The sequence below is a fragment of the Serratia sp. CY33525 genome (assembly GCF_052169115.1).
Taxonomy (GTDB): Bacteria; Pseudomonadota; Gammaproteobacteria; order Enterobacterales; family Enterobacteriaceae; genus Serratia; species Serratia sarumanii.
On sequence record NZ_JBJNLK010000001.1, the window covers coordinates 223836 to 337274 of the forward strand.

The window sequence follows — 113439 nt, forward strand, 5'->3', positions numbered from 1 at the left end:
CTTTGGACTGCACGTAAGCCACGGAAGGACGCAGACCGTTCTCGAATTGATACTGGGCCACAACTTCGAAGTTTTGCGTTTTATTGGCGAAACCGGAAGTGCCGTTGACGCTGATCGGCGTCATGTTGCGGGTTTCGGCATACATCGCAGCCAGGTAAACCTGGTTGGCATCGTATTTCACCGCGGTGGTCCATGCGGTGGCGCTGTCACCTTTACCGTACTGCAGGGCTTTCTGAGCGCTGGTGCGGTTGGAGTCGGAGAACGCCGCCGCTACGCCGATGCCGGAACCGCCGATGTCCTGATAGTCCAGAGACAGGCCGTAACCGTCGCCGTTTTGCTTGGTCACGCTGCGGCCGTCGCCATCGTTTTTACCCTGGTACTGCACCGCCAGATTCAGGCCGTCCACCAAACCGAAGAAATCACGGTTGCGGTAGGTGGCCAAACCGTTGGAACGGGCGGTCATAAAGTTATCGGTATAGCTGTAGGAGTCGCCGCCGAACTCCGGCAGCATGTCGGTGTAAGCCTCGGCGTCATAGACCACACCATAGTTACGGCCGTAGTCGAAAGAACCGTAGTTGCCGAATTTCAGCCCCGCGAAGCCCAGACGCGTTTTGGTGCCGGTAGTGCCCTGCGCTTCGTCGTGATTGGCCTGGACGTTGTATTCCCACTGGCCGTACCCGGTCAACTGATCATTGATTTGCGTTTCGCCTTTGAAGCCCAGGCGAACATAGGTCATATCACCGTCGTTGGATTTACTGTCGCTGAAATAATGCTTGGCGTTAACACGGCCGTACAGGTCGAGTTTATTGCCATCCTTATTGTAGATTTCAGCCGCGTTGGCGAAGGAGGTGATCGCCCCGAGGGCGACAGCTAAGGCTAATACACTGCGTTTCATCATTTATTTTCCTAGATATTATAATTAGAACCCTGCCCGTCACGCCCATTTATAATTTGGGCTGTGATTTTATCTTTTGGTATTTTATGAGCACCCCTAATACGGGGGTGATGTGACATTAGCATCATGAATCAAAACTTAAAATCAAAAAGTTCATGAAACAACGAGGAGAAAGCATGTTTATTTGTAACCAAACATTACAAACCAAGCATCACGCAACCAATTGAATATATGTATATTTTGCCACATAAGTTATAACCAAAATGGTGCAACGCACCAATCTGGTGCATTTAGGTTTCGTTTTGCGTGCTTTCTGCGCGATTCAAAAGTAACAATAAAATTAGCATGGTTATTAAAAACGTTACTTATTTCACATTTTTGTCTTAACATATTCACCAGGCAATTAAGACTTTCAGCTAATCATCTGACACCGCCTTTTATTCATTCACATAAGGGAATCTCTTCAGAACGAATAAAATTCGCCTTACGGCAATTAAAATAGCGAGAAATAGCAGACTAAAATAATGAAGGGAATAACGGCGGCGCGCTGAGGGCGCCGCCGTGGATAAATCAATACAGCGTAGAACGGGAAACTTCGCTCAACAACATACCGGCACGCAGGCCCAACGCCACACCGGGGTTAGGGAACAGTATCCACGCCCCCTCCTGGCCCACGCGATACTCCTCCTGCGGCTGCTCGCACAGCAACATCCCCGGTTTCAGCTCGGTGAAGTTGGCCGTGTCATCGTCCAGGTGCAGCTTGAAATCTTCGCTGTGCTTGATCAACGAGTGCATCACACGGAAAACCCGAATCTCGGCGCCCGCACGCACCGGCGGCGGCCCTTCGCTGACCGCCGCCCGCAGCGCGCGATCGATGGCGGCGAATTGCTGCAGATCGTTACTGCCGAACGGCCGCGCCTTGCCCAACTCGAGCGTACAGCTCGCCGCATTGAGATGTTCGCTGGAGTAGTGGCTAAAGGTACCGCCCGGCGCGCTGTGCACCACCAGCGCATCCAGATCGGCGGCATCCAGCAGCTGCAACATCGGCTCGCTGTACGGGCGTTTCTGGAAGGGCAGAATGCCGAAGCGCGGCAAACGCGATTCACGGATGGCGGTGTGCAAATCGTAGTGGAAACGCGCCGCCTGCTCGCCATCGAAAAAGGCGGCGAGCGCACGCTCCAACTGCTGCGCGCGCACGGTTTCGCCGCTGGCGGCGAAGTTGCGGTAGCGGCCGCCGAACATGCGGTTCATATCGCTGTGCAGATAACGCTTGCCGGCCCGCATCGCCGCCGGGTTACCCAGCACCACCAACAGCCGCACCTTCAGCGGCAACCGGCCGGCCAGCAGATCGCCGACCAACTGATTGAGCAGTTCAATCGGCGCGGTTTCGTTGCCGTGCACGCCCGCCGACATCACCATCGCCTGGCGGTAAGGCTGCCGCGGCGTGAGCTCCAGCACCCCTTCCCCCTGCCAGCGCCAGCGCAGCTGTGGTGTTTCACCCTGCCATTCGACGGGTTCGTTCCCTTCCAGCGTCAGGGGCAGTAGATCGATCATGCCGCCTCCCTTAGCGTTGGAATGGATAGATGGAACCGAGGCCGAGGATCGACGTCAGCGAATCCAGCGCCTCGCGCCCTTCGCGCAGCAGCAGCGGATCGGCCAGGTCATCCTGCGTCAGGCGATCGCGGTAATGGCGATCCACCCATTCGTTCAGCGTCGCAAACAGCCGCTCGTTCATCATCACACGCGGATTGACCGCTCTCAATTCTTGTTCGTTGAGCGCCACCCGCAGCCGCAGGCAGGCCGGGCCGCCGCCGTTGCGCATGCTTTCGCGCAGGTCGAACACGCGGATTTCATCGATCGGGCCGCCGCTGCCGACCATGTCGTTCAGATAACGCCACACGCCGGCGTGCTGACGCGACTCTTCCGGCACCACGATCATCATCCTGCCGTTCGGTTTGGTAAGAATTTGGCTATTGAACAGGTAGGTCGCCACCGCGTCCGCCACCGAAACGCGCTCGGTCGGCACCTCGATCGCCACCAGCTCGCTGTCCAGCGACGCCATCTTGCGGCGCACTTCATCCAGCGCCTGCTGCTGGCGGTGAAACGCCTGCTGGTGGTGGAACAGTACATTTTGGTTGCTGACCGCAATCACGTCGTTATGGAACACGCCCTGATCGATCACCGCCGGGTTTTGCTGCACAAAGACCGTATGCTGCTCGTCCAGCTGATGCAGGCGAGCGATCGCCTCGCCGGCTTCGCGCGTCTGGCGCGCCGGATAACGCGCCGGCGCCGTTTCGCCGCCGAACTCCTGCCGACCGTAGACGAACACCTGCACGCTGCGCTTGGCGTAGTCGCCGCCCAAACGGTTGTGGTTGGCGGCCCCTTCGTCGCCGAACAACGCCACCTGCGGCAGCGCCTCATGGTGGGCGAAATGCCGATCGTCGCTGAACATCGCCCGCAATACGGCGGTGGTGGTTTCCGCTTCGATGGCGCGGTGGAATTTGTTGTTCAGGTTGGCGGCGGTGAAATGCACCTTGCCGTCGGCGCTGTCCGCCGAAGGCGACACGGTGGCCGCATTGGCGGTCCACATGCAAGATGCCGAGCTGAGCGCCGACAGCAGGCGCGGCGACTGGCGCATCGCCTGCGCCAGCACCGCCTCATCGCTGCCGCTGAAACCCAGGCGCCGCAGCATCGGCACATGCGGCCGCTCCTGCGGCGGCAATACCCCTTGCTGGAAACCGAGATCGGCCAGCGCCTTCATTTTCAGCAAACCTTGTTTCGCCGCCAGCTTTGGGTTAGATACGCTGTTTTGGTGCTGCGTCGAGGCCTCATTGCCGAACGACAGCCCGGCATAGTGGTGCGTCGGCCCCACCAAACCGTCGAAATTGACTTCATATCCTGACATGGCTATCCCCTGGGGATGGTCTGCGGCGGCGCCATCGCGCCGCCGCAGACGATTAACGGAACGACAAGCCCGGCGAGAGCGTCGCCGGCAGCGACAGGCTTTCGCTTTCCAGCGAAGCCATCGGCCAGGCGCAATAGTCCGCCGCATAGAAGGCGCTTGGGCGATGGTTGCCGGAGGCCCCCACGCCACCGAACGGCGCCGCGCTGGACGCCCCGGTCAGCGGCTTGTTCCAGTTGACGATGCCGGCGCGCGCTTCCAGCAGCAAGCGCTCGAACAACTCGCGCTGCGGCGATACCAGCCCCACCGACAGGCCGTAGCGCGTCCGGTTGGCGAGCTGTAGCGCTTCGTCGAAATCGCGGTAACGCACGATGGTGGTCAAGGGGCCGAAATACTCTTCGTCCGGTACGCCGGCCACGCCGGTCAGATCGACGATGCCCGGGCTGAGCAGCGAACTGCCCGGTTCCAGCAGGCGCATGCTCAGCAGCGATTTGCCGCCCAGCGCCAGCAAGCGCTGCTGCGCGTTCAGCATGTTTTCCGCCGCAGCTGCCGACACCACCCCGCCCATGAACGGCTGCGGTTCGGCATCCCAGCGGCCGACGCGCAGTTCGCCCGCCACCTGGACCAAACGTTCGATAAAGGCGTCGCCTTCCGCCCCCTGCTTCACCAGAATACGGCGTGAACAGGTGCAGCGTTGGCCGGCGGAGATAAACGCCGATTGGATAGCCAGGTTGACCGCCGCATCGCGATCGTCAAAACCGTCGACGATCAGCGCGTTGTTGCCGCCCATCTCCAACGCCAGGATCTTCTCCGGCTGCCCCGCCAATTGGCGATGCAGGTGATAGCCGGTGCCGGCGCTGCCGGTGAACAGCAGGCCGTCGATATCCGCACTGGCCGCCAGCGCTTCGCCGGTCTCGCGGCCGCCTTGCACCAGGTTGATCACCCCGTCCGGCAGGCCGGCCTGCAGCCACAGCTTCAGGGTCTCCTCGGCGGTCAGCGGCGTCAGCTCGCTCGGTTTGAATACCACGCAGTTGCCGGCCAACAGCGCCGGCACGATATGGCCGTTCGGCAGATGGCCGGGGAAGTTGTAAGGCCCGAACACCGCCAGCACGCCGTGCGGACGATGGCGCAGCACCGAAGCGCCGTCGGCCATCGCCGTCTGGCTAAAGCCGGTGCGCGTCTGATAGGCCTGCAGCGAAATGCCCACCTTGCCGATCATCGCCTGAATTTCGGTCAGCGTTTCCCAGCGCGGTTTGCCGGTCTCGCGGCTGATGGTTTCCGCCAGCGACTGCTTGTGTTCTTCCAGCAAGGCGGCGAAGCGTTTTACCAGCTGTTCGCGCTGTTCGAACGGCGTCCGCGCCCAGGCCGGGAACGCGACGCGCGCGGCCTCGCAGGCGGCGGCGACGTCATCGGTATCGGCGGCGTTGGCGCGCCACAGCGGCTGGTTGCCGACCGGATCGGCCTTGCCGAACTCGGCGCCGCGGCCCTGCCGCCAGACGCCGTTAATCAACAGTGCAGGATGAGACATCATGCTTTCTCCTGTGCAATAAGGGGGAGCACCCGCACCGGGCTGCCCTGTTCGACGCCCAGCGCCGCGGCGGTGGCGGCGTTGATATGCAGGCGGTCGTCATACAGATCGGCATTGACCAACAGTGCGCGGTATTGCTGATAGTTGTCGTTGGCCACCAGATGCACCGGCGCATCGGCGCGCATCGGCGTGTCATCCAGCACCACTTTCACCAGGCGGCTCTGCTTCACCGCGCGGATGTGGTCGATCTCGGCTTCCAGCGTCGGGCCGCCGTCGAAGATATCGACGTAGCCCTGATAGCTCAGGCCTTCCGCCTCCAGCAATCGGCGTGCCGGCAGGGTTTGCGGATGCACTTCGCCGATCACTTTCTGCGCGTCTTCGGCCAGGAAATCGACATACAACGGGTGTTTCGGCATCAGTTCGGCGATAAACGCCTTTTGCCCGGTGCCGCTCAGGTAGTCCGCCTTGGCGAACTCGATGGAGAAGAAATGGCGCCCGACGCTCTCCCAGAACGGCGATCGGCCGTTTTCATCGGAGAAACCGCGCATCTCGGCGATCAGGCGCCGGGAGAAACGTTCGCGGAACGCGGCAATAAACAGGAAACGCACCTTCGACAGCAGCTTGCCGTTCTCGCCGTGACGATAATCCGGATCGAGGAACAGCGTGCACAGCTCCGAATGGCCGGTATGATCGTTGCTGAGGAACAGCGTCGGCACCGATTTATAGACGTTCAGCTGTTTGGAAGCGTGCACCTGCGTGCCGACGCGGAAGCTGTACCAGGGTTCCGCCAGGCCGACGGCCACTTCGATCGCGCAGACCCCGACCACCTGACGGCGCTCGCTGTCTTCCAACACGAACAGATAACACTGGTCACTTTGCGGAAGTTCGCCTTGCCAGGTTTTTAACGCCCGCTCAATGCGTGCCGACAGGGTATCTTCATTTTGCGGCAGTGAAGTGAGACCGATGCCGGATTTACCGGCCAGCGTCAATAAATCCGCCAGATCGCGACGCTCTATAGGGCGAATAATCATCATAATGCGAACCTCTTCTGAATCAGGCTGCGCCGGTGAAGGCGCAGCCCGCTGATTAGCTGCAAATGCGCGCCACGGCGCGCGCGAATCGCGCCAGCCCCTCTTTCACATCCTGCTCAGGGATGATCAGCGACGGCGTGAAACGCACCACGTCCGAGCCGGCGATCAGCGCGATAACGCCTTCTTCGTTGGCCAGTTGGGTGATCTGCTTCGCTTTGCCGGCATAGTCTTTCGTCAATTGGCAGCCGATCAGCAAACCGCCGCCTCGAATGTCGGCGAAGATCGGGTACTGACGGTTGATGTCGTTCAACCCGTCGATAAACCACTGGTGACGCTGTTTCACGCCCTCCAGCACTTCCGGGGTGTTGATGATGGAGAACACCGTCCCCGCCACCGCCGTCGCCAGCGGGTTGCCGCCGTAGGTGGTGCCGTGGGTGCCGACGCCCAGCGTTTTCGCCAGCGCATCGGTGGTCAGCATGGCGCCGATAGGGAAGCCGCCGCCCAGCGCTTTGGCGGTGGTCAGCACGTCCGGCACCACGCCGTACTGCATGTAGGCATACAGGTGGCCGGTGCGGCCGACGCCGGTCTGCACTTCGTCGAAGATCAGCAGCGCATTATGGCGATCGCACAGCTCACGCAGCCCCTGCAGGAAACTGGCTTCCGCCGGCAGCACGCCGCCCTCGCCCTGGATCGGCTCGACGATCACCGCGCAGGTGCGATCGTTGATAAGCTCGGCCGCCGCGGCCAGATCGTTGTACGGCGTATGGGTGATGCCGCCCGGCAGCGGCGCAAAGTCCTGCGAGTATTTTGGCTGGCCGCCGGCGGACACGGTAAACAGCGTGCGGCCGTGGAACGCGTTGTTGAACGCCACAATCTGATCTTTACCGGCGCCGTGCTGGTCGTGCGCATGCTTGCGCGCCAGTTTCAGCGCCGCTTCGTTGGCTTCAGCGCCCGAGTTGCAGAAGAACACCTTGTCGGCGAAGGTGGCGTCGATCAATTTTTTGGCCAGGCGCAGCACCGGTTCGTTGGTATAGCCATTGCCCAGATGCCACAGTTTGCCCGCCTGCTCCACCAGCGCCGCCTTGACCGCCGGGTGCGCATGCCCCAACGCGTTAACCGCGATGCCGCCGGCGAAGTCGATGTAAGACTTACCCTGCTGATCCCACACCTGCGAGCCTTCTCCCCGCACCAGAATAAAATCGGCAGGGGCATAAACCGGGACCATCCAGTCATCGAAAGACTGGCGGGTAACTGCGATTGGCTGTTCCATAGTGACCTCATAATCTCAGCAAAGGCTGAATTTTGACTGTAAGGGCCGCTCAGGCCCGGCTAGGCCGCCACATTGCAAAAAAACCGTTGTTCAAAACCGACTTTCACGGCGGAGAAAATGCTGCCCCTTACCGCTGATTTAGAAACAAATCTGTTACATAAAATCGGTTTTTCACTATTTATGGCGTATATCCGGTCCCTGAGCGGGGAGTAAATGTTAACGAGCAGTTAAAATACATGTCGTTTGATAAAGAGTGTAGAGCAGCTATCGTGCCAAAACGGGATTTTTACCGGATTTTGCTATTTCTGGCGTTAAAACAACGGCTTATATTGCATAGTTATTCATTTTCTATGCATTGGTAATGCATAAATTAAAAAATAAGGCCTAAAATCATCATTGCGCGCGAAATCCTATTCAATTGCGAAAAACTTCAGGATTTCTGATCGGGCTCGCAAAAATAATTTCGCCCGATTTGCTCGCTATCACACTTTTTGCCCCCAGCGGGTGCAGCGGTGCGCCAGAATGGTGCATCGCGGCAGCGACGCGAGACCCCACCGGCCAAAAGGGGCCACGCTGGCCGCGGCTCCTGCTTTGTGCGCCAGCGACTACACTGTGATCCTGACCGCCCCTTCTCTTCTGCGCACAAGGAGTCCCCATGCCCAAGAAAACCGTCGATCTCAGCCAGCCGCACGCCCAACACGACATCCGCGCGTTTCTCGACGCGCTGAATGCCGGCGGCGGTAAACCTATGGAACAGATGAAGCCCAAAGAGGCGCGCAGGGTGTTGGAGGACACGCAACGCAGCGTCGAGGTGCCGCTGCGCGAGGTCGATATCAGCGAGAAAACCATTCACGTAGAAGGTCAGGATATTCTGCTGCAGCTGGTGCGGCCGGCCAGGGTCAAAGAGGCGCTGCCGGTATTCATGTTCTTCCACGGCGGTGGCTGGGTGCTGGGCGATTTTCCCACCCATGAACGGCTGGTGCGCGATCTGGTGCACAGCTCAGGTGCGGCGGCGGTGTTCGTCAATTATCCCCGCTCACCGGAGGTGCGCTACCCTGAGGCGATCAACCTGGCTTACGCCGCCACCGAATGGGTGGCCGAGTACGGCGAGAAGATCAACGTCGACGGCTCGCGGCTGGCGGTGGTCGGCAACAGCGCCGGTGGCAATATGGCGGCGGTGGTCAGCCTGATGGCCAAACAGAAAGGCATACCGGCGCTGCGCTGCCAGATCCTGCTGTGGCCCGTCACCCGCGCCCAGTTTGATACCGATTCCTATCATCAGTTTGCCGAAGGCCATTTCCTGACCCGCAACATGATGAAGTGGTTTTGGGACAGCTACGCGCCCGATAAGGCGCAGCGCAAAGATATCTACGCCTCGCCGCTCAACGCCACGCCGGACCAGCTGCGGGGGTTGCCGCCGGCGCTGGTGCAAACCGCCGAGCTGGACGTGCTGCGCGATGAGGGCGAAGCCTACGCGCGTCTGCTCGATGCCGCCGGCGTCGAGGTCACCTCCACCCGCTATAACGGGCTGATCCACGACTACGGCCTGTTGAATCCGCTCGCCCACGTCCCGGCGGTGCATTCGGCGATCCACCAGGCCGGGCGCGCGTTGAAGCACTATCTGTCCTGACGCCAGGTGTGCCGTTCAACCTGCCGCCGCCAGCCCCCGGATAAGCTTGGCTAAGGTTTTGATCGCCTCTTCAAAGCGGTCGTTCCATTCAAAAGAGGCGTTGAGACGGAAGCAGTGGTTGAAATGGTCGCCGGTGGTAAACATGCGCCCCGGCGCGATGCTGATGCCCCGGGAAAGCGCGCGCCGGTACAGTTCCATCGACGACAGCGCCGGATCCAGCTCCAGCCACAGGAAGTAGCCGCCGTCGGGCTGGCTGACCTTCACCGTCGGCGGGAAATGGTGGGCGATCGCCTGACGCATCGCGCTTTGCCGCTGGGCCAGCAGGCGCCGCAACCGCCGCAGATGGGTATCGTAGCCGCCGTGCAGCAGATAATCCGCCAGCGCCATCTGGGTCGGCACGCTGGTGGAAACGGTGCTCATCAGCTGCAAACGCTGGATCTGCTGCGCATAACGCCCCGCCGCCACCCAGCCGACGCGAAAGCCCGGCGCCAGGCATTTGGAAAACGACGAGCAGTGCAGGATCTGGCCGCCGCTGTCGAGCGCCTTGGCCGGCAGCGGCCGTTCCGCGCTGAAGTACAGTTCGCCGTAGACGTCGTCTTCAATCAGCGAGATCTGCCGTTCGCGCAGCAGCGTCACCAGACGCTGCTTGTTGGCCTCCGGCAGGGTGGCGCCCTGCGGGTTCTGGAAATGGGTCATCAACCAGCAGGCTTTGATCGGATACTGGTCCACCGCCTGCTGCAGCGCGTCCAGATCGATACCGTCCTGCGGATGCGTAGCGATCGCCACCGCCTTTAACCGCAGCCGTTCCAGCGCCTGCAGCGCGCCGTAAAACGCCGGCGATTCGATCGCCACATAGTCGCCCGGCTGGGTCACCGCCTGCAGGCTGAGGCTGAGCGACTCCATCGCCCCGGCGGTGATGACGATTTCGTCCGGCGCGACCTGCATGCCGCTCAGCGCATAGCGTTGGGCGATGTGCCGCCGCAGCGCGTCGTTGCCCGGCGGCAGGTTGGCCAGCGAACTGTGCGGCGTGAACTTGCGCGCCACGCTGCTCAGCGCGCGCGCCAGCTTCGGCTGGGCGAACAGCGTGGCGTCGGGAAAGGCCGAACCGAAAGGCACGATATCCGGATCCTTGCAGGCCTGCAGCACGTCGAAAATAAAGGCGTTGATGTCCACCTGCTCGCTCAGCAACAGCTTCTCGCCGCGCGAAGGCTGGGGCAGCGGCTGCGGGCGCGCCGCCACGTAGTAGCCCGACTGCGGCCGGGCGACGATCCACCCCTGGCTCTCCAGCAGTTGGTAAGACTGCACTACCGTCATCAGGCTCAATCCGGCGCGTTTGCCGCTCTCGCGCAGCGAAGGCAGTTTGTCGCCCGCCCGCCACACCCGGTTCTGGATCTGTTCTCTAATCTGCTGCGCAAGCTGCTCGTATCGGGTCATAACCATTAACTGTTATATGAAAAAGTAAAATAACTGTCACTATTATAGTCACTGTACTCCGTGCTTAACTTAACGCCAAGTATTTCACATAAAAATGACAGCTATACTCAAGAGGTTAATTTATGTTCAACCCTAGGAGGCGCCATGCTGGGTCTTGATGCACTGGAACTCGCCAGAATACAGTTCGCCTTCACCGTGTCTTTCCATATCATCTTCCCCGCCATCACCATCGGTTTAGCCAGCTATCTGGCGGTGCTGGAAGGGTTATGGTTGAAAACGCACAATGAAGCCTACCGTGAGCTTTACCACTTCTGGTCAAAGATTTTCGCCGTCAACTTCGGCATGGGCGTGGTGTCCGGGCTGGTGATGGCCTATCAGTTCGGCACCAACTGGAGCTTCTTCTCCGAGTTCGCCGGCAGCATTACCGGGCCGCTGCTGACCTATGAAGTGCTGACCGCCTTCTTCCTCGAAGCCGGTTTCCTCGGCGTAATGCTGTTCGGCTGGAACCGCGTCGGCCCCGGCCTGCACTTCTTCGCCACCTGCATGGTGGCGCTCGGCACGCTGATCTCCACCTTCTGGATCCTGGCTTCCAACAGCTGGATGCAGACGCCACAGGGGCATGAAATCATCAACGGCCAGGTGGTACCGGTCGACTGGCTGAAGGTGATCTTCAACCCGTCCTTCCCGTACCGCCTGCTGCACATGTCCACCGCCGCCTTCCTCTCCTCGGCGTTCTTCGTCGGCGCCTCCGCCGCCTGGCATCTGCTGCGCGGCCGCGATACCCCGGCGATGCGCAAAATGCTGTCGATGGCGATGTGGATGGCGCTGATCGTCGCGCCGGTGCAGGCGCTGATCGGCGATGCGCATGGCCTGAATACGCTGAAACACCAGCCGGCGAAGATCGCCGCCATCGAAGGCCACTGGGAAAACCCGCCGGGCGAAGCCACGCCGCTGATCCTGGTCGGCTGGCCGGACATGGAGCGCGAAGAGACCCGCTTCAAGCTGGAAGTACCGTACCTCGGCAGCCTGATCCTGACCCACAGCCTGACCGAACAGGTACCGGCGCTCAAATCCTTCCCGCCGGAAGATCGCCCCAACTCCACCGTGGTGTTCTGGTCGTTCCGCATCATGGTCGGGCTGGGCATGCTGATGATCCTGGCCGGGGTGTGGAGCCTGTGGCTGCGCTGGCGCGGCGGGCTGTATCAGTCGCGTCCGTTCCTGTACTTCATCCTGTGGATGGGTCCTTCCGGGCTGCTGGCGCTGCTGGCGGGCTGGTTCACCACCGAGATCGGCCGCCAGCCGTGGGTGGTGTACGGCCTGCTGCGCACCAAGGACGCGGTCTCCGCGCACGGCGATCTGCACATGAGCATCAGCCTGCTGGCGTTCATCATCGTCTACTGCTCGGTGTTCGGCGTGGGCTATTCCTACATGATGCGCCTGATCCGCAAAGGGCCGCAGCCGCATGAACACCAAGAAGACAATACCGAGGGCCGGCCGGCGCGTCCGCTGTCCGCGGTCAACGATACTCTGGACGACAGGAGCTGAACATGGGCATCGATCTTCCGCTGATTTGGTTTGTGATCATCGTGTTCAGTACCATGATGTACGTGGTGATGGACGGTTTCGACCTGGGCATCGGCATCCTGTTTCCGTGGGTGAAAGAGAGCGGCGACCGCGATCTGATGATGAACACCGTCGCCCCAGTGTGGGACGGCAATGAGACCTGGCTGGTGCTGGGCGGCGCCGCGCTGTTCGGCGCCTTCCCGCTGGCCTACTCGGTGATCCTCGACGCGCTGGCGATCCCGCTGACGCTGATGCTGATCGGGCTGATTTTCCGCGGCGTGGCCTTCGAGTTTCGCTTCAAGGCGACGCCGGAGAAACGCCATATCTGGGACAAGGCGTTCATCTGGGGCTCAATCTTCGCCACCTTCAGCCAGGGGGTGGTGGTGGGCGCCGTGATCAACGGCTTCCCGGTCGAAGGCCGCACCTACGCCGGCGGCGCACTGGACTGGCTGACGCCGTTCGCGTTGTTCTGCGGGCTGGGGCTGGTGGTGACCTACGCCCTGCTAGGCTGCACCTGGCTGGTGATGAAAACCGCCGGTGATCTGCAGGCGCGCATGTATCATCTGGCGACGCCGCTGCTGGCGATCCTGTTGCTGGTGCTGGCCGCGGTCAGTATCTGGACGCCGATCGCGCATCCGGAAATCGCCGCCCGCTGGTTTACGCTGCCGAATTTGTTCTGGCTGCTGCCGGTGCCGGTGCTGGTGCTGCTCAGCGCCTGGGGAATTCAGCGCGGGGTGAAACGCGGCGCGCACTACTCGCCGTTCATACTGACGCTGCTGCTGGTGTTCCTCGGCCTGAGCGGGCTTGGCATCAGCATCTGGCCGCACCTGATCCCGCCGGCCATCAGCCTTTGGGACGCCGCCGCCCCGCCGCAGAGCCTCGGCTTTATGCTGGTGGGCGCGCTGTTCATCATCCCGATCATTCTGGTCTACACCTTCTGGAGCTACTACGTGTTCCGCGGCAAGATCAGCCATGAACACGGCTATCACTGAGAAGGGAGGACGCTATGCAAGATAAAACGGCAACCGCCGCGCCGGCGCCCTGGTGGAAACGCATCGGCTGGCTGGTGATCATCTGGAGCGCCAGCGTGCTGGGGCTGTTCGTGGTCGCCTCGCTGTTCCGCCTGCTGATGACCGCGGCGGGCATGAAGTCGCATTGACGCGGCGCCTTATCTGGCCGCGCTGGTGGGAAAGTAGAAGGAAACCACCAGCGTGACCAGCGGCAAGGCGCCGATCTTCACCAGTTCGAACGTTTGTCCGAGCGCTTCATTTTTCTCCCAATACGCGTGGGCGGCGAATACGCCCACGCTGACCGCGAATATCCCGCACAATACCTGGCGCGCCAGGCGCAGCCGCTCCATTTCGTCGAAGACCAACACCTGCTCCAGATAAACCTGGCTGGCCTCATCGCGCAGATTACGGCTTTCGATGTTCATGGGAAGATCTCCACGACCCGCCCCACCGCTTCAAGCTGTTCACCCTTCTCCCGTACAATGCCAAGAGAAGTACCATCCTGTTTCATCCAGTACTTATCGGCAAGGGTAATCAGTGCAAACGCCATTTTGATTACCTCGGTTTTTTCCATCCCATGACGCCGGGCAATATCGTTCAGATCATCATCAATTTTGTTCGATAACCGAATCGGCAAGCTGCGCATAGTCCACCTCCTGTGGCCGTTGATTCACAGGAGGAAAGTCTACTGGAAGGGCAACTATCGTTCAATTAGTGAACTGCGTAACGCCTCGCACAATCCGCATGCAACGCTAATGCGGTTTGCGCCCCATCGCGCTGAGGAAGCGCTGCTGCAGGCGCAACAGCTCCTCCAACTCCAGCAGGCGGTAGTCGATGCCGAAACGCGGCGCTACCTCGCCGATGATGCGGCTCAGCGCCGGGTAATGGCGGTGGCTCCAGTGCGGGAACAGATGATGCGTCAAATGCAGGTTCGCCCCGCCGAGCCAGTATCCCAGCCAACGCGGCCGGGTCAGCCAGTCGAAGGTGGTGGCGAACACATGGTGATACCAGCCGTGCGGCATCGCACCCTGCACCGGCGCCTGGTAAAAATTGGCCTTGGCCCAGTGGGTGCCGATGATCAACATCACGAACAGCAATGAAGAAAGCATCTGGCTCAGCAAATAGACCAGCAGAATTTGCCCGATGCCGATGGCCGGCGGCAGCAGCCAGCACGGGATCGCCAGCGCCAGCAGCAGGTGCGCCGCCTTGCCCGCCAGAAATCCGCACCAGCCGCGCACGCCCTGCTGCGCCATGCGTGCCGCCACGCGGGTGCGGCCCGCCCGATCCAGCCAGTCGAACAGCCAGATGTAGTACGGGAACGTCAGCGCCGCCACCAGCGGCCAATAGTAGCGCTGGGCGCGCATAAAGGGCCGCCAGCGCTGGAACGGCGTTTGCCGCAGCACGCCGTTGGCGTCGATGTCGGGGTCGTAATGTTCGATATTGTTATGGGCATGGTGGAACAGCACGTGCCGCACACGCCAGCAGTCGGGATCCAGCCCCAGCGGCACGCTCACCAGGGCGTTCAGCCAGCTGTTGGCCCAGGGCCGACGGAAAAACGCGTTATGTGAGGCATCGTGCACCACGTTCACCGTCAGGAACATGCCGATAAAGATAAAACCGAAGTAGCAAGCGAAAAACGCCCAGCCGTTTTGCTGCTGCAGGCTCAACCCGTAACACAGGCCGCACAGCGCCAGCAGCAGCGCCACCTTCGCCAGCATGCCGCCGTCGGCGAAGCGGTGATCGCCGTTGGCCGTCAAATAATGCTGGGCGGCCTGCATCAGCGCACGATGTAGCCCACTGTCGTCACGCCGGTAGGCTAACGGACGCAGCGGCTTCATGGCTGCCCCATCCGGCGTAAGAAGCGCTGTTGCTGCGCCAGCAGTTCGCGATAGCCGATGCAGCGGTACGCCATGCCGTGCCGATGCGCCACTTCCGCCACTGCGGCGGCCAGCGCCGGGTAGTGGCGGTGATTCCAGCCGGGAAACAGGTGATGGGTCAGGTGATAGTTCAGCCCGCCGGTCAGGTGCTCCAGCCAGCGCGGCTCGGGCTGCCAATCGCAGGCGGTGGCGAAATTGTGCCGGTACCAACCGTGCGGCATGCTGTCACCCGCCGGCGCCGGGTAAAACTCGGCCTGCGCCCAGTGGGTGCCCAGCAGTAGGAACACCACCAGCAGCGAGGCAAACATCTGGCTGAGCGCGTAAGCCAACAGCACCCAGCCCCAACCGATGCCGTGCAGGTGGCACAGGATCAGCGGCACCACCAGCACCAGCGCCACATGAAGCAATTTGCACAGCACGAACAGCGTCCAACCGCCGCGCCCCGCCAGCACGCGTTTTTCCCGCAGCGGCGTTTTATCGAGCCGATCGGACCAATCGAAAATCCACGCGATGTAGGGCAGCGAGAGCGCGGCGATCAGCGGCCAGTACAGATGCTGATAGCGCATATGCGGCCGCCAGCGCTGGAACGGCGTCTGGCGGAAAAAGCCGTTCTCTTCGGTGTCCAGATCGTAGTGTTCGACGTTGGCGTAAACGTGGTGGTAATCCACGTGGCGCGTGCGCCAGTAGTCCGGATCGACGCCCAGCGGCAGCGTCACCAGCCGCCCCACCAGGCGATTGGCCCAGGGCGCGCGCAAGAAGGCGTTATGCGAAGCATCGTGGTTGACGTTGACGTTGAGCAGCATGCCCATGGCCACGAACAGGAAATAGCAGAGGAAAAACGCCCAGGGCTGATGCTGCATCAGGCTCAGGGCATAAAACCCGACGCACAGCGCCAGCAACAGCGCGGCCTTGGCCAATCGCGCGGCATCGGCATAGCGATGATCGCCCGCCAGGCAGGCGTGCGCCGCGCGCTTGAGATCGCGGTGAAACGCCTGCTCGCCATCGGCGGGGAAACGCAGCGGCGGCAATAAGTCAGCCATGCGGCTCCTCCACGGCGGCCGGCGCGGCCACTCGCCCCCAGCCCAGCGCCACGCACAGGGCATGCAGCGCCACGGCGGCCATGGCGATATGCCAATAGCGCTGCGGCCAGCCGAGATAGCCGATAAACAGCAGCGGCATGCCCAGCGCGATCAGCAGCCAGACGGCGCTCGCCCACCGCCGCCCTTCCGTCATGCCGCCCAGCGCCACCGAACCCAACGCCAACAGCACCAGCAGCGCCATTTGCGGCCAGCTGATGTCGCCGTAGCCGTAACCGTATTGGTAGACGTAACCGACCACCAGCGAGAACAGCAGCATGGCGCCGCTGAAGACGCTGAGCGCCGAACGGCGGTCGCGCGGCCGGCCCGGCGCCGGGCGCCATGCCAGACGGAAATAGCGCAGAAACGGCAGATTGCTCGCCCAGAACGGGTTGGCGGACGGCCGGTCGCCGCCGACGCCGTAGCTGAACGGCGTGGTCGGCAACGCCGGGCAGAACGTGCCGAACAGCTTGTCCCAGAAGATAAAGCTGCCGCCGAAGTTCTTATTGGAATACGCCATGTCCTTGACGTGGTGCACCCGGTGGTGCGCCGGCGTGACCAGGATTTTTTCCAGCACGCCCAGCTTCGGCGTCAGCGCATTGTGGTTAAACAGCTGAATGCTGTAGTGAAAAATCGACACCGTGACGAACACCGACAGCGGCACGCCCGCCAGCGCCAGCAGCAAAAAGAACGGGATCGACGTCAACGACGAATACCAGGAGTTGCGCACCCCCAGCGACAGGTTGAAGTGCTCCCCCTGGTGGTGCACCACGTGTACCGCCCACAGCACGCGGAAGCGGTGGTGCAGACGGTGCAGCCAGTAGAAACCGAAGTCCCACGCCAGCAGGGCGAACAGCCACATCAGCAGCGGCGGCCAGGCGTCCAGCAGCCCCAGACTGAAATGCGCGGCCACGTAGCCGTAGCAGGTGATCTCCAGCCCGCGGAACAGCCACAGCATGATATGGCCGGAGTTCAGGTTGAACACCAGATCGTGCCAGTTGACCGGCTCACGGCGCCCCCACTGCAGCGCCACCGCCTCGGCCACCACGATGAACAGCATGAACACTATCGGCAACGCCAGATCGCTCATCCCATTTCTCCTTTAACCACCCGCCGGCGCAGGGTCTTGATGCGCAGGGCCAACCACCCGGCGCACAGCGCCAGCAGCGCGCCGCCGGCCAGATCGACAAACAAATGGCGGCGCAGCTGCAGAATGGAGAACGCGATCGCCACGCCCCACAGCATCCACAGCGCCGTCCGCACTTTGCGCTCGCCGTCGCTCAACGCCCACACCGCCAGCACCGTCAGCGCCATATGCAACGAAGGCAGGCAGTTCTGCGGCGAATCCACCTGGGTTAACGCCGCTAGCAGCTGCGCGCTGATCCCAACGCCATCGTTCCGCGGATAGGCCATGGTGGTCGGCCACAGCAGGTAAACTGTCCCGGCGCCCAGCGCCGTCAGCTGCATCGCCAACGTCAGCCATTTGATTCGCTGCAGCGGCGCCAGCAAATAGCCCGCCGGGACGATGAGGAAGAACGACAGGTAAAGCCAAATGGCCGCCGGGCTGAACGGGATCGCCCGGTCAAGCGCCGACGGCGGCAACAAAGTTCCCGTCCCCTGCAGGCGATCGGTCAGGCTATACACCACCCCGACCGTCCCCCAGCCGAGCAACATGTGCCCTAGCCTGAACAGCGTATTTTTCATGCTTCCTCCGCCTGGCGCACGATGCGCCGCCGCTTGCGATCGAACTGCGGCAACACCGCCTGCGCCGTCAACCGCCATTCGAGCCGATCGGTGGCGATGCCCTGGCGAGCGAACAGCGCGATCAGCTGCGCCTGGCAGTGCGCCAACGCCGCCGGGCTGCAATCGGCGATCAACTCCAGCCGGTGCTCGCCGCGCTGGATCAGGCGGTAATCGCTGGTCAGCGGCAGCGCATTGGCGATCGTCCGGCTGCAGGCATCGGCGAACACCGCCTGCGGTTGCCGCTGCGCATCGGGCAGCATCAGCTGATCGTCGCGCCGCCCTTCGATACGCGCAATCGCCCGCGTCGGCTGCCCGCACGGGCAGGGTTCCTTGCGCAGCACCAGCACATCGTCCAGCCGGTAACGCACGATCGGCTGCGTGCCGCGGGTGAAATCAGTGATCAGCGGCGTGAAACGCAGTTCGTCGATCCACTGCGGTTCGATATGCAAAAACTCTTCGTTCAGATGCAGGGTGCCGTGCGCGCAGGTCGCGGCCAGGAACCCCTCGGTAGCCTGATACACTTCGCCAACCGCCGGAAACACCTGCATCAGCAGGCGGCGATCCTGTTCTTCCAATACCTCGGCGACCGAGATCGCTTTTTTGACCGGCAGCTTCACCTGCCCGGCCAGCACCGCCAGCGCCAGGGCGCGCAGCACCTGCGCCGGCGCCACGATGATGCTGGGCGCCTGCCGTTCCAGCGCGGGCAGATGCTCGCTGAACGGCGCCAGCAAATCGTAAAACGCCAGGCTCAGCCAACGGTTGTTTACGCTGTGATAGAGATTATTGTCCGCGCGCAGAAACAGCGCGACGCGCTCGCCGGCCAGCAGCCCGTCCGGCAGCATCTTCGCCAGCATGCCGCCGGCCCACACCTGCTGTTCGCGCGGGCTGACGACAAACACGCCGCGCTGCCCAGAGGTGCCGGACGACAATCCGACGCTGTAGCGCCCAATCTTTGGCGTGAAATCGCGATCCGCCTCGCTGCGCTGCGCGCAGGCCAGCACCGCCTCCCGGCTCAGCCCGGCGGTATTCATCCGGTCGAACTGCGCCATCATCAGCGCCTTGTCCATCTGCGGCCATTCGGCGAACGGCCGGCGGCTGAAGCGCTGAAAATAGGGGCTCTTGCTCAGCACCCGGCGGGCAAAGCCCGCGAGCTGCCGAGCCTGATGCGCCTCCAGCGCCGCACGATCGCCAAAGCGCAGGCGCCGGGCGCGGAAGTAGTGCCACAGGGTCATGAAGGGGATCACAGGTCCCCCTCGTGGCACAGCAAAATGTTGACCTGGCCGCCCGCCCACAGTTGGTTAAGCCGTTCCAGCGTGCGGGTGTACGCCACCGCGTCGTCCATCACCAGATTGGCCAGGCGCGAAGGCCCGCGCAGCGTCTGGTAGCTCTGCGGCGACCAGGCGGCGTCGCTGGCCAACAGCGTCCAGCCGGCGTCGGTGAGAATAAAGGCGCCGATATGGCCGGCCGCATGCCCCGGCAGCGGCACCAGCACGATCTGCCCTTCGCTGCCCGGCAGCGCGTAACCGCGATCGAACGGCGCCAGCAGCGCGGGCAACGCCACCGAGGGAAAAGCTTCCATAAACTGCAGGCGGCTCTCGAAATCCGCCGGGATCAGGCCGGGAATAAAGGCGCGTTTCAGCGCCGCGAAACCGCGCAGCCCACGGGTTTGCTGCCAGCCTTCGCCGCAGCAAATAAAATCGAGGCGGCTGAAATCCTGCAGCCCGGCGATGTGATCCGCGTGAAAGTGCGAGACGATCAGCGCCTGGATGTCGCCTTCGGCGTAACCGGCTTCGCGCAGCTGATGCGCCAACGACTCGGCGGGGTCGAAGTAGACCGGCGTCATGCGGCGGTAAAGGCTGAACACCCCCGACTGCGTGTGCTGCTGAAAATAATGCGCATAGCCGGTATCCCACAGCCAGCGGCGCTCTCCCACCTCCAGCAGATAGGCGCGTGCCGGAAATTTACATACCCGGAACCCGGCGCCGCGCAGCGCCATACAGCCGATATGCGTGCAATAGCCCACTTCAAAAACGGTGACCTTAGCCATGCTGTATGCCTCCTTGCTGCCGCAGCCACTCGCCGGTCAGGCGGATCCCCTCTTCCATCGAGTAACGCGGCCGATAGCCCAGCTCTTCGATCGCGCGGGTCTGGCTCAGGGTCATGTCAAAATGCACCGCCGCCACGCTGTAGCGCGTCAGCAGCGGTTCCTTGCCGCTCAGGCTTGCCCACAGCTCCATGCCGCCGGCCAGCGCCTGCAGCAGCGGATACGGCACGGCCTGCAGCTGGTAACGCAGCCCCAGCTCCTGGCGCAGCAGTGCATCCAGCATCTCCGCCAGCCGCTGTGGTTGATGGTTGGTGATGTTATACACGGCGCCGGACGGCAATCCGCGCTGCCGGCTGGCCAGCTCCATGGCGTGCACCACGTTGGGAGCAAAGGTCAGATCCAGCAGCGCTTGCCCGCCGCCGGGCAGCCGCAGCACGCCGCGATCGCGTTCGAGCTGCTGCAACAGCCGCGGCACGATCACCCGATCGTGCGGGCCAAACAGGCCGCGCGGCCGCAGCATAATATAGGTGGTTTGCGGGTAGATCTTCGCCTGCGCCAACAGCCGCTGCTCGGCGGCGTGCTTGCTGGCGGCATAGTGATTGGCGAAGCGCCGGGCGCGATAACCCTCATCAAGATCGTAATGCGGCTGAAAATCGAAGTAGATTGCCGGCGTGGAGATATGCACGAAGCGCCGCACGCCGCAGCGCCCGGCCGCCTCCGCCAGTTTCTCCGTCGCCGCGACGTTGATGCGGTGAAATTCCGCTTTGCCGCCCCAGGGGGAAGACTTGGCCGCACAGTGCCACACCCACTCGCAGTCGGTCACCAGCTCCCGGCACTGCTGCGGCGTGGCCTGCGCCAGATCGCGCGAGTAAAATTCAGCGCCCATCTGCCGCAACGCTTCGCCGGCCCGCTCATCGCGGCCGGTGGCGCGCACCTGATGCCCGGCCTCCAGCAACCACTGCGCCGCGTTGCGCCCCAGCCCGCTGGTCGCCCCGGTCACCAGCACCCTCATGGCAGCAACACCATGCCGGCCAGCGCCAGCCCGGCGGCGGTGCCGATCAGCATCACCGGCTGGCCGGGGTTGAAGCGCCCGGTGGTCACGGCGGCATGCAGCGCGGTCGGGATAGAGGCCGCCACCTGGTTGCCGTGATGGCGGTAGATGTCCACCAGCGCCTCGCTGGAAACGTGCAGCCGTTTACGCATATGTTCGAGCGACAAATGGCTGGCCTGGTGCGGCACCACGGTGGCGATCTGCGCCAGGGTCAAGCCGCTGGCGCTCAGCAGCCGGTCGAGGTAGTCCTCAATCAGCGCCGACGCCTGACGGAACAGCGGTTTGCCCTGCATATGAAACAGGAAGTCTTGCTCGCACATGCCGGCACGCGGGTTGCGGCGCGTGCCGCCGGCGCGGATCTCGCACAGTTCGCTGCCGGCGGGATAGGTTTCCACCAGGCTGGCGAGGATGCCGCCGGTGCCGTCACCGCGCTCCACGATGGCGCAGGCGGCGCCGTCGCCGAAAATCAGCGACGACTCTTCGTGCTGCCAGTCGATGCCGCGCGAAGCGAGATCCGCCGAGACGATGGCGATACGCCGATACGTCCCGGCGTTCAACAGCCCCGCCGCCACCTGCAGTGCAGAGATAAAGCTGACGCAGCTGCTGTTGATGTCGAAGCCCGGCGTACCCGGCGCCAATCCGGCGATCTTGAGAATATGCGCGGCAGAGCACGGCAGCGCCTGTACCGCTATCGCCGAGGCGGAGATCAGCAGGTCAATCGAAGCGGCCGGAATAGTGCTGCGGGCCAGCGCGTCTTGCAGTGCGGCGGCGGCGAGCTCGGCCTGGCTGGCATCGTCGGCGGCGTGATAGCGGTAAACGATGCCCGAGCGCTTTTCAACGTAGCCGGCCGGTTTCCCCAGGCGGGCATCGAGCGTAGAGGAGGCCACGCGGTTGGGCGGCAACGCGGCCCCGGTGGCGATGATTTTCAGAGGCAACAGCTCGGGTGAGCGACATTGTGTGGTCATTATTGTTATTGATTAACCTGACTATCCATAAAGCGATTCTCCCGCGCGGCGCGAAGGCCATGCGGATCATCCCCGGTTTTTATGTCCCAAAAGGCCTTTCATCAAGGCGCTATCTCTTGTTATCGGCTACCACGGGCCGACGTCCGTCGGCGCAAGCATAAGCGTAACATGACTGAGATAGTTAGTTTACGACAAGGCGGCGAGAATGGGCAGACGGCAGGGGAATTATCGGAATAGCGCCGCCGCAGGCGATCGGCGGCGGCGGCGGGGTCAGGCTCAGCGGCGGTTGCGCACCAGCTGGTAACGGCGGGTCAGATACTCTACCGGCGCACTCCAGATATGCACCAGGCGGCAGAACGGGAACAGCACGAACAGCGTCATGCCCAGCACCATGTGCAGTTTGAAGATAATCGCCACCCCTTCCAGGTGCGCGGAAGCGCCGGCGTGGAACGTCACCACCGCCTGCGCCCAGGCCACCAGCTTCATCATTTCGCTGCCGTCCATATGCTGGGCGGAGAACGGAATGGTCAGCAGGCCGAGGCACACCTGCACCACCAGCAACGTCAGGATCATGATGTCGGCGAAGCTGCTGGTGGCGCGCACCCGCGGGTTGGTCAACCGGCGCTTCAGCAACAGCGCACCGCCGATCAGCGTCATCAGGCCGCAGGCGCCGCCGGCGATCATCGCCAGCTTCTGCTTCACGTCGATCGGCAGGAAAGCCTCATACATCCAGTGTGGCGTCAGCATGCCGAGGAAGTGGCCTGCGAAGATGCCGATAATGCCGATGTGAAACAGGTTGGACGCCAGCCGCATGCCCTTTTTATCCAGCATCTGGCTGGAGCCGGCGCGCCAGCTGTATTGCCCGTAGTCGTAACGCAACCAGCTGCCGATCAGGAACACCGCGCCGGCCAGATAAGGGTAAATATCGAAGAAGAACTGATTCAAAAATTGCATGATTAGCGTCCTTTGGTTCCGGTTAACGCATCCGTCAGATCCAGATACTGTGGCGCCACCGCGCCGGCGAAGCGCCGCTGGTGCGCCGTCTGTTGGGCGGAGGCGCAGCCCTGTTCGCCGAGAAACTTGACCTGCTCCTCTTCCCACACCGCATCCAGCGCCTGCGGCGTATCGTCGCGCGCCTCTTGCGCCACCTGGGTTTCCAGCGTCTGGGCCTGCACCTCGCTGCCGGACAGCAATAGCAGCAGATCGAACAGCACCGCATACGGGCTTTCGCGCTGTTGCAGGCGCGCGCCCAGCAGCGCCAGGATCGGCGCGATGTCCTGCAGCCCTTCCCGCGCCTGCGCTGCGCTGCGGCTGGCCAGATACTCCAGATACAGCGGCAGGAAATCCGGCAGCTCGCGGCTGTCGATCTCGAGCCCGGCGGCGCGGTACTGCGCCATCAGATCGACCATCGCCTGGCCGCGATCGCGCGACTCGCCGTGCACGTGCTCAAACAGCAGCAGCGAGGTGGCGCGGCCGCGATCGAACAGCTCGCAATAGTCGGCCTGCGCGTCCAGCAGCGGGCGGGCGCACAGGCGGCGGATAAACAGAATCAGCTGCGCGCTGTGGTGCAGATCCAGCTCGCTGGCCGGCTCCAGCGCCTCGATCAGCGCCTGCTGATGGTCAAACAGTACCTGTTCCGGGTAATCCAGCAGGCGGGCGATCACTTTCAGGCTGATCATGAGGCATCCTCCGGCCGCGCGGTTTTCGCGGTCACGTCGATGGCGTCGATGCGGCGGCTGTTGAACAGGTTGAACTTGCCATCGCTGCCGTGGCAGCCGTCGCCGAAGCTGAAACCGCAGCCTTTGCTTTCCGGGAAGGCTTCGCGCGCCAGCTCGCGGTGGCTCGACGGCACCACGAAGCGATCTTCATAGTTGGCGATCGCCAGGTAGCGATACATCTCCTGCGCCTGCGCTTCGCTCAACCCGACCTGTTCCAGCGCGCTGGTGTCCACCACGCCGTCGACGGTTTCCGCCCGCTTGTAGTGGCGCATCGCCAGCATGCGCTTCAGGGCCAGCAGCACCGGTTCGGTATCGCCGGCGGTCAGCAGGTTCGCCAGATACTGCACCGGAATACGCAGGCTCTCGACGTCCGGCAGCACGCCGCTGTGCGCCAGCTCGCCGGCGTCGGCGGCGGACTGAATCGGCGACAACGGCGGCACGTACCAGACCATCGGTAGCGTGCGGTATTCCGGGTGCAGCGGCAGCGCCAGCTTCCAGTCCATCGCCATTTTGTACACCGGCGACTGCTGGGCGGCTTCAATGACCCCCTGCGGCACGCCGTCCGCCAGCGCCTGAGCAATCACCTTCGGGTCATGCGGATCGAGGAAGATGTCGAGCTGGCTCTGATACAGATCCTTGTCGTTCTCCACCGCCGCCGCCTGCTCGATGCGGTCGGCGTCGTACAGCAGCACGCCGAGGTAGCGAATGCGGCCCACGCAGGTCTCCGAACACACCGTCGGCTGCCCGGCTTCGATGCGCGGGTAGCAGAAGATGCACTTCTCGGACTTGCCGCTCTTCCAGTTGAAGTAGATTTTCTTGTACGGACAGCCGGTCAGGCACATGCGCCAGCCGCGGCACTTGTCCTGGTCGATCAGCACAATACCGTCTTCGCCGCGCTTGTAGATCGCCCCGCTCGGGCAGGTGGCGACGCAGGCCGGGTTGAGGCAGTGCTCGCATAGCCGCGGCAGGTACATCATGAAGGTGTTTTCGAACTGGCCGTACATCGCCTTCTGCAGGTTGTCGAAATTCTTGTCCTGCGAGCGTTTTTCGAATTCCCCGCCGAGGATCTCCTCCCAGTTCGGGCCGCTTTCGATCTTGTTCATGCGCTGGCCGGTGATCAGCGAGCGCGGGCGGGCCACCGGCTGGTGCTTGCCCTGTTTGGCGGTGTGCAGATGCTGGTAGTCGTAATCGAACGGCTCGTAGTAGTCGTCCAGCGCCGGCACGTCCGGGTTGGCGAAGATTTTCGCCAGCACGCCGACGCGGTTGCCCATGCGCGGCTCCAGCTTGCCGTTGATTTTACGTATCCAGCCGCCCTTCCATCTTTCCTGATCTTCCCAGGCGTGCGGATACCCGACGCCGGGCTTGCTTTCCACGTTATTGAACCAGGCGTATTCCATACCTTCACGGCTGGTCCAGACGTTCTTGCAGGTGACCGAACAGGTGTGGCAACCGATGCACTTGTCCAGATTCAGCACCATGCCGACTTGCGAACGAATTTTCATTTGCTGTTCTCCTGCTGACTGCCCTGCGCGTAGTCGTTGCCTTCGTCATCCAACCAATCAATGCGGTTCATCTTGCGCACCACCACGAACTCGTCGCGGTTGGAGCCGACGGTGCCGTAGTAGTTGAAGCCGTAGGCCAGCTGCGCATAGCCGCCGATCATGTGGGTCGGCTTCGGACAGGCGCGCGTCACCGAGTTGTGGATGCCGCCACGCTGGCTGGTGATCTCCGAGCCCGGCAGGTTCACGATGCGCTCCTGCGCGTGGTACATCATGGTCATGCCGGCCGGGATACGCTGGCTGACCACCGCGCGCGCCGTCAGCGCGCCGTTGGCGTTGAAGGCCTCAATCCAGTCGTTGTCCGCGATGCCCAGATCTTTGGCGTCGTCTTCGCTCAGCCAAACGATCGGGCCGCCGCGCGACAGCGTCAGCATCAACAGGTTGTCGCTGTAGGTGGAGTGAATGCCCCACTTCTGGTGCGGCGTCAGGAAGTTCAGCGCCTTCTCCTTGTTGCCGTTCGGTTTGCTGTTGAGCAACGGCTGCGCGGCGCGGGTGTCGATCGGCGGCCGATATACCAGCAGGCTTTCACCGAAGGCGCGCATCCACTCGTGATCCTGATACAGCTGTTGACGGCCGCTGAGGGTGCGCCACGGGATCAGCTCGTGCACGTTGGTGTAGCAGGCGTTGTAGGAAACGTGTTCGTCTTCCAGACCGGACCAGGTCGGGCTGGAGATGATTTTGCGCGGCTGCGCCTGAATGTCGCGGAAGCGAATTTTCTCGTCTTCCTTGTTCAGCGCCAGATGGCGGTGATCGCGGCCGGTGACGTTGCTCAGGGCCTCCCAGGCTTTTACCGCCACCTGGCCGTTGGTTTCCGGCGCCAGCGACAGGATCACTTCCGCCGCGTCTATCGCGCTCTCGATCTTCGGCCGCCCCGCCGCCGGGCCGTCGGCCTTGACGTAGTTAAGCTGCTTGAGGAAATCGACCTCGGTTTGGGTGTTCCAGCTGATGCCCTTGCCGCCGTTGCCCAGTTTGTCCAGCAGCGGCCCCAGCGAGGTGAAGCGCTCGTAGGTGGCCGGGTAATCGCGCTCCACCGCGATGATGTGCGGCGCGGTTTTGCCCGGGATCAGATCGCATTCGCCTTTCTTCCAGTCCTGCACGCCGTAAGGCTGCGCCAGTTCGGCGGCGGAATCGTGCTGGATAGGCAGGGTCACCACGTCGGTTTCCTGGCCCAGATGGCCAACGCACACCTCGGAGAAGGCCTTGGCGATACCCTTGTAGATCTCCCAGTCGCTCTTCGAATCCCAGGCCGGATCGACCGCCGCCGACAGCGGATGGATGAACGGGTGCATGTCGGAGGTGTTCATGTCGTCTTTTTCATACCAGGTGGCGGTCGGCAGCACCACGTCGGAGTACAGGCAGGTGCTCGACATGCGGAAATCGAGCGTCACCACCAAATCCAGCTTGCCTTCGCCGCCCTGCTCGCGCCATTCCACTTCCTGCGGCTTCACGCCGCCCTGCTGGCCGAGATCTTTCCCCTGAATGCCGTTTTCGGTGCCCAACAGGTATTTGAGCATGTACTCATGGCCCTTGCCGGAGGAGCCCAGCAGGTTGGAGCGCCAGACGAACAGGTTGCGCGGGAAGTTCTGCGGATTGTCCGGCTGCTCGGCGGCGAAGCCCAGCGAGCCATTTTTCAGGCTGTCGACGGTGAACTCGACCGGCGACTGACCGGCCGCGCGGGCCTGCTCCGCCAGGCGCAGCGGGTTGGTGCTCAGCTGCGGCGCCGACGGCAGCCAGCCCATGCGCTCGGCGCGCACGTTGAAGTCGATCAGGCTGCCGCCGAAGCGCGATTTGTCCGCCAGCGGCGACAGCAGCTCGTCGGTGCCGACGGTTTCATAGCGCCATTGGCTGGAATGGTTGTAGAAGAACGAAGTGCTGTTCATGTGGCGCGGCGGACGCTGCCAGTCGAGGCCAAACGCCAGCGGCAGCCAGCCGGTTTGCGGCCGCAGTTTTTCCTGGCCGACGTAGTGCGCCCAGCCGCCGCCGCTCTGGCCGACGCAACCGCAGAAGATCAGCATATTGATCAGGCCGCGGTAGGTCATGTCCATGTGATACCAGTGGTTGACGCCGGCGCCGACGATGATCATCGAACGGCCGTGGGTCTTCTCGGCGTTTTCCGCGAACTCGCGGGCAATGCGGATGATGTTGTGGCGCGACACGCCGGTGATCTGTTCGGCCCAGGCCGGGCTGTAGGCCTTGACCTCGTCATAGTCGGCGGCGCAGTTGGCGTCGCCCAGCCCGCGCTCGAGGCCGTAGTTGGCAAGCGTCAGGTCGTACACGCTGGTCACCAGCGCTTCGCTGCCGTCCGCCAGCTGCAGGCGTTTCACCGGCAGTTTGTGCAGCAGGATCTCGTCCAGCGCCACGCTGTTGAAATGCTCGCTGTCGGCGCCGCCGAAGTACGGGAAGCCCACCTCGGCAACATCGTCATGCATGCCCAACAGGCTGAGCTGCAGCTCGACTTCCTGTTGCGACTTGCCCTCGCGCTGTTCCAGGTTCCACTTGCCCTTCTCGCCCCAGCGGAAGCCGATGGAGCCCTGCGGCGCCACCAGATCGCCGCTGCGGCTGTCGATAGCGACGGTTTTCCACTCGGGGTTGTTTTCCTGGCCCAGCCCGTCCACCAGATCGGCGGCGCGCAGCAGGCGGCCGGCGGCGTAATGGCCGCCTTCACGCGCTTCCAGCAGCACCAGCATCGGCATGTCGGTATAGCGGCGCACGTAGTCGCGGAAGTAGCCGACTTCGCGATCGAGATGGAACTCTTTCAGCATTACGTGGCCCATCGCCAGCGCCATCGCGCTGTCGGTGCCCTGCTTCGGATTCAGCCAGTGGTCGCACAGCTTGGCGACTTCGGCATAGTCCGGCGTCACCGCCACGGTTTTGGTGCCCTTGTAACGCACTTCGGTAAAGAAGTGGGCGTCCGGGGTGCGCGTCTGCGGCACGTTGGAGCCCCAGGCGATAATGTAGGAGGAGTTGTACCAGTCGGCGGATTCCGGCACGTCGGTCTGCTCGCCCCAGGTCATCGGCGAGGCCGGCGGCAGATCGCAATACCAGTCGTAGAAGCTCAGGCAGGCGCCGCCGATCAGCGACAGGTAGCGGGCGCCGGCGGCGTAGGACACCATCGACATCGCCGGGATCGGCGAGAAGCCGATGATACGGTCCGGGCCGAAGGTTTTGGCGGTATAGACGTTGGCGGCGGCGATCAGTTCATTGACCTCCTGCCAGCTGGAGCGGACGAAACCGCCGCGGCCGCGCGCCACCTTGTAGCTTTTGGCTTTTTCCGCATCGCCGACGATAGAGCCCCAGGCCGCGACCGGATCGCTGTGCTGCGCTTTCGCCTCGCGCCACAGCTTGAGCAGACGCTTGCGCATCAGCGGGTATTTCAGCCGGTTGGCGCTGTACAGGTACCAGGAGTAGCTGGCGCCGCGCGGGCAGCCGCGCGGTTCATGGTTGGGCAGATCGGGACGGGTGCGCGGGTAGTCGGTTTGCTGGGTTTCCCAGGTCACCAGGCCATTCTTCACGTAGATCTTCCAACTGCAGGAACCGGTGCAGTTCACGCCGTGGGTGGAACGCACCACTTTGTCGTGCTGCCAACGGCTGCGGTAGCCGTCTTCCCAGTCGCGGTTGGTGTTCAAGGTTTGGCCGTGATCGCCAGAAAAAGGCTCCGCCAACTGCTTGAAATAGCTGAAACGGTCTAAAAATTTGCTCATCCGGAATGCTCCTGAAGGCTCTTGTCGTTATAAGAAGACATGCTCAATCTGCCGCCAGCCTACTGACGGCCAATCGGCGGCAAATTGATTGCGATCAAGAGAAAGCGGAAGGCGATACACGCGCCGGGTGAGAAATACCACCAAAGTATAGGTGCGATAAACGAGATTAATATGTTGAATTTAAATGAATAAATCAGGAGTGAAAGACAGAGACTGACGGGCGGGAGGTAAGATGGGGTATTTGGGGGTAGGACGCGGGAGAAACCTCCCGCGTAACGCTAACTCGACGCTTTCAGCGTTGGAGCCACAGCGTCGCGGTGCCCACGGCGGGCAACGCCAGCTGGATCTCCGCCCCCCCTTCCTGCTGCCGCCAGCCCGCCGGAAGGCGCAATCGGGTGCTTTCCTCTCGATAGTAAGGGTTGGCTACCAGCAGCAAGGCGCGATCGCCCAGAACAAACATCCGCGCCGGCATTTGAGGGTTGCTTCCCGCCAGCGGCGTCGATTTTCCCGTCAGCAGATAAGGGGTGAAGGCGGCGATTTGCTGCGACACGGCGGCCACACCGCGCCAGGTGGCGTCAAACTCCCGTTGGTCGAAGCGGCCGGTTTTGCGCTTGTAAAACAGATCGGTATAAGAATAAAACAACAGCCCCTTGGCGCCGCCGATCAGCGCCTGCCAGGCCTGATTGCGGATTTCCGCCTCTGACGGCGGATGTGGCTTGCGACGGGCGTCATAAGCGGCATGATCCATGATTTGCATCACCACCCAGGCCCCGCGCGCCTGGCGGGCGGCCTGCACCGTCAGTTCGGTATAACGCGTGGTGCGCGTCAGATCGCGATCGTTCCCCACCGGGTAAGGGTCGGTCGCCAAAATGTCGCTGCTGTTGAAGTGAGCGTCCAACTCCCCGGTTTTGTTCAACACCTGGAAGGTAGGATGATCGCCGTCAAGTCGCTTTATTTGCAGGTTTTTTTCCTCGATCTTATCGAGATATTCCGGCCCCAGCTCATCGTTGATGTACCAGGCGAGCAGGTTGGGCTGAGAGCGCAAGCGCTGCACGTACCAGGCCGTCATCGCCGCATAATCGCCGCCGCGCACGGCCGGAGCGAAACGGCTGCCGCGGTACTGATCTTTGACGGAGTAAATGACCAGCAGCCCGCGCTGGCGTGCGTTGCGGAAAAAGGCGTAAGGGTCTTTCTTCTCCCCATAATCATAATTCAGCACCGTGTTGAATCCCGCCGATGCGATGCGCGCCAAATGCTCATCGGTCGCCACGTTGGCGTAAATGCCCAACGGGAAAAGCCGTTGACCGTCGCGCAGGGTAAAGCCTTCGCTGTCGATCGCCACTTTGGCCGCAGGCTGCCCGACGCGAAAAGACAGCTCGCTGTCCGGTGCCGGCCGGGATTGCAGCCCGGTGACCTGCTGACGCAGGCGGTATTCGCCCTGGGCCAGGCCGGCCGGCAGTGGGTATTCGATACGGCGCTGCCCTTCAACCTGATAACGGTCGCGGCTACGGTGAACAACCTGCCCCTCGGCATTGAGCAATTCGCTGTCGACCTGCAAACGCTGCGGCTGCGAAGTGACGACCAGCGTGTCGACCTTCCCCTGCGCCGACGCGCCGAGCTGATACAACGCCGGCATAGACGCGCGAGCACACGCATAGGCGTCGTCAAACCAGGCGGTACCGGTGCTCCCCTTGCGCAGATAAACGCCAAACGTGATTCGCGCCGCCTGCGGCGGCACGGTATAGCTGGCGTTCACCTGCCGCCAGCCGCTGTCGCCGGTCATCCCAGCCGGATAGCTGCCTTCCAGAAAGCGCCCCTGCGCATCAAAGCTCTGCAGATAAACCCCGGCGCCGCCGTCGCGGCTTTGCCCGCGTACGCCGCGGGTCTTGAGCCAGACGCCGAAATCGATCGTCTGTCCGGGCGCAACCTGCAGCGCCTGGTTGAAGGTGCGGTACTGCGCGGCATCTGCATTGTCATAGCGCAGACTGCCATTGCCGCTGTGCGTATCGCCGTCGGCCTGCGCGCCCTGCGCTCGCCAGCCGCCGAGACCCTGCTCAAAGCCGGGGTTGGCCAACAGATTGGGTTGGCAGCTCTGCGCCAGAGCCGAAGCGCCCCACAAGGCGCAACAGCCCAGAACCACCCTCTGATACATCCCCCTCATGGTCATTTCCTTTTCACCACGGCATTGAACAGATAGGTGGCGAACAGATAGCAGGATTTCTGATAAGACAGCCCCAAATGCTGACGGTAAATCCGCCATTGCCAGTCAGCGGCGCGGATTTTGTTGCCCGACAGCGAATGGGTAGACAATCGGTAACAGGCCAGCGGTTCGGGAATGCAGTAGGCCAGGCCGTTACGCGCCTTCTGCAGCACCGCCAGCCACATCAAATAGTCCTCATGACCCACTTTTTGCTGATACACCTTGCCGATGCGCTTTTGGTTGTAGATGCCGGTGAGATTGCCGATCCAGTTGCTTTTCAACATGTCCTGATAGCCGATAAGCTCTTCCGCGCCACGGGTGTTTTTGATCAATTTCAGGTCGTCTTCGAAGGTGTAGTAATGGGAACACACCACGTCGTAGCGGCGGGTTTGCAAAATGCTCGCCTGGCGCGACAGCTTGTTGGGGAGCCATACGTCATCGCTGTCGCAGAAGGCGATATAGTCGCCGTTCGCCGCCTCAATGCCGATGTTGCGCGTTTCCGCCACGCCCTGATTATGCTCATTGCGTATATAGGTGAGGCGATCGTGGATAAACGGCCGCACCACCTCGGCAGTATCGTCGGTGGACGCATCATCGATCACATACAGGTGATAATCGGTAAATCGCTGGTTCAGCACGCCTAGAATCGACTCTTTGATAGAGTTCGCGGCATTGTAGGCCGGCATGATTACGGATATCTTTTCCATTTTGTCCTCACTCGGTGAGCTGTTGCCACTGGGGATAAATACGTTCGGGAGAAAAACGGCGAGACTTCTCTAACGCGGCGACAGAAAAGTGCTCGCGCAAACCCGGATCGAGCATCAGTTTGATCACCCCTTCGCTGAAGGCGGCGGCGTCGTCATCGGGCACCAGATAGCCGTTGACGCCGTCGTCTATCAACTCGGCCGGGCCGGTCTTGCAGTCGTAGGCCACCAGCGGCAGGCCGAAACTCATGGCTTCGATCAGCACCATCGGCAATCCCTCATAGCGAGAGGTCATCAAATACAGGCTGGCCTGGCGATAATAGTCCGCCACGTCGGCGGTGGCCGGCAGCAGACTCACCTGCCGCGCCAGCCCGGCGTCTTCAATCTGCCGCCGCAGCGCATCGCGCTCCGGGCCGTCGCCAATAATCAGCAGCCGCCAATCCGGCACCTGCGCCGCCACCCCTCGCCACAGCGCGATCAGACGATCGAAGCCCTTCTGATTGCTCAAGCGCCCCACCGCCAGCGCCACCTTTTGCTGCAGCGCCGGCGTCGGCGCCTGTGCGCGGAACGGCGAAACGTTCTCGATCACCCTACATTTCCCGGCCCCCACCCAGCGCGCGATGGCGTCGCTATCTTGCCGCGTCAGGAAAATCACGCGATCGCTCAGCCGGTAAACCAGCAACTTCAGCCACTTAAATACGCGCGGATACTGGTGAAAGCTGACGTGCTCACTCAACAGCAGCCGGCTGCGGGCACAGAACAAACGCAGGAAAGGCGTCATCACCACCGACAGTTTCCCCATGGAAACGGTAATGATCACGTCCGCGCGTTCACGCCGCAGCGCGAACGCCAGCCGCCACGGCCAGAACAGCGAATCGCCACCGCCGCAGCGCAACCGGACGTCGCTCGCCAGCGGAAAGAAGCTCCGCTCGCCAAACAGCGAAAACACCGCGACCTCGTAACCCGGCAAACGCGCCAGCGCATTGGCCAAACCGCTGGCGACCCTCTCAGTACCGCCCTTGCCCGCCATATTTTCGATAACGATGATTATCTTGCGTGGTTGCATGTCATCTCCTGAATCCCTGGCGCACGTTGCGCAGCAGCCGGCCGCCAACCGAGAACAACCCCAACCGCGCCAGACAATCGCCATACCATTTGATCATCTTGAACTTGCCGCTCAGGCTATGCCGCACGATGCGCGACGAGTAATAATTGAACGCCTGGGCGTTTTCCGAATACAGCGAGGCCAGCAGATGCTTACAGGCGAATCCGCTGATATGGCGATCGCTGGGGCTGAGGAAGGTATTGATAAAGCGGTCGCTGGCCTCCAGATTAAGCTTCGCCGTCATGCGCCCGTAGCGCCCCACGTCGAGAAACACCCCGCCGCCGGCGTCATGCGCCACTTGCGCGCCCAAATTGGTGGCGTTGACCAGAAAGCCCCAATCCTGATGCTTATTGAGAAACTCGGGAAATAAAAAGCGGCGATCGCTTTTTTTACGCATGCTGATGGTGGATGACCGAATATCGCCCATTTCCAGAAAAAGAAAATCTTCGCCGGAAGAACCGGATTTGTAGTGGAAGTTGAAGTCGCGTACCGAATCGCCGCTCACCTCCGCATAGTTGCCGAAGATAATGTCAATATGGCGATCTTCATGCTTCTTCATGCGGCGAATAATATAGTTGGTCGTGAAGTAATCATCGGAGTCGAGGAAAAACACGATCTCCGATTGCGCTAACTTGGTGCCTAAGTTGCGCGATACCGCCGCATTGCTCTTCTGTTTTTTCTCATGCAGCATCACATTGCTATTGGTCGCCGCTATCTGGCGGATAGATTTGATGTCATCCTCGTCAGAGCAATCATCAACCAAAATCACCTGATAGTCGAACCCTTGGCAAGCGTTGAAAATTCGCTTCAGCGTTTTAGGCAGATAGCGCGCACTATTATAAATAGGGATCACGATAGAGAAATCCATTTCTTAACCCTCCAGCTTAGAATTTATTATTTCTTTTCCACGGCAAAGCAACAATAACGACACGTTAAATACCGGGACCAAAAAATAGGTTTCCGTCAAGGTTGTTAACAGGAAAACCACCACCACCCAGCGCATGAATCGACTCAGCCTGCGCATATTGCCCAACAAGTGAAAATAACAAGAAAGCATGACGACAGAGGCGATGCCACCGGCCGAATAAAACATGGCGATGAAGAAGAAATCGACTGGCTTATACGGCTCTATATTCATGCCGAACAGCGGATTGGGTAGCCCCACCGCCTGAAACATCTGCCAGGAGAACCAGATCCGGCCGGTCAGCGCCTGGTTCAAGAGCACGTCCAATGCCGGATTGTTTCCCCAGCGTATAACGCTGGCGAATTGAAAGCCTACAATGACCAACGTCAGCGCGATGCAGACTTTTCTGTTGGGGGCGACACGCAGCAGCGGCGCCAGCCAAAACAGCAGCAGCATCAACAACGCCAGCATAAAACAGGTGCGAGAATAGGAATACATCAGCACCGGGAGAATTAACGCCGATACCGCCAACGAAGCGATATTTTTCATTCCACGCGTTAATTTCGCATGGTCGATCAGGCACAGCAGTGTGGCGAACAAGGCAAAAGAATAATACGCCAGGGTATTCGGGTTATCGAACCCCAGCGTTAATCTGTTGCCATAACGTTCATCAAGGTAAACAAACCCATCAGTGTAAAAGGTATAGGGAATAACCACCAGCAACCCTGCCACCACAAAGGTGATGGCAAACATTTCAGCGCCACGCCCCATTTCGATACGACGAAATAAAATTATCACCGCCGTGCTGAATACCGCACCAAACAGATAATCACCATGCCCGGTGGCAATATTCATAAGAAACAGCAGAACCAAAAAACCCGCAACCGCCTTTTCCGCCAGCGTAGCGATAAAAAATGCATAACCGACATAGAGCAACATCAGGCCATTCAGCCCCAGCACGGCTTTATTAATCAGCTCGCTGTTGAACGATCCCGAGGTCAGGAAGGTTTTCACGAAAAACATCAGCAGGAAGGTCAATACGATGGATTGATTGATCAAATCCCGCGACTGATTATAACCGGCATTGGCATGCATTTGAAAATTGGAGGCGACTCTTTGCATAAGCGTTTACTCAGTAAAATAACTGCCCCATTCCTGCTCAATGTTTTTCGGCATCAGCTTGCTTAGCCCCGCGCCAGGCGTAAACGTCAACTCACCGAAATACACCTTCTCGCCGACCTGGTAGAAATCCACGCGCACATAAGAGAACTGCTGCGCCGTCTGGCGAGCCAAACGTATCATTTCATCCAGCCGTGTAGGGCGCGGCATCGGTTCGTCGGCATTGGGCAAGCTGATGCGGATTTCGGTGCGGTTCCAGTCGACATCAAAAATATCGCGCCGATGGGTGCCGAAACGCTGATAATCCACCTGGATGAACATGCGAATTTCATGATTGTCGTTGAAACAATGAAACTTGATATCGTTCGGCACCTGTTCGCCATCCAGCAACATGCGCTCCACCATGATGCAAGGTTCGATATCCAGATAATGCTTTTCGCGACTCTGCTCATAAAAGTTGCTGCGCATCCACGCGTTGCTGAGATCGTACAACTCCGCGTAGCTAACCTGCCGCTTGTCGAACACCAACCGGTTATAACCGCTGCCGTGGTTGGCCTTCAGCACAAAGGCGTTGGGCAATTGCCTGAACATGTCGTAGCTGAGTTCAGTGCCATGCGCATACAGCTCCACCAGATACTCCTCGCCCCACAGACCGGCGATAAATTCACGTACCTTGAACTTGTCCGACAAGGTGGTGTAGATGCTGCGCGGGTAAATTTTGCGGCGCATGATCTTTTCGCTGAAGCCGGTCGGTTTTGACAGGTGCGGCAGCTTCTTGAAATAGAGCGCGTATTTAACCTGATGGTGCCAGGCATCGGGCAGGCGCTTGGAAATGTTTTTAACCAGGATGTTTAACATGCTCTCTCCTTAATTTGCTGACAAGACGCGGCAGGCAGTAAAAACAGGTCAGCTGCAGTCGGGTAATTTTTCCGCCACGGAATAAACTGTTCAGCACAAAGAACGAAATGAATTCCGCCAGCAGCGTAGACACCGCCGCACCGATCAGGCCATAGCGCGGGATCAGCAGCAGATTCATCACCACGTTCGCCACAGCCACCAACGGCATCTTGATGGCGATAAAGCGATAGCCGGCGAACAGCACGATGCTGCGGTACGAAACCGTCCCCATGACCGAAAACAGCGAGGTCAGCGTACAGATAGCCAGGATGTTGGCGGCCGGTTGGAAAGCGGCGCCGTACAGCAGCGCAATGGCCGGGTGGGCGAACCACCACAGGCCCAGCAACACCGGCAACGACAGGCCCAGGACCACCAGATAAAGCACCCGGATACGGTACTCCTGCTCCAACGGATCGCGGCAGCTGGCAATGCCCGGCATCAACGAGGTGATCAGCGCCATCGGCACGAAAACCCAGCCTTGGCTGAGGGTGGTGGCGGCGCTGAACCAGCCTACCGCCTGTTCGCCGACCAGATTGCCCAGCATGATTTGATCGATGCGGGTATAGATCACTATCGACAGGCTGGAGATGGCCAACGGCAGCCCCACCTTTAGCAAGTAATGGCCGTAGCGCCTGGCCTGGCGCGGCGTAACCCGCGGCAAGGCCGCAGCTTCCCCACGGAATAACCAGAGGCGCACCAGGTAAGGCACGGCGCTGCTGAGGATGTAGGGTACCGCGAACCACACCAGCGGCAGCGCGGCGCTCACCAGCGCCAGCCGCAGCCCGATCGACAGCAGCAGCGCCAGGTTGTTGATCAGCGTATTGCGTTTCGACTGCAGGCGGGCATCGTAATAAATCTTGTACACGTCCTGAATCGAGAAATAGGCGCTGACAAGCAGCAACAGCGTCATCAGTTGGCTGGCGGGCGTTTGGCTGAAATAGCTCCATATCAGTATCGGCAGCGCCACCACCAGGAACAGCCGGCGGCGCAGGCGTATTGACGCCAGCATCAGGCGAATGCCGCTCGGCTGTCGGCGGGCGACGCGGTTGAAAATGATGCTGTCGGCGCCCAACTGCACCAGTGGCACCACGATGGCGATCGTCGCCAACAGATAGTTGAGCGCGCCAAACTGCGCGGGCCCCAGATAGCGCGCAACGTAAATGGAGACGAAGATGCCGGACAGGCTGAGCGAAACGCGTTCGAGCATCAGCCACAGGGCATTGGTGATAATGGCCTTCACCCGCTTACTCCCCTGCCTGCGGGAGCTCTTCCCGATGGCTTGGGTAGGCGAAGTTGTAATAGCTCATGTCGGTTGCCGCCTTCTTCACCATGCCGTTGAGGATCACGCCCTTGATCGTCACCCCATTCTGTTCGAAGCGGCGCATGCTGGTTTCGATCTGCTTGACGGTATTCACCTCAAAGCGCACCACCAGCAGCGAGGTGCCCGCGTGATTGCCGACGATCGCCGCGTCCGTCACCGCCAGAATCGGCGGCGTGTCGATCAGCACCAGATCGTAGTTTTGCCCGGCCCAGCGCAGAAAATCGGCGAAACGGCGGTGCATCAGCAGTTCGGACGGGTTCGGCGGCACCTGGCCGCGCGGCACGAAGTCCAGGTTGGCGATGGCGGTTTTCCGCACCGCCTGTTCCGCCGTCACGTTGCCCACCAGCATGTCGGACAGGCCCTGATGCCCATCATCCGCCAACCAGCGGTGCAGGAAGCCTTTGCGCATATCGGCGTCGATCAACAGCACCCGCTGCCCGGCCTGCGCCACCACCACCGCCAGGTTGGTGCTGGTAAAGCTCTTGCCGCTTTCCGGGCTGGCGCCGGAGACCATCAGAATGTTGTTTTTGGCCTCCATCATGGCGAAATGCAGGCTGGTGCGCAGGCTGCGGATCGCTTCCACCGACAGATCCGTCGGTTCGGCCACCGCCAGGATCGGCAAGCGCCGGCCGCCGGATTTGGGCAGCAAATGACGCTGCTCGCGGTTGCGCTTGACCTGCCACGGCGACAGCGGCACCGTGGCGTAGACGTTGATGCCCCGCTTCTCCAGGGTATCGATATCATTGATGCCGCGATGGAAAGCCGCGCGCAGCAGCACCACCGAGGCGGCGCCTCCCGCCCCCAGCAGCAGCGCCAACAAGACGATCAGCATCTTCTGCGGCTTAATCGGCCGGATAGCGGTTTCCGCTTCGTCGATGATGCGAACGTTGCCCACCGTGCCGGCCTTGCTGATGCTCAGCTCCTGCTGCTTGTTCATCAGCTGCATGTAAACCTGCTGATCCACCTGCACGTCGCGGGTGAGGCGCAGGATCTCCTGCTGCATTTTCGGCAGCGTCTGCACCTGTTTACCCAGCCGCGCCTTTTCCGCCTCCAGCGTGGCGCGCTTTTCCAGCAGCGCCCGGTAAGCCGGGTGCGCGCGGGTATAGAGCTTGGAGATCTCCGCTTCCTTGAAGGTCAGCTCATTGAGCTGGGCTTCGAGCTGCACCTGAGTATCCAGCACCGATTTGGCTTCCAGCGACAGATCCACCGAGTCGTTTTGCTGGCGGAACTGATTGAGCTGGGTTTCGGCATTGTTCAGCGAGGTTTGCGTTTGCGGCAATTGCTCTTGCAGGAACGCCAGCATGCGCTGCGCCTCTTCCGTTTTGCGATCCACGTTCTGTTGCAGGTAGTTGTCGGTGATGTTCTTCAGCATCGCCTCGGCGCTCTGCGGATCTTCGCTCGGCAGCGTAAAGGCCATGATGCCGCTGTCCTTGCCGCCCGGTACCACGTCCAGGTATTTGCGCAGATCGTCCACCGCTTCTTGACGCGCGACTTTGACCACGGTAAAGCTGGCGCCCGGCGCCGCGTCCAGCGCCGAGACGGTCATGTTCCAACCGCCCTGCGCCACCGGCTGCCCGACCACGCCGCTGAACAGTTTGTCGCCGTCATGGCTCAATTCGTAATGCTGCCCGTCGCGCACCGTCAGCGTCAGCGCTTCGCCCTGCATGTCCGCCGGCGTCGTCAGCGTGGTGATGTTCAGCACCGGCGGCTTTTCACCGCTCAACCGGGCAAGGCCTTTGCCGAACACCGGGAAATAGTCCGGGCTGACGCGCACCGTCAGGCCGAGGGCGTCCACCGTTTTGCCGAGCACGTAGCGTGACTTGGCCAGCGTCACCTCATCCTGCGTCGCCGAGCTTTGCCCCATCGTGCTGTCCAGCGTTTCACGCAGCAGCGAATCGCCGGACAGCTGCTTCTCCACCTGCACCACCGCCGTGGCCTGATACACCGGGGTGGCCAACAGGGCGTAGGCGACGCCCAGCACGCCGGCCAAACCGGTCACGACGGCGATCCGCCAACGGTTATCCCACAGCGGCCCGATCAGCCGCTCCCACTCCAGCTTTTCATCTTGTTCGGCCACCATCACGGACAGCGCATTGTTTTTCATCTTCTGTTCCTTATTCACCCTGCGGAGTTACCAGTTGCGCACGCGCAAGGTAGCCTCGCTGAGATCGTTAAAGCTGCTGATGGTCGGCACCAGCTGGCTGATCAAACGGTTCCAGCGCGCGATCGGCGCCGCAGTGACGTACACGACGTCGTAAGGTTGCAGCTGAAATTCAGCGCCCATCGCCAGCGCGCTGGCGTCGGAGAGATCGAACTGATACAGCGTCGCCAGCCGCTGCGGCGTTTTACCGCCGCTCGGCCGGATCACGAACACCCCGGTCGCATCCGCCACCGTCTGGCTGATCCCTTCGGAAGATCCGAGGGCTTCGGTCAGGGTCATGCCGCTGCGATCCATCTTCAGCGTCGCTTGCTTGCCCACCTCGCCCATCACGAACACTTTCAATTCGTCATTGCGCGGGATGTAGAGGATGTCGCCCGGCTGCAGCAGCGCGTTCTGGCTGATGTCGCCACGCTGCATCAGCGCCTGCAGCGAAATAGCCCGCTCTTTGCCCTGATGGGTCAGCACCACGTTGCGCCAGTCGGCGTTGTCCGTCAGGCCGCCGGCGGCGTTGATCGCGTCCAGAATGGTCAACGGCACGTTGGTGATCGCCTGTTGGCCGGAGGTTTTCACTTCGCCGGTCACGTAGGCCTTCTGCGAACGAAAAGCGGCGATGCTGACGTCCACCTGCGGGCTTTCCACGTACTGCGCCAGACGGCCGGCGATCAGGCTGCGCACTTCGGTGACGGTCTTGCCCACCACCGCCACTCGCCCGATATAGGGATAAAAGATCGTGCCATCCGCATGCACCCAGTTGCCGGTATCGCTGGCGCTGCGGTACTGCCCGGCCGGCGTGGTCAACTCGGGGTGATCCCAGACGGTGACGTTCAACACGTCGCCGACGCCGATGCGGTATTGATAGTTCTGCAACCGCTGATCCAGCGCCGGATTCGGCCGGGCGACCGGTTCTACGCGCCGCATTTTCTGCAGCAGCATCGGCGACATGCGATAAACCTGCACCTGGTCATTCAAATCGAAATCGTCGTCCTGCTGCACGACGATGGCTTTTCCGCTGGTCGGTAAATGTGAGCCGGGGACCACCGTACACCCGCTCAACAACGCGGAGGTAAAGGCCAACGGCATCAAAAGAGGCAAATGAAAATTCATGGAAGTACCGTGATAAGCGGGCTGCTGCCGCAGCCCGTGAGGGGATTAACGGCCGACGGTCGGATTATCGCTGAACACCGTCGCCTGACGCGGTTCGCGCAACATGGCGAAATAACCGCAGAAACAAAACAGAAACGCCACCAGCATCAGGCTTTCCTGCAGCTGCAACACTTCGCTGCAAATGCCGACGCAGGCCAGCGTCACCGCCAGCATGGTGCTCATCGCCAGCGCCTGGCGCGCATTGAGCCCGCGACGCATCAGAATGTGGTGCAAATGATCGCGGCCCGCTTTGAAGGGGCTTTGGCGGCGCAACAGGCGGCGCACCATCACGGTCACCATGTCCATCAGCGGAATGGCGATCAGCCACAGCGCGGTGACCGGGCGCATTACCGCCTGCGGCCCCTGAGTCGCCAGCAACACCAGCCACAGCACGCTGAAGCCGATCACCATGCTGCCGGCGTCCCCCATAAAGATCTTGTTGCGCGCGCCGAACAGGCTCAGGTTGAACAGCAGATAAGCCGCCAGCGCAGCGATCAGGCCCAGGCACCACAGCGCCAGATCTTCCCGGCCGCCCAATCCGAACACGATGGCCAATGCAACGAAGGTAACGCAGGACAAAGCGCCCAGTTGCCCGTCGATGCCATCCACCATGTTGTAGGCGTTGATCGCTCCCCATACCGCCAGCGGCGTAAGCAGCAACGCGCCATAGCCGAGCATCACTTCCTGATGCCCCCAGACATAGCCCAATGAGGAAAGCTGCATCCCTGCCGCCAGCATCATCGCCAGCGCGATCCCTCCCTGCACCATGACGCGCGGCGCCACGGGCAGATCAAAGCGGTCATCCAGCACGCCCAACACCACCAGCGCCGTAATGCACAGCAGATAGACGGTGCTGTCGGGCAGCCAGGCGGGTTGCCACAGCGTCATCAGCATCAGCGTCAGGTATACGGCGATGCCGCCGACCAGCGGAATATGTCCCAGATGTTGCTTGCGCGCATTGGGCTTATCCACCAATCCCACCGTCAAGGCGGCCCGGCGGGCAATAAGCACCCAGGCGACCGCCAGCACAAATATCACGCTCAGTTGATATAACATCGTTCCTCCAGCGAATAAGCACGCTACCGCCCTTGAGTTACAGCTCCCAATGCGCTATTAACAAAAACAAAATTGATCCGGCCAGGATATAAGTCAGCATGAGTTAATCCTGAAAAATACAGATTTATCCGCTTGTCGGCGGAAATAAGTAAATAACGTCAGCGTGCGGTTAAGTTATCTATCAGAAAACTCATGTTTAATGGTTCTTTCGATTGCCGAATCAAGTTCAACCGGCGCCACGAAATTATTTTGCACATTACTTTTAAATTGCGTTCTGGCGCAGAATTTCTGCACTCTGACGCGGCTGATTGGGAATTTTTTACGACTTATTTTACTCACGACATCCAATGCGGTCGCCCCGCATATGCCCACCACATAAGGAATGCGAATCGTCTTATTTTCTCTGCCCAGCGAGGAGGAAATAACGTCGACCAATTGATTCATCGTAAAATCCGGTTTATCGACGTAGTTGCTGACCTGATAACTTGACTGCTGGTCCAACGCATGTTCCAGCCGCGCGGCAATATTTTCAACGTAAGCCATCGACTTCATATTATTGCCGCTGCCAATCATCACGAATCGGCCGCTGGCGATCTGGCGAAACAGGTTATACACATTGCCCCGGTTGCCTTCACCGAATACCACCGTCGGGCGGATGATGGTCAATTTGTTTGCGCTATCCGCCTTGCGCCACGCTTCATAAACGTATTCCGCTTCGAGCTTGGACTTCCCGTAATGGTTGAAGGGATCGAAACGTCCCCCTTCATCGGTTTCCTGCTCGACGAACCCGTAAACGGCCACCGAGGAAGTGAAAATGATTTGGCGGATATTCAAGGCGGAGGCGGTCATGCAGACATGGCGTGCGCCTTCGACATTGACCTGATAATAGAGCGAAATAGGATCGACGTTGTCCTGATGCTCCGCCGCCAGATTAATGATGGCGTCACAGCCCGCCAGCGGTTCTTGCAGGGTCTGGGGCTGCGTCACATCGCCATACTGATAGAGCGCCGGAAAATGTGCGCTGGGTTGCTTGTCAACGATGACCAACGTCAGATCATCGCGCGCACTGAGACGTTTTGCCAGGCGTGTTCCGATAAAACCGGAACCCCCGATAATAGCTACTTTACGCTTATCCATAATTTGTCACTCAGCAGGTTCTCATTATTCCTGTCACCTCGATGGAAACAGGACGCTAATATGCGTTAGGTAATGAGTTCCAGACTGGACAAATCGAACCTGGCTTTCAAATAACAAATAATGAAATAAAAGATTTCATCAAATGTAAAATTATCGCTAAAGATAAAACCTCATTCAGCGCTAATTTTTAACATCGTAAGCAACTTGATATTGCAAGGTTTTGTTCGGCAATATGAGATTAATCCGACCTTTACCCGGCGTAGAAGAAGTCTCATATTTTACCGGCAACTTAAGCTGCCCTTGCTTAGGGTCGACACATTCGATGGTCGCCTGCTCCATGCTCTCGCCCTGGTACAGGCAGAGCAGGGTTTGCGGGCTGTTGGTATGGGGATTATTCAGCGTCAGCGTCAACACCACGCGCGTGTTGTTCTGAATATCATTGATCACCGGTGGGCGAGTTTGGTTGCCGAGCACATATGAAAAATGTGAAATAACCAGCAACGAAGCGAATACCGTCAGGTATTTCACTACGCGGCTGGCGGGCATGCTGAAAAAGCGCCGCACCGTCGTCGACTTTTTTTCACGCGTGGGTTCGTGGGCTGACTCTACCGTTGCAACAGGCGCAGCAACCAGCGTCGATTTACGCGGCTTATCTATTTTTTCATCGTTTGTTTCAGACGACTCACTTTCATTTTCAGAAAGTTCCGCTTGAATATCAACGCCAATATTTTCATCGCCATTTAATATATCATCATCAGCGTAGCCCTCATCCTCGGATATAAAGTGAAAAGCCGCTTGATTTTCCACCTTGTAACCCAAACGGGGAATGGTTCTGATAAGCGTATGTTCCGTGTCGCTAATTTTTTGGCGAATAGATTTAATTGTTTGATTTATCGTTGAATCTGAGCAGTAAGTTCCTTTCCAGATATTTTCTATAATTTCCGTTCGGGTAACCAGCTCTGGCGATCTGGCGACAAGCAGCGAAAGAATTTGATACTCCTTCCAACGCAGACGAAATTTCTCCCCGGCAGGAGTCAGAACATCGAGATTCCTAATCTTTATTCTTTTATCAAGATTCACTTTTAATTTCCTTAGCGTGCCTGTCCTGCACACTTTGTATAGAAATATCAAAAAATGTTCAAGAAATTAAATGTAAACTCAACAGGTTGCATTCATCGGATATTGGCCTTTATAAAAATTTTCTGATTTCATTTTTTACATTAGGCCTTATTAAGGATGTTCCGTTTACCCAAATGACTCTTTTTCCCTGCTGGCAACATGGATTTCTTTCATGGCTACCGTAAAATTCAAATGGCCACCTCATTGATTTAAAAAGGAAAAACTAGCGTTGTTGTTAGATTGTTAATCGAATAAAATTGTGAAATTTCATTCTTATCCGTGAATTCATTGTGTTTTTCCACCTAATCTGATTGTCAGATAGACTACAAAAAGCCGGAAAAAACAGAATGAGAGTTATCTGATTTAACCCCGTTACACATTCCACTCAGTGCGTGCAGCATCTATGACAAAACCCTATTACTGATTTTATAACAATCGCACTAATTATGCCTTACCGTCCCGGAAATTTCATTTAATCTGCGGAAAGATATTAACGCCTTAATGTAAGAATACTCTCAATAAAACGGAAAAAACGTACAAATAATATAATCCGTTTTGGCGAAAATATTCCCACATTGAGAGATAGTGCTATAAAAAAAGAAAAAAACGGCAAGCGGAGATGAGAATTTTACCTAAAGACAGAAAATTTCACTGAGGAGGCGAGGAGAGATGACTCGGGATGAGCGAAATATCCCTCCCCTGCCGGGAGGGATTGAGAAAGACGTTTGATACTCAGGCTTTTTTCTTGCGGCCATACACCGCCCAGGTGATCACCACGCACAAGATATAGAACACCAGGAATACTTTCATTGCCCCCGCCGGCGAACCGGTCAACGCCAGCGAGGTGCCGAATGCCTGGGGAATGAAGAAGCCGCCGGCGGCGCCGATCGCCGAGATAAAGCCCAATGCGGCGGCGGAGTCCGTCACCGCTTCACGCTGCGCGCTCTCGTCGCTGCCGCCGGCCGCTTTCACGCGATCGACAGTGATTTTACGGAAAATGACGGCGATCATTTGGAAAGTCGACCCGCTGCCCAGCCCCGCAGTGAGGAACAGCACCATAAAGATGCCGTAGAAGGCGATGAACGAACCGCCCTCACCCGCCGTCGGCAAGGTCAGGAACAGCAGCGCGGCGAATACGGCCATCACCACAAAGTTGATCAGCGTCACTCGCACGCCGCCGAAACGGTCAGACAGCGCGCCGCCGACCGGCCGCGCCAGCGCACCGAGGAACGGCCCGAAGAATGCGTAATGCAGGATCACGATGTCCGGGAATTGCGTCTTCGACAGCATGGCAAAACCGGCGGAGAAACCGATGAAAGAACCGAAGGTCGCGAGATACAGCAAACTCAGCATCCACAAATGCCCACGCTTGAGCACCGGCAGTTGCTGGCGCAGCGAGGCCTTGGCCGCCGCCAGATCGTTCATGCCGAACCAAGCCGCCAGGGTGGCAATCAGCAGGAAAGGCACCCAGACCCAGGCGGCGTTTTCCAGCCACAGCTGCCCCCCCTCCGCCTGATTTTGCGCCGTGCCGCCAAACAGGCCGAACAGGCTGAAAGAAATCGCCAGCGGCGCGACCAGCTGCATGACGCTGACGCCCAGATTTCCCAACCCGCCGTTGAGCCCTAACGCGCCGCCCTGGCGCGCTTTCGGGAAGAAGAAGCTGATGTTGGCCATGCTGGAGGCAAAGTTGGCGCCGGCGAAGCCGCACAGCAGGGAAATGATGACGAACACGCTGTACGGCGTGCTGCTGTCTTGCACCGCGAACCCCAGCCACAGGCACGGTACCAGCAGGAAGCAGGTGCTGATGGCGGTCCAGCGACGGCCGCCAAACAGCGGGATCACGAATGAATACGGCACGCGTAAAATAGCGCCCGACACCGACGGCAGCGCCGTCAGGAGGAACAGCTGGTCGGTGGTGAAGTTGAAGCCCACCTTGTTCAGGTTGACCGCGACGGCGCTGAACAGCATCCAGACGCAGAAGGCCAGCAGCAGGCAGGGAATGGAAATCCACAGGTTGCGGGTGGCGATGCGATGGCCACGCTGCTGCCAAAAGGCGCTGTCTTCAGGACGCCAGTCCTGAATCAGCGCACCGGTTTTCTTTGATGAAGGCGTTGCAAGTTGCGACATAAAAACCTCAGACACGGGGGATCATTCTGCACACCCTAGGGGGCGACCCCGGCGGCAAAGTTGATGTATATCAACCCGAATGCAAGTAGTTGGCGGCGTAAATAGCGCCTTCATCCCCTTAGGGGTACACCCCGAATAAAAATTAAATAACTTTAAATCAACGCATTATAAAACATCACGCCGCTACTCTCACCGCTGCGCCGCCCCGCCGGAAACTAATGGGTACTTCATTCGAGGTATGGGGTTATGCTCAGGGATAATCAAAAATACGGCTGAATCGTTACTTGTTTACCCCGTCGCCGCCTTCTCCCCCTGAGTTTCAGCGGCGCCAAATGCCAGGAACCCGCGCTTATGAAACGCCTGTTGGCCCCGCTTTCGATCGTGAATCAGGTCGCCCTGCTGATGTTGCTGTCGGGCATTCTGGGCGTGGCCGGCATGGGGATTTCCGCCTGGATGTCGCAAAGCATTCAGGGCAATGCGCACGCCATCAACAAGGCCGGCTCACTGCGTATGCAAAGCTACCGCTTGCTGGCGCAGGTGCCGCTGGATGAACGGCATGAAGCGTTGATTCGCGAACTGGAGCGCGACGAAAACAGCCCCGACCTGCAGCGCTCGGTGGAGCAGGAAGGGTTGACGCAACCTTTCGACGCCTTGCGCGACTACTGGCAACAGACCCTGCAACCACGCCTGCGCAGCGCGCAGCGCCCGGCCGACGCCGCGCCGCAGGTGGCGCACTTCGTGCAGCTGCTGGATAAGCTGGTGTCGGATATCGACAGGCAAACCGAGCGCCGCCTGCTGATGGTGACGCTGGTGCAGGCCGGTTTCATCGCGCTGACCCTGCTGCTGCTGATCGGCACCACCTGCTACCTGCGCCGCCGATTGCTGCATCCGTGGCGACAGCTGGTGGAAATGGCGTTGGCGGTGGGCCGCGGCGATTTTAGCCGCCGCTTCGCGCAGCGCGGCCACCAGGATGAAATGGCGTCGCTCGGCGGCGCGTTGAACACCATGTCCGACGAACTGTCGGCCACCTACAGCGGGCTGGAGCAGCGCGTGGCCGAGAAGACCGCGGACCTGCAGCAAAAGAATCAGGTGCTGAGCTTCCTTTATCGCGCCAGCCGCCTGCTGCACGCCAGCGAGCCGCTGTGCAGCCGCCTGACGCCGCTGCTCAACCAACTGCAAACCCTGACGCCACTGCGCGCCATTCAGGTGCGGCTGTATGAAAACGACAGCCGGGAACCGCTGCTGCAGCTGAGCAGCAACCAGCCGTTGCGACCGGAGCATTGCCATAATCCGGTGTGCAGCGCCTGTCTGAACGACAGCGACCGCCAGCATCCCGACAATCCGTCGCTGAGCTGGAGCCTGAGCGACAAGCTCGGCGACTACGGCGTGATCGTGGCGCAGCATGCGCCGCAACAGCCGCTGAACGATGAGCACCGCCAGCTGATCAACACCCTGGTAGAGCAGCTAACCAGCGTGCTGGCCATCGAACGTCAGGTCGACCATCAGCAGCAGCTGATGCTGATGGAAGAACGGGCGGCGATCGCCCGCGAGCTGCACGACTCCATCGCCCAATCGCTTTCCTGCCTGAAAATGCAAATCGCCTGCCTGCAGATGCAGGGCGAAACGCTCTCGTCGGCCAGCCAGGCGCTGGTGCAGCAGATGCGCGAAGAGCTGAACGGCGCTTATCGCCAGCTGCGCGAGCTGTTGACCACCTTCCGCCTGCAACTGACCGAACCGGGCCTGCTGGCGGCGCTGCAATCGACGGTGGCGGAGTTCAATCCCAAACTGGGCCTGACCATCAGCCTCGATTACCAACTGGGGCCACGCACGGTACCGGCTTACCAGGCCATTCACCTGCTGCAGATCGCCCGCGAGGCGCTCAGCAACATCCTTAAGCATGCCGCCGCCAGCGAGGTGAGCATTCAGGTCATCAACAAGCGGGGCGAAGTGACCCTGAGCGTATGCGACAACGGACGCGGCCTGCCGGCCGAGACGTCTCGCCCCGACCATTACGGCTTGATCATCATGCGCGATCGCGCCAAGAGCCTGCATGGCCGCTGCGATATTTTACCGCGCAGCGGCGGCGGCACCGAGGTGCGGATCAGCTTCACGCCGGATAACCACGCCATCGACTAACGGAGACACCATGACGACAGAAACCGCCGCCACAATCTTACTGATCGACGACCACCCGATGCTGCGCAACGGCGTAAAACAGCTGATTGGCATGGACGCCCGCCTGCAGGTCATCGCCGAAGCCAGCAACGGTGAGCAAGGGGTCACGCTGGCGGAGCAGCACGATCCGGATCTGATCCTGCTCGACCTGAACATGCCCGGCATCAACGGGCTGGAAACGCTGGATCGCCTGCGCCAGACCGACCTGTCGGGGCGCGTCGTGGTGTTCAGCGTGTCCAACCATGAAGACGACGTCGTCAGCGCGCTCAAACGCGGCGCCGACGGCTATCTGTTGAAAGACATGGAGCCGGAGGATCTGCTGAAGGCGCTGCATCAGGCGGCGGCCGGGCAGATGGTGCTGAGCGAAACGCTGACGCCGATCCTCGCCGCCAGCCTGCGGGAAAACCGCCCCAGCGCCGATCGCGATATTCAGCAATTGACGCCGCGCGAGCGGGATATCCTGAAGCTGATCGCCCAGGGGCTGCCGAACAAACTGATCGCCCGTCGCCTGACCATCACCGAGAGCACCGTCAAGGTGCACGTCAAACACCTGCTGAAAAAGATGAAGCTAAAATCCCGCGTCGAGGCCGCGGTGTGGGTGCTGCAGGGTAAAAACGGTTAATCGCCGCCGTACAGCGGCCCGGTTTGCGCCGGGATCGGCGGCGGCGTCAGGGTTTTGATCGGCAGCAGGCTCGCATCATCACCGGCGGTCGCCGTCAGCGGCGGCGCCACTTTCAGCTCTATCCAGTTGGAGGTCACGCGCTGCTGCTTTTCGTCCTCCAGCGTGACCGACAGCCGGTAGCTGTTGGCGGCGCCCGGCGCGTCGTCCCACGGCGGCACGATCGCCGTCCAGCCCTGCGGATCGTTGGCGTTGTGCGGCGGCGTCAGGCTCAGCGCCTGCGTATCCCCTTGCCAACTGACGTGAGCGATGCCGTTCAACGCCTTGATTTCCAGCACCAGCGGCACGGTTTCCCCGGCCTGCAGACTCCACGGCGGCGTGGCCAGGAACACCTGCAGCGTTTTGCGCTGGCGGAACTCCAGCACCGGCACGTTCTTGCGTTCGATGGGATCGTAGCGGCTGCCGCGCAGCGACTTGGCCTGCGCCACATATTCCGGCGAAATCTGCTTCGCCAGCGGCACCCCGAGCCGATAGCTCAGCGCCAGTTCGACCTGATCCTGGCTCTGCCCGCCCGCGCCAATCTTATGCAGCGCCTTCATCGTCACCAGCGGCACCGGCGTGTAATTGAGCCCCAGCTGCATCGCGCGCGGATCGTTTTGTTTTTTGCCGCTGCCAAACAGATCGACATTATCGCCCAGATACTGCTCATAGCTGAGCGAACCGCCGATCTGGCGATAAAACGGCAGATAGCCTTGCGTCGTGATGTCGTAACCGCGCGCCGGGCGGCTGAAAAACACGCCATCGCCGGGCTGTTGCGCCAGCGCCGACAGCGGGTAGTAATAGTTGGTGGAGAAACGCAGGTAGTCTCCCCAAGCTTCCGCGCCGACGCTGCCGCGGTTGCGCTGCCGGGCGAAATCGCTGTCGAGCGCCGTGTTGTAACCCAGCAGCCAGTCGCCGACGATCCAGCGCTGCCCCAGCGCAAAATTGCCGAGCGCCCCGGCGCTTTGCTGCAGCCAGCCGATCTGGCTGTAGGTCAGCAATCCGTCGACGTCGTACAGCGGGCTGAATAACTGCCCGTTGCTGCCGGTAAAGTCCCCCTCACCGGTCATCTTCAGCGATAGCCGGGCGGTGCCCAGCGGCGACAACAGCTCCTGCGCCTGTTGCTGCAGCGTGTCGGCCGCCTGGCCGAGCAGGTAATCCTCGGCACGGCTGCGCATCTGCTGACGGGAAACGTTATTCAGATCTTTTTCGCCAAACTGCTTGGCCATCTCGGCCCACTGCTTCTCGCGCGCGGCATCGTCGGGCGCACCGCCCAGCTCCGGCAAACTCTCGGCCGGATCCGCGGCTTGCCGTTCGGAAGAAATAACGGCGTCCGGCGCCGGCGGGGATTCAGCGCACACGGGCGCCGCGCCGGCCAGCCACACCAGCGGCCCGGCCAGCCAGGCCGCCCGGCGGCGGCGCCAGAGTCGTTTTTTGATTTTGATGAGTCCAGCCTGAATTTCGTCTTTCATGACACCGTTGGCCTCCCTCCCTCCTGGAGCATGCCAACCCACTGCTTTGCTGCCGCCTTTCCCGCGGCAGATCTGAAAAACCTTACGTCCCGGCCTGTCGGGGCGCCTCTCCCTTAAAGCCTAACGGCTTGACGAGCAGAAACAATAGGATAAACCCCAATCACCTCTCAGTGACGCCGTCACTTACGCCATTGGCCGCTCCATTCCGGCCGCCAGGTGAATTCACACCCTTTTAGCGCCGATTTTGCCGATAAAAAGCGCAGCAACCCACTGCTGCGCGCCACCGCGCATGGCATTGTATCACTCTGCAATACCTAAAGTGGCGATGCGCACGACTGCGCATTTCTCACAATCCACCGCATTTCACTCCGATGAAATACGCATTTTGCCGTTATTTTAAACATCTGTTTCACGACTGACGGAGCCTTGATGTTTCTTTTCTCACTGTGGCACGCGCTGTTTTTTACCGCGCTGCTGTCGGCAGGAATGGTCGCCTTCGCGCTCATCACCCGGCTGGAGCGAACGGCGGCCGTGCGCGCCAGCCCGCCGAGATTGCGCCGCCGCAGCCTGCTGCTGACGGCCTTGGGTGTGGCGTTGGCGACGCTGCCTTTCGTCCCGCCGGCAGCACACCGGCTGTGGTTACCGCCGGCCGCGGCGCTGCTGATCGCCCTGGCCTGGCTGGACTGGCGCCACCGCTGGCTGCCGGACCGGCTGACCCAGCCGCTGCTGTGGGGCGGGCTGTTGTGCAATCTCGACGCTCGCTGGGCGCCGCTGGACGATGCGGTTATCGGCGCCGCCGCCGGCTATGGGGCGTTGTGGCTGCTCAACACGCTTTATCGACAGCTGCGGCGGCGTAACGGCATCGGCCAAGGCGACTTCAAACTGCTGGCGGCGCTGGGCGCCTGGCTCGGTTGGACGATGCTGCCGCTGCTGGTCTGCCTGGCGGCAATGTTCGGATTAGGCATGGCCTTGGCGCGCGGCCTGCGCAACCGTCGCGCCTGGCGAACGCCGCAACCTTTCGGCATCGCCTTGGCGGCCGCCGGCTGGCTGTTGCTCTTGCTGGACACAGGCCAGAACGCGCCGGCGTTGTTCGGTGAGTTCCTCAGCGTCTCGATCAGCCGATTAAGCAATCCGGCCACTTCTGCCGTGCTGGCCGTTGCCGGATTGGCCAGTGGCTGGAAACCATAAAAACTGTTCCGGCGTCACAACCTCACTGGCGGCGAGCCAGGTTGCCGCGCGCTCCACTGAAGCGTTTCCGTTATTGTCCATAATATCTCCTGAGGTGATGTGTCCGCCTCATTGCGGACAACCGCGGTGAAAGACGTAAACAACGCCGCCTTTCAGCGCCAATTTATCAGTGCCATGTGAGCACGTTATGAAATTTCATTTTATTTCACCCTGACAAAACCTCTCACGATTCCAGGTTGCAGCAGCAAGCGATTTCACGCACTGGCGGCCTTTGGCGCGATAGAAAGCTCGGCCAGGCGCGCGGCGTTGGCGCTACTTGCTGACCCGATCCAGATACAGCATGCTGTTGGCGATATCCAACCGGGCACCTTTGACGTTGTCGCGCAATGCCACCAGAGTTTGCCCCTGCAGCGCCACTACATAGGGCGAGCTGGCCTGCAGTTCCCGTTGCAGCGCGGCATAACGTGCGCGGCGCGCGGCGCTGTTGCCCTCTGCGGCCGCGGCACGCGTTTCCGCGCTGATGGCGGGAATGCCCCACTGGGTGCGCCAGGCCAGGGTTTTCGGCCCACCGGGCACGTTGTAGGCAAAGGCGCTGGCGTTGGTGTTCGGATCCAGGTAGTCGGCGCCCCAGTAGGTGAAGATCGCCTGAAAATCGCGGCCGCGCATCTTACCCCACAGGTCGCTCTCCACCACCGGATGGATATCCAGCCGCAGCCCGGCCTGCGCGAAGCTGGCCTGCAGCGCCTGTGCGATGTCAGTGTACGGCGGCTGATTGATGACGATAAGATCGAGGCGCGTACCTTCGGCAATACCGGCATCGCGCAGGATCTGTTTGGCTTTGCCCACGTCGAGCGTAAACGGCCGATCGTCGAGCGCCCCATCCAATCCCTGCGGCAAGAAGGCCTGATGCACGCGATATTGCCCTTTCAGCAGTTGCTCGGCGATGCTTTGATAATCCACCAGCCAGCGCGCCGCCCGCCACAGCGCCGGATTGCCCAGCGCCGGGTTGTCTTTGCTGCCGGTGTTGAAACCGAGGTAATAGACCCGGGGCGCATCGGCCTGCTCGATGCGCACGCCAGACGCGTTGCGCAGCGAGTCGAACTGGTCGGCGCCCAGATCGTAGGCCACGTCGGCATCCCCTTTCAGCAACAGCAAACGGCGGGTGCCGGCGTCGCTGACGTTCTTGAACAACACCGTTTTCAGCCGGGTCGGCGACGGCGCATAGTCGTTGCGGCCAAACAGCAGCGCTTCGTGCGGCACATAGTTGCTCACCCGATACGGGCCGCCGCCGGCGGAATGGCCGCGCAGCCAGGCATTGCCGTAATCCCCCTGCTGCGCGTGCTCGTTCAGCAGCTTTTCATCCACGATCGAGGCCACATTCGCCGTCAGCAGCCGCAACGCCAACTCGCTGCCGATGTTGGCGGGCCAACTGAGTTGCACCTGGTTATCCCCCACCTTCTTCAGCTGCTGCTCAACGTTATCCGGCGTCCAGCCAAACTCACCGAGAATAAACGACGGCGCCTTGTTCAGCTTCACCGCGCGAACCAGCGAGAAAATCACGTCTTCGGGCCGCAGGGGATTGCCGGAAGCGAAGCGCTGCTGCGGTTTCAGGGTAAAGATCAGGCTGTGGCCATCGGCGCCCGCTTGCCAACTGGCGGCGGCGTCCGGCGCCAGCGTTTGCGGCGCACCGCGATCCGGCGCCACCAGGCGCTGATAGAGATTGACCAGATTGGCCGAGCTGACGGTTTCAAAACTCTCAGCCGGATCGAGGCTGATAATGCCCTCCAGCGAACTGACCACCACCAAGGTGTCCTGCGGGGTGGCGGCCTGTACACCGAACGCGGTCGCCAGCGCGCCATACAATAAGGTTGGGATTAACCGTTTCATCGATACACTCTCCACTATCACGCAATTGCGCTGTTTTTCGAGTGTAGGGGGTAAGAATTAACGGAAGAACGACGATAAATTGCTTTATTTATTACCAGGATGGATATGCCCGCCGCGTTGGCGGGCATAGGGTCAAACGATGATGCGGCCGTGCGCCATCGCCACCGAACGATCGCACATGTGGTCAATCACGTCCGCATCGTGGCTGACCAGCACCATCGTCAGATCGCCCGCCTGTTTCAGCTCGTTGAGCAGGTTGAGGATCTCCGCCTGCACCGACATGTCCAACGCCGAGGTCGGTTCATCCAGCAACAGCAGCTTCGGCCGCAGCAACAATGCGCGCACGATCGCCACACGCTGACGCTGGCCGCCCGACAGCTGATGCGGGTAGCGCTCCAGCAGGCGCGGATCCAACCCCACCTGGCGAAAGCCCGCGCTGATTTTACGTTCGATGTCGCTTTCCTGCAGCAGTTTGAGCGGCTCCGACAGCGTACGCAAAAGCCGGTGCTTGGGGTGTAGCGAAGCATAGGGATCCTGAAACACCATCTGCACCTCGCGCCGCAGTTCGCCGGTAAACGCCTGGCCCGGCTGCAGGCGCCGCCCCAGCAACTCAAAGCCGCCCTGCCAGCTGCCATTCAGCCCGGCCAGCACCCACAGCAACGAGGACTTGCCGCAGCCGGAAGGCCCCACCAGCCCGAAACACTCGCCCGGTTCGATGCGCAGGTTAACCTCATGCACCACGGTGCGCAGTTCGTAGCCCTGGCGATGACTGACGCTCAGGTTCTCCAGTGCGATCACGCTCATTTCAACGTCTCCAACAGCGCGCGATCCAGCACCGGCAGCGGTTTGCCGCGCGTCTCGCGGCTCGGCCGGCACGCCCACAGCGTGCGGGTATAAGGATGCGTGGCCTGCGCCAGCTCTGCTGCCGGCAGCTGATCCAACAGCTCGCCTTTGTACATCACCAGCACCCGCTCGCAGTGGTGCGCCACCTGCTGCAAATCGTGGCTGATCAGGATCAGCCCCATATTGCGTTGCGCCACCAGGTTTTCTATCAGCTGCAGCACCTGATCGCGCATCTGGTGATCCAGCGCCGAAGTCGGTTCGTCGGCAATCAACAGCTGCGGATCGTTGATCAACGCAATGGCCAGCATCACCCGCTGCCCCATGCCGCCGGAGAGCTGATGCGGATAGCGGCGGCACAGCGCAGCCGGATCGGGCAAGCCCACCGCCGCCAGCATCTCCAGCACTTTTTCACGCCGCTCGGCGCGGCTCAGCTTCGCATGCAGCACCAGCGGCTCCTCCACCTGACGGCCGATCGGCTGATTGGGATTCAGCGCATGCTTGGGATCTTGCATCACCATCGCCACCCGGTCGCCGCGCAGCCGGCTCCACTGGCGCTCGCTCAGGCGCGTCAAGTCTTCATCGCCCAGCGTCAGACGCTGCGCCTGCAGCTGCAACGGCGGCGGCAATAGCCCCATCAGCGCACGCGCGGTCAACGATTTGCCGGAGCCGGACTCACCGACCAGCGCCAGCCGCTCCCGCCCCATGCTGAAGGAAATATGCTTCACCAGCGCCACCGGCTGTGGCCCCGGCACGCCGATCGCCAACCGTTCGACGGTCAATAAGGTGTTATCAGTGCCCATGACGAGGATCCATTTTGTCGCGCAGGCCATCGCCCAGCAGGTTAAACGCCAGGCTGGCGAACAGGATCGCCCCGCCCGGCGCGGCGGCGACCCACCATTGGTCGAAAATCACTTTACTGCCTTCGGCCACCATCGAGCCCCATTCGGCGGTCGGCGGCGCGACGCCCATGCCGAGGAACCCTAGACCGGCGGCGGACAGGATGATGCCGCCCAGGCTGAGCGCTGCGCGCACCACCGCGCTCGGCAGGCATAAAGGCAAAATATGGCCGACCATCAGCCGCAGCCCGTTGATGCCCTGCATGCGCGCCGCCGCCAGGTAATCGCTGCGGCGCAGCGCCAGGGTTTCGGCCCGCGCCTGGCGGGCAAAGGCCGGCCAGCTGGTCAATGCCAGCGCCAGCGCGCCGTTCATCAGCCCCGGCCCCATGACCGCCACAAACGCCAGCGCGATCACCAGGCTCGGCAGCGACAGAAAAATGTCGGTCAGGCGCATCAAAATGCGCTCTACCCAGCCGCCGAGGTAACCGGCGCCAATGCCGACCAGCAGGCCGATGGGAATGGTCAACACCAGAATCAGCGACACCAGAATCAGCGTCGGCCGCGCGCCGTAAATCACGCGGGAGAGCAAGTCGCGGCCAAAACCGTCGGTGCCCAGCCAATGTGCGGCGGAAGGCGGCAGTAACCGCAGCTCGATATGCTGCAGATTGGGATCGAAAGGCGCCAGCCACGGGGCCAGCAGCGCGGTGACGATCAGAATCGCCACCAGCGCCGCGCCCAGCGTCAGCGTGGTCAGGCGCCGGCCACGGCGGTAACCGACGGCCGGCTCGCTTTGCGGTTCGTGTTCAGAGAGATATTGGCTCATCGGGTTCGCGGATCCACTAAATAGGTCAAGGCGTCGGCCAGCGCATTCAACAGCACGAAACAGGTGCCGATCAGCAGCGTGGCACCGAGGATCGCCGGCGTATCGGCGGCAAACAGCGCCGAGGTCAGGTAACGCCCGACGCCGGGCCAGGCGAACACCGTTTCGGTCAATACCGCCCCCTCCAGCAGGCTGGCGTAGGAGAGAGACAGTACGGTGATCAGCGTGCCCAGCACGTTGGGAAACACATGGCGCAGCAGAATGCGCAGGCGGCCGGCCCCCTTGGAACGCGCCAGCGTCACGTATTCCTTGTTGCACTCTTCCAGCATCGCCGCCCGCAGCAACCGAGTAATGCCCGCCATCGACAACAGCGCCAACGCCACTACCGGCAACCACAGGTGGCCGATGGCGTTGTAGAACATGTCGCGATCGCCGGACAACCAGCTGTCGAGCAACACGAAACCGCTGCGCGGCTCCATGCTGTACAGGTAGATGTCGTCCAGCCGCCCCGGCCCCGCCGACCAGTGCAGCGTGGCGTAGAACAGCAGCAGCCCGAGCAGGCTCAGCCAGAAAATCGGCACCGAATAACCGATCAGCGACAGCAAACGCGCCGCGTTATCCAGCCAGCTGCCCGGTTTGAGCACCGCCAGAAATGCCAGCGTAATGCCGCCGAGGGCGCCGAGGATAATGGCGCAGGTGGCCAGCTCCACCGTCGCCGGGAAGGTACGCAACAAATCGCTCAACACCGGCTGGGCGGTGATGCGCGAAATACCCAAATCGCCGTGCGCCAGGTGCACCAGATAACGCCAAAACTGCACCGGCAACGGCTGATCCAACCCCAACTCATGCCGCACCTGTGCGTAGGTGGCTTCGCTGGCATGATCGCCCGCCACCTGCAGCGCCGGATCGATCGGCGCCAGATGCGACAGCATGAAGGTGAACAGCAGCAGGCCAAGCAACGTCAACGCCAGCGACAGCGCGCCGCCGAGCAGCCGCCCGCCCCAGCGCCAATACCGCCGGGCCGCCCCGGCGGAGGCGGACAGTTCAGCGGCCATTACTTGCTGACCTTGCTGTAGAACACCATGTCAGGGTTGATGCCCTGCACATAGCCCTTGAGGTTGTCGCGCACCGCAATCAGGCTGCGCGCCTGCAGGCCGATGACGAACGGCGAGCTTTGCTGCACCTGTTTTTGCAGTTGCTGGTAGTCGGCCACCCGTTTGGCGGTGTCGTTTTCCGCGGTGGCGGCCAGCGTCAGCTTGCTCAGCGCCGGGATCTGCCAGTTGGCGCGCCAGGCCAGCGTCTTGCTGCCGTCTTCCGGGTTGTAGGCGAAGGCTGCGGCGTTGGTGTTAGGGTCGAAATAATCCGGCCCCCAGGAAGTCAGCGTCGCATCGTAGTTAAGCGTTTTCACCTTGGTGGAGACCTGCGAGCTGATGCCCGGCACCAGTTCCACCTTCACGCCGCCCTGGGCAAAACTGGCCTGCAACGCCTGGGCGATATCCAGGTACGGCGGCTGGTTGTTGACGTCCAGACGGAAACTGACGTTGCTGAGCCCCGCTTTGGCCAGTATTTCTTTGGCTTTTTGCGGATTGAAGCTGTACGGCTGATCCTTGAGCGCACCCAGATAACCGTCCGGCAGGAATGCCTGATGGCTCTGGAACTGCCCTTTCAGCAGATCGTCGGCGATGCCTTGGTAATCGAACAGCCAGCGCGCCGCCTCCCAGAACGCCGGATTGCCGAGCGCCGACGACGCCTTGGCGTTGAACTGCAGGAAATAAAGCGAGGCGTAAGGAATGGCCAACGGTTTGACGCCCGGCTTGCCCTTCAGGGCCGCCATCTGGTCTGCCCCCAGGTTGCGCGCGATATCGGCATCGCCCTGCTCGATCAGCAAACGGCGCGCGGCCGGATCGGGCACGTTTTTGATCAGGATGGTTTTCAGCGTCGGCGCCCCTTCCGGCGAGCCTGGGTTGGCGTCCAGCACCACCACCTCGTGTGGCACATAGGTGCGGATTTTGTAAGGGCCGCTGCCGGCGGAGTGGCTGTTCAACCATTGGTGCCCCAGATCGTCGCCCTGCTGGTGCGCCAGCGCCTCTTTGGCGTCGACGATCGACGATACCGGCGCCGACAGCAGGCTGAGCACGAAGGCCGGGCTGACGTTTTCACTCCAGCTGATTTTTACCTGGTGGTCATCCACCTTGCTCAGGTGTTGCTCCACGTTCTTCGCGTTCCAACCCAGCTGCGTCAGGATAAACGACGGCTCCAGATTCAGTTTTACCACCCGTGAAAGCGAGAAGATCACGTCTTCCGGCCGCAGCGGATTGCCGCTGGCGAACCTGGCGTCCGGGCGCAGGCTGAAAGTCAGGCTGCGATTGTCGGCGCCGGCCTGCCAGCTGCTGGCCAGGGTTGGCTTGAGATCGATAGGGTTGTGCGGATCGGACTGGATCAGACGCTGATACAGGCTGTTGAACGACTGCACCGTGGTTAACTCAAATCCCTGGGCCGGGTCAAAGCTGACCACGTCATCGATAGACTGCGCGATCACCAGCGTGTTGGCCGGCGTCGCCGCCTGCGCGTTAACGCTGGCCGCCACGGCTAAAAACAGCAAAGAAGGAACGAGCGCTTTCATCTGAAACTCTCCAAGCGGATGGAATTTATAATAATTTCGCGAGTGTATGCGAGCACGATCGGCAGCTGAAGGTACTTAAATCACTATAGATATTCTTTTTATGTATATAGATGGGATTTTGATTATTAGAGAGAGTATTGCACGCCAGATCGCACTCTCGCGGCAGCTGGCCGCAATGGATAACTGTCTTTGCGGCGCAGTTCGCAGCGGTGAAACGCGGGGTTTGAGTCTGTTTCATTGGGTGATTAACGTGAGCTCGGTCACCCAAGGGACGGGAAAATGGAAAACCATCCATCAGAAAATGGCGTCTCACACCGGCATGAGAGAGCGATAGAGCAAACGCTGGCAGACATGAACAGCGTCCTGCTTGAGTCGGATCTGTTTATGACTCGTCTGACGGTACAAGACCGGCGCTGGCAAAAAGGCAGAAAAAACGGGCATACGTTAAATTGGCGCTCTCTTTTTAAATATCATGCCCAAACGCCGATGAGTTTCGCTTTCGTCTATCGGCAAATGGCCAGCCCGCTGAGCCGCGCCGGCTTTTGCCTGTGCCGTTATCTCCAGGCAGAGAACGTTATCGAACTTGTCGCGTTGGAGAATTTCTCCCTGCGTGAAGCGCAACATCCACTGAAAGGCAATATGCTGCGCAACTGCTTGCAGGTACTGTATCTGTATGGCCTGAACCTGCAAGAGCAGAGGCTGACGCCGGTGCCTCCGCCGGACATACTTATCAGCCACGCAATCAATCACCGCGTGTTGGCGCTGTATACTCGTCAGGCCGGCTTTGAGGTGATACCCGGGACCATGACATGTAAAACCAGCTTCAACGCACTGAAAAAGTACATACAATCGCTGGAAAAGTACGGGGCCAAATGTGATAAGGTGCGTATAAATAACGAGCAGAAAGGAAGCCAAAATGGAAAATAAGGATCTGACCGACCCTACGCTCTCCATTCAAGAGCAAAAACGCATCGCCATCGAGATTTTGCGCCAACACCATCGCTGGGAGATGGCCAACCCACGTCCGCCTGAAGAACTCCCGGAATGGGAAGCCATCGGCCCGTTCAGAAAAAGTAAACGTCACCTGATCGAACGTACCGACGACTAATCCCCCTTCCCCGTGGCAATCCGGCGGGGCCCAGCTGTCCGATTAAATCTGGTAGTCAATCACCGCATCCAGCTGCGACGAGAAAACCTTGTCCTTGATTTCGGTCAGCGACAGCGTCGGGTTGCACAGTTGGATAAAGCGCCAGGCATAGTTGCGCTGCAGCTGGCTGCGCTTGAGGCCCAGCCATACCGTATTGGGTTCAAACAGGTGCTCGGCGTTGAGGCTCACCAACCCGCGATCGCGCTCTTTTTCATACGACATGTCCGCCAGCACGCCCACGCCCAATCCCAGTTCGACGTAGGTTTTAATTACGTCGGAATCCTGCGCGCTGAGCGCGATGTCCGGCGTCAGGCCCGCCGCTTTGAACGCCGCATCCAGCTTCGCGCGCCCGGTAATGCCCTGGCGGTAAGTGATCAGCGGCAAGGTGCTGAGCATCTCCAGCGTCACCTGCGGCTGGCGCGTCAATTCGTGCCCTTCCGGCACCAAAATGGTGTGATGCCAGCGGTAGTACGGGAACGCCGCCAGCGACTCGTCGCTCATCAGCCGCTCGCTGGCGATGCCGATATCGGCTTCGCCGGCGGCCAGCATCGAGACGATCTCTTCGGGGCTGCCCTGATTGAGCACCACCCGCACCCGTGGATAAAGCGCGCGAAACTCTTTGATTACTCCCGGCAGGCTGTAGCGCGCCTGGGTGTGCGTCGTCGCGATATGCAGCTGCCCCGAATCGTTGCTGCTGAAGACGTCCGCCAGGCGACGGATGTTGTTGGCGTCGTTGAGAATGCGTTCCGCCACCACCAGCAGCTCTTTGCCGGGCTCGGTCATGCCCAACAGCCGTTTGCCGCGGCGAATGAATATTTCGATGCCCAGCTCTTCTTCCAGCTCGCGAATATGCCGGCTGACGCCGGACTGCGAAGTAAATAAGGTATTGGCGACCTCGGTCAGGTTGTAGTTGCAGCGCGCCGATTCGCGAATAATTTTTAATTGTTGAAAGTTCATCCCCGTCTCCCTGTTTCTTGCGGTAGCGTCTGCCATATTGATACGGAGTCCTGCGGGGCTGAACAAATAAGAAATAGCCTTTAGTTATGCAATTTAATACTAAGTGAATTATTTATCGTGACTCTCGGGGTGTGAAGACGGAGGAAAATGATGAATGGCTTTAAAAATAACGAGATAAATAACCACACAAAGAGACAGGCTTAAATAATCATGCAGAATAAAGTTATTAAATAGAGGTATTAGATATATGAAAAAGGGCTCCGCACGCTGAGCCCTTTACTGTCTGCCGCCCCGCCAACGCCTCAGGCCGTGGCCCCGAAAGCGCCGGGGCGGTTCTGCTGCAACCATTGCTGCACGTAACGCACCAGATCGCCGATGCAATCATCCTGCATGCCGTGGTGCTTCAGCTCGTTATCCAGCGCAAACAGGTATTGCGCGTTGGTGCCCAGCGGGCCGCTGGCGCTGGCGATCAATGGCGCGATCACCTGGTGGCTGGTGTCTGCTTCAAACAGCGGATGCTGCGGGTTCATCACGAACACCAGCGCCGTGACGGCCTCATCGCCCTCCAGCTGCAGCTCACACCAGGTCGGCACGTAGCAATCGGTGATCATCTCGCGCTTCCACAGCAGCTCCAGCTCTTCGCGCAGCTTGCTCTCCGGCAGACGAAACGCCAATCCGGTGGTCTGGCCGCCCTCTTTCAGCGCCAGCATGCGCCCCGGCTGATGAAGCGTGCCGCGCCCGGCGGTCAAACGCATGCAGAACGCCCGATGCCAGCCCTGCAGTATGGCTGGCCGCACTTCTTCCGATTCGAAAACCGGATTCCACATCAGCGAACCGTAACCGAATACCCATACCGGGCTGTGATCCGGCCGGCGCGATAATGTGCACGCCAACGAGGCTGCGCGCTGTTCAGGCGTCAGCAACAGCGACTCCTCAATAGCGCCAAAGGCGGTTTTGCAATCCGCTTTTTGCAGAAAATCTCGCGTTAACACTGTTACAACCTCCCGGGAATACGATTTCTCGTCCTCCCTCGCCACTACTGAACCTTTGCAATTTTATTTTTTAGTGCGGAATTTTATTAATTCAATAACCGCTCCGATTAATAATGACCATATTCTTTTCCCGCCGCGCAATCAAGTTGCAAAGCGGCGTTAACGTGGAAAAATATTTGTACTGAGCAGCAATAATATTAATTGCCGAGGTCAGCATAACGTCTGCGCGATTTTTACCGGGCATGAAAGGCGTTACTTTTTGTGCCAGCGCTCATCGTCACCCTTGCGATAGCTTTGTTTGACCGCTGCCCAGGCCACCTTGTGCGCCGTCTCTTCCCGGCCGGCGTCACCGCGTCGATCTTCAGGATCCCGATATTGTTGCCAGGCGCTGTTGAACGCTTCTTTATAAATCGCCTGCGCATGGGCCGGCAGCACATGCTTCACATTGTCCGGCAAGTCGTTCGTGTCTTGGTATGGCATCACGTCCTCCCGTGCGTATTGCGTGAGCCTTAAGCCTAGCTCACAGGCGATTGCGCCTCAATGAGCAAACAATTCTCATTATCAAACGGCATGGTATACTCACCGCCAAACGAACTATAAGGAGATCCCCGTGACTACCGAAGCCCCTCGCTCACGCGCCCCCTACCTGATCGCCGTCAGCGCCGTGCAGGACATTACGCCGCACCTGCGCCGCATCACCTTTACCGCGCCCGATCTGCGCTACTACCCGGCCAACGCCGCCGCTGCGCACATCAAAGTCTTTTTGCCGCTCGCCGACCAAACTCAGCCGGATCTGCCGACGCTGACCGAAAACGGCCCGCGCTGGGCCGCGGACGCCGTGCGCCCGATCGTGCGCACCTATTCTATTCGCGCCGTGCGCCCGGAACAGGCGGAAGTGGACATCGAATTTGCGATTCACGATCACCGAGGCCCAGCGGTCGACTTTGCGCGCCAGGCGAAAATCGGCGATAAAATCGGTATCAGCAACCCGGGCGGCCCCAAACCGATGCTGCCGGCGGCCGATTTCTACTGCCTGGCGGGCGATCCTTCCTCGCTGCCTGCGCTGGCCGCGCTGCTGGAAAACCTGCCGCCGCACAGCGCCGGGCGCGCTTTCGTCCGCGTCGACAGCACCGCTGACATGATTGACCTGAAAAAACCCGCTGATGTTGAAGTCAATTGGATCGTCGGCGGCACGGAGAAAACCGACGAACTTATCGCTCAGTTCCGCGCACAGTCCCTGCCGCAGGGCGAAGCGCACTTCTGGCTCGCCGGTGAAGATCGCCTGGTGGTGGGGTTGCGCCGCTACCTGCGCCGTGAACGCCAATGCGATCGCAATCGTCTTTATGCCGTACCTTACTGGCGTGAGGGGCTAAATGAAGAGGGTTACCACAATAAACGGCATGAAATCATGGATAATATTGATGACTGACGGTCTCGTTTTCCTTGATTAACCAAGCGGTAAATGAGTAAACACGACTTTTCTCAAATCTAACGTTAAAAATTGGCGTTACTGCGTAAAAGTAAGTAAATAAAACCGCACCCCGTGCGGTTTTTTTGCTACCCTGATCACATAAAGCAAGCAATTGCTTTCTCAGATAAAAACAACATCACACCGGCGCCGCGGGTGTATCCTAATATAAAATACCTACTGGAAACGCAGAGTTGCCGTGCCACGGCGACCGGCGCCGACGGGCTACGCTGTTTGAGAAGGAGTGCCACCCTCATGAAGTCGCAACACGATCCTGGCCGATCCACCAAATCTCGCCACACCGAATACTCGCTGATCTTTCCCATCGCCGCGCTGGTGGTGTTGAACCTGTGGAGCAGCACCGCTAACTTTCCGCTGATCGTCGGCATCAATATTCTCGCGCTGGTGGGGATCCTCAGCAGCGCCTTCAGCGTGGTGCGCCACGCCGACGTGCTGGCTCACCGGTTGGGCGAACCCTACGGCTCGCTGATCCTCAGCCTGTCGGTGGTGATCCTCGAGGTCAGCCTGATCTCGGCGCTGATGGCCACCGGCGACGCCGCGCCGGCGCTGATGCGCGACACGCTGTACTCCATCATCATGATCGTTTCCGCCGGCCTGGTCGGCTTCGCGCTGCTGCTCGGCGGGCGCAAATTCGCCACCCAGTACGTCAATCTGGGCGGCATCAAACAGTACCTGATGGCGATTTTCCCGCTGGCGGTGATTGTGCTGGTATTCCCGAGCGCGCTGCCGGGCGGCAACTTCAGCACCGGGCAAGCGCTGTTGGTAGCGCTGATCTCCGCCGCCATGTATGGCGTGTTCCTGGTGATCCAGACCAAAACCCACCAGAGCCTGTTCGTGTACGAGCATGAAGACGACGACGGCGACCCGCATCACGGCAAGCCTTCTTCCCACAGCAGCGCCTGGCATGCCGCCTGGCTCATCGTGCACCTGATCGCGGTTATCGCCGTCACCAAGTTCAACGCCAATCCGCTGGAAGGTCTGTTGACCAAAATGAACGCGCCGGCGCAGTTCACCGGTTTCCTGGTGGCGCTGCTGATCCTGTCGCCTGAAGGGCTGGGCGCGCTGCGCGCCGTGTTGAACAATCAGGTGCAACGCGCCATGAACCTGTTCTTCGGCTCGGTGCTGGCGACCATCTCCCTGACCGTGCCGGCGGTCACCATCATCGCCACCCTGACCGGGCAGACGCTGATCTTCGGCCTGCAAACGCCGCATATCGTGGTGATGCTGACGGTGTTGCTGCTGTGCCAGCTGTCGTTCTCGACCGGCCGCACCAACGTGCTGAACGGCACCGCCCACCTGGCGCTGTTCGCCGCCTACATGATGACTATCTTCGCCTGATCAAAAAGGGGCGCACACCGTGCGCCCCCGCCTTCGTTTATACCGAGAAGAATATCGCCGCGGCGATCCCCCCGAACAAAATCCACTTGATGATGTAGTAACCGGTGCGATTCCAGGCCTTTAGGCGTTTCCCCACCCGGCGTATCGCATAGATGTATTTGAACATCTTGTTGACGCCGCCGGTGCGATCGCCCTCTTCATTCGGCGCGGTGGCGGCGCTCATCAGATTGCGCCCCAGCCAGTGGTTCACCGCCTGCGCCCAGCGGTAGCGCATCGGCCGTTCGATGTCGCAGAACAGGATCAGACGGTTCTGCCCGCTCTGGTTTTCCGCGTAGTGCAGATAGGTTTCATCGAACATCACGCCTTCCCCGTCGCGCCAGCTGTAGCGCTCGCCGTCCACCTCAATGAAGCAGCGGTCATCGTTGGGGGTAATCAGCCCCAGGTGATAACGCAGCGAACCGGCGTAAGGGTCGCGGTGGCGCGGCAAACGGCTGCCGTCCGGCAGTTCGGCGAACATCGCCGCCTTGACCGAAGGCAGGCTGCGCAGCAGTTCCGTGGTCTGCGGGCACAGGGTCATGGCCGAAGGATGGCTGTCTTCATACCATTTCAGATAAAAGCGCTTCCAACCGGTCTTGAAAAACGAGTTGAAACCGGCGTCGTTGAATTGATCGGACGCCTTGATCTGCTGGATCTCCATCAGCTTCTGTCCTTCGTCGCGGATGGTTTCCCAGTTATCTCTCAACACCGCCAGCTCAGGAAACTGCTCCGGCTTCAGGTACGGCGTGGTCGGCACGCGGGAAAACAGATACATGAAGACGTTCAATGGTGCGGTAAAGGTGGAATGGTCAGACAGCTGCCGCCACACGTTGTAGCGCACCCGTCCGCGGTAATGCACATAGACGACGCATAAAATAAGCAAAATCAGAACGATGTATTTCATGTTTGAATCGCATCAAGGAACCTACACGCTATGCGCCGCACGGCGCACACCCCAGATAATGTCCTTTTGGCGGCACAGGCAAATTGCGCGCCAATCTGGCACTCACTAATCATTGACGCTAACTCAACGAAAATCTATACAAAAAACCACAATAATTTACACAAAGGTTAAACGAAATGATAAATGAGGGGCGATAAAAAAGGCCGCCGAAGCGGCCTTTCCATTAGCGGATAGGTTAACTGTAAGCGTTGAGCGTGCGCTGGCACAAAGCGGAACGCACGCAGTCCTGTTTTTCAAAGCGGATAACGCCGATCATATCGTCCTCTTCGAAGCGCTCCAGCGCGTCGCTGAGACCGGATTTCACGCCGCGCGGCAAGTCGCACTGGGTCACGTCGCCGTTAACGATAACCGTCACGTTTTCTCCCAGGCGGGTCAGGAACATTTTCATTTGGCTGGCGGTCACGTTCTGGGCTTCATCCAGGATAACGACCGCATTTTCGAAGGTGCGCCCGCGCATATAAGCGAACGGCGCAATCTCTACCTTGCCGATTTCCGGGCGCAGGCAGTACTGCATAAAGGAAGATCCTAAACGACGTACCAGAATGTCATACACCGGGCGGAAATAAGGCGCGAACTTCTCGGAGATATCCCCCGGCAAGAAACCGAGGTCTTCATCCGCCTGCAAAACAGGACGGGTAACGATAATCCGATCCACCTCTTTATGAATCAGCGCCTCCGCCGCCTTGGCGGCGCTGATGAATGTTTTGCCACAGCCGGCTTCGCCGGTGGCGAAGATCAGCTGCTTATTCTCTATGGCTGATAAGTAATGACCCTGAGCTTCGGTTCTAGCCTCGATGGGTGAGCTATCGCGCTTGTCTCGCGCCATGCCGATAGACTCGACTCCCCCCATTTGCACCAGCGAGGTCACAGACTCTTCTTCCAGCTGGCGATGACTACGAGCGTCACGACGAATAACGCGTTTCGCTTCACGACGTGCTTTGATCACTGCTTTCTGTCTACCCATAGTGGCACCTTACAGTTTGTTTCACCTACCGCAACGGCCTGGCCGCGCGATTATGTTTCACACACGTATTAGGTTTTGGCCTCCTCCGAGCCAATAAGAGCCAAGGGACAAGGTGAATTGACGGCAACGCTTAAGCGCCGTGTCTTCACGGGACAACGCGGACTGCATCAATAAACGTGGAGTAAAAAGTGATGAGATTCGGTAGCGATAAGAGTGCGGAGTTGCCGGTAAAAGAGAGTCGGAGAGATAACCCTCGTTACAACGAGAAATCAGGGGAGATGTGTTATTTTTTCTTTCCAGCCCAACCAAGGACTTTACCATTAGCGATCCCCGCAGTGATATTTACAGCTTCAAGCTGTGCACCGTGTGAAAACTACCGCCAGATGATTACAGTATAATGACATTCAATCTCGTCGCGTTACTAAAATGTAAAAAAATTTAATATCTTTTGTTTTCAGTCAGCGCTAAAACACTATATCACGCTCTACACGTCATTCCAGAAAAATTTTTACCTCAACAATATCAATGAATTGAAATTAAAAACCACAAATGACACTTTGGTTTCTCGATTAAATTTTGCGCAATCCAAAGCCGGTGAGCCGTGCAAATTTTTTTAATCCGCAGCCAAAGCATCGAATTGAACTTCGTCGCGCAATGTCCCGCGCAATAGGCAATACAAAGTAAAACGAGGCGGAAGATCGCGCCTCGTCATTGCGCACTCAGGCCTTGAGCAAGCCGCTGGCCAGATAGTCGCCGCCCTCTTTCACGCCCGGCAATACGAAGAAATACCCGCCGCCGATCGGCTTGATGTATTCCTCCAGCGCTTCGCCGTTGAGCCTTTTTTGCACCGTCAGGAATCCTTTTTCCAGATCGGCCTGGTAGCAGACGAACAGCAGCCCCATTTCCAGCTGCCCGGCATTCGAGACGCCAAGGGAATAGCTGTAGCCGCGCCGCAGCATCAGGTTGCTTTGGCTTTCCGGCGTGCGGGGGTTCGCCAACCGAATGTGCGCGTCCATCGGTATCACCTTGCCGTCGGGATCGTTCGCGTAGTTCGGCTCGTCATGTTCATGCTTCATACCGAGCGGCGCGCCGCTGTGCTTTTCGCGGCCAAAGATGGTTTCCTGCTCCTGCAGCGGCGTGCGATCCCAAAACTCCACGCGGAAGCGAATAATGCGCGCCGCCTGGTAGCTGCCGCCCGCCGTCCACGCCGGCTCGCCGGCGCCGTCGCCAACCCACACCACCTTATCCATCAGCGGTTTGTCGTCGGTTTTCGGGTTGGCGGTGCCGTCTTTGAAGCCCAGCAGGTTAATCGGCGTTTCTTTGCCTTTGCTGCGCGCCGCATGCGCCGAGATGAACCCTTCCCGCTTCCAGCGCACGCTGAGCAGATCCGGCGAATGCTTGATGATATCGCGCAGCGCGTGGAGAGCGGTTTCATTGGTGTTGGCGCAAATCTGCAGCAGCAGGTCGCCGTGGCACAGCGCGGCGTCCAGCGCATCGTTGGGGAAGCGCGTCATCTTCTGCAACCGCAGCGGTTTTTGCGCCTGCAGGCCAAAGCGTTCGTCAAACAGCGATGCGCCGACCGAAACGGTGATGGTCAGGTTGTCCGGGTAAATCTCCGGCCCCATGATGCCCGAATCGAGCGGCGGCAGCTTGGCATCCACTTCCGGCGCCTTGCCGCCGTGGGTCAGGAACGCGATGCGATCGGTCAGCAGCCGGAACAGACGCTCCAGATCCGCTTTGCTGGTCGCCAGCACGTCGAACGCTACCAGCATCATCGCCGCCTGTTGCGGCGTCAGCACCCCAGCCTGATGGCGACCATAAAACGGCTGTTTCTGCCAACGCTCATCCTGCGGCGTCGCCAACGGCTCCGCCGCGTTGCCCGCCGCCTGCGCCAGGCGGCTGCCGCCCAGCGCCAGTGCGCCCAGCCCCAGCCCTTGCAGCAAACGGCGCCGCGAAGGCGAGGCCGCCCCCTGCGATTGCGGATGCGGCCCGTTGTTCAGGCCTGCCTTGTTGCTCATAATCCTATGCCTCAGTCCAGGCCCAACACGCCGCGCAGTTGAGAAAGGTCTTCCGCCAGCGTGGTGATCGGCCCTTTCAACGCGTTGCGATCGGCTTCGCTCAGCTTCTCGTAGGACTCATAGCCCTCTTTGGTTTTGTACTTCGCCAAAATGGTGTCCACGGTTTTGAAGTTGGCGTCAATCTTGTCCAGCAGCGGCTTGTTGGCCTTGACCAGCAGCGGACGCAGCAGGTTGACGATCTTCTGCGCGCCGTCGACGTTGGCCTGGAAATCCCACAGGTCGGTGCGGCTATAGCGGTCTTCTTCACCGCTGATCTTGCTGGCCGCCACTTCTTCGATCAGCCCGGCTGCGCCGCCCACCACCTTGCTCGGCGGGAAGGTCAGTTCACCCACGCGTTTTTGCAGCTCAACGGTGTCCTGATACAGCCGATCGGCGTATTTATCCATGTCTTTGGTCGAGTTGTCGGCAAACAGCGCCTTCTCCAGACGGTGGAAACCGGTGAAGTTAGGGTCCGCCGATTTCTTCTCGTAGTCGTCTTCACGGGCGTCGATGCTGCCGTCCAGATCGGAGAACAGCTCGGCGATCGGCTCGATGCGCTCATAGTGCTGACGGGTCGGCGCATACAGCTTGCGCGCTTGCTCCACGTTGCCGGCCTTCACCGCGTCGGTGAACAGCTTGGTCTGTTTCACCAGCCCATCGACTTCTTTGGTGACGTAGACTTTGTATTCGGCGATCGGGCCAACCAGATCCAGCGCGCTCGGCTTGCCGTCGGTGGCGCCGTTGGCCGCCGCAGTGACGGTCAGTTTGCCTTTTGGATTGCTCAGCAGCCCGCAGGTCATATCATATTCGCCCGCTTCCAGCGTGGCGGTCATTTTCTGGGTGAAGCCCGGCGCGATGTTCTCGCGCTCTTCCACCACCATCACCCCTTTCAGGATTTCCCATTCGACGTTTTTCTGGCTGGTGTTATGCACCACAAACTGCGTCTTGCCGGCCGGCACCGTCAGCTGCATCGGTTCGCACTGCTTGTCGTTGACCGTGACTTTGACCTGCGGCACGTCCGCCGCCAGCGCATCGATGCTCAGCGCAAACGCCGGGATAGCCAGTAATGCTGCGTGCAACGCCTTGCGGCGAAATAACGGAGTAGACATACGAGATTCCCTATTAAACATTAATGATTGATTTTACGTTGCGCCGGGGCCGCTGCCGGCTCCGCGCGCTGCGGCAGGAAAAAGAAAATCAGCGCCGGGATCAGATACAGGAAGTAGACCGCCACTTCGCTGACCGTCGGCGCTTCCTGATAACCGAGAATGCCTTCCAGCAGGGTGCCGAACAGCGAATGGGTCGACAGGGTGCTGCTGAAATCGAAGGCGATGTCCTGGAAGTGGTTCCACAGACCGGCCTCATGGAAGGCGCGGATCGCCCCCGCGGCCAGCCCGGCGGCGACGAACAGAATGAACAGGCTGGTCCATTTGAAGAATTTGGCCAGGTGCAGCTTCACCCCGCCCCAGTAAATCATCATGCCCAGCACGATGGCGGCCGCCAGGCCGAGCACCGCGCCGATCGGCGCCGCGGCACCCACGTCTTGCTGGAACGCCGCCAGCAGGAAGAACACCGACTCCAGCCCTTCGCGCGCCACGGCGAAGAACACCATCGCCACCAGCGCCCAACCCTGCCCTTTGCCGGCGCTGAGCGCCTGATCGATCGCCCCTTCCAGATGCACCTTGACCGACTTGGACACTTTGCGCATCCAGAACACCATATAGGTGAGGATCACCACCGCCACCACCGCGACGATGCCTTCGAACAGCTCCTGCTGCTTCTGCGGGAACTCGCCGGTGGTTTCATTGATGAAGATGCCGAGCGCCAGACACAGCGCCGCGGCGACAATCACGCCGACCCACACCGCGCCCAGCCATTGGCTGCGCTGCGTGCGTTTCAGGTAGCTGGCGATCAGGCTGACGATCAGCGCGGCCTCCAGCCCTTCACGGAACATGATAAGAAAGGGAACGAACATAAATAATCACCCCTGAAAAGACCGCGGCGGCAGAGAAAGCTGGCTCGACATGCGCTGCGCAACTCTGTAAAGAAACGTAAAATGCAACGAGAGTGATTATCATTCTGCCAAGAAGAAATACAAGAGGCGCCAGCGTGATTTTTTCTAATCAAATGTCACCAGGTGTTGGATGACGGCGATCGGCAGGCGAAAAAAAGGGCGCGTTACGCGCCCCTTGCTGACTGACATCGAACGGCGTTACACCGTTTTATACTCGGCTTCCGCCTGATCGAAACGCTCGGTCATGGTGGCGGATGGCCGGCGGCCCATCAGGCTCACTACCACGATAGCGAGGCAGCCCAGAATAAAGCCCGGGATGATTTCATACAGGCCCAGCCATTCGTACTGTTTCCAGACGATAACCGTCACCGCGCCGACCAGCATGCCGGCCAGCGCGCCGTTGCGGGTCATGCGCGACCACAGCACCGAGATCAGCACGACCGGGCCGAAGGCGGCGCCGAAACCTGCCCAGGCGTAGCTCACCAGGCCCAGCACGCGGTTCTCCGGGTTGGCCGCCAGCGCGATGGCGATCAGCGCCACCACCAGCACCATCACGCGGCCGACCCACACCAGCTCACGCTGGCTGGCGCCTTTGCGCAGGAACGCCTTATACAGGTCTTCGGTGATCGCGCTGGAGCACACCAGCAGCTGGCAGCTCAGCGTACTCATGACCGCAGCCAGGATCGCCGACAGCAGCACGCCCGCCACCCATGGGTTGAACAGCAGCATCGCCAGCTCGATGAACACGCGTTCGCCGTTCTGCGACACGTTGCCGGCTTGATCCGGGTTATTGGCGAAGTAAGCGATGCCGAAGAAACCGACGGCGATGGTGCCGGCGAGGCACAGGATCATCCAGGTCATGCTGATGCGGCGCGCGCTGCGGATGGTGCGGTGAGAATCCGCCGCCATGAAACGGGCCAGGATGTGCGGCTGGCCGAAGTAGCCCAGGCCCCAACCCAGCAGCGACAGGATGGCGACGAAGTTCAGCCCCTTCAGCATGTCAAGGTTGGCCGGGTTCTGCGCCTGGATCACCAGCATCGAGGTATCGATGCCGCCGACGGCGAAGATCACGATCACCGGCGTCAGGATCAGCGCGAAAATCATCAGGCTGGCCTGCACGGTGTCAGTCCAGCTCACCGCCAGGAAACCGCCGATAAAGGTATACAGGATGGTCGCTGCGGCGCCGGCCCACAGGGCGGTTTCGTAGCTCATGCCGAAGGTGCTTTCGAACAGGCGCGCGCCGGCCACGATGCCGGAGGCGCAGTAAATGGTGAAGAACACCAGGATGACGATGGCCGAGATCACCCGCAGCAGCTTGCTGTTGTCTTCAAAGCGGCTGGTGAAATAGTCCGGCAGCGTCAGGGCGTTGTTGTTGGCTTCGGTATGCACGCGCAGCCTTCCTGCCACCAGCTTCCAGTTCAGGTAAGCGCCGATGGTCAGGCCGATGGCGATCCAGCTTTCGGAGATGCCGGAGAGGAAGATGGCGCCCGGCAGGCCCATCAGCAGCCAGCCGCTCATGTCGGAAGCGCCGGCGGACAGCGCGGTCACCACGCTGCCCAAACTGCGGCCGCCGAGAATATAGTCATCAAAGTTGTTGGTTGCCCGGTAGGCAAGCAGGCCGATCAGCACCATCCCGAAAATGTACACCAGGAAGGTCACCAGCATAGGTGTGCTCATTGTCATTTAATTCTCCACTTTCATTATTATTCGCGTTTCGCTCCGGCCACGCCGGCGCCGGTAAACCCACGCGCAATGCATTTCACTGGCCGCCGCGCCGGAACGTGGCGCAGCCTGCGAGCGAGTGCAGGTAAAATAGTTTCTGCCCGTAATTGTTGACCGTCGGTTATCCTAGATGAGCCTTTCATCAACCAACAAGATATTTAACAACAAAGTTACACAAAGTTTACCCTGCGTCACATTTACCGGGCTCAAAGGTTGCACTCACGACAAGTAAAATGAGTTGCACCCAGTCATTACCCTTATATACCGCAAGGTAAAACGCCTGCGGCCGCATAAACCCCGCCGCGTTCGTTCAATAACGCAACATTCATGCCAACTGCCGATGTTAAAAAATCGATGAAACTCACACTTCGCTCATCAGCCTGATTTAACAAGGTTGCACAAAGTTGCAACATGCAGGATATTGTCTGCATTCTTAACCCCACACATCTCACGAACCTATCCCAACAGGCTTTTCGGCCTGCCGTTTGTCTAGCCTGATGGGATAGGTTCTAAACACAGGAGTTGGATTGGCATGGGCACTACCACAATGGGCGTGAAACTCGACGAGGCAACACGCGACCGGATCAAGAGCGCCGCGCAGCGCATCGATCGCACGCCGCACTGGCTCATCAAGCAGGCCATCTTTAATTACCTCGAGCGTCTCGAGAGCGGTACCGATATTCCTGAAATTCCAGCGCTGGCCGCTGCGGGCCAGCCTGAAGCGGACGACATTATGCCGCAAGCGCAGGAAGAGTCACACCAGCCATTCCTCGATTTCGCCGAACAAATTCTGCCGCAGTCGGTCACCCGCGCCGCCATCACCGCCGCCTATCGTCGCCCGGAGACCGAAGCGGTGCCGATGTTGCTCGAACAGGCGCGATTACCCGCCGATCTTGCACAGGCCACTCACAAAATGGCCTATGGCATCGCCGAGAAGTTGCGTAACCAAAAAAGTGCAAACGGCCGCGCCGGCATGGTGCAAGGCCTGCTGCAAGAGTTCTCCCTCTCCTCGCAGGAAGGCGTGGCGCTGATGTGCCTGGCGGAAGCGCTGCTGCGCATTCCGGACAAACCGACCCGCGATGCCCTGATCCGCGACAAGATCAGCAACGGCAACTGGCACTCGCACCTCGGGCGCAGCCCGTCGCTGTTCGTCAACGCCGCCACCTGGGGCCTGCTGTTCACCGGCAAACTGGTGTCCACGCATAACGAAGCCAATCTGTCCCGTTCGCTGAACCGCATTATCGGCAAGAGCGGCGAACCGCTGATCCGCAAAGGCGTGGACATGGCGATGCGCCTGATGGGCGAACAGTTCGTGACCGGCGAAACCATCGCCGAAGCGCTGGCCAACGCGCGCAAGCTCGAAGATAAAGGCTTCCGCTACTCCTACGACATGCTGGGCGAAGCCGCCCTGACCGAGGCCGACGCCCAGGCCTACCTGGTTTCCTACCAGCAGGCGATCCACGCCATCGGCAAAGCCTCCAACGGCCGCGGCATCTATGAAGGCCCCGGCATCTCCATCAAGCTGTCCGCCCTGCACCCGCGCTACAGCCGCGCGCAGTACGAACGCGTCATGGAAGAGCTCTACCCGCGCCTGCTGTCGCTGACCCTGCAGGCACGCCAGTACGATATCGGCATCAACATCGACGCCGAAGAGGCCGACCGCCTGGAGATCTCGCTCGATCTGCTGGAGAAGCTGTGCTTCGAACCGCAGCTGGCCGGCTGGAACGGCATCGGCTTCGTGATTCAGGCCTACCAAAAACGCTGTCCGTTCGCCATCGACGCGGTGATCGACATGGCGCAACGCAGCCGCCGTCGCCTGATGATCCGTCTGGTGAAGGGCGCCTACTGGGACAGCGAAATCAAACGCGCCCAGATGGACGGCCTGGAAGGCTACCCGGTCTACACCCGCAAGGTCTATACCGACGTTTCCTACCTGGCCTGCGCCCGCAAGCTGCTGTCGGTGCCGAACCTGATCTATCCGCAGTTCGCCACCCACAACGCCCATACCCTGAGCGCCATCTATCACCTGGCCGGCAACAACTACTACCCTGGCCAGTATGAGTTCCAGTGCCTGCACGGCATGGGTGAACCGCTGTACGAACAGGTGGTGGGTAAAGTGGCCGACGGCAAACTGAACCGCCCTTGCCGCATCTATGCGCCGGTCGGCACCCATGAAACGCTGCTGGCTTACCTGGTGCGCCGCCTGCTGGAAAACGGCGCCAACACCTCGTTCGTCAACCGCATCGCCGACGCCACCCTGCCGCTCGACGAGCTGGTGGCCGATCCGGTCAGCGCCGTGGAAGCGCTGGCGGCCAGCGAAGGCCAGATTGGCCTGCCGCACCCGCGCATTCCGCTGCCGCGCGAGCTGTACGGCGAGAAGCGCACCAACTCCAGCGGCCTGGATCTGTCCAACGAACAGCGTCTGGCTTCGCTCTCCAGCGCCCTGCTCACCAGCGCCAGCCATCCGTGGCGCGCGGAGCCTATCATCGACGCCGAATTGGATCAGGGCGTGGAACAGCCGGTGATCAACCCGGCCGAGCCGGGCGATGTGGTCGGCTACGTGCGTGAAGCCACCGAAAGCGAAGTCAGCCGTGCGCTCGACGCCGCCGCGGCCGCCGGCCCAATCTGGTTCGCTACGCCGCCGACGGAGCGCGCCGCGATCCTCGAACGCGCCGCCGAGCTGATGGAAAGCCAGCTGCAAAGCCTGCTGGGCATTCTGGTGCGCGAAGCCGGTAAAACCTTCAACAACGCCATCGCCGAAGTGCGCGAAGCGGTCGACTTCCTGCACTACTACGCCGGCCAGGTGCGCGACGATTTCGCCAACGACAGCCACCGCCCGCTGGGCCCGGTGGTCTGCATCAGCCCGTGGAACTTCCCGCTGGCGATCTTCACCGGCCAAATCGCCGCCGCGCTGGCGGCCGGCAACAGCGTGCTGGCCAAACCGGCCGAGCAAACGCCGCTGGTGGCCGCGCAGGCGGTGCGTATCCTGCTGGAAGCCGGCATTCCGCAAGGCGTGCTGCAGCTGCTGCCGGGTCAGGGTGAAACCGTCGGCTCAACGCTGGTCAACGACGCCCGCGTACGCGGCGTGATGTTTACCGGCTCCACCGACGTCGCCGGTATTCTGCAGCGCAGCATCGCCGGTCGTCTGGATCCGCAGGGCCGCCCGACGCCGCTGATCGCCGAAACCGGTGGCCTGAACGCCATGATCGTCGACTCTTCCGCCCTGACCGAACAGGTGGTGACCGACGTGGTGGCCTCCGCCTTCGACAGCGCCGGCCAGCGCTGCTCCGCGCTGCGTATCCTGTGCATTCAGGAAGACGTGGCCGAGCACACGCTGCAAATGCTGCGCGGCGCGATGGCCGAATGCCGCATGGGCAATCCGGAGCGCCTGTCCACCGACGTGGGCCCAGTGATCGACGCCGACGCCAAAACCGGCATCGAACGCCACATCCAGGCGATGCGCGCCAAAGGCCGCAAGGTATACCAGGCCGCCAAAGGCAGCGCGCAGGATGAGAAAGAGTGGGCGCGTGGCACCTTCATCAAGCCGACGCTGATCGAACTCGACAGCTTCGACGAGCTGCAAAAAGAGATCTTCGGCCCGGTGCTGCACGTGGTGCGCTTCCAGCGCAACAATCTGGACGCGCTGGTCGATCAGATCAACGCCGCCGGTTATGGCCTGACGCTGGGCATTCACACCCGTATCGATGAAACCATCGCCCGGGTGACCGAACGCGCCAAGGTCGGCAACCTGTACGTCAACCGTAACATGGTTGGCGCGGTGGTCGGGGTGCAGCCGTTCGGCGGCGAAGGCCTGTCGGGCACCGGCCCGAAAGCCGGCGGCCCGCTGTACCTGTACCGTCTGCTGGCCAACCGCCCGGACGACGCGCTGCAACGTACGCTGCACCGTCAGGACGAAGAGCGCCCGATGGAAGCCACCGCGCGGCCGCAGCTGCTGGGCGCGCTGCAATCGCTGGAGAAATGGGCGGTCACCAGCCAACAAGGCGAACTGGCGGCACTGGCGCAGCGCTATGCGGAACTGGGCCAGGGCGGCACCGTACGTCCGCTGCCGGGCCCGACCGGCGAGCGCAATACCTATGCCCTGCTGCCGCGTGAACGCGTGCTGTGCCTGGCGGATAACGAAGCCGACGCGCTGATCCAGTTGGCCGCCGTGCTGGCGGTCGGCAGCAGCGTGCTGTGGCCGGAAGCGGAACTGCAGCGCAATCTGTTCCGCCGCCTGCCGAACGATGTGCAGGCGCGCATCGCCTTCAGCAAAGACTGGCAGCAGGACAAGGTCGAGTTCGACGCCGCCATCTACCACGGCGATGCCGACCAGCTGCGCACCCTGTGCGAGCAGATCGCGCAGCGCGGCGGCGCCATCGTCTCGGTGCAAGGCTTCGCCCACGGTGAAACCAACATCCTGTTGGAGCGCCTGCTGGTCGAGCGTTCGCTGAGCGTCAACACCGCCGCCGCCGGCGGTAACGCCAGCCTGATGACCATCGGTTAACGCATCGTCAAGGCGGCCATACATTGCCGCCTGATTGGCTCACCGCTACGCAAACCCTGCACTCGTGCAGGGTTTTTTATTGCCCGCAGCCCGGTCAGCCGTTAGCGTCTTGTTATCCTTGCATGAGGATGTGTCGCCTCATGGGCGATAACAATAGGGTGAGCTTAGAACGGATTAGTTTGCTTGAAAGCCGCAGCAGACCGCTACGATTCGCATTGACTCTCGGGTTCGGCAACATCCGGGATACGGCAGCCGCAGCGCGAAACGAATTGTTGAAAGCGGAGTAAATGCGGGCGGGGGAAGCTCCCCCGCCGCCTTATTGATTCCGGAACTTGTCGAGGAATTGCTGAGTGCGCTGGTGCTGCGGGTTGGCGAACAGCGCTTTGGCCGGGCCCTGTTCGACGATGCGGCCGTGATCCATAAAGATAACCCGGTCGGCCACGTCGCGGGCGAAACTCATCTCATGGGTGACGATCACCATGGTGCGTTTCTCTTCCGCCAGTGAGCGCATGGTATTGAGCACTTCCCCTACCAGCTCGGGATCGAGCGCCGACGTCGGCTCATCGAACAAAATCACCTCCGGCTGCATCGCCAGCGCGCGCGCAATAGCCACTCGCTGCTGTTGCCCGCCGGACAGCCGCCGCGGATAAGCCTGCTCCTTGCCGCTCAGCCCCACCTTGGCCAGCAACGCGCGGGCGCGCTGTTCCGCGCTGGCTTTCGCCTCGCCCTTGACGACCACCGGCCCTTCGATGATGTTTTCCAGCACCGAACGATGCGGGAACAGGTTGAAGCTCTGGAACACGAAACCGACCTGCTGACGCAGCGCGCGCACCTGATTTTTCTGTTTGCTCAACGGCTTGCTGCCGTCGATCAGGATGTCGCCGACGCGAATGGTGCCGGAATCCGGCTCCTCCAGCAGGTTGATGCAGCGCAACAAGGTGGTTTTCCCCGAACCGCTCGGGCCGATGATCGCCACCACTTCACCGGCGTCCACCGCCAGATCGATCCCATGCAGCACCGTCTGACCCTTGAACTGCTTGGTCAATTGCTTAACTTCAATGGCACTCATGCGCTACTCCTGATCCTGGCGATTAACGTGGGCTTCCAGACGGTTTTGCAGTGCGGAAAGCAGGGTCGCCATCACCCAGTAAATCAGCGATGCCGCCAGGTACATGGTGAACACTTCCAGCGTGCGCGAGGTGATCAGCTGCGCCTGGCGGAACAGCTCCGGCACCTGAATGGTGGCGGCCAGCGAGGTGTCTTTCACCAGGCCGATGAAGCTGTTGCCCAGCGGCGGCAGGGCGGTGCGCGCCGCCTGCGGCAGGATCACCCGGCGCAGGGTTTGCCAACGGGTCATGCCGATGCTGGCGGCGGCTTCCCACTGCCCTTTGTCGATCGACGAAATCGCCGCGCGCAGCGTTTCCGAGGTGTAGGCGGCGGTATTGAGCGACAGGCCAATCAGCGCCGCCGGGAAAGGATCGAACTCGATGCCGAACTGCGGCAGACCGTAATAGATCATAAACAGCTGGGCGATCAACGGCGTGCCGCGGAACAGCGACACGTAAATGCGCGACAGCCACGCCAGCGGCCAAAGCGGCGAAAGGCGCATCAGCGCCAGCAGAAAACCAAGCAACAGGCCGAACGCCATACCGCCCAGGCTAAGCTGAAGCGTCAGTATTGCGCCCTTCAATAAAAATGGCGCTGAATCCAGCGCCAGTTGAATACTTTCGTGCATTATTTAGTTACGTCCGCGCCAAACCATTTCTCGGAGATCTTCGCCAGCGTGCCATCTTTTTGCATCTCGGCGATCGCTTGGTCAATCGCGGCCAACAGCTCCGGGTTGTTCTTGCGCAGCGCCACGCCGGACTCCTGGCGGGAGAACGCCGGGCCGGCTACCGCCAGCGTATCACCGGTTTTCTTCACCAGATCCAGCGCCGCCAGGCGATCCACCAGAATGGCGTTGATGCGCCCGACGCGCAAATCCTGATACTTGGTCGGGTCGTCGTCGTAGGTACGCACGTCCACACCCTGCACGTTCGCGCGCAGCCATTGCTCATAGTTGGTGCCCAGGCCAACGCCGACCTTCTTGCCCTTCAGGTCTTCCGGCTTGGTGATGGTGCCTTCGTTGCCTTTTTTCACCAGCGCCTGAATACCGGAAACGGTGTAAGGGGTGGAGAAATCATATTTCTTCTTGCGCTCATCAGAGATGGTCACCTGGTTGATCACCACATCGATGCGTTTTGATTCCAGCGAAGCCAGCATGCCGTCCCACTTGGTCGGGTTCAGCTTGGCCTTCACGCCCAAATGTTCCGCCAGCGCGTTGGCGAAATCCACTTCGAAACCGGTCAATTTGCCGTCTTCACCCTGGAAGCTGAACGGCGGATAGGTGCCTTCCAGACCGACGATCAGCGTGCCGCGCTGTTTCACCTGCTGCAGCAGATTGTCGGCGGCGTAGGCTTGAGTTGCCAAACCGGCGGCCAACGCGACGCCCACCACGCCCAACAGCCATTGACGACGAACTTTCGCAAACATCATAAACACCCCTGTGTGTTATTTATCTTTTTTGATATCAGCACTTTAACAGTGCGACCGCCCGCATAAAGGAATATAACCTTATAAATATAGTTCAAAATGGAATAACAAGCGGTATTTACACCTGCGGATGGTAGGCGAACAGCGCCGGCGCACCGCCGGTGTGAACGAACAGGATAGGCCCTTCGTCGCGGAAACGCCGCTGGGCGATGCCGTCGATCAAACCGGCCATCGCTTTGCCGGTGTATACCGGATCCAGCAACACGCCTTCTTGCTGCGCCAGCAGCTGCACCGCCGCCATGCCCTCTTCGTTCGGCATGCCGTACTGCGGCGCGAAGTAATCGTCCCACAGCGCGATCGGCGCCAGTTCGTCGATATTCAGCGAACAGGCCAGGGCTTTCTGGATCTGCTCCACCTTCGGCAGCTGATCGATCACGGTGCGCGAGACCGTCACGCCGATCAACTCGGTTTCGGGCAGCAGCTGTTGCAGCCCCACCGCCAGCCCGGCATGGGTGCCGGCGCTGCCGGACGCCACCACCACCGAACTGAACGCCACGTTGCTGCGTTGGCTCTGTTCGGCGATTTCCAATGCGCACTGCACGTATCCCAACGCGCCCAGGGCATTGGAGCCGCCCACCGGCACCACGTAAGGCCGGAAGCCCTGTGCCTCGAGGCGCGTCGCCAGTTCCGCCAACTGCTGCTGCGGATCGTGCAGCGCTTCGCACATCACCACCTCGGCGTTGAACAGGCCGAGCAACAGGCGGTTGCCGTTGGTCAGGTAGTTTTCCGCACGGGTATCGATGGGATTTTCCAGCAGCGCGACGCAGTGCAGGCCCAGTTTCGCCGCCACCGCCGCCGTCTGGCGCACGTGGTTGGATTGAATGGCGCCGGCGGTGACCAGCGTATCAGCGCCTTGACGCAGCGCATCTGCGGCCAAAAACTCCAGCTTTCTCAGCTTGTTGCCGCCCATCGCCATAGGGGTGACATCGTCACGTTTGAGGTAAATTTCACGGCCGAGGTAATCGGAGAGACGGGACAGTTTTTCCAGCGGTGTGGCGGTGCCAACCAGATCCAGACGCGGAAATTGCGCCAGTTGTTGTTGCAGGTTCACTACTTCCCCCCAGGGAATCGAATATCGACATCTGATAACCGATAGATTTAGCAGATGTGAACTGAATAATCATCCTTTATCACGGGGGGAGCCGCAGATCCCGGCCAGCGGCCGGGGAAAGTCTCAGTAGCTGCGCTGCCAGGCGAGATACTGATCGTATTTGCGCAGCGCAATGCGGTAGTTGTTGTGCGCCGCGCTAGGCAGATCGTCAATGATGCGCTGATGGCTGGCGCAGTTGGCGAATTTGTCCGCCGGGTAATTGCGCGCCACCAGCATTTCATCCAGCCGGCGCAGCCGCACCACGTACTCGCGAATGGTGCTGTGGCTCATCTCGGTCTGTTCGAACAGATATTGCTTGAACGCCATGATGTCGAAATAGCTCGGGTGGCTGTTGCAGGAAATCTCGCTGCAAAAACGGCACAGTGCGGTCAGCTCATGCTGCACGTTTTGCCAGACCGCATCGTCGATCGGCTGATCCATGCGCGCGATGGCTTCTTTATTGATGATTTTGCCGCGAAACACCAGCGCCATGCGGTCCAACAGCTTACCGCACTGGGAGCAATGCGTCTGGCTGTGCTTGTAATCTTTCAGGTAACGGCTAAGCGGCCGTTTCTTCAACAGTATTCCTGGCATAAGGGGCAGTCCGATTGTCGCATGAGTCATCGAGTTGAGGGGCGGCGGGCCGCCGTCAGGTATCGTTCGCCAGCCGCGCGCGCAGGCGCTTGATCGCCTGACTGTGCAGTTGGCTGACGCGGGATTCCCCGACGTCCAGCACGGCGCCGATCTCCTTGAGATTCAACTCTTCCTGGTAATACAGCGTCAGCACCATTTTTTCGCGCTCCGGCAACGCCTCGATGGCGTCGATCACTCGCTGGCGCAGGCTGCCTTCCAACAGGTGATGCAGCGGGTTGGCCTCTTCATGCCCTTCCAGCATCGGTTCCGCGTTCTCGCCATGCTCCTCGCGCCATTCGTCGTAGGAGAAAAGCTGGCTGTTATTGGTGTCCAACAGAATTTGACGGTACTCATCCAGCGAGATATTCAGCGTCTGCGCCACTTCCGTCTCGCTCGCCGGGCGGCCGTAACGCTGTTCCAGCTGCCGCATCACCTGCGCGACCTCGCGCGCATGGCGCCGCACGCTGCGCGGCACCCAGTCGCGGCTGCGCAGCTCGTCGAGCATCGCGCCGCGAATGCGCTGCACCGCATAGGTGGTAAAGGCGGTTCCCTGTAGGGCGTCATAACGCTCAACGGCGTTCAGTAGCCCGATTCCCCCGGCCTGCAGCAGGTCGTCAAGCTCCACGCTGGCGGGCAACCTGACCTGCAGGCGCAACGCCTCGTGGCGCACTAACGGCACGTAGCGCAGCCAGAGAGAATTTTTGTCCATCACGCCTTCGGCGGTATACAGATCGCTCACTATGTCTTAAACCTGCGGATAAGAGAGTCAGCGCTATTATGCGTAGGGGGCAGAATGCCAATCGGCTGAACAGTCGTACAAAACGGGCTTTATTTGCGCCATGTAATAACCGCGCGGTGCGCGAGCATAAAAAAACCCCGCCGAGGCGGGGTTTCTTTGCGACAGTTAATCGGGAGAGACGATTAACGCAGCAGGGACAGAACGTTCTGAGTAGACTGGTTAGCCTGTGCCAGAACAGAGGTGCCAGCCTGTTGCAGGATGTTGGCGCGGCTCATGTTGGACACTTCGGTCGCGTAGTCGGCATCCTGGATACGGGACTGAGAAGCGGACAGGTTGTTAACGGTGCTGTTCAGGTTGTTGATAACAGAATCGAAACGGTTCTGTACCGCACCCAGGGAAGAACGCAGGGAGTCAACCTGAGACAGCGCTTTGTCCAGGGTCGCCAGCGGATCGGCAGTTTTTGGCTCGGTGGACTGCTCAGCGCCCTTGGTCACTTTACCGGAAGCGTCTACGGTCGCCTTGAAATATTTGGCATCGGCACCGGTACCCTCCTGGATCACGTAAGATTTACCGCTGTCGTAAGAGCGCAGGTTAGCCGCATCAGGGCCAGTAGGAGCCACTTCTTTCTCAATGCTGGTTACCGCAGTGCCGCCAGTTGGTTTAGTGGCTTCTTTGGTGCCAACAGATTTCAGGTCGCCGGTCGCTTTATCGAAAGTTGCTTTGTAGTAGTCACCATCCGTGTTGATAGCGAATACATCGTCACCCACTTTTTCGTAGCCGGTGATGTCTTTAGTATCAGCCTTAACGGTGCCGGTGTTGATAGCCACGCTGGTGCCGGTTTTCACGGTAGCAGGTGCGGTTGCAGCTACTTTGGATTTATCAATGCCATCAGCCACGCTGAACTTTTCCAGACCCAGCGTTTTAGCGTTGATGTCTTTCAGTTCGATATCGATGGTTTCGCCGTCGTTCGCGCCAACCTGGATGGTCAGTTTCTGATCTGAGCTCAGCACTTTCACGCCGTTGAAATCGGTCTGCTCGGAGATGCGGTTGATTTCAGACAGACGCTGAGAGATCTCGTCCTGGATGGACTGCAGGTCGCTGGCAGAGTTGGAACCGTTCTGAGACTGTACGGTCAGACGACGGATGTTCTGCAAGTTGTCGTTAACTTCGTTCAGTGCGCCTTCAGTGGTCTGCGCCAGGGAGATACCGTCGTTGGCGTTGCGAGAAGCCTGAGTCAGGCCTTTGATGTTTGCAGTGAAACGGTTGGAGATAGCCTGACCCGCAGCATCGTCTTTCGCGCTGTTGATACGCAGACCGGAAGACAGACGCTCAATCGCAGTGCCCAGAGAAGACTGAGATTTGTTCAGGTTGTTCTGCGCCATCAGCGACAGGCTGTTAGTGTTGATTACTTGTGCCATTGTTTGCTTTCCTTACGAGTCAGTTGCGTTCTTCGCAACACAGTTAAAAGGTTCGGGCTTGTTTGCCCACGGCGTCAACCACCGTCCCCTCAGGTATCGGCCCTCCCCTAACAACCTTTAGCAATTTTTTAAAATTTTTTGCGCCGCCGGCAATGGCAGAAATAACGCGGTTTTTCCCTCTTCTATTGCGCCATCGTTTTTTTGTTTTTTTCAGTAAACTTTTTCACCGCTGGGCCGATAACGCGTAAAGCGAATAAAGTCATTATCAAGGAGAAGCACGAATGGCATCGATCAGTTCATTAGGCATCGGCTCAGGACTCGACCTTAACGGTTTGCTGGACAAGCTGACCAAAGCGGAACAACAGCGTCTGACGCCGTACACCACCCAGCAGACCAGCTATAACGCCCAGTTGACCGCTTACGGTACGCTGAAAAGCTCGCTGGAGAAGTTTGACAATCTGAGCAAAGACCTGGCCAAGCCAGAGTTCTTCAACAACACTACCGCCACCAAGCACGATCAGTTTACCGTGACCACCACCGACAAATCGGTGCCGGGCAACTACTCGATCGAGGTGTTGAAGCTCGCGCAGCCGCAAACGCTGACCACTCAAACGCCGATTGCCGACCAGCAGGCCAAACTGGGCACGCCGGGCAGCAGCGATCGTTCCATCTCTATTACGGCAGGCAACCCGCCGAAAGAGACCAAGATCCCGCTCGGCGACGATCAGACCTCACTGGTCGAGATGCGCGACGCCATCAATAAATCGAAATCCGGCGTCACCGCCAGTATCATGCGCGTCGGCGACAATGACTATCAACTGGCATTAAGCTCCACCACGCCAGGCGAAAAAAACACCATTGCGGTGCAGGTCAATAACGACGACAAGCTCGGCGCCATCCTCAACTACGATCCTAAAAATCCGCCTAAAGATGGCAGCACCGCGATGAAGCAAACCGTGCCCGGCCAGGATGCGGAAATCGTCGTCAACGGCACGAAAATCAAGCGCAGCACCAACTCGATCGCCGATGCTCTGCAGGGCGTAACGCTCGATCTGAAAACCACCACCAAGCCCGGCGAACCGCAAAACCTGGTGATCGGCATCGACAAGAGCGGCAGCGCCGACAAGATTAAAGAGTGGGTAGATAACTACAACTCGCTGCTGGACACCTTCAATTCGCTGACCAAATACACGCCGGTCAAAAGCGGTGAAGCGCAGAATGCCAAAAACGGCGCGCTACTGGGCGACAACACCCTGCGCGGCATCCAGTCTTCGATCAAGAGCGCCCTCAGTTCGGCACAGGACAACCCGGAGTTGAAAGGCCTGGGCAACCTCGGCATCACCACCAACGTCAAAACCGGTAAGCTGGAAATCGACAGCACCAAGCTGAACAAAGCCATCGACGAAAAACCGGATCAGGTTGCCAACTTCTTCGCCGGCAACGGTAAAGACACCGGCATGGCCACCGAAATCCACAACGAGATCCAGAACTACGTCAAATCCGGCGGCATCATCGAGAACTCGACCAAGAGCATCAACACCAACCTCGATCGCCTGAACATTCAGATCACCACGGTCACGGCCAGCATTCAGAACACCATCGACCGCTATAAGCAGCAGTTCGTTCAGTTGGATACCATGATGTCCAAATTGAGCAGCACGGGTAACTATTTACAACAGCAATTCTCGACAAAGTGATTCCCTTAACCAGGTAACAGGTAAAAGAAACAACATGTATAACAGAAGCGGCACTCAGGCCTATGCACAGGTCAGTCTGGAAAGCGGCGCCATGAGCGCCAGCCCGCACCAGTTAATCGTGATGTTGTTCGACGGGGCGCTCAGCGCCCTGCTTCGCGCACGCATCCTGATGAACCAGGGCGATATCGCCGGCAAAGGTATGGCGCTGTCCAAAGCCATCAACATCATCGACAACGGCCTGAAAGGCGGCCTGGACCCTCAACAGGGCGGCGAAATCGCCGAAAACCTGGCGGCGTTGTACGACTATATGAAGCGGCGCCTGATGCAGGCCAACCTGAACAACGACGAAGCGGCGATCGCCGAAGTGGTCAAACTGCTGGAAAACATCGCCGATGCCTGGCGCCAGATCGGCCCCAACTACCAACCTTCGCAGGACGCCGTGTAATGGAACGTCAACAGCAGCTGTTAGCCGCTTATCAACAAATTTACAGCCTGAGCAGCCAGATGATCGCGCTGGCGCAAACCGGGCGCTGGGAGGAGCTCGTCGAGCTCGAATTCGCTTACGTGACGGCGGTGGAAAAAACCGCCGCCTTTACCGGGCAAGCCGGCCCTTCCATGGCGTTGCAGGAGATGCTGCGCAATAAGCTGCAACAGATCCTCGACAACGAAACCGAGCTCAAACGTCTGTTACAGCAGCGCATGGATGAGCTGAAAATGCTGATCGAACAGTCCACGCGCCAGAACGTGGTCAACAATACCTACGGCCAGTTTCATGACCGTGCGCTGTTGCTGGGGGAGCCACAGGTCCGATAAGATCGACAATACTGACGAAAATGGATTAAATAGCACTATGCGCTATTACTCTCGGGTTACGTTAGGATATTAATCTATGGCATTTGAATTATTCAGTTTATGGGTAATTGGTAAAATGCGCGCTTCGAGCCTGGCTCTCACTTTAATGGATAAACATTATCCCGACACGGACGTTTTCTGTTCAGCAGGAAATTGATTTTTGATAGATAAAACACGCCGCTGTGTTTCACGGCCCATGGAAAAATGTTGCTCCAACGCGGATCAAAGCGTAAAGATATTCTCAGATAATGGCTGCGAAATGAATATCGATGGAACGTACAATTAATCTCTGTCCAGGAATTGGCGCCTCAGCGCACATCATTCAGCATACTGAATTATTATTCCCTTCAGTCTATTTTGAGCAACCACATCTGTATCTGATACAACAGGGCCATAAGCGCGTACGCTGGCAACAACGCGAGGTGGTGGCCCATGCCGGCGAGCTGTTGATAATCGACGGGGGGCAAACGGTGGATATTATTAACGGCCCATCCGAAGAAGGCGTTTTCAGTTGCCAGTTGCTGACCTGCGACCCACTGCTGCTCACCGTTCAGCCTCCGGCCGAGGACTCGCCGGCGCCGATGCCGTTTGATGCCGTCCTGGCGCTGCGCAGCCTCCCCTGCGCCCTGAAGCACAGTTTCGAGACCACCAGCCTGGCGCTGGCGCTCCGGCAGCGCTTTCCCACCATCATCGTGCGGCACAAGATGCTGGAAATTCTGCTGTGGCTGGCCCAATTCGGCATTCGCTTCATCCACAACGAAGCCAAAGACCTGACGCAGCGCGTGCGCCGCTGCCTGGCGACCGACCCGCACAGCATTTGGACGGCGGCGAAAGTGGCGGAAAGCCTGTCGATGAGCGAAGTGATGTTGCGCCGCAAACTGTCGATGGAAAATACCGCGTTGCGCAACCTGATGATCGACGTGCGCATGAGTAGCGCACTGGCCCTGCTGCAGTCGACCGACTGGCCGATTTCCGCCATCGCGCAACATGTCGGCTATGAAAGCGCATCACGTTTCGCCGAACGTTTTCGCAAACGCTTCGGTTTCGCCCCGACCGCCATTCGCGGTCACCAAAGGATTATGGAGCCAACCTCCCAGGGAGTCGAAACGATGGCCACCGGAGAAACCTAAATAGACGCGTAACAAAATGGTTTTATTTGGCACAGGTCCCTAACGATTGTCACAATGCTGCGACATGCAACGCAACGTCGATCCGCCGAAGAGCGAATTAAATGATGCGTAATGAAAAGCGATTATTTTTTCTCTGCCAATCACGTTTGTTGGTGCTGTGGCTGTTGGTATTGCCGTATGAAGAACAGAGGGTGCGTTTGCTTACCGCACAATAAAACGGCCAGGCTTTTTATCGCCTGGCCAGACTTCAGTCCAGTTTAACCAGAACGCCAATTAACACGACGAGTACCGTCAGCATTAAAATACTGATCAGACGCCATCTGGATTCGCTTTTAGTGCTCATTGACCTGCCTCGAATAATAACCCTACTAATCGGGCCATAATAAACGGCTGGCTGCGCACCCAATAAGCCTGACAGCGCCGTTTTCGTCCCTCTATTCGGTACATTAACGCCCATTTCCTGTCGGCTGTCGCGCCGGCCATTACCGGAGCGGCGCAGCAAGCGCCAATTTTCCCGGCAGCTCCGCCACCAGTTTGTCCACCGCCAGCCGCACTTTGAGCGGTTGGTAAGGCATATAGGGCCACACTGCATTCACCGGAAAACTGAGGCTGGACTCACCGCGCATGATCTCCACCAGCGTCCCGGCCATCAGCCGATCGCGTACCAGCCACTCCGGCAGCCAGGCAATACCGGCGCCGGCGGAAACGGCATCGACGATCCCCTGCATGTCATCCATCATCATCTTGGCCGGTGGCCTGAACGGCCGCAGCTCGCCGTTTTCACCGCGAAGTTGCCAGGGCAACACGGCGCCGGCGTGCAGATACCCCACCGCCTGATGCCGGTTTAACGCCTCCACCGAAGTCGGTGCGCCGCAGCGCTGCACGTAGTCGGGCGAAGCGCACAGCAGCATGCCGTGTTCGCCCAGGCGTCGGGCAACCAGACTGCCGCTGTCCGCCAGTTCGCCGATGCGAACCGCCAGATCGAACCCCTCGTCGATCAGATCGATCCTGCGGTCGCTGAACGAAATTTCCAACGACAGTAACGGATGCTCATTCGCCAGCGCCGTCATCAAGGGCGCAATACACAGATGGCCGAACAACACCGGCATCGAGATCCTGAGCCGGCCGCTGACCTGCATCTTGCCGCTGTCCAGCTGGTTTTCCGCCGCCTGAACGTTCGCCAACGCCTGCCGACAGTGCTCATAGTACAGCGCCCCTTCATCCGTCAGGCTCAGGCTGCGGGTGGTGCGCATAAACAACATCACGCCAAGCCGCGCCTCGAGCCGCGACACGATTTTGCTGACCGCGGAGCGTGTCAGATGCAGTTTTTCTGCGGCGGCGGCAAAGCTGCCGCCTTCCGCCACGGCGACAAAGGCCGGCAGCGCGCTGAGATCGCTTTTCATCTTAATGCTTCCAAATTGGAATCAATGAAGTGAAAACCTATCACCACTGGTGAAGATCGAGCAATGATAACCTGCAGTCATTCCGGAATGCCCGGTGAAACCGCCAATTACCGTCTGAGGACAACAGCATGAAAAAAATACTGGTGCTCAAATCCAGCATTATGGGAAACGACTCGCAGACCAACAGCCTGATTGACCGCTATCTGGCAGAACGTCGGGCCAAAGGATATGAAGATCAGATCGTCGAACACGATCTGACGGCGTTGGATCTGCCGGTATTGGACGGCGAGCTGTTCAGTGCGCTGCGCGGCGCAGATAACATCAGCCCACGCGCCAAAGCGGCGGTGGCGCTTTCCGATCGGTTGATCGCCGAACTGAAAGGGAGCGATCTGCTGCTGATCGGCGCGCCGATGTACAACCTCAACGTCCCGACCCAGCTGAAAAACTGGTTCGATCTGGTGGCCCGCGCCCGGCTGACGTTCAACTATACCGCCACCTACCCGGTCGGGCTGGTGGAAGGCGTCAATGCAGTGGTGTTCAGTTCACGCGGCGGCGTACACGCCGGCCAGCCGACCGACGCCGTGACGCCCTATTTGCGCTCGGTGCTGGGGCTGATGGGGATCGGCGAGGTGCAATTTATCTATGCCGAAGGGCTGGATATGAAACCGCACGGCCTCACTCAGGGGCTGGCGAATGCCCACCAGCGGATCGTGGCCTTGGTGGGCTGAAGCAAACGCACGGTAGCATTGATTTGTTATAACATAACAAATATGATAACCAAGTCGATGCCACCTCGATGAAGTGTCGACGCTCCTACATCACATAAAGTTTTATCGCACTTTGAGCCAGCTATTCCGATAGCTGGTTTTTTTTGCCTGCGATAATGAAATGCTACCGGAGCCGCGGGTTCAATCGTGGCGGGCAGCGCGTTTCATTTCTCGCTCGCCGGGCGACTGCGTTTTGACGGACAGCGGCGCAACAAACGCTTTCCATTCCTTGCCGGCTTCCTGATGAACCGCGTTTTTTTGGGCCGATGAATAGTCATCGTTTTGCCCGGCGCATCCGGACAGCGCCATAATGCCCACAGCAAGATACAGCGATTTGCACATCATCCTATCCTGATAATTAACCGTCGCTATAGGGTAACAGCGCCGACCCCAATGTCACTGCAAAATGACCGGCACGTTCATCACACCGGCATATTCATGATGTCCTGGTAGGCCGCGACCAGCTTGTTGCGCACCTGCACGCCCAGCTGCAGCGAGACCGATGATTTCTGCAGATCGACCATCACATCGTTCAGGCTGATGCCCGGCACGCCCAGTTCGAAATCCTGCGCCTGCTTGCGCGCCGTTTGCTGGGTCTCGCTGATCTTGCCGAGCGCCGCAGTCAGTTCGCTGGCGAAGCTGACGCCCTGCGGCGCCGTATTCTGCCCCATCTTGCCGGCCTGAACCACCATGGTCTGCATCTGCTGCAGCACCCCTTCAATGCCCTGAATCGCCATCTGGTCCTCAATCATCTCGTCACGCCGGGTGACGTTTCACCCTGCACTTCTCCAATGATGCACACCCTAGCACAGCGTTTTCAGACCTAAAGCGGCTAATTAACTGCAAAAAACCCGGCTTATCGGGCAATCGGAATCGTCTGATAAGGCGAATAATGGCCTGCCCAGAAATGGGAGCGCCGCTATTTAGAAGATATGTGTATCAGGGAGTCTGTTTTGTCACACAACGCTAACCATACCGTTCATCAGCCTGGCAGGGAGCTGCTCAGCGGCCCATACGGGATCGTGAGCGCCATTGAAGGACGAGACCTAAAATGAGTGCTTCGATAACCGCCGGCGAAAGCCGCGACAACGGCCTGCAGGCCATCTGGAATCGTCTGCGCGCCAACCCGAAAATTCCGTTGCTGGTCGCCGCCTCCGCCGCGATCGCCATCGTTGTCGCGCTGCTGTTGTGGGTGAAAAGCCCTGACTACCGCGTGCTGTACAGCAATCTGAACGACCGCGACGGTGGCGCCATCGTCACCCAACTGACGCAGATGAATATCCCTTACCGCTTCGCCGAGAATGGCGCGGCGCTGCTGATCCCGGCGGAAAAGGTGCATGAAACCCGCCTGCGCCTCGCGCAGCAAGGGCTGCCGAAGGGCGGCGCCGTCGGCTTCGAACTGCTGGATCAGGAAAAATTCGGCATCAGCCAATTCAGCGAACAGATCAACTATCAGCGCGCCCTTGAGGGCGAGCTGTCGCGCACTATCGAGTCGCTGGGGCCGGTGCAAAACGCCCGCGTTCACCTGGCGCTGCCTAAACCTTCGCTGTTCGTGCGCGAACAGAAATCCCCTTCCGCCTCGGTGACGCTGACCCTGCAACCCGGCCGTGCGCTGGACGACGGCCAGATCAACGCCATCGTTTATATGGTGTCGAGCAGCGTCGCCGGCCTGCCGCCGGGCAACGTGACCGTGGTCGATCAGGCCGGGCGCCTGCTGACGCAGTCCGACGGCACCGGGCGCGATCTCAACGCCTCGCAGCTGAAATACGCCAACGAAGTCGAAAACGGCTTCCAGCGCCGCATCGAAGCGATCCTCGCCCCGGTGGTCGGCAGCGCCAACGTGCGTGCGCAGGTCACGGCACAGATCGACTTCGCCACTCGCGAACAAACCGATGAACAGTACCAGCCGAACCAGCAGCCGGACAAAGCCGCTATCCGCTCTCAGCAAACCAGCCTGAGCGAGCAGATCGGCGGGCCACAGGTGGGCGGCGTGCCGGGCGCGCTGTCCAATCAGCCGAGCGCGCCGGCCACCGCGCCGATTGAGACCGCCAAGCCGGCCACCGCCGCAGGCAACAATGCCAACGCGACCGCGCAAAACGCCGCGACCACCCGCAGCGCGGCGGCCAACGGCGTGCCGCAAAATACCCGTCGCGACGCGACCACCAACTACGAGCTCGACCGCACCATTCGTCACACCCAGCAAAAAGCCGGCACCGTGCAGCGTCTGTCGGTCGCCGTGGTGGTCAACTATCTGGGCACCGATAAAGACGGCAAACCGCAGCCGATGAGCAAAGAGCAGCTGGCGCAGATCGAAGCGCTGGTGCGTGAAGCGATGGGCTACTCCAGCAGCCGTGGCGACACCCTGAACGTGGTCAACACGCCGTTTACCGACACTCAGGTGACCGGTGGCGAACTGCCGTTCTGGCAAAGCCAGTCGTTTATCGATCGCCTGATCGACGCGGGCCGCTATCTGCTGGTGCTGCTGGTGGCCTGGCTGCTGTGGCGCAAACTGGTGCGGCCGCAGCTGCAACAGCGCCAGGCGGCGCAACAGGCCGCCGTCGCCGCCGCCAACGCCCCTGCCGCCAAAGCGGTCGACAGCAGCAAACCGAGCAACGAGGAGCTGGCGCAGCGTCGTAAATCGCAGCAGCGCGTCAGCGCAGAAGTCCAGAGCCAGCGGATCCGCGATCTGGCTGACAAAGACCCACGCGTGGTCGCTCTGGTAATCCGCCAATGGATGAGTAACGAGATATGAGCCTGACCGGAACCGACAAAAGCGCCATCCTGCTGATGACGCTGGGTGAAGATCGCGCGGCGGAGGTGTTCAAACACCTCTCCTCGCGCGAAGTACAGCTGCTGAGCGGCACCATGGCCGGCATGAGCCAGGTTTCACACAAACAGCTCGGCGAAATACTGACCGAGTTCGAAGACGACGCCGAGCAATACGCGGCGCTGAGCGTCAACGCCAGCGACTACCTGCGTTCGGTGCTGGTCAAGGCGCTGGGCGAAGAGCGCGCCGCCAGCCTGCTGGAAGACATTCTCGAATCGCGCGAGACCACCACCGGCATGGAAACGCTCAACTTTATGGAGCCGCAGAGCGCCGCCGATCTGATCCGCGACGAACACCCGCAGATCATCGCCACTATCCTGGTGCACCTCAAACGCGGCCAGGCGGCGGATATCCTGGCCCTGTTCGACGAACGCCTGCGCAACGACGTGATGCTGCGTATCGCCACCTTCGGCGGCGTGCAGCCGGCGGCGCTGGCGGAGCTGACCGAAGTGCTGAACAACCTGCTCGACGGCCAGAACCTCAAGCGCAGCAAAATGGGCGGGGTGCGCACCGCCGCCGAGATCATCAACCTGATGAAAACCCAGCAGGAAGAGGCGGTCATCGACGCGATGCGCGAATACGACGGCGAGCTGGCGCAGAAGATCATCGACGAGATGTTCCTGTTCGAAAACCTGGTGGAAGTCGACGATCGCAGTATCCAACGCCTGCTGCAGGAAGTGGAAGGCGAGTCGCTGCTGATCGCGTTGAAAGGCGCCGAGCAGCCGCTGCGCGAGAAGTTCCTCAAGAACATGTCGCAACGCGCCGCCGACATCCTGCGCGACGATCTGGCCAACCGTGGGCCGGTGCGCATGTCGCAGGTGGAGAACGAGCAGAAAGCCATCCTGCTGGTGGTGAGACGCCTGGCGGAAAGCGGCGAAATGATCATCGGCGGCGGCGAGGACACCTATGTCTGATCGCATTAACACCCTGCCCTGGCAGCCCTGGTCGCTCAACGATCTGGGCGAACAGAAACCGGCGATCGAACTGCCGCAGTTGCCGGATCTCGAACTTGACGATCCGTCGCCGGACGCACAGGCCGAATTGCAACAGCAGTTGGCGACGCTGCGCCTGCAGGCGGAGCAACAGGGCCAGCAGTTGGGCTATGCCGACGGCCAGCAAAAAGGCTATGAGGCCGGTTTTCAGTCCGGACTGGAGGAAGGCCGCCAGCAAGGGCTGCTGGAAGCGCAACAGCAGCAACAGCCGCTGACCGCCCACTGGCAGCAGCTGGTCACCGAATTCCAGCACACGCTGGACGCGCTCGACAGCGTGATCGCTTCGCGGCTGATGCAGCTGGCGCTGACCGCCGCCAAGCAGGTGCTGGGCCAGCCGCCGGTGTGCGACGGCACCGCCCTGCTGGCGCAGATCCAACAGCTGATCCAGCAGGAACCGATGTTCAACGGCAAGCCGCAGCTGCGGGTGCACCCGGACGACTACTCGCGCGTCGAGCAGCAGTTGGGGGTCACCCTCAGCCTGCACGGCTGGCGCCTGTTGGCGGACGGCGAACTGCATCCGGGCGGCTGCAAAGTCAGCGCCGAGGAAGGCGATCTCGACGCCAGCCTGGCGACGCGCTGGCATGAATTGTGCCGCCTGGCGGCACCGGGAGAAGTCTGATGACCGCGCGTCTCGGCCGCTGGCTGAGCTCTCTGGATACGCTGGAAAAACGCATCGCGCGCGCGCCGATGGTGCGCCGCTACGGCCGCCTGACCCGCGCCACCGGATTGGTGTTGGAAGCCACCGGCCTGCAGCTGCCGCTCGGCGCGACCTGCCTTATCGAACGGCACGACGCCGGTGAGGTGCAGGAAGTGGAAAGCGAAGTGGTCGGCTTCAACGGCCAGCGGCTGTTCCTGATGCCGCTGGAAGAGGTGGAAGGCATCGTGCCGGGCGCGCGGGTTTACGCCCGCATCGCGCCGGAAGGCCAAAGCGCCGGCAAACAGCTGCCGCTCGGCCCGGCCCTGTTGGGGCGGGTGCTGGACGGCAGCGCCAAACCGCTCGACGGCCTGCCTTCACCGGACACCGGTTACCGCGCGCCGCTGATCACCGCGCCGTTCAACCCCTTGCAACGCACGCCGATCGAGCAGGTGCTGGACGTGGGGGTGCGCACCATCAACGGCCTGCTGACCGTCGGCCGCGGCCAGCGCATGGGCCTGTTCGCCGGCTCCGGCGTCGGCAAGAGCGTGCTGCTCGGCATGATGGCCCGTTATACCCAGGCGGATGTGATCGTCGTTGGCCTGATCGGCGAACGTGGCCGCGAGGTCAAAGACTTTATCGAGAACATTCTCGGCGCCGAAGGTCGGGCGCGATCGGTGGTGATCGCCGCGCCGGCGGACGTCTCGCCGCTGCTGCGCATGCAGGGGGCGGCCTACGCCACCCGCATCGCCGAAGATTTCCGCGATCGCGGGCAGCATGTGTTGCTGATCATGGACTCCCTCACCCGCTACGCCATGGCGCAGCGTGAGATCGCCCTGGCCATCGGCGAGCCGCCGGCGACCAAAGGCTACCCGCCTTCGGTCTTCGCCAAGCTGCCTGCGCTGGTGGAACGCGCGGGCAACGGCATCAGCGGCGGCGGTTCCATCACCGCCTTCTACACCGTGTTGACCGAAGGGGACGATCAGCAAGACCCGATCGCCGACTCGGCGCGCGCCATCCTCGATGGCCACGTGGTGCTGTCCCGGCGCCTGGCGGAAGCCGGCCACTACCCGGCGATCGACATCGAAGCGTCAATCAGCCGCGCCATGACGTCGCTGATCGACGAAGAGCATTACCGCCGGGTGCGCACCTTCAAACAGATGCTGGCCAGCTATCAGCGCAACCGCGATCTGATCAGCGTCGGCGCCTACGCGGCGGGCAGCGATCCGTTGCTGGACAAAGCGATGACGCTGTATCCGCAGATGGAAGCCTACCTGCAACAGGGCATCTTTGAACGCAGCGGCTACGATGAAGCCTGTCAACAGCTGCGGCAGTTGATTGTTTAACGTCACCAGAGGCGCACAGCGATGAAATCACAGTCACCCCTGATTACCCTGCGCGATCTGGCGCAGGATGCGGTGGAACAGGCCGCGCAACAGCTGGGCCAGGTACGGCAGGCGCAGCAGGCGGCAGAGCAGCAGCTGTCGATGCTGCTCAACTATCAGGACGAATACCGCCAGAAGCTGAATCATACGCTCTGCGACGGCATGGACAGCTCACGCTGGCAAAACTACCAGCAGTTTATCGGCACGCTGGAACAGGCCATCGACCAGCACCGCCAGCAGCTGCTGCAGTGGGGGCAGAAAGTGGATCATGCGGTGAAGCAATGGCAAGACAAACAACAGCGGCTGAACGCTTTCGAGACCCTGCATACCCGCGCTCTGACGGCGGAGCAGCAGCAGGAGAACAAACGGGATCAAAAACTGATGGATGAGTTCGCTCAACGCAGTGCACAAAGGAATATCAACCCATGAATCTGAACGCCCTGCCCGGCCTGGCCTTACCCGGCGACGCCGGCGGCCTGGCCGAACTGACGTCGGCGCTGGATGAAAGCCAGCTGTCGTCCGCTTTCGCCCAGCTGCTCGGCGCCCGTTTCGCGCCCGCCGCCGACGGCAAACAGCCGCCGGTCGCGCTGAGCGCGGACGAAGAACGCGCCCCGGCCCTGAGCCGCAACCAGCTCAATCAACTGCTGGCCACCTTCGGCGAGCGCGGCGGCCTGCTGCAGAACCCGACAACCGTAGCCAACGCGCTTTCGCCTGAGGGCGCCGAGGGCGAAGCGCCCGCCGCCGGCGACAAACCGGCGCAGCCGCCGATCGCCGCCGCCAAAGAGCTGGATGCCGCTACGCTGCAGGCGCTGTACGCCATGCTGCCGGCCGCGATCGTCGCCCAGACTCAGCCAGCCGAAGGCCAACGCTCGCTGCCGGTGGATAGCGCTGACGAGGCGACTGCGCTGCAGCCCGGCAACGGCCTGCTGAACATCGCGGCGGCCGGTGATAAAACCGCCACACATTCATCGGCATCCCCTGCTCCGTCGCCGACGGGCGCGAAAACGCCTGCCGCCGACGGCGACAATGCCACGGCGGTGCTCCCGCAACCAGCCAACGGCGAACGCGCAAGCACCGCACAACCGCTACAGGCGGGCGATACGCCACAGCAGCCGCCGCTCAATCACGCCGTCGCCCTGGCCGCCGCCAGCCCGACGCAAACCGCCGCCCCGGCCAGCGCACTGGTGACCGCGCCGCCTGTGCCGCAGCTCAACGCGCAGCTGGGCAGCCCGGAGTGGCAGCAGGCGTTGAGCCAACAGGTGCTGATGTTCCACCGCAACGGCCAGCAGAGCGCCGAGCTGCGCCTGCACCCGCAGGAACTGGGCGCCCTGCAGATCACGCTGAAGCTGGACGATCAGCAGGCGCAACTGCACATCGCCTCCGCTCACGGCCAGGTGCGTGCGGCGGTGGAAGCGGCGATGCCGCAGCTGCGTCACGCGCTGGCGGAGAGCGGCATCAACCTGGGGCAAAGCAGCGTGGGCGGCGAGTCCACGCCGCAATGGCAGCAACATGCGCAGCAGCAGGCTTCCAACGGCCAGGGGCGTGCCAGCTATGCGGAACATCATGGCGGTGACACTGCGGCCGCCGAGGGCGTCAGCGCACCGGTGGCGCTGCAGCGCATGGCCAGTGCGGTCAACGGCGTCGATATTTTCGCCTGAGCCGCCGCAAACGCCCAAGCTGGCACCCATTTCCGCGTCTATTCAGGCTATTGCACGCCGCAATAGACGCGATAATACCTTTACATGTCATGCGTGCGGCTTTGCCGCGCGCTATGCCCGCCGCCTCGCCGGCCGCGGGTGGAACAACAGGAATTAGATTTGGCTATGTCTCAGAACACCCTTCCCGCAGCACCGAAACGCTCCCTTCTGGTCATCCTGCTGGTGTTGATCAGCGTCGTCGCCTGTGGCGCCGCGGGCTACAGCTGGTGGCTGCTGCAACAGCATAAAAACGGCGCCGAACCGGCCGCCGCCAAACAGCAACCGCCGGCCGCGCCGGTGTTCATGCCGCTCGACACCTTTACCGTCAACCTGGTGACGCCGGACAACAACCCGGATCGCGTGCTGTACATCGGCCTCACGCTGCGTCTGCCGGACGAAAGTACCCGCCGTCAGCTGAACGATTTTCTGCCGGAAGTGCGCAGCCGTCTGCTGATGCTGCTCTCCCGCCAGGAAGCGAGCCAGCTGGCCAATGAACAAGGGAAGCAACGGTTGGTGGCGCAGATTAAGGACGTGCTCAGCCCGCCGCTGGTTAAGGGACAACCGAAGCAGGTGGTCAGCGATGTGCTGTTCACCGCCTTCATACTGCGGTAATCACTATGGGCGACAGCATTCTTTCACAGGCAGAGATCGATGCCTTGCTCAACGGCGACAGCGCGGGTGATGAACCCGAAGCGATAGTCGGCAAAGAGAGCGAGGTCAAGCCTTACGATCCGACCACCCAGCGCCGCGTGGTGCGCGAGCGTCTGCACGCGCTGGAAATCATCAACGAACGTTTTGCCCGGCAGTTCCGCATGGGGTTGTTCAACCTGCTGCGCCGCAGCCCGGACATTACCGTCGGCCCGATCAAAATCCAGCCGTATCACGAGTTCGCCCGCAACCTGCCGGTGCCGACCAACCTGAACCTGGTGCATCTGAACCCGCTGCGCGGCACCGCCCTGTTCGTGTTCGCGCCGAGCCTGGTGTTCATCGCCGTCGATAACCTGTTCGGCGGCGACGGCCGCTTCCCGACCAAGGTCGAAGGCCGCGAGTTCACCCCGACCGAACAGCGGGTGATCAAGCGCATGCTGCGCCTGGCGCTGGACGCCTACGGCGATGCCTGGAGCGCCATCTACAAGATCGACGTGGAGTACGTGCGCGCCGAAATGCAGGTGAAGTTCACCAACATCACCACTTCGCCGAACGATATCGTGGTCACCACGCCGTTCCAGGTGGAGATCGGCGCGCTGACCGGCGAGTTCAACATCTGCATTCCGTTCGCCATGATTGAGCCACTGCGCGAGCTGTTGACCAACCCGCCGCTGGAAAACTCGCGGCAGGAAGACAGCCATTGGCGCGAAACCCTGGTGAAGCAGGTGCAACACTCCGAACTGGAGCTTATCGCCAACTTCGTCGATATCCCGATGCGGCTGTCGAAAGTCCTGAAGCTGCAGCCGGGCGATGTATTACCGATAGACAAGCCGGAACGCCTGATAGCCCATGTGGACGGCGTACCGGTTCTGACCAGCCAATACGGCACGTTGAACGGGCAATATGCCCTGCGTGTTGAACATTTGATTAACCCTATTTTGAATGCTCTGAGTGAGGAACAGCCCAATGAGTGATCCTAAGCAACCGTCTGGCGAAGGAAAGGAATCCGTAGACGATCTGTGGGCTGATGCGTTTAACGAGCAGCAGACGACAGAGAAATCCGGCGCGAGCACCGAAGGGGTGTTCAAGTCGCTGGAAGCTCAGGATGCGCTCGGCAGCCTGCAGGATATCGACCTGATCCTGGATATTCCGGTCAAGCTGACCGTGGAACTGGGGCGCACCAAGATGACCATCAAAGAGCTGCTGCGCCTGTCGCAAGGCTCGGTGGTAGCGCTGGACGGCCTGGCCGGCGAACCGCTGGACATCCTGATCAACGGTTACCTGATCGCACAAGGTGAAGTGGTGGTGGTGGCCGACAAGTTCGGCGTGCGCATCACCGACATCATCACCCCGTCCGAACGCATGCGTCGACTGAGCCGCTGATGACCGTCGCGGCGCCCGTTACCGTCCAAAGCAGCCAACCACCCGCCGCGCCGGCCTTGCCGGCCGGTTCGGTGTTGATGCAGGTCAGCAGCGCGCTCGGCGGCATTCTGCTGCTGATCCTGCTGGCCGGTTGGCTGTTCCGTCGGCTGGGCTTCGCCCCGCAGGCGCGCAACAACAAGCTGCTCAACCTGCGCGCCAGTTGCCAGGTCGGGCAGCGCGAGCGCGTGGTGGTGGTGGAAGTCGACGATACCTTGCTGGTATTGGGCGTCACCGCCCAGCAGATCACCCCGCTGCACACCCTGCCCGCCCCGCCGAAAGACGAGGGCGCGGCCGACGCGGCGACGCCGGCGGACTTCCGCCAACTGATGCAAAAAGTTCTGAAACGCCCGGAAAAATCGGCATGACCTCGACTCTTCATACCCTCGTCCGCCGTCCGGCGGTTTGGCTCCCTGCCGCCCTGCTGTTCATCAGCCCGGCGGCTTTGGCGCAACTGCCGGGGCTGATCAGCCAGCCGCTGGCCAACGGCGGCCAAAGCTGGTCGCTGCCGGTGCAGACGCTGGTGCTGTTGACCTCGCTGACTTTCCTGCCCGCCATGCTGCTGATGATGACCAGCTTTACCCGCATCATCATCGTGCTCGGGCTGCTGCGCAACGCGCTGGGCACCCCGTCGGCGCCGCCGAACCAGGTGATGCTGGGGCTGGCGCTGTTCCTGACCTTCTTCATTATGTCGCCGGTGTTCGACAAGGTTTATCAGGACGCCTACCTGCCGTTCAGCCAGGATAAGATCGGGTTGGAGGTCGCGCTGGATAAAGGCGCGCAGCCGCTGCGCGAATTCATGCTGCGCCAAACGCGCGAAACCGATCTGGCGCTGTACGCCAGGCTGGCCAATCAGCCACCGCTGGCCGGCCCGGAGGCGGTGCCGATGCGCATCCTGCTGCCCGCCTACGTCACCAGCGAACTGAAAACCGCCTTCCAGATCGGCTTTACGGTGTTCATTCCGTTCCTGATTATCGACCTGGTGGTCGCCAGCGTGCTGATGGCGCTGGGGATGATGATGGTGCCGCCGGCCACCATCTCGCTGCCGTTCAAGCTGATGCTGTTCGTGCTGGTCGATGGCTGGCAGCTGCTGCTCGGCTCGCTGGCGCAGAGTTTCTATTCGTAACCCCCGACCGGAGAACGCGAGATGACACCTGAATCGGTTATGGCGCTCGGCACCGAAGCGATGAAAGTGGCGCTGGCGCTGGCCGCCCCGCTGCTGCTGGCGGCGCTGATCAGCGGCCTGGTGGTCAGCCTGCTGCAGGCCGCCACCCAAATCAACGAAATGACGCTGTCGTTCATCCCCAAAATTCTGGCGGTGGTGGCCACCATCATCATCGCCGGCCCCTGGATGTTGAACCTGCTGCTGGACTACATGCGCACCCTGTTCAGCAACCTGCCCACCCTGATCGGCTAACCGTGCTCACCTTCGACAGCGCCCAGCTCACCGTCTGGCTCAGCCACTATTTTTGGCCGCTGCTGCGCATTCTGGCGCTGATAAGTACCGCGCCGGTATTCAGCGAAAAGCAAATCAGCAAAAAGGTCAAAATCGGCCTTGGCGGGCTGATCGTCATCCTGATCGCGCCGACGCTGCCCGCCAGCAATATCCCGATCTTCTCCGCCGCCGGCCTGTGGCTGGCGATTCAACAGATTCTGATCGGCGTGGCGCTGGGATTGACCATGCAGTTCGCCTTCGCGGCGGTGCGCCTGGCGGGCGAAGTGATCGGCATGCAGATGGGCCTGTCGTTCGCCACCTTCTTCGATCCCAGCGGTGGCCCGAACATGCCGGTGCTGGCGCGCCTGCTCAACCTGCTGGCGATGCTGCTGTTCCTCAGCTTCGACGGCCATCTGTGGCTGATTTCGCTGCTGGCGGACAGCTTCCACACCCTGCCTGTCCAAACGCAGCCGCTGAACGGCAACGGCTTCCTGGTGCTGACCCAGGTCGGCTCGCTAATCTTCATCAACGGCATGATGCTGGCGCTGCCGCTGATCTGCCTGCTGTTGACGCTGAACATGGCGCTCGGCTTGCTCAACCGCATGACGCCGCAGCTGTCGGTCTTCGTGATCGGTTTCCCGGTCACCATGACCTTCGGCATCATGACGCTGGGCATGATGATGCCGATGCTAGCGCCGTTCTGCGAACATCTGTTCGGTGAAATCTTCGATCGGCTGGCGGCGGTGATCGGCGGCATGACCTTCTGAATCCCTGCTCCGCCCCTTCTTTCCCTCCCGCTTCCCTCTGAGACAAAATGGCAATAAAAACGCTTTCCTGGAACAAAAGCCTGAGAAACGTCTTTTATCCGGATTAAGGTTCAAATGTCTCCGGCGGCTTGAATAAATAAAACTCCGACCTAGAATAGACCCGGCAACAAAAAAATATCGCCTTGCATCACCTTAATTTTCCGCGGCGATAAAATACGTTTATCTCGAGTAAAAAATAAAAACAACTCAGTCACGCATTGTTAAATGCGCGGCAGATAACTGACACCCTGAATAAATGCGTCCGGCGCCTGCCGGCTGCAGGGCGCAGCATCGACCTTTGCTAACACAGGAGCGAGATCATGATTAAAGCGAAAAGCAACCGCAAGGCACGCCGGTTATTCGGTTTGACCCACTGGAAAAGCAACAAGTTTAGAGTTTCTTTTACCGAGACGGCCGACGGCGGGAAATGGAAAGTGGTGAAGAAAAAGAAATAGCACCACTATTTATCGTCAGGGAAATAATATCCATCACGATTTTTCCGCCACTGATTTCAATAATGCCGTTGCGCATTAAACAGGGGTGACAATCGTATTATTTCTTTCTTGATGAAAAAAAGGCGCGTCGCTCAGTCAGTAGTGGGAGAACAAGCGACGCGCCAAACGAGTGCGCCCGGTTTCAAGAAGCCTCCCTCCCCGCGGGGCGGAGAGGGTATTTTCTAAGCGCACTAAAGGGAAACCCGTCGCGGTCAGGCAACGGGGTATTGCTCTTAACGATTCATCTGGAACAGCGACATGCCCTGCATATCGCTGAAGGTTTTATACGACGCCTGCAGCGCCGCCTGCTGCATAAAGTAAGACGAAATAGACTCGGCCAGATCGGCATCCGTCAACGCGCTCATCTGGACCTGGTTGGTCATGTCGCGCTCTTTGCCGATGCTGTCCAGCTGATCCATTTCCTGCAGCTGGCTGCCGAGCTCGGCGCGCACGCTCAGCACGTTGTTGTAAGAGTTGTCCAGGCCGCGGTTGGCTTTCGCCAGCGCATCGTTCACCTGCTGCCTGGTGGCCTCATCGGCGCCCTGCAACGGCGTTTTCAGCGCGTTCAGCGCGATATCGATGCTCTCGAACACGTTGCTGACCGGCGTGCTGCCGTCCGGCTCAGGCTTGGGATTGCTGGTCAACGACATGAACACCGCGTTGCCGGTATGGCCGATGGTCATGGTGCGGTTAGCGTCCACTTTCTGCTGAACCGTCTTGTCGCCGCCCTGATAGCTGACGGTGCCACCGTTGTCGACGAACGGCGCCTTGTCGTTCACGTATCCGCCGAACATATAGCGGCCGTTGCCGTCGGTGCTGTTGGCCTGGTTCAGCAGCTGATCTTTCAGCCCCTGCAGCTGGGTGGCCAGCGACTGACGGTCGTTATCGCTTTCGGTGCCGCCGGCGCTGACGATCAGCGCCTTCATGTCCGCGATGGTGGACGTTGCGCCGGCCAAGACCGTTTCTTCCATCGACACGCTTTGGCGAGCGAAAGTGCGCGCCAGCGTGTATTGGCTGTTTTCCGCCTGCGACTGCGACAACATCACCGCGCGCGACGCCGCCAGCGGATCGTCGGACGGGTTGATCACCCGCTTGCCCGAGGAAAGCTGCTCGGCGGCCTTCATGAACAGCGACTGGTTGCCCGTGATGCCGTTCATGTTCTGTTGGTACATCATGCTGGTGCTCATGCGCATGCTGTGGGTTCCTTACTCTGAGCGTCGGCGCCGTAATCGGCGCCGATTAACAATAAAATCAACGAATATTCAGCAGCGCATCGAACAGCGAGCTGGCGGTCTGGATCACCTGCGCGTTGGCCATGTAGTACTGCTGGAAACGCAGCAGCTCACCGTACTCTTCGTCGAGGTTGACGCCGGACATCGACTGCTGTTGCGCGCCCAGCTGCGTCACGATCTTGGCCTGCGACGTGGCGATGGCCTTGGCGGCAGCGGTCTGGTTGCCGACGCCGCTGACGATGCCGGCGTAAGCGCCGCTCAGGGTCGCCTTGCCGTCCACCAGGTTTTTAGTTTGCAGATCCAGCAGCTTCTTGGCGTTTTCGTTATCGCCGCGGCCGCTGTCGTCTTTACCGGCGGCGGCGATCTTGGACGAGTCGGTGATGGCCACTTTCAGATTGCCCGCCACGTCGCTGACCGGCTTCACGGTGAAGCTGTCTTTGGCCTGCGCATTGCCGTCGATGCTCACTTCCAGCCCGTCGAAGTTCAGCGTCGGTTTGCCGTCGGCGCTGGTGCCCGGCGTGGCGTTGACTTTCACGTTGTCGGGCAGGCGACTGACCTGCCAGTTGCTGCCGTCGAACTCGACGCGATAATCGTTGGCCTTCACCTTGCCGGTGTCGGTGTAAGCGACCGACAGCGACGCATCGCCGGTGTTGCGGGTGTTATCCACCACCCGGCCGCCGCTGAAGCTGAAGAAGTCGCCACCCGCGTCGCCGTTCAGGTCGAAACCGGCGCGATGCTGCTGGTTGAAGCTGTCCGCCATCGCCAACGCCAACTGGCCCAGCTGATTGCGCACGCCGTCCAGCGTCTCGCTGCGGAATTTCAGCACGCCGCTCAGCGTGCCGCTGGTGATCTGGCCTTCCGGCACTTCGCTGGCGCCGTTGCCGCGGTTATAGCCGATGGTCAGACGGGAAGGATCGCTGCTGGAGGGCACGGCTTCCACCTGATAGGTGTTGCTGCCCTGTACCAGGGTCAAACCGTTGGCGAAGGAGACGGTATAGGCGTCGCCGTCCTGCTGCGTGACCTGTACGCCCACCAGCTGGTTCAACTCGGTAACCAGCTGATCGCGCTGATCCAGCAACGCATTCGGCTCGCCGCCGGCGCTGCCGCGCAAACGGGTGATCTCGTCGTTCAGTTTGGCGATCTGTTGGCTGTAGCTGTTGATCTGCTGCGCCGTATCGCTGATCTGCTGATTGACGCCGCTGTCCATGTCGCGCAGGAATTTGTCGGTGTTGTTGAACTGGTTCACCAGGCCGTTGGCCTTGCCCAGCACCGTCTGGCGCGCGGCGTCGTCACCGGCGTTGCTCACCAGGTTCTGCAGGTTGGTGAAGAAATCCTGCATGTTGGTCGACAGCGGGTTGGTTTTGCTCGCCAACAGGTTGTCGATCTGCGAAATCTTCTCGTAATAGGCGTTTTGCGCCCCGAACGAACTCTGTGCGCCGCGCAGCTGGTTGGTGATGAACTGGTTGTACTCGCGGTTGACGCTGGTGACGGTGACGCCGTTGCCGATAAAGCCGCTCATGGTGGCCATGCCGCCGTTCTGCGCCAGGATCGCGGTCTGGCGGTTGTAGCCCGCCACGTTGTAGTTGGAGATGTTGTTGCTGACGGTACTGAGCGCCACCTGAGCCGCATTCAGCCCGCTCATCGCGGTATTGATTAAGCTATTGGACATCGGAATTCCTTATGCTGCGGCGCCGGTGGCCCACAGGGTTCAAATTGAGCTGCTGAGCCTGTTCGCTCAGCCTGTCTCGGTTATCGGCAAAAATGAGAAGAACTTGAGGAAAAAAAGCGGCAATGCGGTCAGCCTCCGGCCAGCCTTCATTACCGCCTATCCCCTCAATAATTGGCGCCGCAGCAAGGCGACAAGCATGACGGGGATTTAGAACAACTCGTTCAGATCGTGGGTATAGGCTTTGATCGCCTGTTCCCCCGCGCTCTTCATCTGCTGGATCACGCTGACCAGTTTGCTGGCGTACTGCGGGTCGGTGGCGTATCCGGCGCGCTGCAACGCATGCGCCGCCTGCTCCGGGCTGCGCGCGGCGGCCACGTCGGCGTAGCGCGGGTTGTTGGTCAGCAGTTTGACGTAATCGGCGATCGCTTCGACATACGAACCGTAAACGCGGAACTTCGCCTTCACCTTCTTCGCCGCGCCCTGTTCGAACTCGGTGGTGGTGATCTCCGTCACCGGCCCGTTCCAGCTGCCGCCGGCCTTGATGCCGAACAGGTTGTAGCTCGGCGTGCCGTCTGAGGTCGGGATCTCGCGCTGCCCCCAGCCGGACTCCAGCGCCGCCTGCGCGACGATCAGCTGATGCGGAATGCCGCTCTGCTGGCTGGCGACCTTCGCCGGAATCGACAGACGAGCGACGAAGTTGCCGTTGTTGAGCGACAGCGGCGCGGCGGCCGGCGGGGCTTTCGGCATCGCGCGGCGCACCATCTGCTCCAGCGCCTGGTTCGGCAGCGTTTGCAGCACCTCGTTATCCAGCGCCATCGGCGACAGGCCCGCCGTTTCGCTCGGCACCGTGTTGGCGTTGCTCATCTGCTTGACCATCATGTCCGCCAGCCCCAGCCCTTTTTGCGACATCTGCTGGGCGATTTGCTGGTCGTACATCGAGGTATAGAGCCGCGTTTGATCGCTGCTCAATACCCCGTCCTGCGGCAAGGCGGAACGCATGCTTTTCAGCATCATCTGCACGAACATGCCTTCCACCTGCTGGGCCACCTGCTTGAGGTTGCCCTGCGGGTCGGCCGCCGCGTCGCGCTTGAGGCCGTTCAACGCCTGGGCGTCATAGGCCGCGCCCGACATCGCCATCAGATCGCCGGCCATCAGATGATTTCCAGCTTGGCGCGCAGGCAGCCGGCGCTCTGCATCGCCTGCAGGATCGACATCAGGTCGATCGGCGTGGCACCCAGCGCGTTCAGCGCGCGGATCACGTTGTTCAGGTTGGCGCTGGCGTTCACTTTCTGCAGCGATCCGCCCTGCTGTTGCACCGAGATCTGGGTGTTTGGCGTCACCACCGTCTGGCCGCCGCCGAACGGCGTCGTCGGCTGGCTGACGGTGTTCTGCCGATCGACCACCACCGACAGGTTGCCCTGGGCGACGGCGCAAGAGTCGAGGATCACATCGCGGTTCATCACCACCGAACCGGTGCGCGAGTTGATGATCACTTTGGCGTCCATCGCGCCGACGTTGACGGTGATATTTTGAATCTCAGCCAGGAAGCGCACCTGAGAGCTGTTGCCCTGCGGCACCAGCACCTGGATCGTGCGGGCGTCGAGCGGCGTCGCGGTGCCGCCGCCGCGTTGGCGGTTGATGGCGTCGCTGATCTGCTGCGCCAACGTGAAATCCTCGTCGTTCAGCTGCAGGTTGAGAACGCCGCCGCTGCCGAAAGTGGTCGGCAGCTCACGCTCGATGGTGGCGCCGTTGCTGATGCGCCCGCCCGCCAGCTGGTTGACCTGCACGCTGCTGCCGCCGGCCGCCGCGCCCGCGCCGCCGACCAGCACGTTGCCCTGCGCCAGCGCATAAACCTGGTTATCTACGCCTTTGAGCGGCGTCATCAGCAGGGTGCCGCCACGCAGGCTCTTGGCGTTGCCCATCGAAGAAACCACCACGTCGATGTTCTGCCCGGCGCGCGAGAACGGCGGCAGTTTGGCGGTCACCATCACCGCCGCCACGTTTTTCAGCTGCATGTTGGTGCCCGGCGGCACGGTGATGCCCAGCTGCGACAGCATGTTGCTCAGGCTTTGGGTGGTGAACGGCGTCTGCATGGTCTGGTCGCCGGAGCCGTCCAGCCCCACCACCAGGCCGTAGCCGATCAGGGCGTTGTCTCGCACGCCCTGCACCGTCACCAGATCGCGGATGCGCTCCGCCGCCGCCGGCAAGCACACCAGCCCGACGCACAGCGCGATAAACCATTTTTTCAGCATCAGTCAATCCTTAGAACGGTGAAACATTTAAGAAGAAGCGCTGCAGCCAGCCCATGGTCTGCGCTTCGTTGATATAGCCATTGCCGACGTATTCGATACGCGCGTCCGCCACCTGCGTCGAGGTCACCGAGTTATTGCCGCTGATGGTGCGCGGATTGACGACGCCGGAGAAGCGGATGAATTCGGTGCCCTGGTTGATGGCGATCTGCTTTTCCCCCACCACGTGCAGGTTGCCGTTGGCCAGCACCTGGTTAACCGTCACCGTAATGGTGCCGTTGAAGGTGTTGTTGGCGTTGGCGCCGCCCTTGCCGCCGAAGGTGCTGTCGCCGGAAATGTCCATATCGGCGCGCGCATTGCCCAACAGGCCGTCGAGGTAACGCGGCGAGGTGGCGACGCCGAACTTGCTGGCGCCGTTGCGGCTGGCGTTGGCGGAGGAGCTTTTGCTGGCGCTGACGTTTTCCTGCAGCACGATGGTCAGGGTGTCGCCGACGTTGCGCGGACGGCGGTCTTCGAACAGCGGCTGGTAGCCGTAGTTCATCGGCTGCACCGTCTGGAAGATCGAGCCGTTCGGCATCGGCGCGCTGGCCGGCGCCGGTTGCGCCGTGGTCGCGCCGTCCACCAGCGGTTTGTGCGGGATATAGGCGCAGCCGCTCAGCGTCAGCATCACCATGCCCGCCAGCCAGCGTTGTCCCTGCCGCGGCAGGATTGCCATCGAATATGTGGTTACCACGGGTATCGCCTTTGTTTCACGAAAGAGAATGACGGGCGCGGCAAGCCGGGCCCGTCAATGACAGATTACAGTTGCGTCAGCTTTTGCAGCATCTGATCGGAGGTCGATACCGCTTTGCTGTTGATCTCGTACGCGCGCTGAGTCTGGATCATGTTGACCAGCTCTTCCGCCACGTTGACGTTGGAGGTTTCCACGTAACCCTGATACAGCAAACCGGCGCCGTTCAGCCCCGGGGTGCTCTCGTTCGGCGCACCCGAGCTTTCGGTTTCCTGGTACAGATTCTCGCCCACGCTCTCCAGACCGCTGTCGTTGACGAACGTGGTCAGCGTCAGTTGGCCCACCTGCTGGGCGGCGGTTTGCCCCTGCTGGGTGACGCTGACGATGCCGTCGCGGCCGACGGTGATGGACAGCGCGTTAGCCGGAATGGTGATCGCCGGCTGCACCTGGAAACCGCTGGAGGTCACCAGTTGGCCGTTCTGATCGATCTGGAACGACCCGTCGCGGGTATAGGCCTGGGTGCCGTCCGGCAGCATCACCTGGAAGAAACCCTGCCCCTTGATGGCGACGTCTTTACTGTTGTTGGTCTGCGACAGGTTGCCCTGGCTGTGCAGACGCTCGGTCGCCACCGGACGCACGCCGGTGCCGATCTGCAGGCCGGAAGGCAGCGTGGTCTGCTCGGAGGACTGCGCCCCCGGCTGACGCATGGTCTGGTACAGCAGATCTTCAAATACCGCACGCTGGCGTTTGAAGCCGTTGGTGCTGACGTTCGCCAGGTTATTGGCGATCACGTCCATGTTGGTCTGCTGCGCGTCCAGACCGGTTTTGGCAATCCATAAGGATGGAATCATCGGTTATTTCCTTGCTGCTTAACTCAATGAGAGCAGTGAGTTGGCACGCTGTTCGTTTTCATCCACGCTGTGGATGACCTTCATTTGCATTTCAAAACGGCGGGCGTTGGCGATCATGTCGACCATGGTCTCCATCGGCTTGACGTTGCTGCCCTCCAGCACGCCCGGCATCACCCGCACCTGCGGATCGTTTTGCAACTGATTGCCGCGCTGCTGTTGGGTTTCCGGCGTCAGGCGGAACAGCCCGTCGTCACCGCGCATCACTTCGCGCGCATCGGCCTTCACCAGCTTCAGGCGGCCGATCTGCGCGATGGTGTTCGGCGGATCGCCGGCGTTCAGCGCCGAAATGGTGCCGTCGGCCGCAATGGTGATCTCCGCCGACGGCGGCACCTCGATCGGGCCGCCGTCGCCCATCACCGGCAGCCCCTGCACCGTCAACTGCCCGGTGGAGGAGATCTGAATGTTGCCGTTGCGGGTATAGGCCTCACCGCCGCCCGGCAGGCTCACCGCCAGGAAACCGTCCTGCTGCAGCGCCACGTCCAGCGGACGCGCGGTGTAGTTCAGCGCCCCCTGGCTCATGTCGGCGCCCGGCGTCGACGCGGTCACCAAGGTGCGCGTCGCCAGGCTCGGCCCGTCGACCGGCACCGCGCGCAATGCGGCGAGCTGGGCGCGAAAGCCCGGCGTCGACGCGTTGGCCAGGTTGTTGGCGGTGATGGACTGCTGCTCCAGCGTTTGGCGCGCCGCGCCCATCGCGGTATAAATCGCGTGATCCATGACTCGGCCCTATTAGCGCAGGCTAACCAGCGTCTGCAGGATGGAGTCCTGCGTCTTGATGGTCTGGGCGTTGGACTGGTAGTTACGCTGCGCGACGATCATGTTCACCAGCTCCTGGCTCAGATCGACGTTGGAAGACTCCAGCGCGCCGCTGGTCAGCTTACCGAAGCCGCCGCCGCCCGACAGACCGACGCGCGGCTGACCGGACGCGCCGGTTTCCTGCCACACGTTATCGCCCTGCGACGCCAGCCCTTCCGGGTTGGAGAAGTTGGCCATGACGATCTGGCCCAGCACCTGGGTCTGCTGGTTGGAGTAGATGCCCACGACGGTGCCGTCGTTGTTGATTTGGAAGTTGGTGTATTCACCGGCGGCATAGCCGTCCTGCGCCACTTTGCTCACCGAGTCGCTGCCCACGTTCTGCTGCATGCTGCCGGCGAAGCTCAGGGTGAAGTTTTGCGCCGGCGCGCCGTCTTTGGCGGTCATCGGGATCACCATGCTGAACTCGCCCGGCGCGCCGTTGGTGCTGGTGGTTTTAACCAGGTTGCCGCTGGTGCTGAACTCCATGGTGCCGGCGTTCACTGGCGCGGCGCTGCCATCCTGGGTATAGACCTGCCACTTGTTGTCGTCGGTCTTGACGAAGTAGGCGTTGATGTTGTGCGCGTTGCCCAGCGAGTCGTAAGCGGTGATGGTGTTGACGTAGTTGTAGCTGTCCTGTTTGGTCGGATCGAAGGTCTTGTTCTCCGGCACCTTATGGGTGGACTTCAGGTTGGTCACCATCTCGCCGGAAGTGGACGCCTTGGCGTTCATCATGCCTTCAGGAATGCTCAGCGGCACCGGGTTGGCGCCCTGCTGGATGGTCGGCGGGGAACCGGCCGCCGGATAACCGGTCAGCTGCAGGCCCTGCATGTTGGTCAGGTTACGGTTCTCGTCCAGCTTGAACTGGCCGTTGCGGGTATAGAAGATGCCGCCGTCTTTATCCTGCATGCGGAAGAAGCCGTTGCCGTTGATGGCGATATCCAGCGCACGGCTGGTGCCGGTGGTGGTGCCGCCCTTGAAGTTCTGGGTGATGCCGGACACCTTGACGCCCAGCCCAACCTGCGAACCGGCGAACATGTCGGCGAAGGAGACGCTGCCGGATTTGAAGCCCGCGGTCGCGGAGTTGGCGATGTTGTTACCGATCACGTCCAGATTGGTTGCTGCCGCGTTCAAGCCGCTGACTGCCTGAGAAAAGGCCATGTTATTCTCCGAATAGTGGTCAGGCTATCGTCCGATTGAGCCTGATGCTTAGGGTTATAAGATCTGTCGCACGTCTTCCAGGGTGGCGTTGCCGGCCAGGCCGAGATCCAATTTGGCGCCGTTGCCGTCGCGGATCACGCCGTTGACCAGCCCGAAGTGCAGGCTGCGCGCCACCAGCTGCTCGCCGTTGCCTTTGGCGTTAACCGCCACTTTGTAGGCGCCGTCAGGCGCGGTGGTGCCGTCATCCAGCGAACCGTCCCAGGTGAAGGCGTGTACGCCGGCGGTCAGGCCGCCGATTTCGATGGTGCGCACCACCTGCCCGCTGGCGTTGGTGATGGTGGCGGTCACCTGATCGGCGGCGCGCTCCAGTTCCACGCCGAACGGCGTGGTGCTGACCTTGCCGTCCTTGCTGCCGACCAGAATGTTGTTGCCCGGCACCATTACGCCGTGACCGATCAGCGCAGTCGCCTGCAGCGACTGATTGCTGTTGATCTGGCCGGAGATCGACCCCAGCGTGGTGTTGAGCTTTTCGATGCCCTGAACGGTGTTGATCTGCGCCAGCTGCGAAGTCAGTTCGTTGTTCTGCATCGGATTGGTCGGATCCTGGTTTTTCAACTGCGCCACCAGCAGCGTCAGGAAGCTGTTGTGCAGATCCTGGCTGTTGGTATTTTTGCTGTTGTTACCGATGACGGTGTTGTCCAACGACTCGTTGGTGGTTGCGGCGATAGCCATGGGAACCTCCGGTTACTGACCCAGCGTCAGGGTTTTCATCATCATCGACTTGGTGGTGTTGAGCACCTCGACGTTGGCCTGGTAGCTGCGGGAAGCGGAGATGGTGTTGACCATTTCCCCCACCACGTCGACGTTCGGCATGCGCACGTAGCCCTTGGCGTCCGCCAGCGGGTTGCCCGGCTGATACACCAGACGTTCGGGCGCCGGATCGTCCACCACCTGGGCGACGCGCACGCCGCCGGTCGGCTGCCCGGGCGCCGCCGCGACCTGGAACACCACCTGCTTGGCGCGGTAAGGCTCGCCGTCCGGGCCGGTCACGCTGTCGGCGTTGGCCATGTTGCTGGCGCTGACGTTCATGCGCTGGGATTGCGCCGATAGCGCCGAGCCGGAGATATCAAAAATGTTCAGTAAAGACATGCGCCTTATCCTTGTTGCAGCACGGACATCATCCCTTTGATCTGCCCGTTGAGCAGCGTCAGGTCGGTCTGATATTTCAGGCTGTTATCGGCAAAGTTGGTGCGTTCGCGATCCATGTCCACCGTGTTGCCGTCCATCGATGGCTGGTCCGGCACCCGGTACAACAGATCGAGCTGCGGCGGCTGCAGGGTCTGCGCCGGGATGTGGCGCGCCGCCGTCAGGTTCAGCGACATGCCGTTGCCGTTGACGCGCCCTTGTTCCAGCACTTTGTTCAATTGGCTGGCGAAATCGATATCCCGCGCCTGATAACCCGGCGTATCTGCGTTGGCGATATTGGCGGCCAGAATTTCCTGCCGCTGGGCGCGCAAGTTCAGCGCCTCTTGGCCAAAGCGCAGAGCCGCGTCCAGTTTGTCGAGCATGCTCCCTCCGCGAGGTTAGAATTTGGAGTCGACAGCATAAACGCCCGCTGCGCCACCCTATCGCGGGAATAAACGCAAAATGGGGCGCTATTTATCTGCTTAGCCTGCACGCGCTGCGGGTACACTTACGCGTATCCCGATGAGGCTTGAGAAGATGACGATGAAAGGTAAAATGCTGCTTATCGGCCTGCTGTGCAGTCTGAACGCGCGCGCCGACGATCTGGCGACGCAAATCGAAAGCTTCATCCAAGGCAAGTTCAGCGGCGAACCGGTGCAGGTGAAAGTGCGGGTGCGCACGCCGCCGGCCCAGTGGCCCGCCTGCGAACTGCCGCAGCTGTCGCTGCCGCCCAACGCGCGGATCGGCGGCAACGTCAGCATTTCGGCGCGCTGTGGCCAGGAGCGGCGTTTTATCCAGACGCAGGTGCAGGTGTTCGGCCACTATCTGGTTTCGGCGCGCGGCATCAGCGCCGGCAGCCGGTTGACCGCGGCGGATCTGACGTTGAAAGAAGGCCGGCTCGATACCCTGCCGCCGCGCGCGCTGACCGAAGCGGGCAAAGCGTTGGGCGCCGTCAGCCTGCGCAACATCAGCCCCGGCCAACCGCTGACCCTCGCCATGCTGCGCCGCGCCTGGATTATCAAGGCGGGGCAATCGGTACAGGTCAACGCGCAGGGCGAAGGATTCAACATCAGCGGTTCGGGTAAGGCGATGAACAACGCCGCCGCCGAAGACAGCGTGCGGGTGCGCATGGCGTCCGGGCAGATCGTCAGCGGCGTGGTCGGGGACGACGGCGCGATCCGCATTACGTTATAAAAAAGTAAAGGTTCCGCAAACCTTGCCGATAAGACAAATCAAGCAGCATTTTATCGGCCACCAGGGCCGCAACACTTTCATTGCAGCGTCGTCGCCCCCGAGCGGTCACGGCGTAAACGGAGATGGACCATGAGTATCGATCGCACCCAGCGGTTACAGCCGGTTTCCACTGTGCAACCGCGTGAAACCCCGGCCGACAACCCGCTCCAACCGCGTAAGGCCGCCGTGGCCGAAACGGCCGTCAGCGGCACGCAGGTCAAGCTGAGCGAGGCGCAGGCGCGCCTGATGCAGCCGGGCACCCAGGATATCGATATGGGCCGGGTCGAGGCCATCAAGCAGGCGATCCGCAGCGGCGAACTGAAGATGGACGCCGGCAAAATCGCCGACGCGCTGCTGCAAGACGCGCAGAGCGACATTCAATGGATCGCCGGGCGCGACTGACGGCGCGGCGGCGAGTAGCGGTAAAGGATAAGTCATCACTATGGAAAACCTGGCACAACTGCTGGATAAACTGTTGGAAACGCTGCAGGCGCTCAATGGCGTGCTGGAGGAAGAGCACGACTTGCTGTGTTCCGGCCAGTTGCCCGGCGTGGCGCTGCAGCGCGTAACCGATGCCAAAAGCCAGCTGCTGGCGACGGTCGCCTACCTCGAGCAACAGCGCCTGGGGCAGGAAAAAGCCTGCGGGCAACGCGCGCCCTACGCCAGCCATGCGCCCCTGGCCGATCGCTGGCAACGCGTTCAACTGCTGAGCCAAACGCTGCGCGAAAAGAATCAGCACAATGGCCTGCTGCTCAATCAGCAGATCGACCATAACGCTCAGGCGCTGGCGATCCTGAGCAAGAACAATAAATCGCTGTATGGCCCGGACGGCCAGTCGCACGCCGGCAGCCTGCTCGGCAGAAAAATCGGCGTCTGACCTGACTCATTTCGCCCGGTGAACGCACCGCCGGGCGCGGGTTTCCCCGGTTATGCGCAGCCTCTCGCA

106 protein-coding genes (1 of these 106 cut by a window edge) are annotated in these 113439 nt (G+C 60.6%); 35 read left to right on the forward strand and 71 right to left on the reverse strand.

Going from position 1 to position 113439, the window contains the following annotated elements:
- From ompC to ACJ8IM_RS01140, 6 genes are all read right to left on the reverse strand, one after another.
- Positions 1–898 carry the 5' portion of a porin OmpC gene (gene ompC, locus ACJ8IM_RS01115; RefSeq protein ID WP_033634904.1) on the reverse strand. The gene continues 185 nt to the left of window position 1, outside the view, so 898 of the gene's 1083 nt are visible here — the first part of the coding sequence; the start codon lies at positions 896–898; its stop codon lies beyond the left edge, outside the window.
- Positions 899–1465: 567 nt separating this feature from the next.
- Positions 1466–2449 (reverse strand): succinylglutamate desuccinylase, encoded by a 984-nt coding sequence (gene astE, locus ACJ8IM_RS01120; RefSeq protein ID WP_033654434.1) that lies wholly within the window; start codon positions 2447–2449, stop codon positions 1466–1468.
- A gap of 10 nt (positions 2450–2459) precedes the next feature.
- Complete coding sequence (astB, locus tag ACJ8IM_RS01125) at positions 2460–3800, reverse strand: N-succinylarginine dihydrolase (protein ID WP_033654435.1); 1341 nt, start codon at positions 3798–3800, stop codon at positions 2460–2462.
- Positions 3801–3852: 52 nt separating this feature from the next.
- On the reverse strand, positions 3853–5325 hold the full coding sequence (gene astD / locus ACJ8IM_RS01130; protein WP_033654443.1) for a succinylglutamate-semialdehyde dehydrogenase: 1473 nt from the start codon (positions 5323–5325) through the stop codon (positions 3853–3855).
- Entirely contained in the window at positions 5325–6359 is a 1035-nt protein-coding gene (astA, locus tag ACJ8IM_RS01135; protein WP_033654436.1) for an arginine N-succinyltransferase, read from the reverse strand. Before astA ends, astD begins: the two co-directional genes overlap by 1 nt.
- Before the next feature lie 52 nt (positions 6360–6411).
- Positions 6412–7626 carry an aspartate aminotransferase family protein gene (locus ACJ8IM_RS01140; protein ID WP_033654437.1) on the reverse strand — a complete coding sequence of 405 codons (1215 nt, stop codon included), beginning with the start codon at positions 7624–7626 and terminating at the stop codon, positions 6412–6414.
- A gap of 655 nt (positions 7627–8281) precedes the next feature.
- Here ACJ8IM_RS01140 and ACJ8IM_RS01145 point away from each other — a divergent pair.
- Positions 8282–9256: an alpha/beta hydrolase gene (locus ACJ8IM_RS01145; RefSeq protein ID WP_033654439.1), complete on the forward strand. Its 975-nt coding sequence runs from the start codon at positions 8282–8284 to the stop codon at positions 9254–9256.
- 15 nt (positions 9257–9271) lie between these two features.
- Here the strand turns inward: ACJ8IM_RS01145 and ACJ8IM_RS01150 are convergent, their stop codons facing one another.
- On the reverse strand, positions 9272–10690 hold the full coding sequence (locus ACJ8IM_RS01150; RefSeq protein ID WP_033647705.1) for an aminotransferase-like domain-containing protein: 1419 nt from the start codon (positions 10688–10690) through the stop codon (positions 9272–9274).
- A 144-nt stretch (positions 10691–10834) separates the two neighbouring features.
- On the opposite strand from ACJ8IM_RS01150, the gene ACJ8IM_RS01155 reads away from it, so the two are divergent.
- From ACJ8IM_RS01155 to ACJ8IM_RS01165, 3 genes are read left to right on the forward strand one after another with little or no spacing between them, the layout of a single operon-like run.
- The gene (locus ACJ8IM_RS01155; protein ID WP_033647706.1) at positions 10835–12235 is read left to right on the forward strand and encodes a cytochrome ubiquinol oxidase subunit I; all 1401 of its coding nucleotides are present in this window, start codon (positions 10835–10837) and stop codon (positions 12233–12235) included.
- A gap of 2 nt (positions 12236–12237) precedes the next feature.
- Entirely contained in the window at positions 12238–13245 is a 1008-nt protein-coding gene (gene cydB, locus ACJ8IM_RS01160) for a cytochrome d ubiquinol oxidase subunit II (protein ID WP_033653684.1), read from the forward strand.
- 14 nt (positions 13246–13259) lie between these two features.
- Positions 13260–13412 carry a DUF2474 domain-containing protein gene (locus tag ACJ8IM_RS01165; protein WP_071605360.1) on the forward strand — a complete coding sequence of 51 codons (153 nt, stop codon included), beginning with the start codon at positions 13260–13262 and terminating at the stop codon, positions 13410–13412.
- 9 nt (positions 13413–13421) lie between these two features.
- On the opposite strand, the gene ACJ8IM_RS01170 is transcribed toward ACJ8IM_RS01165, so the two are convergent.
- From ACJ8IM_RS01170 to ACJ8IM_RS01300, 27 genes are all read right to left on the reverse strand, one after another.
- Entirely contained in the window at positions 13422–13688 is a 267-nt protein-coding gene (locus ACJ8IM_RS01170; protein ID WP_033653683.1) for a hypothetical protein, read from the reverse strand.
- A complete protein-coding gene (locus ACJ8IM_RS01175; RefSeq protein ID WP_025303190.1) occupies positions 13685–13909 on the reverse strand; it encodes a hypothetical protein in 225 nt (74 codons plus the stop codon). Before ACJ8IM_RS01175 ends, ACJ8IM_RS01170 begins: the two co-directional genes overlap by 4 nt.
- A gap of 106 nt (positions 13910–14015) precedes the next feature.
- Positions 14016–15101 carry an acyl-CoA desaturase gene (locus tag ACJ8IM_RS01180; RefSeq protein WP_033653682.1) on the reverse strand — a complete coding sequence of 362 codons (1086 nt, stop codon included), beginning with the start codon at positions 15099–15101 and terminating at the stop codon, positions 14016–14018.
- Positions 15098–16180, reverse strand: a complete 1083-nt coding sequence (locus tag ACJ8IM_RS01185) for a fatty acid desaturase family protein (protein WP_033653681.1) — start codon at positions 16178–16180, stop codon at positions 15098–15100. The genes ACJ8IM_RS01180 and ACJ8IM_RS01185 overlap by 4 nt, the downstream gene beginning before the upstream one ends.
- Positions 16173–17306: a sterol desaturase family protein gene (locus tag ACJ8IM_RS01190; RefSeq protein WP_033653680.1), complete on the reverse strand. Its 1134-nt coding sequence runs from the start codon at positions 17304–17306 to the stop codon at positions 16173–16175. The genes ACJ8IM_RS01185 and ACJ8IM_RS01190 overlap by 8 nt, the downstream gene beginning before the upstream one ends.
- Positions 17303–17920: a phosphatase PAP2 family protein gene (locus ACJ8IM_RS01195; RefSeq protein WP_033653679.1), complete on the reverse strand. Its 618-nt coding sequence runs from the start codon at positions 17918–17920 to the stop codon at positions 17303–17305. The genes ACJ8IM_RS01190 and ACJ8IM_RS01195 overlap by 4 nt, the downstream gene beginning before the upstream one ends.
- Entirely contained in the window at positions 17917–19203 is a 1287-nt protein-coding gene (locus ACJ8IM_RS01200; RefSeq protein WP_033653678.1) for a F390 synthetase-related protein, read from the reverse strand. Before ACJ8IM_RS01200 ends, ACJ8IM_RS01195 begins: the two co-directional genes overlap by 4 nt.
- A complete protein-coding gene (locus ACJ8IM_RS01205) occupies positions 19200–20006 on the reverse strand; it encodes an MBL fold metallo-hydrolase (RefSeq protein WP_033653677.1) in 807 nt (268 codons plus the stop codon). The genes ACJ8IM_RS01200 and ACJ8IM_RS01205 overlap by 4 nt, the downstream gene beginning before the upstream one ends.
- Positions 19999–21015: an NAD-dependent epimerase/dehydratase family protein gene (locus ACJ8IM_RS01210; protein WP_033653676.1), complete on the reverse strand. Its 1017-nt coding sequence runs from the start codon at positions 21013–21015 to the stop codon at positions 19999–20001. The genes ACJ8IM_RS01205 and ACJ8IM_RS01210 overlap by 8 nt, the downstream gene beginning before the upstream one ends.
- Positions 21012–22019 carry a 3-oxoacyl-[acyl-carrier-protein] synthase III C-terminal domain-containing protein gene (locus tag ACJ8IM_RS01215; RefSeq protein ID WP_033653675.1) on the reverse strand — a complete coding sequence of 336 codons (1008 nt, stop codon included), beginning with the start codon at positions 22017–22019 and terminating at the stop codon, positions 21012–21014. The genes ACJ8IM_RS01210 and ACJ8IM_RS01215 overlap by 4 nt, the downstream gene beginning before the upstream one ends.
- A 276-nt stretch (positions 22020–22295) precedes the next feature.
- On the reverse strand, positions 22296–22973 hold the full coding sequence (gene narI / locus ACJ8IM_RS01220) for a respiratory nitrate reductase subunit gamma (protein ID WP_025303199.1): 678 nt from the start codon (positions 22971–22973) through the stop codon (positions 22296–22298).
- 2 nt (positions 22974–22975) lie between these two features.
- The gene (gene narJ, locus ACJ8IM_RS01225; RefSeq protein WP_033647718.1) at positions 22976–23698 is read right to left on the reverse strand and encodes a nitrate reductase molybdenum cofactor assembly chaperone; all 723 of its coding nucleotides are present in this window, start codon (positions 23696–23698) and stop codon (positions 22976–22978) included.
- The gene (narH, locus tag ACJ8IM_RS01230; protein WP_033653673.1) at positions 23695–25239 is read right to left on the reverse strand and encodes a nitrate reductase subunit beta; all 1545 of its coding nucleotides are present in this window, start codon (positions 25237–25239) and stop codon (positions 23695–23697) included. Before narH ends, narJ begins: the two co-directional genes overlap by 4 nt.
- A complete protein-coding gene (locus ACJ8IM_RS01235; protein ID WP_033653672.1) occupies positions 25236–28997 on the reverse strand; it encodes a nitrate reductase subunit alpha in 3762 nt (1253 codons plus the stop codon). Before ACJ8IM_RS01235 ends, narH begins: the two co-directional genes overlap by 4 nt.
- Before the next feature lie 292 nt (positions 28998–29289).
- Complete coding sequence (locus ACJ8IM_RS01240; protein ID WP_033653671.1) at positions 29290–31149, reverse strand: carbohydrate-binding protein; 1860 nt, start codon at positions 31147–31149, stop codon at positions 29290–29292.
- An 11-nt stretch (positions 31150–31160) separates the two neighbouring features.
- Entirely contained in the window at positions 31161–31904 is a 744-nt protein-coding gene (locus tag ACJ8IM_RS01245) for a glycosyltransferase family 2 protein (RefSeq protein ID WP_033634927.1), read from the reverse strand.
- A 7-nt stretch (positions 31905–31911) separates the two neighbouring features.
- Positions 31912–32967 (reverse strand): glycosyltransferase family 4 protein, encoded by a 1056-nt coding sequence (locus ACJ8IM_RS01250; RefSeq protein ID WP_033653670.1) that lies wholly within the window; start codon positions 32965–32967, stop codon positions 31912–31914.
- Between the two features lies 1 nt (position 32968).
- The gene (locus tag ACJ8IM_RS01255; RefSeq protein WP_033653669.1) at positions 32969–33874 is read right to left on the reverse strand and encodes a glycosyltransferase family 2 protein; all 906 of its coding nucleotides are present in this window, start codon (positions 33872–33874) and stop codon (positions 32969–32971) included.
- A 3-nt stretch (positions 33875–33877) separates the two neighbouring features.
- Positions 33878–35032 (reverse strand): hypothetical protein, encoded by a 1155-nt coding sequence (locus ACJ8IM_RS01260; protein ID WP_033653668.1) that lies wholly within the window; start codon positions 35030–35032, stop codon positions 33878–33880.
- A gap of 6 nt (positions 35033–35038) precedes the next feature.
- Positions 35039–35887, reverse strand: coding sequence for an ATP-grasp fold amidoligase family protein (locus ACJ8IM_RS01265; protein ID WP_033647726.1), 849 nt, complete (start codon positions 35885–35887; stop codon positions 35039–35041).
- Positions 35868–37166 carry a flippase gene (locus tag ACJ8IM_RS01270; protein ID WP_033653667.1) on the reverse strand — a complete coding sequence of 433 codons (1299 nt, stop codon included), beginning with the start codon at positions 37164–37166 and terminating at the stop codon, positions 35868–35870. The genes ACJ8IM_RS01265 and ACJ8IM_RS01270 overlap by 20 nt, the downstream gene beginning before the upstream one ends.
- A gap of 4 nt (positions 37167–37170) precedes the next feature.
- Entirely contained in the window at positions 37171–39351 is a 2181-nt protein-coding gene (locus tag ACJ8IM_RS01275) for a polysaccharide biosynthesis tyrosine autokinase (protein ID WP_033634933.1), read from the reverse strand.
- Positions 39352–39378: 27 nt separating this feature from the next.
- Positions 39379–40512 carry a polysaccharide export protein gene (locus tag ACJ8IM_RS01280; RefSeq protein ID WP_033647730.1) on the reverse strand — a complete coding sequence of 378 codons (1134 nt, stop codon included), beginning with the start codon at positions 40510–40512 and terminating at the stop codon, positions 39379–39381.
- A 45-nt stretch (positions 40513–40557) separates the two neighbouring features.
- On the reverse strand, positions 40558–41607 hold the full coding sequence (gene wecA, locus ACJ8IM_RS01285; protein WP_033647732.1) for a UDP-N-acetylglucosamine--undecaprenyl-phosphate N-acetylglucosaminephosphotransferase: 1050 nt from the start codon (positions 41605–41607) through the stop codon (positions 40558–40560).
- Positions 41608–41781: 174 nt separating this feature from the next.
- Complete coding sequence (locus ACJ8IM_RS01290) at positions 41782–42744, reverse strand: NAD-dependent epimerase/dehydratase family protein (protein WP_033634936.1); 963 nt, start codon at positions 42742–42744, stop codon at positions 41782–41784.
- 180 nt (positions 42745–42924) lie between these two features.
- Positions 42925–43824 carry a winged helix-turn-helix domain-containing protein gene (locus ACJ8IM_RS01295; protein WP_033653666.1) on the reverse strand — a complete coding sequence of 300 codons (900 nt, stop codon included), beginning with the start codon at positions 43822–43824 and terminating at the stop codon, positions 42925–42927.
- 771 nt (positions 43825–44595) lie between these two features.
- Positions 44596–45990: a NarK family nitrate/nitrite MFS transporter gene (locus tag ACJ8IM_RS01300; RefSeq protein ID WP_033653665.1), complete on the reverse strand. Its 1395-nt coding sequence runs from the start codon at positions 45988–45990 to the stop codon at positions 44596–44598.
- A 351-nt stretch (positions 45991–46341) separates the two neighbouring features.
- Between ACJ8IM_RS01300 and narX the strand changes: the two genes are divergently transcribed.
- Positions 46342–48126, forward strand: coding sequence for a nitrate/nitrite two-component system sensor histidine kinase NarX (gene narX / locus ACJ8IM_RS01305; RefSeq protein ID WP_033653664.1), 1785 nt, complete (start codon positions 46342–46344; stop codon positions 48124–48126).
- A 10-nt stretch (positions 48127–48136) separates the two neighbouring features.
- Positions 48137–48787, forward strand: a complete 651-nt coding sequence (gene narL, locus ACJ8IM_RS01310) for a two-component system response regulator NarL (RefSeq protein WP_016927346.1) — start codon at positions 48137–48139, stop codon at positions 48785–48787.
- On the opposite strand, the gene ACJ8IM_RS01315 is transcribed toward narL, so the two are convergent.
- On the reverse strand, positions 48784–50295 hold the full coding sequence (locus ACJ8IM_RS01315) for a YchO/YchP family invasin (RefSeq protein WP_033653663.1): 1512 nt from the start codon (positions 50293–50295) through the stop codon (positions 48784–48786). The genes narL and ACJ8IM_RS01315 overlap by 4 nt on opposite strands.
- Positions 50296–50724: 429 nt before the next feature.
- Between ACJ8IM_RS01315 and ACJ8IM_RS01320 the strand changes: the two genes are divergently transcribed.
- Complete coding sequence (locus ACJ8IM_RS01320; protein WP_080289901.1) at positions 50725–51483, forward strand: prepilin peptidase; 759 nt, start codon at positions 50725–50727, stop codon at positions 51481–51483.
- Positions 51484–51795: 312 nt separating this feature from the next.
- On the opposite strand, the gene ACJ8IM_RS01325 is transcribed toward ACJ8IM_RS01320, so the two are convergent.
- The 6 genes from ACJ8IM_RS01325 to ACJ8IM_RS01350 form a co-directional block, all read right to left on the reverse strand.
- Positions 51796–53370, reverse strand: a complete 1575-nt coding sequence (locus ACJ8IM_RS01325; protein ID WP_033653662.1) for an ABC transporter substrate-binding protein — start codon at positions 53368–53370, stop codon at positions 51796–51798.
- Positions 53371–53502: 132 nt separating this feature from the next.
- Positions 53503–54174, reverse strand: coding sequence for an ABC transporter ATP-binding protein (locus tag ACJ8IM_RS01330; protein WP_033634942.1), 672 nt, complete (start codon positions 54172–54174; stop codon positions 53503–53505).
- A complete protein-coding gene (locus ACJ8IM_RS01335) occupies positions 54171–55013 on the reverse strand; it encodes an ABC transporter ATP-binding protein (protein ID WP_033653661.1) in 843 nt (280 codons plus the stop codon). The genes ACJ8IM_RS01330 and ACJ8IM_RS01335 overlap by 4 nt, the downstream gene beginning before the upstream one ends.
- On the reverse strand, positions 55003–55872 hold the full coding sequence (locus ACJ8IM_RS01340; protein WP_033647740.1) for an ABC transporter permease: 870 nt from the start codon (positions 55870–55872) through the stop codon (positions 55003–55005). The genes ACJ8IM_RS01335 and ACJ8IM_RS01340 overlap by 11 nt, the downstream gene beginning before the upstream one ends.
- Positions 55869–56924: an ABC transporter permease gene (locus tag ACJ8IM_RS01345; RefSeq protein WP_033653660.1), complete on the reverse strand. Its 1056-nt coding sequence runs from the start codon at positions 56922–56924 to the stop codon at positions 55869–55871. The genes ACJ8IM_RS01340 and ACJ8IM_RS01345 overlap by 4 nt, the downstream gene beginning before the upstream one ends.
- Positions 56924–58492, reverse strand: coding sequence for an ABC transporter substrate-binding protein (locus ACJ8IM_RS01350; protein ID WP_033653659.1), 1569 nt, complete (start codon positions 58490–58492; stop codon positions 56924–56926). The genes ACJ8IM_RS01345 and ACJ8IM_RS01350 overlap by 1 nt, the downstream gene beginning before the upstream one ends.
- A gap of 279 nt (positions 58493–58771) precedes the next feature.
- On the opposite strand from ACJ8IM_RS01350, the gene ACJ8IM_RS01355 reads away from it, so the two are divergent.
- Together ACJ8IM_RS01355 and ACJ8IM_RS01360 are read left to right on the forward strand one after the other, a co-directional pair.
- The gene (locus ACJ8IM_RS01355; RefSeq protein WP_033653658.1) at positions 58772–59419 is read left to right on the forward strand and encodes a hypothetical protein; all 648 of its coding nucleotides are present in this window, start codon (positions 58772–58774) and stop codon (positions 59417–59419) included.
- On the forward strand, positions 59409–59600 hold the full coding sequence (locus ACJ8IM_RS01360; protein ID WP_033634949.1) for a hypothetical protein: 192 nt from the start codon (positions 59409–59411) through the stop codon (positions 59598–59600). Before ACJ8IM_RS01355 ends, ACJ8IM_RS01360 begins: the two co-directional genes overlap by 11 nt.
- A 42-nt stretch (positions 59601–59642) precedes the next feature.
- On the opposite strand, the gene cbl is transcribed toward ACJ8IM_RS01360, so the two are convergent.
- From cbl to chaB, 3 genes are all read right to left on the reverse strand, one after another.
- The gene (cbl, locus tag ACJ8IM_RS01365; protein ID WP_033634950.1) at positions 59643–60596 is read right to left on the reverse strand and encodes an HTH-type transcriptional regulator Cbl; all 954 of its coding nucleotides are present in this window, start codon (positions 60594–60596) and stop codon (positions 59643–59645) included.
- Between the two features lie 302 nt (positions 60597–60898).
- Positions 60899–61588 carry a gamma-glutamylcyclotransferase gene (locus ACJ8IM_RS01370; protein WP_060421485.1) on the reverse strand — a complete coding sequence of 230 codons (690 nt, stop codon included), beginning with the start codon at positions 61586–61588 and terminating at the stop codon, positions 60899–60901.
- A 252-nt stretch (positions 61589–61840) separates the two neighbouring features.
- Complete coding sequence (chaB, locus tag ACJ8IM_RS01375; RefSeq protein WP_033647745.1) at positions 61841–62068, reverse strand: putative cation transport regulator ChaB; 228 nt, start codon at positions 62066–62068, stop codon at positions 61841–61843.
- Positions 62069–62198: 130 nt separating this feature from the next.
- Between chaB and ACJ8IM_RS01380 the strand changes: the two genes are divergently transcribed.
- Together ACJ8IM_RS01380 and chaA are read left to right on the forward strand one after the other, a co-directional pair.
- On the forward strand, positions 62199–63017 hold the full coding sequence (locus tag ACJ8IM_RS01380; RefSeq protein ID WP_033634954.1) for a siderophore-interacting protein: 819 nt from the start codon (positions 62199–62201) through the stop codon (positions 63015–63017).
- Positions 63018–63311: 294 nt separating this feature from the next.
- Positions 63312–64415, forward strand: a complete 1104-nt coding sequence (gene chaA, locus ACJ8IM_RS01385; RefSeq protein ID WP_033647747.1) for a sodium-potassium/proton antiporter ChaA — start codon at positions 63312–63314, stop codon at positions 64413–64415.
- Positions 64416–64452: 37 nt separating this feature from the next.
- Here the strand turns inward: chaA and lpxO are convergent, their stop codons facing one another.
- The 6 genes from lpxO to putP form a co-directional block, all read right to left on the reverse strand.
- Complete coding sequence (gene lpxO, locus ACJ8IM_RS01390) at positions 64453–65355, reverse strand: lipid A hydroxylase LpxO (protein ID WP_033634956.1); 903 nt, start codon at positions 65353–65355, stop codon at positions 64453–64455.
- Positions 65356–65590: 235 nt separating this feature from the next.
- Entirely contained in the window at positions 65591–66379 is a 789-nt protein-coding gene (phoH, locus tag ACJ8IM_RS01395) for a phosphate starvation-inducible protein PhoH (protein WP_033653655.1), read from the reverse strand.
- Between the two features lie 719 nt (positions 66380–67098).
- Positions 67099–68397: an iron uptake transporter deferrochelatase/peroxidase subunit gene (efeB, locus tag ACJ8IM_RS01400; protein WP_049234819.1), complete on the reverse strand. Its 1299-nt coding sequence runs from the start codon at positions 68395–68397 to the stop codon at positions 67099–67101.
- A gap of 11 nt (positions 68398–68408) precedes the next feature.
- A complete protein-coding gene (gene efeO, locus ACJ8IM_RS01405; RefSeq protein ID WP_033647749.1) occupies positions 68409–69545 on the reverse strand; it encodes an iron uptake system protein EfeO in 1137 nt (378 codons plus the stop codon).
- Between the two features lie 20 nt (positions 69546–69565).
- A complete protein-coding gene (efeU, locus tag ACJ8IM_RS01410) occupies positions 69566–70411 on the reverse strand; it encodes an iron uptake transporter permease EfeU (protein WP_033647751.1) in 846 nt (281 codons plus the stop codon).
- A gap of 237 nt (positions 70412–70648) precedes the next feature.
- Positions 70649–72133 carry a sodium/proline symporter PutP gene (gene putP, locus ACJ8IM_RS01415; RefSeq protein WP_033647752.1) on the reverse strand — a complete coding sequence of 495 codons (1485 nt, stop codon included), beginning with the start codon at positions 72131–72133 and terminating at the stop codon, positions 70649–70651.
- 571 nt (positions 72134–72704) lie between these two features.
- On the opposite strand from putP, the gene putA reads away from it, so the two are divergent.
- Positions 72705–76676 carry a trifunctional transcriptional regulator/proline dehydrogenase/L-glutamate gamma-semialdehyde dehydrogenase gene (gene putA / locus ACJ8IM_RS01420; RefSeq protein ID WP_033653652.1) on the forward strand — a complete coding sequence of 1324 codons (3972 nt, stop codon included), beginning with the start codon at positions 72705–72707 and terminating at the stop codon, positions 76674–76676.
- A 316-nt stretch (positions 76677–76992) separates the two neighbouring features.
- Here the strand turns inward: putA and tcyN are convergent, their stop codons facing one another.
- From tcyN to ACJ8IM_RS01455, 7 genes are all read right to left on the reverse strand, one after another.
- Positions 76993–77745, reverse strand: coding sequence for an L-cystine ABC transporter ATP-binding protein TcyN (gene tcyN / locus ACJ8IM_RS01425; protein ID WP_033647754.1), 753 nt, complete (start codon positions 77743–77745; stop codon positions 76993–76995).
- Between the two features lie 3 nt (positions 77746–77748).
- Complete coding sequence (gene tcyL, locus ACJ8IM_RS01430; protein ID WP_033634963.1) at positions 77749–78411, reverse strand: cystine ABC transporter permease; 663 nt, start codon at positions 78409–78411, stop codon at positions 77749–77751.
- A complete protein-coding gene (gene tcyJ / locus ACJ8IM_RS01435; RefSeq protein ID WP_033653651.1) occupies positions 78411–79211 on the reverse strand; it encodes a cystine ABC transporter substrate-binding protein in 801 nt (266 codons plus the stop codon). The genes tcyL and tcyJ overlap by 1 nt, the downstream gene beginning before the upstream one ends.
- A 115-nt stretch (positions 79212–79326) precedes the next feature.
- Entirely contained in the window at positions 79327–80319 is a 993-nt protein-coding gene (locus ACJ8IM_RS01440; RefSeq protein WP_025303239.1) for a D-cysteine desulfhydrase, read from the reverse strand.
- Positions 80320–80442: 123 nt separating this feature from the next.
- Positions 80443–80952 (reverse strand): flagella biosynthesis regulatory protein FliZ, encoded by a 510-nt coding sequence (gene fliZ, locus ACJ8IM_RS01445; RefSeq protein WP_033647756.1) that lies wholly within the window; start codon positions 80950–80952, stop codon positions 80443–80445.
- A 55-nt stretch (positions 80953–81007) separates the two neighbouring features.
- Positions 81008–81730: an RNA polymerase sigma factor FliA gene (locus tag ACJ8IM_RS01450; protein ID WP_004934752.1), complete on the reverse strand. Its 723-nt coding sequence runs from the start codon at positions 81728–81730 to the stop codon at positions 81008–81010.
- Positions 81731–81912: 182 nt separating this feature from the next.
- Positions 81913–83148, reverse strand: coding sequence for a flagellin FliC (locus ACJ8IM_RS01455; RefSeq protein WP_033653649.1), 1236 nt, complete (start codon positions 83146–83148; stop codon positions 81913–81915).
- 281 nt (positions 83149–83429) lie between these two features.
- Between ACJ8IM_RS01455 and fliD the strand changes: the two genes are divergently transcribed.
- The 4 genes from fliD to ACJ8IM_RS01475 all read left to right on the forward strand — a co-directional run bounded on the left by fliD (position 83430) and on the right by ACJ8IM_RS01475 (position 86827).
- Entirely contained in the window at positions 83430–84845 is a 1416-nt protein-coding gene (fliD, locus tag ACJ8IM_RS01460) for a flagellar filament capping protein FliD (RefSeq protein ID WP_033653648.1), read from the forward strand.
- A gap of 34 nt (positions 84846–84879) precedes the next feature.
- Entirely contained in the window at positions 84880–85290 is a 411-nt protein-coding gene (gene fliS, locus ACJ8IM_RS01465; protein WP_033634970.1) for a flagellar export chaperone FliS, read from the forward strand.
- On the forward strand, positions 85290–85658 hold the full coding sequence (gene fliT, locus ACJ8IM_RS01470; protein WP_004934765.1) for a flagella biosynthesis regulatory protein FliT: 369 nt from the start codon (positions 85290–85292) through the stop codon (positions 85656–85658). Before fliS ends, fliT begins: the two co-directional genes overlap by 1 nt.
- Positions 85659–85966: 308 nt before the next feature.
- Positions 85967–86827, forward strand: coding sequence for a helix-turn-helix transcriptional regulator (locus ACJ8IM_RS01475; protein WP_041035600.1), 861 nt, complete (start codon positions 85967–85969; stop codon positions 86825–86827).
- A 482-nt stretch (positions 86828–87309) separates the two neighbouring features.
- Here the strand turns inward: ACJ8IM_RS01475 and ACJ8IM_RS01480 are convergent, their stop codons facing one another.
- Positions 87310–88230, reverse strand: coding sequence for a LysR family transcriptional regulator (locus tag ACJ8IM_RS01480; RefSeq protein ID WP_033653646.1), 921 nt, complete (start codon positions 88228–88230; stop codon positions 87310–87312).
- Between the two features lie 128 nt (positions 88231–88358).
- On the opposite strand from ACJ8IM_RS01480, the gene ACJ8IM_RS01485 reads away from it, so the two are divergent.
- Positions 88359–88958: an FMN-dependent NADH-azoreductase gene (locus tag ACJ8IM_RS01485; protein WP_033653645.1), complete on the forward strand. Its 600-nt coding sequence runs from the start codon at positions 88359–88361 to the stop codon at positions 88956–88958.
- A gap of 180 nt (positions 88959–89138) precedes the next feature.
- On the opposite strand, the gene ACJ8IM_RS01490 is transcribed toward ACJ8IM_RS01485, so the two are convergent.
- Positions 89139–89339, reverse strand: a complete 201-nt coding sequence (locus ACJ8IM_RS01490; RefSeq protein WP_033653644.1) for a hypothetical protein — start codon at positions 89337–89339, stop codon at positions 89139–89141.
- Between the two features lie 80 nt (positions 89340–89419).
- Entirely contained in the window at positions 89420–89734 is a 315-nt protein-coding gene (gene fliE, locus ACJ8IM_RS01495) for a flagellar hook-basal body complex protein FliE (RefSeq protein WP_033653693.1), read from the reverse strand.
- A gap of 314 nt (positions 89735–90048) precedes the next feature.
- Here fliE and fliF point away from each other — a divergent pair, with 314 nt between their 5' ends.
- The 14 genes from fliF (at position 90049) to sra (ending at position 101295) form a co-directional block, all read left to right on the forward strand.
- The gene (gene fliF / locus ACJ8IM_RS01500) at positions 90049–91749 is read left to right on the forward strand and encodes a flagellar basal-body MS-ring/collar protein FliF (protein ID WP_033653643.1); all 1701 of its coding nucleotides are present in this window, start codon (positions 90049–90051) and stop codon (positions 91747–91749) included.
- The gene (gene fliG, locus ACJ8IM_RS01505; protein WP_033634975.1) at positions 91746–92738 is read left to right on the forward strand and encodes a flagellar motor switch protein FliG; all 993 of its coding nucleotides are present in this window, start codon (positions 91746–91748) and stop codon (positions 92736–92738) included. The genes fliF and fliG overlap by 4 nt, the downstream gene beginning before the upstream one ends.
- Positions 92731–93435 carry a flagellar assembly protein FliH gene (gene fliH, locus ACJ8IM_RS01510; protein ID WP_033647766.1) on the forward strand — a complete coding sequence of 235 codons (705 nt, stop codon included), beginning with the start codon at positions 92731–92733 and terminating at the stop codon, positions 93433–93435. Before fliG ends, fliH begins: the two co-directional genes overlap by 8 nt.
- Positions 93435–94796: a flagellar protein export ATPase FliI gene (gene fliI, locus ACJ8IM_RS01515; protein WP_101455590.1), complete on the forward strand. Its 1362-nt coding sequence runs from the start codon at positions 93435–93437 to the stop codon at positions 94794–94796. The genes fliH and fliI overlap by 1 nt, the downstream gene beginning before the upstream one ends.
- A gap of 21 nt (positions 94797–94817) precedes the next feature.
- On the forward strand, positions 94818–95264 hold the full coding sequence (gene fliJ / locus ACJ8IM_RS01520) for a flagellar export protein FliJ (protein ID WP_033647768.1): 447 nt from the start codon (positions 94818–94820) through the stop codon (positions 95262–95264).
- Complete coding sequence (locus ACJ8IM_RS01525; RefSeq protein ID WP_033653641.1) at positions 95261–96493, forward strand: flagellar hook-length control protein FliK; 1233 nt, start codon at positions 95261–95263, stop codon at positions 96491–96493. The genes fliJ and ACJ8IM_RS01525 overlap by 4 nt, the downstream gene beginning before the upstream one ends.
- A 165-nt stretch (positions 96494–96658) precedes the next feature.
- Positions 96659–97144: a flagellar basal body-associated protein FliL gene (gene fliL, locus ACJ8IM_RS01530; protein WP_033634980.1), complete on the forward strand. Its 486-nt coding sequence runs from the start codon at positions 96659–96661 to the stop codon at positions 97142–97144.
- Between the two features lie 5 nt (positions 97145–97149).
- Positions 97150–98154, forward strand: a complete 1005-nt coding sequence (gene fliM, locus ACJ8IM_RS01535) for a flagellar motor switch protein FliM (RefSeq protein WP_033634981.1) — start codon at positions 97150–97152, stop codon at positions 98152–98154.
- Positions 98147–98563, forward strand: coding sequence for a flagellar motor switch protein FliN (fliN, locus tag ACJ8IM_RS01540; RefSeq protein WP_033653640.1), 417 nt, complete (start codon positions 98147–98149; stop codon positions 98561–98563). The genes fliM and fliN overlap by 8 nt, the downstream gene beginning before the upstream one ends.
- The gene (gene fliO, locus ACJ8IM_RS01545; protein WP_033647771.1) at positions 98563–98967 is read left to right on the forward strand and encodes a flagellar biosynthetic protein FliO; all 405 of its coding nucleotides are present in this window, start codon (positions 98563–98565) and stop codon (positions 98965–98967) included. Before fliN ends, fliO begins: the two co-directional genes overlap by 1 nt.
- Complete coding sequence (gene fliP / locus ACJ8IM_RS01550) at positions 98964–99725, forward strand: flagellar type III secretion system pore protein FliP (protein WP_025303257.1); 762 nt, start codon at positions 98964–98966, stop codon at positions 99723–99725. The genes fliO and fliP overlap by 4 nt, the downstream gene beginning before the upstream one ends.
- A 21-nt stretch (positions 99726–99746) precedes the next feature.
- Positions 99747–100016, forward strand: coding sequence for a flagellar biosynthesis protein FliQ (gene fliQ, locus ACJ8IM_RS01555; protein ID WP_004934803.1), 270 nt, complete (start codon positions 99747–99749; stop codon positions 100014–100016).
- A 2-nt stretch (positions 100017–100018) separates the two neighbouring features.
- Positions 100019–100801 (forward strand): flagellar biosynthetic protein FliR, encoded by a 783-nt coding sequence (gene fliR, locus ACJ8IM_RS01560; RefSeq protein WP_033647774.1) that lies wholly within the window; start codon positions 100019–100021, stop codon positions 100799–100801.
- 359 nt (positions 100802–101160) lie between these two features.
- The gene (sra, locus tag ACJ8IM_RS01565) at positions 101161–101295 is read left to right on the forward strand and encodes a stationary-phase-induced ribosome-associated protein (RefSeq protein WP_086556932.1); all 135 of its coding nucleotides are present in this window, start codon (positions 101161–101163) and stop codon (positions 101293–101295) included.
- 272 nt (positions 101296–101567) lie between these two features.
- Here the strand turns inward: sra and flgL are convergent, their stop codons facing one another.
- Complete coding sequence (gene flgL, locus ACJ8IM_RS01570) at positions 101568–102527, reverse strand: flagellar hook-associated protein FlgL (protein WP_033634987.1); 960 nt, start codon at positions 102525–102527, stop codon at positions 101568–101570.
- A gap of 58 nt (positions 102528–102585) precedes the next feature.
- Positions 102586–104235, reverse strand: a complete 1650-nt coding sequence (gene flgK, locus ACJ8IM_RS01575) for a flagellar hook-associated protein FlgK (RefSeq protein WP_033634988.1) — start codon at positions 104233–104235, stop codon at positions 102586–102588.
- Here flgK and ACJ8IM_RS01580 point away from each other — a divergent pair.
- The gene (locus ACJ8IM_RS01580; protein WP_033653639.1) at positions 104228–104446 is read left to right on the forward strand and encodes a hypothetical protein; all 219 of its coding nucleotides are present in this window, start codon (positions 104228–104230) and stop codon (positions 104444–104446) included. The genes flgK and ACJ8IM_RS01580 overlap by 8 nt on opposite strands.
- On the opposite strand, the gene flgJ is transcribed toward ACJ8IM_RS01580, so the two are convergent.
- From flgJ to flgB, 9 genes are all read right to left on the reverse strand, one after another.
- A complete protein-coding gene (flgJ, locus tag ACJ8IM_RS01585) occupies positions 104443–105387 on the reverse strand; it encodes a flagellar assembly peptidoglycan hydrolase FlgJ (RefSeq protein WP_033653638.1) in 945 nt (314 codons plus the stop codon). The two genes, ACJ8IM_RS01580 and flgJ, sit on opposite strands and share 4 nt — an antisense overlap.
- Positions 105387–106487: a flagellar basal body P-ring protein FlgI gene (locus tag ACJ8IM_RS01590; RefSeq protein ID WP_004934816.1), complete on the reverse strand. Its 1101-nt coding sequence runs from the start codon at positions 106485–106487 to the stop codon at positions 105387–105389. The genes flgJ and ACJ8IM_RS01590 overlap by 1 nt, the downstream gene beginning before the upstream one ends.
- A gap of 10 nt (positions 106488–106497) precedes the next feature.
- Positions 106498–107199 (reverse strand): flagellar basal body L-ring protein FlgH, encoded by a 702-nt coding sequence (gene flgH, locus ACJ8IM_RS01595; RefSeq protein WP_004934817.1) that lies wholly within the window; start codon positions 107197–107199, stop codon positions 106498–106500.
- 83 nt (positions 107200–107282) lie between these two features.
- A complete protein-coding gene (flgG, locus tag ACJ8IM_RS01600) occupies positions 107283–108065 on the reverse strand; it encodes a flagellar basal-body rod protein FlgG (RefSeq protein WP_004934819.1) in 783 nt (260 codons plus the stop codon).
- Between the two features lie 18 nt (positions 108066–108083).
- A complete protein-coding gene (locus ACJ8IM_RS01605) occupies positions 108084–108839 on the reverse strand; it encodes a flagellar basal body rod protein FlgF (RefSeq protein WP_033647783.1) in 756 nt (251 codons plus the stop codon).
- Between the two features lie 12 nt (positions 108840–108851).
- Positions 108852–110075, reverse strand: a complete 1224-nt coding sequence (flgE, locus tag ACJ8IM_RS01610; protein WP_033634993.1) for a flagellar hook protein FlgE — start codon at positions 110073–110075, stop codon at positions 108852–108854.
- 54 nt (positions 110076–110129) lie between these two features.
- On the reverse strand, positions 110130–110807 hold the full coding sequence (flgD, locus tag ACJ8IM_RS01615; RefSeq protein ID WP_033634994.1) for a flagellar hook assembly protein FlgD: 678 nt from the start codon (positions 110805–110807) through the stop codon (positions 110130–110132).
- Between the two features lie 12 nt (positions 110808–110819).
- Positions 110820–111224 carry a flagellar basal body rod protein FlgC gene (flgC, locus tag ACJ8IM_RS01620; RefSeq protein WP_004934826.1) on the reverse strand — a complete coding sequence of 135 codons (405 nt, stop codon included), beginning with the start codon at positions 111222–111224 and terminating at the stop codon, positions 110820–110822.
- Positions 111225–111229: 5 nt separating this feature from the next.
- Positions 111230–111643 carry a flagellar basal body rod protein FlgB gene (gene flgB / locus ACJ8IM_RS01625; RefSeq protein WP_033634995.1) on the reverse strand — a complete coding sequence of 138 codons (414 nt, stop codon included), beginning with the start codon at positions 111641–111643 and terminating at the stop codon, positions 111230–111232.
- A 160-nt stretch (positions 111644–111803) separates the two neighbouring features.
- Between flgB and flgA the strand changes: the two genes are divergently transcribed.
- The 3 genes from flgA to ACJ8IM_RS01640 all read left to right on the forward strand — a co-directional run bounded on the left by flgA (position 111804) and on the right by ACJ8IM_RS01640 (position 113370).
- Complete coding sequence (flgA, locus tag ACJ8IM_RS01630) at positions 111804–112454, forward strand: flagellar basal body P-ring formation chaperone FlgA (RefSeq protein ID WP_033653636.1); 651 nt, start codon at positions 111804–111806, stop codon at positions 112452–112454.
- Between the two features lie 129 nt (positions 112455–112583).
- Positions 112584–112895: a flagellar biosynthesis anti-sigma factor FlgM gene (gene flgM / locus ACJ8IM_RS01635; RefSeq protein WP_033653635.1), complete on the forward strand. Its 312-nt coding sequence runs from the start codon at positions 112584–112586 to the stop codon at positions 112893–112895.
- Between the two features lie 40 nt (positions 112896–112935).
- Complete coding sequence (locus tag ACJ8IM_RS01640) at positions 112936–113370, forward strand: flagella synthesis protein FlgN (RefSeq protein WP_033634998.1); 435 nt, start codon at positions 112936–112938, stop codon at positions 113368–113370.
- The last annotated feature ends 69 nt before the right edge of the window (positions 113371–113439 follow it).

Excerpts from the sequence above, each read along its gene's own strand:
- astE (WP_033654434.1), bottom strand. The coding sequence starts at position 2,449 with ATGATCGATCTACTGCCCCTGACGCTGGAAGGGAACGAACCCGTCGAA.
- astB (WP_033654435.1), bottom strand. The coding sequence starts at position 3,800 with ATGTCAGGATATGAAGTCAATTTCGACGGTTTGGTGGGGCCGACGCAC.
- astD (WP_033654443.1), bottom strand. The coding sequence starts at position 5,325 with ATGTCTCATCCTGCACTGTTGATTAACGGCGTCTGGCGGCAGGGCCGC.
- astA (WP_033654436.1), bottom strand. The coding sequence starts at position 6,359 with ATGATGATTATTCGCCCTATAGAGCGTCGCGATCTGGCGGATTTATTG.
- ACJ8IM_RS01140 (WP_033654437.1), bottom strand. The coding sequence starts at position 7,626 with ATGGAACAGCCAATCGCAGTTACCCGCCAGTCTTTCGATGACTGGATG.
- ACJ8IM_RS01145 (WP_033654439.1), top strand. The coding sequence starts at position 8,282 with ATGCCCAAGAAAACCGTCGATCTCAGCCAGCCGCACGCCCAACACGAC.
- ACJ8IM_RS01150 (WP_033647705.1), bottom strand. The coding sequence starts at position 10,690 with ATGACCCGATACGAGCAGCTTGCGCAGCAGATTAGAGAACAGATCCAG.
- ACJ8IM_RS01155 (WP_033647706.1), top strand. The coding sequence starts at position 10,835 with ATGCTGGGTCTTGATGCACTGGAACTCGCCAGAATACAGTTCGCCTTC.
- cydB (WP_033653684.1), top strand. The coding sequence starts at position 12,238 with ATGGGCATCGATCTTCCGCTGATTTGGTTTGTGATCATCGTGTTCAGT.
- ACJ8IM_RS01165 (WP_071605360.1), top strand. The coding sequence starts at position 13,260 with ATGCAAGATAAAACGGCAACCGCCGCGCCGGCGCCCTGGTGGAAACGC.
- ACJ8IM_RS01170 (WP_033653683.1), bottom strand. The coding sequence starts at position 13,688 with ATGAACATCGAAAGCCGTAATCTGCGCGATGAGGCCAGCCAGGTTTAT.
- ACJ8IM_RS01175 (WP_025303190.1), bottom strand. The coding sequence starts at position 13,909 with ATGCGCAGCTTGCCGATTCGGTTATCGAACAAAATTGATGATGATCTG.
- ACJ8IM_RS01180 (WP_033653682.1), bottom strand. The coding sequence starts at position 15,101 with ATGAAGCCGCTGCGTCCGTTAGCCTACCGGCGTGACGACAGTGGGCTA.
- ACJ8IM_RS01185 (WP_033653681.1), bottom strand. The coding sequence starts at position 16,180 with ATGGCTGACTTATTGCCGCCGCTGCGTTTCCCCGCCGATGGCGAGCAG.
- ACJ8IM_RS01190 (WP_033653680.1), bottom strand. The coding sequence starts at position 17,306 with ATGAGCGATCTGGCGTTGCCGATAGTGTTCATGCTGTTCATCGTGGTG.
- ACJ8IM_RS01195 (WP_033653679.1), bottom strand. The coding sequence starts at position 17,920 with ATGAAAAATACGCTGTTCAGGCTAGGGCACATGTTGCTCGGCTGGGGG.
- ACJ8IM_RS01205 (WP_033653677.1), bottom strand. The coding sequence starts at position 20,006 with ATGGCTAAGGTCACCGTTTTTGAAGTGGGCTATTGCACGCATATCGGC.
- ACJ8IM_RS01210 (WP_033653676.1), bottom strand. The coding sequence starts at position 21,015 with ATGAGGGTGCTGGTGACCGGGGCGACCAGCGGGCTGGGGCGCAACGCG.
- ACJ8IM_RS01215 (WP_033653675.1), bottom strand. The coding sequence starts at position 22,019 with ATGACCACACAATGTCGCTCACCCGAGCTGTTGCCTCTGAAAATCATC.
- narI (WP_025303199.1), bottom strand. The coding sequence starts at position 22,973 with ATGCAATTTTTGAATCAGTTCTTCTTCGATATTTACCCTTATCTGGCC.
- narJ (WP_033647718.1), bottom strand. The coding sequence starts at position 23,698 with ATGATCAGCCTGAAAGTGATCGCCCGCCTGCTGGATTACCCGGAACAG.
- narH (WP_033653673.1), bottom strand. The coding sequence starts at position 25,239 with ATGAAAATTCGTTCGCAAGTCGGCATGGTGCTGAATCTGGACAAGTGC.
- ACJ8IM_RS01235 (WP_033653672.1), bottom strand. The coding sequence starts at position 28,997 with ATGAGCAAATTTTTAGACCGTTTCAGCTATTTCAAGCAGTTGGCGGAG.
- ACJ8IM_RS01240 (WP_033653671.1), bottom strand. The coding sequence starts at position 31,149 with ATGTATCAGAGGGTGGTTCTGGGCTGTTGCGCCTTGTGGGGCGCTTCG.
- ACJ8IM_RS01245 (WP_033634927.1), bottom strand. The coding sequence starts at position 31,904 with ATGGAAAAGATATCCGTAATCATGCCGGCCTACAATGCCGCGAACTCT.
- ACJ8IM_RS01250 (WP_033653670.1), bottom strand. The coding sequence starts at position 32,967 with ATGCAACCACGCAAGATAATCATCGTTATCGAAAATATGGCGGGCAAG.
- ACJ8IM_RS01255 (WP_033653669.1), bottom strand. The coding sequence starts at position 33,874 with ATGGATTTCTCTATCGTGATCCCTATTTATAATAGTGCGCGCTATCTG.
- ACJ8IM_RS01260 (WP_033653668.1), bottom strand. The coding sequence starts at position 35,032 with ATGCAAAGAGTCGCCTCCAATTTTCAAATGCATGCCAATGCCGGTTAT.
- ACJ8IM_RS01265 (WP_033647726.1), bottom strand. The coding sequence starts at position 35,887 with ATGTTAAACATCCTGGTTAAAAACATTTCCAAGCGCCTGCCCGATGCC.
- ACJ8IM_RS01275 (WP_033634933.1), bottom strand. The coding sequence starts at position 39,351 with ATGAAAAACAATGCGCTGTCCGTGATGGTGGCCGAACAAGATGAAAAG.
- ACJ8IM_RS01280 (WP_033647730.1), bottom strand. The coding sequence starts at position 40,512 with ATGAATTTTCATTTGCCTCTTTTGATGCCGTTGGCCTTTACCTCCGCG.
- wecA (WP_033647732.1), bottom strand. The coding sequence starts at position 41,607 with ATGTTATATCAACTGAGCGTGATATTTGTGCTGGCGGTCGCCTGGGTG.
- ACJ8IM_RS01290 (WP_033634936.1), bottom strand. The coding sequence starts at position 42,744 with ATGGATAAGCGTAAAGTAGCTATTATCGGGGGTTCCGGTTTTATCGGA.
- ACJ8IM_RS01300 (WP_033653665.1), bottom strand. The coding sequence starts at position 45,990 with ATGTCGCAACTTGCAACGCCTTCATCAAAGAAAACCGGTGCGCTGATT.
- narX (WP_033653664.1), top strand. The coding sequence starts at position 46,342 with ATGAAACGCCTGTTGGCCCCGCTTTCGATCGTGAATCAGGTCGCCCTG.
- narL (WP_016927346.1), top strand. The coding sequence starts at position 48,137 with ATGACGACAGAAACCGCCGCCACAATCTTACTGATCGACGACCACCCG.
- ACJ8IM_RS01315 (WP_033653663.1), bottom strand. The coding sequence starts at position 50,295 with ATGAAAGACGAAATTCAGGCTGGACTCATCAAAATCAAAAAACGACTC.
- ACJ8IM_RS01320 (WP_080289901.1), top strand. The coding sequence starts at position 50,725 with ATGTTTCTTTTCTCACTGTGGCACGCGCTGTTTTTTACCGCGCTGCTG.
- ACJ8IM_RS01325 (WP_033653662.1), bottom strand. The coding sequence starts at position 53,370 with ATGAAACGGTTAATCCCAACCTTATTGTATGGCGCGCTGGCGACCGCG.
- ACJ8IM_RS01330 (WP_033634942.1), bottom strand. The coding sequence starts at position 54,174 with ATGAGCGTGATCGCACTGGAGAACCTGAGCGTCAGTCATCGCCAGGGC.
- ACJ8IM_RS01335 (WP_033653661.1), bottom strand. The coding sequence starts at position 55,013 with ATGGGCACTGATAACACCTTATTGACCGTCGAACGGTTGGCGATCGGC.
- ACJ8IM_RS01340 (WP_033647740.1), bottom strand. The coding sequence starts at position 55,872 with ATGAGCCAATATCTCTCTGAACACGAACCGCAAAGCGAGCCGGCCGTC.
- ACJ8IM_RS01345 (WP_033653660.1), bottom strand. The coding sequence starts at position 56,924 with ATGGCCGCTGAACTGTCCGCCTCCGCCGGGGCGGCCCGGCGGTATTGG.
- ACJ8IM_RS01350 (WP_033653659.1), bottom strand. The coding sequence starts at position 58,492 with ATGAAAGCGCTCGTTCCTTCTTTGCTGTTTTTAGCCGTGGCGGCCAGC.
- ACJ8IM_RS01355 (WP_033653658.1), top strand. The coding sequence starts at position 58,772 with ATGGAAAACCATCCATCAGAAAATGGCGTCTCACACCGGCATGAGAGA.
- ACJ8IM_RS01360 (WP_033634949.1), top strand. The coding sequence starts at position 59,409 with ATGGAAAATAAGGATCTGACCGACCCTACGCTCTCCATTCAAGAGCAA.
- cbl (WP_033634950.1), bottom strand. The coding sequence starts at position 60,596 with ATGAACTTTCAACAATTAAAAATTATTCGCGAATCGGCGCGCTGCAAC.
- chaB (WP_033647745.1), bottom strand. The coding sequence starts at position 62,068 with ATGCCATACCAAGACACGAACGACTTGCCGGACAATGTGAAGCATGTG.
- chaA (WP_033647747.1), top strand. The coding sequence starts at position 63,312 with ATGAAGTCGCAACACGATCCTGGCCGATCCACCAAATCTCGCCACACC.
- lpxO (WP_033634956.1), bottom strand. The coding sequence starts at position 65,355 with ATGAAATACATCGTTCTGATTTTGCTTATTTTATGCGTCGTCTATGTG.
- phoH (WP_033653655.1), bottom strand. The coding sequence starts at position 66,379 with ATGGGTAGACAGAAAGCAGTGATCAAAGCACGTCGTGAAGCGAAACGC.
- efeB (WP_049234819.1), bottom strand. The coding sequence starts at position 68,397 with ATGAGCAACAAGGCAGGCCTGAACAACGGGCCGCATCCGCAATCGCAG.
- efeO (WP_033647749.1), bottom strand. The coding sequence starts at position 69,545 with ATGTCTACTCCGTTATTTCGCCGCAAGGCGTTGCACGCAGCATTACTG.
- efeU (WP_033647751.1), bottom strand. The coding sequence starts at position 70,411 with ATGTTCGTTCCCTTTCTTATCATGTTCCGTGAAGGGCTGGAGGCCGCG.
- putP (WP_033647752.1), bottom strand. The coding sequence starts at position 72,133 with ATGACAATGAGCACACCTATGCTGGTGACCTTCCTGGTGTACATTTTC.
- putA (WP_033653652.1), top strand. The coding sequence starts at position 72,705 with ATGGGCACTACCACAATGGGCGTGAAACTCGACGAGGCAACACGCGAC.
- tcyN (WP_033647754.1), bottom strand. The coding sequence starts at position 77,745 with ATGAGTGCCATTGAAGTTAAGCAATTGACCAAGCAGTTCAAGGGTCAG.
- tcyL (WP_033634963.1), bottom strand. The coding sequence starts at position 78,411 with ATGCACGAAAGTATTCAACTGGCGCTGGATTCAGCGCCATTTTTATTG.
- tcyJ (WP_033653651.1), bottom strand. The coding sequence starts at position 79,211 with ATGATGTTTGCGAAAGTTCGTCGTCAATGGCTGTTGGGCGTGGTGGGC.
- fliZ (WP_033647756.1), bottom strand. The coding sequence starts at position 80,952 with ATGCCAGGAATACTGTTGAAGAAACGGCCGCTTAGCCGTTACCTGAAA.
- ACJ8IM_RS01455 (WP_033653649.1), bottom strand. The coding sequence starts at position 83,148 with ATGGCACAAGTAATCAACACTAACAGCCTGTCGCTGATGGCGCAGAAC.
- fliD (WP_033653648.1), top strand. The coding sequence starts at position 83,430 with ATGGCATCGATCAGTTCATTAGGCATCGGCTCAGGACTCGACCTTAAC.
- fliS (WP_033634970.1), top strand. The coding sequence starts at position 84,880 with ATGTATAACAGAAGCGGCACTCAGGCCTATGCACAGGTCAGTCTGGAA.
- fliT (WP_004934765.1), top strand. The coding sequence starts at position 85,290 with ATGGAACGTCAACAGCAGCTGTTAGCCGCTTATCAACAAATTTACAGC.
- ACJ8IM_RS01475 (WP_041035600.1), top strand. The coding sequence starts at position 85,967 with ATGGAACGTACAATTAATCTCTGTCCAGGAATTGGCGCCTCAGCGCAC.
- ACJ8IM_RS01480 (WP_033653646.1), bottom strand. The coding sequence starts at position 88,230 with ATGAAAAGCGATCTCAGCGCGCTGCCGGCCTTTGTCGCCGTGGCGGAA.
- ACJ8IM_RS01485 (WP_033653645.1), top strand. The coding sequence starts at position 88,359 with ATGAAAAAAATACTGGTGCTCAAATCCAGCATTATGGGAAACGACTCG.
- ACJ8IM_RS01490 (WP_033653644.1), bottom strand. The coding sequence starts at position 89,339 with ATGTGCAAATCGCTGTATCTTGCTGTGGGCATTATGGCGCTGTCCGGA.
- fliE (WP_033653693.1), bottom strand. The coding sequence starts at position 89,734 with ATGGCGATTCAGGGCATTGAAGGGGTGCTGCAGCAGATGCAGACCATG.
- fliF (WP_033653643.1), top strand. The coding sequence starts at position 90,049 with ATGAGTGCTTCGATAACCGCCGGCGAAAGCCGCGACAACGGCCTGCAG.
- fliG (WP_033634975.1), top strand. The coding sequence starts at position 91,746 with ATGAGCCTGACCGGAACCGACAAAAGCGCCATCCTGCTGATGACGCTG.
- fliH (WP_033647766.1), top strand. The coding sequence starts at position 92,731 with ATGTCTGATCGCATTAACACCCTGCCCTGGCAGCCCTGGTCGCTCAAC.
- fliI (WP_101455590.1), top strand. The coding sequence starts at position 93,435 with ATGACCGCGCGTCTCGGCCGCTGGCTGAGCTCTCTGGATACGCTGGAA.
- fliJ (WP_033647768.1), top strand. The coding sequence starts at position 94,818 with ATGAAATCACAGTCACCCCTGATTACCCTGCGCGATCTGGCGCAGGAT.
- ACJ8IM_RS01525 (WP_033653641.1), top strand. The coding sequence starts at position 95,261 with ATGAATCTGAACGCCCTGCCCGGCCTGGCCTTACCCGGCGACGCCGGC.
- fliL (WP_033634980.1), top strand. The coding sequence starts at position 96,659 with ATGTCTCAGAACACCCTTCCCGCAGCACCGAAACGCTCCCTTCTGGTC.
- fliM (WP_033634981.1), top strand. The coding sequence starts at position 97,150 with ATGGGCGACAGCATTCTTTCACAGGCAGAGATCGATGCCTTGCTCAAC.
- fliN (WP_033653640.1), top strand. The coding sequence starts at position 98,147 with ATGAGTGATCCTAAGCAACCGTCTGGCGAAGGAAAGGAATCCGTAGAC.
- fliO (WP_033647771.1), top strand. The coding sequence starts at position 98,563 with ATGACCGTCGCGGCGCCCGTTACCGTCCAAAGCAGCCAACCACCCGCC.
- fliP (WP_025303257.1), top strand. The coding sequence starts at position 98,964 with ATGACCTCGACTCTTCATACCCTCGTCCGCCGTCCGGCGGTTTGGCTC.
- fliQ (WP_004934803.1), top strand. The coding sequence starts at position 99,747 with ATGACACCTGAATCGGTTATGGCGCTCGGCACCGAAGCGATGAAAGTG.
- sra (WP_086556932.1), top strand. The coding sequence starts at position 101,161 with ATGATTAAAGCGAAAAGCAACCGCAAGGCACGCCGGTTATTCGGTTTG.
- flgL (WP_033634987.1), bottom strand. The coding sequence starts at position 102,527 with ATGCGCATGAGCACCAGCATGATGTACCAACAGAACATGAACGGCATC.
- flgK (WP_033634988.1), bottom strand. The coding sequence starts at position 104,235 with ATGTCCAATAGCTTAATCAATACCGCGATGAGCGGGCTGAATGCGGCT.
- flgJ (WP_033653638.1), bottom strand. The coding sequence starts at position 105,387 with ATGGCCGGCGATCTGATGGCGATGTCGGGCGCGGCCTATGACGCCCAG.
- ACJ8IM_RS01590 (WP_004934816.1), bottom strand. The coding sequence starts at position 106,487 with ATGCTGAAAAAATGGTTTATCGCGCTGTGCGTCGGGCTGGTGTGCTTG.
- flgH (WP_004934817.1), bottom strand. The coding sequence starts at position 107,199 with ATGGCAATCCTGCCGCGGCAGGGACAACGCTGGCTGGCGGGCATGGTG.
- flgG (WP_004934819.1), bottom strand. The coding sequence starts at position 108,065 with ATGATTCCATCCTTATGGATTGCCAAAACCGGTCTGGACGCGCAGCAG.
- ACJ8IM_RS01605 (WP_033647783.1), bottom strand. The coding sequence starts at position 108,839 with ATGGATCACGCGATTTATACCGCGATGGGCGCGGCGCGCCAAACGCTG.
- flgE (WP_033634993.1), bottom strand. The coding sequence starts at position 110,075 with ATGGCCTTTTCTCAGGCAGTCAGCGGCTTGAACGCGGCAGCAACCAAT.
- flgD (WP_033634994.1), bottom strand. The coding sequence starts at position 110,807 with ATGGCTATCGCCGCAACCACCAACGAGTCGTTGGACAACACCGTCATC.
- flgC (WP_004934826.1), bottom strand. The coding sequence starts at position 111,224 with ATGTCTTTACTGAACATTTTTGATATCTCCGGCTCGGCGCTATCGGCG.
- flgB (WP_033634995.1), bottom strand. The coding sequence starts at position 111,643 with ATGCTCGACAAACTGGACGCGGCTCTGCGCTTTGGCCAAGAGGCGCTG.
- flgA (WP_033653636.1), top strand. The coding sequence starts at position 111,804 with ATGAAAGGTAAAATGCTGCTTATCGGCCTGCTGTGCAGTCTGAACGCG.
- flgM (WP_033653635.1), top strand. The coding sequence starts at position 112,584 with ATGAGTATCGATCGCACCCAGCGGTTACAGCCGGTTTCCACTGTGCAA.
- ACJ8IM_RS01640 (WP_033634998.1), top strand. The coding sequence starts at position 112,936 with ATGGAAAACCTGGCACAACTGCTGGATAAACTGTTGGAAACGCTGCAG.